95 protein-coding genes, 4 tRNA genes, 2 pseudogenes and 1 riboswitch are annotated in these 96,816 nt (G+C 69.8%); of the genes and pseudogenes, 49 read left to right on the top strand and 52 right to left on the bottom strand.

The window, feature by feature from the left end:
* Window positions 1–789 precede the first annotated feature (789 nt).
* Together ACZ6SA_RS43710 and ACZ6SA_RS43705 are read left to right on the top strand one after the other, a co-directional pair.
* Window positions 790–1,572, top strand: coding sequence for an SDR family NAD(P)-dependent oxidoreductase (locus ACZ6SA_RS43710; protein WP_347650145.1), 783 nt, complete (start codon window positions 790–792; stop codon window positions 1,570–1,572).
* Between the two features lie 138 nt (window positions 1,573–1,710).
* Window positions 1,711–2,910 carry an MFS transporter gene (locus tag ACZ6SA_RS43705; protein WP_347650146.1) on the top strand — a complete coding sequence of 400 codons (1,200 nt, stop codon included), beginning with the start codon at window positions 1,711–1,713 and terminating at the stop codon, window positions 2,908–2,910.
* Window positions 2,911–3,554: 644 nt separating this feature from the next.
* On the opposite strand, the gene ACZ6SA_RS43700 is transcribed toward ACZ6SA_RS43705, so the two are convergent.
* Window positions 3,555–4,499, bottom strand: a complete 945-nt coding sequence (locus ACZ6SA_RS43700; protein ID WP_465835004.1) for an MBL fold metallo-hydrolase — start codon at window positions 4,497–4,499, stop codon at window positions 3,555–3,557.
* Window positions 4,500–4,607: 108 nt separating this feature from the next.
* Window positions 4,608–5,648 (bottom strand): IS3 family transposase, encoded by a 1,041-nt coding sequence (locus ACZ6SA_RS43695; RefSeq protein WP_465835002.1) that lies wholly within the window; start codon window positions 5,646–5,648, stop codon window positions 4,608–4,610.
* A 382-nt stretch (window positions 5,649–6,030) separates the two neighbouring features.
* Here ACZ6SA_RS43695 and ACZ6SA_RS43690 point away from each other — a divergent pair, with 382 nt between their 5' ends.
* The 7 genes from ACZ6SA_RS43690 to ACZ6SA_RS43660 all read left to right on the top strand — a co-directional run bounded on the left by ACZ6SA_RS43690 (window position 6,031) and on the right by ACZ6SA_RS43660 (window position 14,054).
* Window positions 6,031–7,278, top strand: a complete 1,248-nt coding sequence (locus ACZ6SA_RS43690) for a PucR family transcriptional regulator (protein WP_465835010.1) — start codon at window positions 6,031–6,033, stop codon at window positions 7,276–7,278.
* 108 nt (window positions 7,279–7,386) lie between these two features.
* The gene (locus ACZ6SA_RS43685) at window positions 7,387–8,223 is read left to right on the top strand and encodes a fumarylacetoacetate hydrolase family protein (RefSeq protein WP_347650148.1); all 837 of its coding nucleotides are present in this window, start codon (window positions 7,387–7,389) and stop codon (window positions 8,221–8,223) included.
* Window position 8,224: 1 nt separating this feature from the next.
* On the top strand, window positions 8,225–9,061 hold the full coding sequence (locus tag ACZ6SA_RS43680) for a VOC family protein (protein WP_465835000.1): 837 nt from the start codon (window positions 8,225–8,227) through the stop codon (window positions 9,059–9,061).
* A 71-nt stretch (window positions 9,062–9,132) separates the two neighbouring features.
* Window positions 9,133–10,968: an acyl-CoA synthetase gene (locus tag ACZ6SA_RS43675; RefSeq protein ID WP_465834998.1), complete on the top strand. Its 1,836-nt coding sequence runs from the start codon at window positions 9,133–9,135 to the stop codon at window positions 10,966–10,968.
* Window positions 10,965–11,384, top strand: a complete 420-nt coding sequence (locus ACZ6SA_RS43670) for a TIGR03618 family F420-dependent PPOX class oxidoreductase (protein ID WP_347650151.1) — start codon at window positions 10,965–10,967, stop codon at window positions 11,382–11,384. Before ACZ6SA_RS43675 ends, ACZ6SA_RS43670 begins: the two co-directional genes overlap by 4 nt.
* Complete coding sequence (locus tag ACZ6SA_RS43665; RefSeq protein WP_347650152.1) at window positions 11,381–12,301, top strand: amidohydrolase family protein; 921 nt, start codon at window positions 11,381–11,383, stop codon at window positions 12,299–12,301. Before ACZ6SA_RS43670 ends, ACZ6SA_RS43665 begins: the two co-directional genes overlap by 4 nt.
* Entirely contained in the window at window positions 12,294–14,054 is a 1,761-nt protein-coding gene (locus tag ACZ6SA_RS43660; RefSeq protein ID WP_443156209.1) for an FAD-dependent monooxygenase, read from the top strand. Before ACZ6SA_RS43665 ends, ACZ6SA_RS43660 begins: the two co-directional genes overlap by 8 nt.
* Window positions 14,055–14,628: 574 nt before the next feature.
* Here ACZ6SA_RS43660 and ACZ6SA_RS43655 read toward each other — a convergent pair.
* Window positions 14,629–16,551, bottom strand: a complete 1,923-nt coding sequence (locus tag ACZ6SA_RS43655; protein ID WP_347650155.1) for a Xaa-Pro dipeptidyl-peptidase — start codon at window positions 16,549–16,551, stop codon at window positions 14,629–14,631.
* Between the two features lie 255 nt (window positions 16,552–16,806).
* Between ACZ6SA_RS43655 and ACZ6SA_RS43650 the strand changes: the two genes are divergently transcribed.
* Together ACZ6SA_RS43650 and ACZ6SA_RS43645 are read left to right on the top strand one after the other, a co-directional pair.
* Entirely contained in the window at window positions 16,807–16,950 is a 144-nt protein-coding gene (locus ACZ6SA_RS43650) for a hypothetical protein (protein ID WP_347650156.1), read from the top strand.
* Window positions 16,951–17,080: 130 nt separating this feature from the next.
* A complete protein-coding gene (locus tag ACZ6SA_RS43645; protein WP_465834994.1) occupies window positions 17,081–17,473 on the top strand; it encodes a hypothetical protein in 393 nt (130 codons plus the stop codon).
* A gap of 763 nt (window positions 17,474–18,236) precedes the next feature.
* Here the strand turns inward: ACZ6SA_RS43645 and ACZ6SA_RS43640 are convergent.
* The 6 genes from ACZ6SA_RS43640 to ACZ6SA_RS43615 form a co-directional block, all read right to left on the bottom strand.
* Window positions 18,237–19,403 carry a hypothetical protein gene (locus ACZ6SA_RS43640; protein WP_347650158.1) on the bottom strand — a complete coding sequence of 389 codons (1,167 nt, stop codon included), beginning with the start codon at window positions 19,401–19,403 and terminating at the stop codon, window positions 18,237–18,239.
* Window positions 19,400–19,666 carry a hypothetical protein gene (locus ACZ6SA_RS43635; protein WP_465834992.1) on the bottom strand — a complete coding sequence of 89 codons (267 nt, stop codon included), beginning with the start codon at window positions 19,664–19,666 and terminating at the stop codon, window positions 19,400–19,402. Before ACZ6SA_RS43635 ends, ACZ6SA_RS43640 begins: the two co-directional genes overlap by 4 nt.
* Window positions 19,667–19,764: 98 nt before the next feature.
* The gene (locus tag ACZ6SA_RS43630; protein ID WP_347650160.1) at window positions 19,765–20,154 is read right to left on the bottom strand and encodes a type II toxin-antitoxin system VapC family toxin; all 390 of its coding nucleotides are present in this window, start codon (window positions 20,152–20,154) and stop codon (window positions 19,765–19,767) included.
* Window positions 20,151–20,396: a hypothetical protein gene (locus ACZ6SA_RS43625; RefSeq protein WP_347650161.1), complete on the bottom strand. Its 246-nt coding sequence runs from the start codon at window positions 20,394–20,396 to the stop codon at window positions 20,151–20,153. Before ACZ6SA_RS43625 ends, ACZ6SA_RS43630 begins: the two co-directional genes overlap by 4 nt.
* 116 nt (window positions 20,397–20,512) lie before the next feature.
* Complete coding sequence (locus tag ACZ6SA_RS43620; protein WP_347650162.1) at window positions 20,513–20,989, bottom strand: Lsr2 family DNA-binding protein; 477 nt, start codon at window positions 20,987–20,989, stop codon at window positions 20,513–20,515.
* A 61-nt stretch (window positions 20,990–21,050) separates the two neighbouring features.
* Window positions 21,051–21,467 (bottom strand): hypothetical protein, encoded by a 417-nt coding sequence (locus ACZ6SA_RS43615; RefSeq protein WP_465834989.1) that lies wholly within the window; start codon window positions 21,465–21,467, stop codon window positions 21,051–21,053.
* A 130-nt stretch (window positions 21,468–21,597) separates the two neighbouring features.
* Between ACZ6SA_RS43615 and ACZ6SA_RS43610 the strand changes: the two genes are divergently transcribed.
* Window positions 21,598–22,023: a tyrosine-type recombinase/integrase gene (locus tag ACZ6SA_RS43610; RefSeq protein ID WP_465834987.1), complete on the top strand. Its 426-nt coding sequence runs from the start codon at window positions 21,598–21,600 to the stop codon at window positions 22,021–22,023.
* A 71-nt stretch (window positions 22,024–22,094) separates the two neighbouring features.
* Here ACZ6SA_RS43610 and ACZ6SA_RS43605 read toward each other — a convergent pair.
* Together ACZ6SA_RS43605 and ACZ6SA_RS43600 are read right to left on the bottom strand one after the other, a co-directional pair.
* A tRNA-Lys gene (locus ACZ6SA_RS43605) sits at window positions 22,095–22,167 on the bottom strand.
* 49 nt (window positions 22,168–22,216) lie between these two features.
* Entirely contained in the window at window positions 22,217–23,371 is a 1,155-nt protein-coding gene (locus ACZ6SA_RS43600) for an acyl-CoA dehydrogenase family protein (RefSeq protein WP_465834985.1), read from the bottom strand.
* A 93-nt stretch (window positions 23,372–23,464) separates the two neighbouring features.
* Here ACZ6SA_RS43600 and ACZ6SA_RS43595 point away from each other — a divergent pair, with 93 nt between their 5' ends.
* Window positions 23,465–23,758: a PspC domain-containing protein gene (locus tag ACZ6SA_RS43595; RefSeq protein ID WP_347650166.1), complete on the top strand. Its 294-nt coding sequence runs from the start codon at window positions 23,465–23,467 to the stop codon at window positions 23,756–23,758.
* On the opposite strand, the gene ACZ6SA_RS43590 is transcribed toward ACZ6SA_RS43595, so the two are convergent.
* Window positions 23,759–25,024 (bottom strand): MFS transporter, encoded by a 1,266-nt coding sequence (locus ACZ6SA_RS43590; protein ID WP_347650167.1) that lies wholly within the window; start codon window positions 25,022–25,024, stop codon window positions 23,759–23,761.
* 110 nt (window positions 25,025–25,134) lie between these two features.
* Window positions 25,135–25,485: a metallopeptidase family protein gene (locus ACZ6SA_RS43585; protein ID WP_425465278.1), complete on the bottom strand. Its 351-nt coding sequence runs from the start codon at window positions 25,483–25,485 to the stop codon at window positions 25,135–25,137.
* 93 nt (window positions 25,486–25,578) lie between these two features.
* On the opposite strand from ACZ6SA_RS43585, the gene ACZ6SA_RS43580 reads away from it, so the two are divergent.
* The 4 genes from ACZ6SA_RS43580 (at window position 25,579) to ACZ6SA_RS43565 (ending at window position 27,396) form a co-directional block, all read left to right on the top strand.
* Window positions 25,579–27,078 (top strand): metallophosphoesterase family protein, encoded by a 1,500-nt coding sequence (locus tag ACZ6SA_RS43580; protein ID WP_465834982.1) that lies wholly within the window; start codon window positions 25,579–25,581, stop codon window positions 27,076–27,078.
* A tRNA-Glu gene (locus ACZ6SA_RS43575) sits at window positions 27,079–27,151 on the top strand. It abuts the gene before it with no gap.
* A gap of 91 nt (window positions 27,152–27,242) precedes the next feature.
* Window positions 27,243–27,317 (top strand) — tRNA-Asp (locus ACZ6SA_RS43570).
* 5 nt (window positions 27,318–27,322) lie between these two features.
* A tRNA-Phe gene (locus tag ACZ6SA_RS43565) sits at window positions 27,323–27,396 on the top strand.
* Between the two features lie 153 nt (window positions 27,397–27,549).
* Here ACZ6SA_RS43565 and ACZ6SA_RS43560 read toward each other — a convergent pair.
* Entirely contained in the window at window positions 27,550–28,251 is a 702-nt protein-coding gene (locus tag ACZ6SA_RS43560) for a P-loop nucleotide/nucleoside kinase family protein (RefSeq protein WP_465834980.1), read from the bottom strand.
* 277 nt (window positions 28,252–28,528) lie between these two features.
* On the bottom strand, window positions 28,529–29,008 hold the full coding sequence (locus ACZ6SA_RS43555; protein WP_347650170.1) for a hypothetical protein: 480 nt from the start codon (window positions 29,006–29,008) through the stop codon (window positions 28,529–28,531).
* A gap of 633 nt (window positions 29,009–29,641) precedes the next feature.
* Between ACZ6SA_RS43555 and ACZ6SA_RS43550 the strand changes: the two genes are divergently transcribed.
* Window positions 29,642–29,956 carry a hypothetical protein gene (locus tag ACZ6SA_RS43550; protein WP_465834978.1) on the top strand — a complete coding sequence of 105 codons (315 nt, stop codon included), beginning with the start codon at window positions 29,642–29,644 and terminating at the stop codon, window positions 29,954–29,956.
* A 139-nt stretch (window positions 29,957–30,095) separates the two neighbouring features.
* On the opposite strand, the gene ACZ6SA_RS43545 is transcribed toward ACZ6SA_RS43550, so the two are convergent.
* Window positions 30,096–30,560 carry a helix-turn-helix transcriptional regulator gene (locus ACZ6SA_RS43545; RefSeq protein WP_465834976.1) on the bottom strand — a complete coding sequence of 155 codons (465 nt, stop codon included), beginning with the start codon at window positions 30,558–30,560 and terminating at the stop codon, window positions 30,096–30,098.
* 88 nt (window positions 30,561–30,648) lie between these two features.
* Here ACZ6SA_RS43545 and ACZ6SA_RS43540 point away from each other — a divergent pair, with 88 nt between their 5' ends.
* On the top strand, window positions 30,649–31,188 hold the full coding sequence (locus ACZ6SA_RS43540; protein ID WP_465834974.1) for a YceI family protein: 540 nt from the start codon (window positions 30,649–30,651) through the stop codon (window positions 31,186–31,188).
* A gap of 45 nt (window positions 31,189–31,233) precedes the next feature.
* On the opposite strand, the gene ACZ6SA_RS43535 is transcribed toward ACZ6SA_RS43540, so the two are convergent.
* Entirely contained in the window at window positions 31,234–31,608 is a 375-nt protein-coding gene (locus tag ACZ6SA_RS43535; RefSeq protein WP_465834972.1) for a hypothetical protein, read from the bottom strand.
* A gap of 197 nt (window positions 31,609–31,805) precedes the next feature.
* Between ACZ6SA_RS43535 and ACZ6SA_RS43530 the strand changes: the two genes are divergently transcribed.
* From ACZ6SA_RS43530 to ACZ6SA_RS43520, 3 genes are all read left to right on the top strand, one after another.
* Window positions 31,806–32,306, top strand: a complete 501-nt coding sequence (locus ACZ6SA_RS43530; RefSeq protein ID WP_465834970.1) for an ATP-binding protein — start codon at window positions 31,806–31,808, stop codon at window positions 32,304–32,306.
* A gap of 99 nt (window positions 32,307–32,405) precedes the next feature.
* Window positions 32,406–32,978, top strand: a complete 573-nt coding sequence (locus tag ACZ6SA_RS43525; RefSeq protein WP_347650177.1) for an RNA polymerase sigma factor — start codon at window positions 32,406–32,408, stop codon at window positions 32,976–32,978.
* Window positions 32,971–33,852, top strand: coding sequence for a CU044_5270 family protein (locus ACZ6SA_RS43520; RefSeq protein WP_465834968.1), 882 nt, complete (start codon window positions 32,971–32,973; stop codon window positions 33,850–33,852). Before ACZ6SA_RS43525 ends, ACZ6SA_RS43520 begins: the two co-directional genes overlap by 8 nt.
* Before the next feature lie 117 nt (window positions 33,853–33,969).
* Here ACZ6SA_RS43520 and ACZ6SA_RS43515 read toward each other — a convergent pair whose 3' ends face one another.
* Window positions 33,970–36,012 carry a cellulose binding domain-containing protein gene (locus ACZ6SA_RS43515; RefSeq protein WP_465834966.1) on the bottom strand — a complete coding sequence of 681 codons (2,043 nt, stop codon included), beginning with the start codon at window positions 36,010–36,012 and terminating at the stop codon, window positions 33,970–33,972.
* Window positions 36,013–36,187: 175 nt separating this feature from the next.
* Between ACZ6SA_RS43515 and ACZ6SA_RS43510 the strand changes: the two genes are divergently transcribed.
* Window positions 36,188–37,195, top strand: a complete 1,008-nt coding sequence (locus ACZ6SA_RS43510) for a helix-turn-helix domain-containing protein (protein ID WP_465834964.1) — start codon at window positions 36,188–36,190, stop codon at window positions 37,193–37,195.
* A 237-nt stretch (window positions 37,196–37,432) separates the two neighbouring features.
* Here ACZ6SA_RS43510 and ACZ6SA_RS43505 read toward each other — a convergent pair whose 3' ends face one another.
* Entirely contained in the window at window positions 37,433–37,960 is a 528-nt protein-coding gene (locus ACZ6SA_RS43505; protein WP_465834962.1) for a hypothetical protein, read from the bottom strand.
* A gap of 308 nt (window positions 37,961–38,268) precedes the next feature.
* Entirely contained in the window at window positions 38,269–39,627 is a 1,359-nt protein-coding gene (locus ACZ6SA_RS43500) for an alpha/beta fold hydrolase (protein WP_465834960.1), read from the bottom strand.
* 110 nt (window positions 39,628–39,737) lie between these two features.
* Here ACZ6SA_RS43500 and ACZ6SA_RS43495 point away from each other — a divergent pair, with 110 nt between their 5' ends.
* From ACZ6SA_RS43495 to ACZ6SA_RS43485, 3 genes are all read left to right on the top strand, one after another.
* Window positions 39,738–40,775 (top strand): sensor histidine kinase, encoded by a 1,038-nt coding sequence (locus tag ACZ6SA_RS43495; protein ID WP_465834958.1) that lies wholly within the window; start codon window positions 39,738–39,740, stop codon window positions 40,773–40,775.
* Complete coding sequence (locus tag ACZ6SA_RS43490; protein ID WP_347650184.1) at window positions 40,772–41,404, top strand: response regulator transcription factor; 633 nt, start codon at window positions 40,772–40,774, stop codon at window positions 41,402–41,404. The genes ACZ6SA_RS43495 and ACZ6SA_RS43490 overlap by 4 nt, the downstream gene beginning before the upstream one ends.
* Window positions 41,405–41,562: 158 nt before the next feature.
* Window positions 41,563–42,150 carry a class I SAM-dependent methyltransferase gene (locus tag ACZ6SA_RS43485; RefSeq protein WP_347650185.1) on the top strand — a complete coding sequence of 196 codons (588 nt, stop codon included), beginning with the start codon at window positions 41,563–41,565 and terminating at the stop codon, window positions 42,148–42,150.
* Here the strand turns inward: ACZ6SA_RS43485 and ACZ6SA_RS43480 are convergent.
* Both ACZ6SA_RS43480 and ACZ6SA_RS43475 read right to left on the bottom strand, forming a co-directional pair.
* Window positions 42,135–42,755, bottom strand: coding sequence for a TetR/AcrR family transcriptional regulator (locus ACZ6SA_RS43480; protein WP_347650186.1), 621 nt, complete (start codon window positions 42,753–42,755; stop codon window positions 42,135–42,137). The genes ACZ6SA_RS43485 and ACZ6SA_RS43480 overlap by 16 nt on opposite strands.
* A 67-nt stretch (window positions 42,756–42,822) precedes the next feature.
* Entirely contained in the window at window positions 42,823–43,674 is an 852-nt protein-coding gene (locus ACZ6SA_RS43475) for an alpha/beta fold hydrolase (RefSeq protein WP_465834955.1), read from the bottom strand.
* An 80-nt stretch (window positions 43,675–43,754) separates the two neighbouring features.
* On the opposite strand from ACZ6SA_RS43475, the gene ACZ6SA_RS43470 reads away from it, so the two are divergent.
* Window positions 43,755–44,615 (top strand): fructosamine kinase family protein, encoded by an 861-nt coding sequence (locus tag ACZ6SA_RS43470; protein WP_347650188.1) that lies wholly within the window; start codon window positions 43,755–43,757, stop codon window positions 44,613–44,615.
* Window positions 44,616–44,622: 7 nt separating this feature from the next.
* Here ACZ6SA_RS43470 and ACZ6SA_RS43465 read toward each other — a convergent pair whose 3' ends face one another.
* The 3 genes from ACZ6SA_RS43465 to ACZ6SA_RS43455 form a co-directional block, all read right to left on the bottom strand.
* Complete coding sequence (locus ACZ6SA_RS43465) at window positions 44,623–45,114, bottom strand: hypothetical protein (RefSeq protein WP_347650189.1); 492 nt, start codon at window positions 45,112–45,114, stop codon at window positions 44,623–44,625.
* A 155-nt stretch (window positions 45,115–45,269) separates the two neighbouring features.
* Complete coding sequence (gene lpdA, locus ACZ6SA_RS43460; protein WP_347650190.1) at window positions 45,270–46,649, bottom strand: dihydrolipoyl dehydrogenase; 1,380 nt, start codon at window positions 46,647–46,649, stop codon at window positions 45,270–45,272.
* Window positions 46,650–46,688: 39 nt separating this feature from the next.
* Window positions 46,689–47,063, bottom strand: a complete 375-nt coding sequence (locus ACZ6SA_RS43455) for a tautomerase family protein (protein ID WP_465834952.1) — start codon at window positions 47,061–47,063, stop codon at window positions 46,689–46,691.
* Window positions 47,064–47,081: 18 nt separating this feature from the next.
* Here ACZ6SA_RS43455 and ACZ6SA_RS43450 point away from each other — a divergent pair, with 18 nt between their 5' ends.
* The 3 genes from ACZ6SA_RS43450 to ACZ6SA_RS43440 are packed head-to-tail and all read left to right on the top strand — an operon-like array spanning window position 47,082 to window position 49,361.
* Window positions 47,082–47,732, top strand: a complete 651-nt coding sequence (locus tag ACZ6SA_RS43450) for a response regulator transcription factor (RefSeq protein ID WP_347650192.1) — start codon at window positions 47,082–47,084, stop codon at window positions 47,730–47,732.
* Between the two features lie 6 nt (window positions 47,733–47,738).
* Window positions 47,739–48,797, top strand: a complete 1,059-nt coding sequence (locus tag ACZ6SA_RS43445; RefSeq protein ID WP_347650193.1) for a quinone-dependent dihydroorotate dehydrogenase — start codon at window positions 47,739–47,741, stop codon at window positions 48,795–48,797.
* Window positions 48,798–48,806: 9 nt separating this feature from the next.
* Entirely contained in the window at window positions 48,807–49,361 is a 555-nt protein-coding gene (locus tag ACZ6SA_RS43440) for a GNAT family N-acetyltransferase (protein ID WP_347650194.1), read from the top strand.
* A 102-nt stretch (window positions 49,362–49,463) separates the two neighbouring features.
* Here the strand turns inward: ACZ6SA_RS43440 and ACZ6SA_RS43435 are convergent, their stop codons facing one another.
* From ACZ6SA_RS43435 to ACZ6SA_RS43420, 4 genes are all read right to left on the bottom strand, one after another.
* Window positions 49,464–51,056 carry a beta-N-acetylhexosaminidase gene (locus ACZ6SA_RS43435; RefSeq protein ID WP_465834949.1) on the bottom strand — a complete coding sequence of 531 codons (1,593 nt, stop codon included), beginning with the start codon at window positions 51,054–51,056 and terminating at the stop codon, window positions 49,464–49,466.
* Window positions 51,053–51,928, bottom strand: coding sequence for an N-acetylmuramoyl-L-alanine amidase (locus tag ACZ6SA_RS43430; RefSeq protein ID WP_465834947.1), 876 nt, complete (start codon window positions 51,926–51,928; stop codon window positions 51,053–51,055). The genes ACZ6SA_RS43435 and ACZ6SA_RS43430 overlap by 4 nt, the downstream gene beginning before the upstream one ends.
* Window positions 51,929–52,015: 87 nt before the next feature.
* Window positions 52,016–52,264, bottom strand: a complete 249-nt coding sequence (locus ACZ6SA_RS43425) for a hypothetical protein (RefSeq protein ID WP_347619506.1) — start codon at window positions 52,262–52,264, stop codon at window positions 52,016–52,018.
* Window positions 52,265–52,429: 165 nt separating this feature from the next.
* The gene (locus ACZ6SA_RS43420) at window positions 52,430–53,479 is read right to left on the bottom strand and encodes a LacI family DNA-binding transcriptional regulator (protein ID WP_347619505.1); all 1,050 of its coding nucleotides are present in this window, start codon (window positions 53,477–53,479) and stop codon (window positions 52,430–52,432) included.
* 223 nt (window positions 53,480–53,702) lie between these two features.
* Here ACZ6SA_RS43420 and ACZ6SA_RS43415 point away from each other — a divergent pair, with 223 nt between their 5' ends.
* Window positions 53,703–54,275 (top strand): TetR/AcrR family transcriptional regulator, encoded by a 573-nt coding sequence (locus ACZ6SA_RS43415; protein WP_132508350.1) that lies wholly within the window; start codon window positions 53,703–53,705, stop codon window positions 54,273–54,275.
* A gap of 146 nt (window positions 54,276–54,421) precedes the next feature.
* On the opposite strand, the gene bldC is transcribed toward ACZ6SA_RS43415, so the two are convergent.
* Window positions 54,422–54,625 carry a developmental transcriptional regulator BldC gene (gene bldC, locus ACZ6SA_RS43410; RefSeq protein ID WP_013133571.1) on the bottom strand — a complete coding sequence of 68 codons (204 nt, stop codon included), beginning with the start codon at window positions 54,623–54,625 and terminating at the stop codon, window positions 54,422–54,424.
* A 323-nt stretch (window positions 54,626–54,948) separates the two neighbouring features.
* Complete coding sequence (locus ACZ6SA_RS43405; protein WP_347650197.1) at window positions 54,949–55,812, bottom strand: DUF8083 family protein; 864 nt, start codon at window positions 55,810–55,812, stop codon at window positions 54,949–54,951.
* Between the two features lie 103 nt (window positions 55,813–55,915).
* Here ACZ6SA_RS43405 and ACZ6SA_RS43400 point away from each other — a divergent pair, with 103 nt between their 5' ends.
* The 3 genes from ACZ6SA_RS43400 (at window position 55,916) to ACZ6SA_RS43390 (ending at window position 58,269) form a co-directional block, all read left to right on the top strand.
* The gene (locus tag ACZ6SA_RS43400; protein WP_347650198.1) at window positions 55,916–56,995 is read left to right on the top strand and encodes a Glu/Leu/Phe/Val family dehydrogenase; all 1,080 of its coding nucleotides are present in this window, start codon (window positions 55,916–55,918) and stop codon (window positions 56,993–56,995) included.
* A 151-nt stretch (window positions 56,996–57,146) separates the two neighbouring features.
* A complete protein-coding gene (locus ACZ6SA_RS43395) occupies window positions 57,147–57,374 on the top strand; it encodes a DUF3073 domain-containing protein (RefSeq protein ID WP_132508344.1) in 228 nt (75 codons plus the stop codon).
* 340 nt (window positions 57,375–57,714) lie between these two features.
* Window positions 57,715–58,269: a CGNR zinc finger domain-containing protein gene (locus ACZ6SA_RS43390; RefSeq protein ID WP_347650199.1), complete on the top strand. Its 555-nt coding sequence runs from the start codon at window positions 57,715–57,717 to the stop codon at window positions 58,267–58,269.
* Window positions 58,270–58,273: 4 nt separating this feature from the next.
* Here the strand turns inward: ACZ6SA_RS43390 and purM are convergent, their stop codons facing one another.
* From purM to ACZ6SA_RS43370, 4 genes are all read right to left on the bottom strand, one after another.
* Complete coding sequence (gene purM / locus ACZ6SA_RS43385; RefSeq protein WP_347650200.1) at window positions 58,274–59,299, bottom strand: phosphoribosylformylglycinamidine cyclo-ligase; 1,026 nt, start codon at window positions 59,297–59,299, stop codon at window positions 58,274–58,276.
* Window positions 59,296–60,732 carry an amidophosphoribosyltransferase gene (gene purF, locus ACZ6SA_RS43380; protein ID WP_347650201.1) on the bottom strand — a complete coding sequence of 479 codons (1,437 nt, stop codon included), beginning with the start codon at window positions 60,730–60,732 and terminating at the stop codon, window positions 59,296–59,298. The genes purM and purF overlap by 4 nt, the downstream gene beginning before the upstream one ends.
* Window positions 60,733–60,783: 51 nt before the next feature.
* On the bottom strand, window positions 60,784–61,530 hold the full coding sequence (locus tag ACZ6SA_RS43375) for an SDR family NAD(P)-dependent oxidoreductase (RefSeq protein ID WP_347650202.1): 747 nt from the start codon (window positions 61,528–61,530) through the stop codon (window positions 60,784–60,786).
* Window positions 61,531–61,621: 91 nt separating this feature from the next.
* Window positions 61,622–62,029, bottom strand: a complete 408-nt coding sequence (locus tag ACZ6SA_RS43370) for a MarR family winged helix-turn-helix transcriptional regulator (RefSeq protein WP_347650203.1) — start codon at window positions 62,027–62,029, stop codon at window positions 61,622–61,624.
* Window positions 62,030–62,171: 142 nt separating this feature from the next.
* On the opposite strand from ACZ6SA_RS43370, the gene ACZ6SA_RS43365 reads away from it, so the two are divergent.
* The gene (locus ACZ6SA_RS43365) at window positions 62,172–63,542 is read left to right on the top strand and encodes a DUF4190 domain-containing protein (protein WP_465834941.1); all 1,371 of its coding nucleotides are present in this window, start codon (window positions 62,172–62,174) and stop codon (window positions 63,540–63,542) included.
* Here ACZ6SA_RS43365 and ACZ6SA_RS43360 read toward each other — a convergent pair.
* On the bottom strand, window positions 63,539–63,976 hold the full coding sequence (locus ACZ6SA_RS43360) for a sterol carrier family protein (protein WP_347650205.1): 438 nt from the start codon (window positions 63,974–63,976) through the stop codon (window positions 63,539–63,541). The two genes, ACZ6SA_RS43365 and ACZ6SA_RS43360, sit on opposite strands and share 4 nt — an antisense overlap.
* Window positions 63,977–64,090: 114 nt before the next feature.
* Between ACZ6SA_RS43360 and ACZ6SA_RS43355 the strand changes: the two genes are divergently transcribed.
* Together ACZ6SA_RS43355 and ACZ6SA_RS43350 are read left to right on the top strand one after the other, a co-directional pair.
* On the top strand, window positions 64,091–66,214 hold the full coding sequence (locus ACZ6SA_RS43355; protein ID WP_465834939.1) for a PhoX family protein: 2,124 nt from the start codon (window positions 64,091–64,093) through the stop codon (window positions 66,212–66,214).
* A 34-nt stretch (window positions 66,215–66,248) separates the two neighbouring features.
* Window positions 66,249–68,130 (top strand): annotated as a pseudogene (locus tag ACZ6SA_RS43350) (ABC transporter ATP-binding protein).
* Here ACZ6SA_RS43350 and ACZ6SA_RS43345 read toward each other — a convergent pair.
* The gene (locus ACZ6SA_RS43345) at window positions 68,091–69,512 is read right to left on the bottom strand and encodes a DHA2 family efflux MFS transporter permease subunit (RefSeq protein ID WP_465834937.1); all 1,422 of its coding nucleotides are present in this window, start codon (window positions 69,510–69,512) and stop codon (window positions 68,091–68,093) included. The pseudogene ACZ6SA_RS43350 and the gene ACZ6SA_RS43345 overlap by 40 nt on opposite strands.
* Window positions 69,513–69,582: 70 nt before the next feature.
* On the opposite strand from ACZ6SA_RS43345, the gene ACZ6SA_RS43340 reads away from it, so the two are divergent.
* Window positions 69,583–70,233, top strand: coding sequence for a TetR/AcrR family transcriptional regulator (locus ACZ6SA_RS43340; RefSeq protein WP_465834935.1), 651 nt, complete (start codon window positions 69,583–69,585; stop codon window positions 70,231–70,233).
* Between the two features lie 11 nt (window positions 70,234–70,244).
* A complete protein-coding gene (locus tag ACZ6SA_RS43335; RefSeq protein ID WP_465834933.1) occupies window positions 70,245–70,994 on the top strand; it encodes a methylenetetrahydrofolate reductase in 750 nt (249 codons plus the stop codon).
* Here ACZ6SA_RS43335 and ACZ6SA_RS43330 read toward each other — a convergent pair.
* From ACZ6SA_RS43330 to purS, 8 genes are all read right to left on the bottom strand, one after another.
* Window positions 70,987–71,307 (bottom strand): type II toxin-antitoxin system PemK/MazF family toxin, encoded by a 321-nt coding sequence (locus tag ACZ6SA_RS43330; protein ID WP_465834931.1) that lies wholly within the window; start codon window positions 71,305–71,307, stop codon window positions 70,987–70,989. The two genes, ACZ6SA_RS43335 and ACZ6SA_RS43330, sit on opposite strands and share 8 nt — an antisense overlap.
* A complete protein-coding gene (locus ACZ6SA_RS43325) occupies window positions 71,304–71,495 on the bottom strand; it encodes a hypothetical protein (RefSeq protein ID WP_465834929.1) in 192 nt (63 codons plus the stop codon). Before ACZ6SA_RS43325 ends, ACZ6SA_RS43330 begins: the two co-directional genes overlap by 4 nt.
* Window positions 71,496–71,534: 39 nt before the next feature.
* Entirely contained in the window at window positions 71,535–72,197 is a 663-nt protein-coding gene (locus ACZ6SA_RS43320) for a Crp/Fnr family transcriptional regulator (RefSeq protein ID WP_465834927.1), read from the bottom strand.
* A 33-nt stretch (window positions 72,198–72,230) separates the two neighbouring features.
* Window positions 72,231–74,255, bottom strand: coding sequence for an adenylate/guanylate cyclase domain-containing protein (locus tag ACZ6SA_RS43315; protein WP_465834925.1), 2,025 nt, complete (start codon window positions 74,253–74,255; stop codon window positions 72,231–72,233).
* 96 nt (window positions 74,256–74,351) lie between these two features.
* The gene (gene purL, locus ACZ6SA_RS43310; RefSeq protein ID WP_465834923.1) at window positions 74,352–76,607 is read right to left on the bottom strand and encodes a phosphoribosylformylglycinamidine synthase subunit PurL; all 2,256 of its coding nucleotides are present in this window, start codon (window positions 76,605–76,607) and stop codon (window positions 74,352–74,354) included.
* A gap of 55 nt (window positions 76,608–76,662) precedes the next feature.
* Window positions 76,663–77,346 carry a phosphoribosylformylglycinamidine synthase subunit PurQ gene (gene purQ / locus ACZ6SA_RS43305; RefSeq protein WP_443156164.1) on the bottom strand — a complete coding sequence of 228 codons (684 nt, stop codon included), beginning with the start codon at window positions 77,344–77,346 and terminating at the stop codon, window positions 76,663–76,665.
* A 140-nt stretch (window positions 77,347–77,486) separates the two neighbouring features.
* Window positions 77,487–77,873, bottom strand: a complete 387-nt coding sequence (locus ACZ6SA_RS43300; RefSeq protein WP_347650233.1) for an ATP-binding protein — start codon at window positions 77,871–77,873, stop codon at window positions 77,487–77,489.
* Between the two features lie 221 nt (window positions 77,874–78,094).
* The gene (gene purS / locus ACZ6SA_RS43295; protein WP_347650217.1) at window positions 78,095–78,340 is read right to left on the bottom strand and encodes a phosphoribosylformylglycinamidine synthase subunit PurS; all 246 of its coding nucleotides are present in this window, start codon (window positions 78,338–78,340) and stop codon (window positions 78,095–78,097) included.
* Window positions 78,341–78,633: 293 nt separating this feature from the next.
* Between purS and pdhA the strand changes: the two genes are divergently transcribed.
* The 4 genes from pdhA to ACZ6SA_RS43275 all read left to right on the top strand — a co-directional run bounded on the left by pdhA (window position 78,634) and on the right by ACZ6SA_RS43275 (window position 82,511).
* Window positions 78,634–79,725, top strand: coding sequence for a pyruvate dehydrogenase (acetyl-transferring) E1 component subunit alpha (pdhA, locus tag ACZ6SA_RS43290; RefSeq protein WP_465834920.1), 1,092 nt, complete (start codon window positions 78,634–78,636; stop codon window positions 79,723–79,725).
* The gene (locus ACZ6SA_RS43285) at window positions 79,722–80,702 is read left to right on the top strand and encodes an alpha-ketoacid dehydrogenase subunit beta (RefSeq protein ID WP_347650219.1); all 981 of its coding nucleotides are present in this window, start codon (window positions 79,722–79,724) and stop codon (window positions 80,700–80,702) included. The genes pdhA and ACZ6SA_RS43285 overlap by 4 nt, the downstream gene beginning before the upstream one ends.
* An 11-nt stretch (window positions 80,703–80,713) precedes the next feature.
* Window positions 80,714–82,105: a dihydrolipoamide acetyltransferase family protein gene (locus ACZ6SA_RS43280; protein WP_465834918.1), complete on the top strand. Its 1,392-nt coding sequence runs from the start codon at window positions 80,714–80,716 to the stop codon at window positions 82,103–82,105.
* A gap of 112 nt (window positions 82,106–82,217) precedes the next feature.
* Window positions 82,218–82,511 (top strand): Dabb family protein, encoded by a 294-nt coding sequence (locus tag ACZ6SA_RS43275; protein ID WP_347650221.1) that lies wholly within the window; start codon window positions 82,218–82,220, stop codon window positions 82,509–82,511.
* Here ACZ6SA_RS43275 and ACZ6SA_RS43270 read toward each other — a convergent pair.
* The 3 genes from ACZ6SA_RS43270 to ACZ6SA_RS43260 form a co-directional block, all read right to left on the bottom strand.
* Window positions 82,508–82,732, bottom strand: coding sequence for a hypothetical protein (locus ACZ6SA_RS43270; RefSeq protein ID WP_132508392.1), 225 nt, complete (start codon window positions 82,730–82,732; stop codon window positions 82,508–82,510). The genes ACZ6SA_RS43275 and ACZ6SA_RS43270 overlap by 4 nt on opposite strands.
* Before the next feature lie 71 nt (window positions 82,733–82,803).
* Window positions 82,804–83,742, bottom strand: coding sequence for an MBL fold metallo-hydrolase (locus ACZ6SA_RS43265; RefSeq protein ID WP_465834915.1), 939 nt, complete (start codon window positions 83,740–83,742; stop codon window positions 82,804–82,806).
* Window positions 83,743–83,841: 99 nt separating this feature from the next.
* Window positions 83,842–85,647 (bottom strand): acyl-CoA dehydrogenase, encoded by a 1,806-nt coding sequence (locus tag ACZ6SA_RS43260; protein ID WP_347650223.1) that lies wholly within the window; start codon window positions 85,645–85,647, stop codon window positions 83,842–83,844.
* A 101-nt stretch (window positions 85,648–85,748) separates the two neighbouring features.
* Here ACZ6SA_RS43260 and ACZ6SA_RS43255 point away from each other — a divergent pair, with 101 nt between their 5' ends.
* From ACZ6SA_RS43255 to ACZ6SA_RS43245, 3 genes are all read left to right on the top strand, one after another.
* The gene (locus tag ACZ6SA_RS43255; protein WP_465834912.1) at window positions 85,749–86,570 is read left to right on the top strand and encodes a class I SAM-dependent methyltransferase; all 822 of its coding nucleotides are present in this window, start codon (window positions 85,749–85,751) and stop codon (window positions 86,568–86,570) included.
* Window positions 86,571–86,595: 25 nt separating this feature from the next.
* Window positions 86,596–86,654, top strand: a riboswitch (guanidine-III (ykkC-III) riboswitch).
* Window positions 86,655–86,686: 32 nt separating this feature from the next.
* Window positions 86,687–87,001 carry a DMT family transporter gene (locus ACZ6SA_RS43250; RefSeq protein ID WP_347650225.1) on the top strand — a complete coding sequence of 105 codons (315 nt, stop codon included), beginning with the start codon at window positions 86,687–86,689 and terminating at the stop codon, window positions 86,999–87,001.
* A gap of 31 nt (window positions 87,002–87,032) precedes the next feature.
* Window positions 87,033–87,416: a VOC family protein gene (locus ACZ6SA_RS43245; protein WP_465834910.1), complete on the top strand. Its 384-nt coding sequence runs from the start codon at window positions 87,033–87,035 to the stop codon at window positions 87,414–87,416.
* Between the two features lie 7 nt (window positions 87,417–87,423).
* On the opposite strand, the gene ACZ6SA_RS43240 is transcribed toward ACZ6SA_RS43245, so the two are convergent.
* A complete protein-coding gene (locus tag ACZ6SA_RS43240) occupies window positions 87,424–87,873 on the bottom strand; it encodes a hypothetical protein (RefSeq protein WP_347650227.1) in 450 nt (149 codons plus the stop codon).
* Window positions 87,874–87,949: 76 nt separating this feature from the next.
* On the opposite strand from ACZ6SA_RS43240, the pseudogene ACZ6SA_RS43235 reads away from it, so the two are divergent.
* Together ACZ6SA_RS43235 and ACZ6SA_RS43230 are read left to right on the top strand one after the other, a co-directional pair.
* Window positions 87,950–88,360, top strand: a pseudogene (locus ACZ6SA_RS43235) (GNAT family N-acetyltransferase); the annotation flags it as partial.
* Between the two features lie 42 nt (window positions 88,361–88,402).
* Window positions 88,403–88,873, top strand: a complete 471-nt coding sequence (locus ACZ6SA_RS43230) for a GNAT family N-acetyltransferase (protein WP_465835007.1) — start codon at window positions 88,403–88,405, stop codon at window positions 88,871–88,873.
* Here the strand turns inward: ACZ6SA_RS43230 and ACZ6SA_RS43225 are convergent.
* Window positions 88,860–90,866 carry a molybdopterin-containing oxidoreductase family protein gene (locus ACZ6SA_RS43225; protein ID WP_347650228.1) on the bottom strand — a complete coding sequence of 669 codons (2,007 nt, stop codon included), beginning with the start codon at window positions 90,864–90,866 and terminating at the stop codon, window positions 88,860–88,862. The genes ACZ6SA_RS43230 and ACZ6SA_RS43225 overlap by 14 nt on opposite strands.
* A gap of 149 nt (window positions 90,867–91,015) precedes the next feature.
* Between ACZ6SA_RS43225 and ACZ6SA_RS43220 the strand changes: the two genes are divergently transcribed.
* Window positions 91,016–93,448, top strand: coding sequence for a lysylphosphatidylglycerol synthase transmembrane domain-containing protein (locus tag ACZ6SA_RS43220; RefSeq protein WP_347650229.1), 2,433 nt, complete (start codon window positions 91,016–91,018; stop codon window positions 93,446–93,448).
* Here ACZ6SA_RS43220 and mgrA read toward each other — a convergent pair.
* Both mgrA and ACZ6SA_RS43210 read right to left on the bottom strand, forming a co-directional pair.
* Window positions 93,417–94,418, bottom strand: coding sequence for an L-glyceraldehyde 3-phosphate reductase (mgrA, locus tag ACZ6SA_RS43215; RefSeq protein WP_347650230.1), 1,002 nt, complete (start codon window positions 94,416–94,418; stop codon window positions 93,417–93,419). The two genes, ACZ6SA_RS43220 and mgrA, sit on opposite strands and share 32 nt — an antisense overlap.
* Window positions 94,415–96,505, bottom strand: coding sequence for a S9 family peptidase (locus tag ACZ6SA_RS43210; protein ID WP_465834907.1), 2,091 nt, complete (start codon window positions 96,503–96,505; stop codon window positions 94,415–94,417). The genes mgrA and ACZ6SA_RS43210 overlap by 4 nt, the downstream gene beginning before the upstream one ends.
* Window positions 96,506–96,816: the final 311 nt, after the last annotated feature.

Below are 96,816 nucleotides of genomic sequence, written 5' to 3'. Positions count from 1 at the left end.
ACGATGTCCTGGATGCGCGGGCGCAGCGCGGCCAGCCGCTTCACGGTGAACTCGCCGACGACCGGGCGGCGGGCCGCGGCGTGTTCCGCGCCGTCACCCGCACCCCATCGACCTAGCGCAGGTCGGCGTGGATGCGAGGCGCCCCGTAGATCGCCTCAGATGCCTGGTGGTGCCGGTGGATCCGCTCGGTCAGCACCTGGTCCTGCCGAGCCCGCTCCAAAGGGCCGCGACACTGCCGGGCCGCCCAGGCGGCTGATCGGTGTGGTCTCACATCGGGCTCGCCCAATCTGTGACATGGCACACATCATGCGACCACGTTGTCACAAACGATCGGGTCGCCATCGTCCCGTTTTCATCCGTGTTCAACACCACGAGTGAGGACGATTCATGGGATCCCGATTCAACCTGTTGGACAGCACGACTGCCGCGAAGTTTGTCAAGCGGTTCTACAACGCTTGGTTAGCCCTGGACCGGTCGACACTGCCGAAGCCTCTGCGGGAACAAGTCGAACTGCGCGTCGCGAGTCGACCGTGTTCGCGGAGGCCGAGCTATGTCATTGTGCGCAACCCAGGGGGTTCCTATCAGCCCGGCATGTTCGCCGCGCTGATTCAGGACTGATCGGAGATCATGAGCCCCGGCCCGGCCATGGTCGTTCGATCCGGGCCGGGCCCAGGGCGCTACGCACAAGCGCGATGGCCCGCGCCCGCGCCCGCATCGCCACCTGAGCGGTCTCGATTCCGCGCATGCACTTCGACGTACATCCACTGGAACTCATATGGAGGCAAAGCAATGGATCTGCACCTGACTAACAAGATCGCCGTCGTCACCGGCGCCAGCCGGGGGATCGGCCTCGCGATCGCCCGCGCGTTGGCCGCAGAAGGCGTCACGGTGATCGGGGCCGCCCGAACGATCACGGACGAATTGACCCGCAACAGCGCCGACGCCATCGCCGTCGACCTGTCGACCCCGACCGGACCCGGGGAGCTCGTCCAGTCCGTCCTCGACCGGCACGGCGACATCGACATCCTGGTCAACAACGTCGGCGGCGGCGATCCGGCCGACCTGCGCGGCTTCAACGACTACGACGACGCCATCTGGCAGCGGACGTTCGACCTCAACTTCTTTGCTGCCGTCCGCGCGTGCCGTGCCGCCTTGCCGAGCCTGCTGCGACGCCGAGGAGTGATCATCAACATCTCCTCGGCCGGCGCACGCCTGCCACACCTCGGCCCGGTCCCCTACAACGCCGCCAAGGCGGCACTCAACGCGTTCGGCAAGGCCCTCGCCCAGGAGTACGCCGACCGCGGCGTCCGGGCCGTCACCGTCTCCCCGGCCGGCACCCGAACCGAGCTCTGGACCGAACCCGGCGGCTTCGGCGCAACCCTCGCCGCCGCCCAGGGCATAAGTCACGAAGAACTGCTCAAGAACGCCGCGACGGCGGCAGGCATCAGCTCCGGGGAACTCATCGAGCCCGACCATGTGGCATCCATGGTGACGTACCTGGCATCGCCATTGGCCATCAGTGCTACCGGAAACAACTACCTCGTCGACGGGGGCGCGGTGAAAGCAGTCTGACCGGCAATCGCCTCTTCCACGTGCCCCAGCAGACAGGAGATCGACCGTGTACGACAGGAGCGCTGCTCTCAAGGTGATGCGGGTAAGGCCGAGATCGTGAATGTGCGTCTGGACGCGCCCGACAGTAGCGGCGTTCGAGTGACGAACTGGCTCGTGGTGGTGCTGTGCTTCCTCCCGATCGTCATGGACGGGTTCGACGCGACGGCGCTGTCGCTGGCGGTCCCCGCCCTCGCCGAGAGCTGGGGGCTGGCGCCGGCGGCCTTCACGGTTCCACTGGTGGCGACGAGCGTCGGCGTGTTCGCCGGCTACCTGGGGTCCGGATGGCTGGCGCAGCGGTTCGGCCGTCGCCGGTTGCTGATCGGCAGCGTCGGCCTGTTCTCCCTCGGCACGATGATCATCGCGGTCGTCCTCCCCGCGCACTCGATCGAGGCGCTGGGGGTCGTTCGCCTGGTGACCGGGCTGGGGTTCGGCGGGGCGCTCCCGTCCGCGGTGGCGGTCGCGACGGACTTCAGCTCGAGCCGGCGACGTGACGTCGTGTCCCTGCTGATGGCGCTCGGGGTCGCGTCGGGTGCCACCGCGGCGGGCTTCGTCTACCTGCCGCTGATCGCCTCGGTCGGCGTGACCGGGCTGTTCTGGCTGGCCGGAGCGGTCTCTGCGGTGCTGGTGCTCCCCATGGCGATGTTCCTGCCGCCGGAACCGGCCGCCCGACAGGTCGCCGGCGGCGCCCCGCGCGGCGAGCGCGTCGGGCAGCTGTTCGCCCGCGGCGTGCGGATCAACACGCTCCTGCTCTGGCTGTACGCATTCCTCGTGTTCACGGTGTCCACCGCGCTGTCGGCGTGGGCGCCCGTCCTGCTCACGGATCTTGGGGTCTCGGCGGCCGAGGCGCCGCTGGGGCTGGCGTTCATCTACCTCGGGGCGATCGTCGGCGGGGTGGCCATGATCCCGCTCGTGGCCTGGGCCGGTATAGGCCGGATGCTGATCGCGATGCCGGTGCTCACCGCGATGCTGATACCGGCGTCGGTCAGCCTGGGTCTCGGCGGCCTGGGGTTGCTGATCGCGCTGTGCGGGGTCGGTGCCGCGGTCAGCGCCAGCCAGAACGGCCAGCTGGCGATGGCCGTCGCGCTGTACCCGCGCGAGCAGCGGACGACCGGGATCGGGTGGTCCTCGGCCATGGGCCGGGCCGGTTCGGTCGCGGGACCGGGCCTGACCGGCGCCCTGCTGGCGCTGGGGACCTCGGCCAGCACGATCTTCTACCTCGCCGCGGCCGCCATGGTCGTCGCGGTCGGCTGCGCCGCGCTGCTGCGAGCGAGCATGCGCAGCGGGGCACGAGCGTCCTGACCCGCCGCGCGGCCTCCTCAGCCCGGCAGCGGGCGGCCGGTGGACTCGCTAGCGCAGCACGGCAAGCGTGGACAGCAGCGCCGGCATCATCATGTAGAGCCCCGGCACCACTGCCGGCCTTCACGGTTCCGCTGGTGGTGACGAGCGTCGGCGCGATCCGGGCCGGGCCACGGCGTCCCGGTCGAGCGGAGTCGCCTACCGCGCAGCACCATTTTGCGGTATTCAGGCTCCCACGCTGTCATAGCTCTGGGTCGCGTGGCGTCTCATGGCTAACTGGTCGGGTTCGTAAGTTCTTCGAGGGTTACGCGGCGCTCTCCAGCACGGCAAGCTGATCGGTGCAGTCAGCGGGTTGCATGACTACTTGGTGGCGTCTGGCCCGCGCGATTCGCGGACGGCGTCGATGAACACGGTTTCGGGGGTACCGGTGCGGCGGGCCGGCGCCTGGCGCTGTCCCAGGTCCCGACGTCGGCGCCCATGACGACGGAGAAGGGGTTGCCAAGCCCGTTATGCGGATCGCGGATGTCGACGAAGGCCGAGCTGAACACGACGGAGGTCCGGTGCGGCAGCGTCACCGGCTGGCCCACAGGCATCGCGGCCGGGGGACGACGTCGCATCGGGCAGGAGGCTCGACGTGTACGTGCGGCTCATAGGTTTGGCCAGAGGATGAAGAGGGGGTAGGCACGCCGGCTGGGCCGGTCGCCGATCTCTTTGATCGCCGTACGGATCTCGTGCAGGTGCCTGGTGGTCATCTGCAGTGGGGGCTCGTCGGGCTGGTAGGTGGTGCGGATCGGGTAGTCCACGCCTGGCTGTCTGGTCATCTCGATGTGGCAGCCCAGCACATGGGTGACCGGTCGGCGGTCGGAGAAGTCGATCAGGCGGTCGATGGTCCGGGCGAAGGCTGACCAGTCCTGGATGTAGAGGCGGCCCGGGTAGACCGTGTCGCCGGTGAGCAGGAACCCGGTCCACCGGTCGTAGAACGTAACCGCCGCCTCGTGGTGGCCCGGGGTGGCCAGGCACTCCAGCACGCGGCCTCCCAGGTCGACCTGTGTCACGGCGTCGGAATCCTTGCTGAACCCGAAGTACTCCCAGGCGGTGGCCAGATCCGCGCCGACCACCGTGGTATCGGGGCGGTCGGTGAACTGATCGTCGCCCGCGATGTGGTCACCATGCGGGTGGGTGTGCAGCACCAGCAGGTGGTACCCCTCCCGGGGATGGTGGGCGAGCCAGCCGGCGACGAGCTCATCGACCACCCGGCGCAAGGGGAAGAACTCGTCGGATACCGTGGCGCCGGTGTCGATCAACACCGCCCGTGCGTTTCCGAACAGCAGGAACAAGAACGGCGCCTCGTAGTTGATCGCCATGTTCTGCCGCAAGATGAACGTGTGCTCGTCGTACGCGTGGACCTGGATGTCCGGATCGGTGTTGTGCTTGGCCGACGGTGAACCGTGAATCCACCGGACATCCAGCGCACAAGGCTGTGGAGTCACTCCAGTGAAATCGATCAGGGGTATGCCCGCATCCATGACGTCTCCTTCGAGTGTGTCGTCTAGCAGGCCGGGTACGGCGCACATCTCGTCCGGGGCGAGCACTTGCGGGCTTCCACGGCGACGGTACCACGACAGCGATCACCCAATCTTCGCCGCCGTGGATCGTCTGGGTGCCTGTCGGGCGTTCCCCCCGGAGTATGGACACGGGGTTCATGCTGCTTTGAGCAGACTATCGGGTTGCTGCTCGTAGTCGATCGGGCTCAGGTGCCCGAGGGCGGAATGCCTCCTTCTCGTGTTGTAGCGGGTGATCCACTTGAAGACCGCCAGGCGTGCTTGCCGCGCAGAGGACCAGCGTCGGGAGCCTTGGAGCGTCTCACGTTTGAGCGTGGCGTTGAACGCTTCCGCGGCGCTGTTGTCGGCGCTCGTGCCCACAGCACCCATCGACCGACGGACACCCAGCTCGGCGCACAGCTGCGCGAACTCCTTGGAGGTGTACTGACTTCCATGATCGGAATGGAAGATCGCGCCCTCCAGGCCGCCCCTCGTGGCAACGGCAGCCCGCAACGCGTCGGCGACCAGTTCAGTGCGCATGTGGTCGGCGATCGACCAGCCCGCCAGGCGGCGTGAGTGCAGGTCCAGTACGGTCGCCAGATACAGGAACTCGCCATCGCCGACGGGCAGATAGGTGATGTCGCCAACGTAGCACTGGTTAAGCGCTGGGGCAGTGAAGTCCCGGCCGATCAAGTCGGGCGCCTTCTGGTCGGCAGGCTCGGGCAGCGTGGTGCGTACCTTCTTACGCAGGTGCAGCCCGATGATGTCGAAGACGCGCATGACCCGTTCGACACGCTTGTGATTGACCTTCCTGCCCTGGGCGCACAGTTCGGCGGTGACGCGCGGGCTGCCGTAGGTGCCGTCGAACTCCTCATGTATCTGCCGGATCTCCGCATATTTGGCAGCTTTGCGAAGAATGTCGCGCTCCAGCTCCAGCTCCCGGATGCGGGCTTTGAGCTGCTTGTTCTCGGCTTCCAGCACGTCGTCGGACGAGAGCGGCCCGCTGGCCGGCTCCTCGACCGACCCCTTCTTCTCGGCTCCGGCGGTGCCGTTCGCGCGGGCCTCACGCACCCACAGGCGCAGCGTCTCGGGGTGCACGCCCAAGTCCCGGCCGGCCGACGCGTACGTCCGGCTCGGGTCAGACAGGTACAACGCGACAGCGTCCGCCTTGAACTCCGGCGGATACGACTTCATCGCCACGTGGAACTCCTTGCCTCCGGACGTCCATCATCCGGCACTCAAGGTGTCCACACTTCGGGGGAAGGGCCCGTCGCCGCGGCAAAGCAGCGTCGGAGGATGACTTGGGATCATGGTTCATCGGGTCGCCCGTCGGGTCGACCAGGTCCAGGCGATCGGGAGGATGAGGCTGGCCACGGCAGCTCCGCACTGAGCGAGAGAGCCGTAGCCACCCATCGCCATGCCGAAGCGTCACCGACCAATGAGGTCGTTTGCCGGGATGACGCGACTGACCCGACGCCCGCATCGCCCGCCTTGCCACGTTCGGCTGGGTCACCTGCTACAAGGCGATTCGACGGCCTCAGCGCCGGGCTCAACATGTGCTAGGACTGGCCACGTGAGCGACATGCCGTGCCAGTGGTTGCCGGGCCTACGCGCTCAGGGGGGCGGGCATGCGGCTGCGGCCTCCAGCGCCACCCTGGCCCTCGCCCGCCAGACGCTGGGAGACGGGCCGACGGGATGGGCGGTGGAGACGGCGGTGTGGATGACGCAGCAGGTCATCGAGCAGGTACCGGCCTACGGTGGCGGCCGGACGCCGTTCGAGACGTTGCGGCGCTCGGTGGAGTCGAGTGTGCTGGCAGCGCTGTCCGGGCTCTTACTGGACGCCCGTCCCTCGCCGGAGCTGGTGCCTGTGGAGGCGGTGGAAGGCAACGCGGACCTGGTACATCGGGGGGTGCCACTGGACCTGGTGTTGCGCGGGGTGCGGATCGGGCACGCGTGCCTGCACCAGCGGCTGATGGACGCCATCGACGCCGAGCCGGAGCCGGTGCGGGTGACGGAGAGCCATCGGGTCAGCGAGTTGTTGTTCTCCTACGCCGATGTGCATGCCAGCCGGATGGCCGAGGAGTACATCGCCGAGCGGAACCGCTGGCAGGCCAGCACCGAGGCGGCGCGGTACCGGATCGTGGACGACATCGTGGCGGGACGGCGTATCGACCAGAAGACAGCCCAGCGCACGCTGGGCTACGAACTGGCCCGCCACCACGTGGCGTTCGTGGTCGTCGCTGACGAACTCGATACTCCGGCCGAGATGTTGCGGCGCTTCGCGGGGGAGGTGGCGCGGGCGATGGACGGGCAGGGCGTACTGACGGTGCAGGCAGGGCCGTCGGATGTGTGGGCGTGGACGGGACGGCTCTCGGGTTCTGCTCCCGAAGCAGGCGTTGAGGTGCCGGTGGGGCTGCGGCTGGCCGTCGGCCCTGTCGCGTACGGGGTGGCCGGGTTCCGGCGCAGCCATGTGGGCGCCAGAGAGGCTCAGGGGTTTCTGGGAGAGACCAGGTTGTGCCGTCATGCCGATATCCGGGTGCGGTCGTTGCTGGCTTCGAGCGAGGAGCGGGCGCGCTGGTTCGCCGAGGAGATGTTGGGAGGGCTGGCCGGCGGTGATGCGCGGCGGGCGGAGCTGCGCGAGACGTTGCGCGTCTACCTGGCCGCCGGCCGTAGCCCGCGACGCGCCGGTGAGGTGCTGCACGTCTCACGCAACACTGTGGGCTATCGGATCAAGCGGGCCGAAGAGCTCCTCGGCCACCCGCTGCCGGACGACCTGCTGGAGCTGCGGCTGGCGCTGGAGATCGTCCGCACTTCGCGCCGGGCCGACTGAGCCCGCCCAGAGCCCACATGTCGGCGAAAATCTGGGCTTCCGGCACAAGCGGCAGGCGGCAGAGCCTTCGTTGAATCGGCGTAACAACCCGCTGACGAAGGAAAGCCCATGCGTGTTGCCAACCTCGCCGGCCGAGCTGTGCTCCTGACCGGCGACGGCGCGATCGATATCGAGAAGGCCGGCGGTGGCCGCTTCCCCTCCGACCTGCAGGCCCTGTTCGAGCGCTGGGACGAGCTGCGTTCCTGGAATACCGATGCCACGCCCGTCCCGTTCGACGAGGCGGACCTGGAGGCGCCTGCCCCCGCCCCGCGCCAGGTGTTCGCAATCGGCGTGAACTACCGCGACCACGCCGAGGAGTCGGACATCGAGCCAGGGGCGAGGCCGCCGGTCTTCACCAAGTTCGTCTCCTGCCTGACGGGCCAGGACGCCATGGTCGCGCTGCCGCAGGGCGGGCTGACCGACTGGGAGGTCGAGCTGGTCGTGGTGATCGGCCGGCGTGCCCACAGGGTGGCCGCAGCCGACGCCTGGGGCCACGTGGCCGGGCTGACAGTGGGGCAGGACCTGTCCGAGCGGATCACGCAACTGTCGCTGCCACAGGCGCAGCAGTTCTCCCTGGGCAAATCGTTTCCGGGCTTCGGCCCGATGGGACCGTGGCTGGTCACTCCGGACGAGTTCGCGAACCCCGACGACCTGGAGATCTCCTGCTACCTGGACGGTGAGCGCATGCAGCACGCCCGCACCAGTCAGATGATCTTCGGTGCGCCCGAGCTGATCGAGAAGCTCTCGGCCGTGACCCCGCTACTGCCCGGCGATGTGATCTTCACCGGCACCCCGGGCGGCATCGGCGGCACCCGCACTCCGGCCCGCTTCCTGGCGCCGGGTGAGCACCTGCACTCCACGATCGAGGGCATCGGCACACTCCGCACCACCTTCACGGGAGCCTGACATGGCGCTGCACCGCCTGACCCGCATCACCATCGGCGTCCCGAACATCGCCGAGACCGCCGCCTACTACGCCGACTTCGGTCTCGCACGGATCGGCGAGCACACCTTCGCCACCGCCGACGGCGGCGAGCAGCTGCAGCTAGTCCACGCGCCCACCCGCCGCCTGGTCGAGCTGGGCGTCGGCGTGGACGACCCCGACGACCTCGCCCGGACGAAGGCGAGCCTGGCCCGGCTGGACCTGGCGCTGGACGCCGACGGCCGGGTGAGCGACCCGGGCACGAACGTCCGCGTCCGAGTGTCGATCGCCGACCGGATCACCCGTCCGGCCGAGCCCGCCCCGGTCTACAACGGGCCCGGTCGCGCAGACCGGATCGACGCCCGCGCCCCGGGCGTGCTGCGCGAGCAGCCGGTACGCCCCCGCAAGCTCGGCCACGTGGTGCTCGGCTCCACCGACCAGGAGGCCAGCCAGCGCTTCTTCACCGAGGGCATCGGGTTCAAGGTCAGCGACGAGGTGCCCGGCATCGCCGCGTTCCTGCGCTGCTCGACCGACCACCACAACGTGCTCGTCCAGCCGGCGCCCGTGCCGTACCTGCACCACACCTCCTGGGAGGTCGAGGACGTCGACGAGATCGGCCGCGGCGCCCACCACATGCTGGAAGGCCATCCCGAACGGCACGTGTGGGGGCTCGGGCGGCACCACATCGGCTCGAACTTCTTCTGGTACCTCAAGGACCCGGCGGGCAACTTCTCGGAGTACTACAGCGACCTGGACTGCGTGGTGGACGAGGCGATCTGGAAGCCCGAAGTGTTCTCCGACATGCGCATCCTCTACAGCTGAGGGCCGCCGGTGCCGCCGTCGTTCATCGAGCCCGAGGACCTGGCCGCACTGATGGCGGGAGCGCACAGCGCATGAGCCACCACACCGACGGCGACCGGCCGCTGGTGCTGGTCCCCGAAGATTTGCCGCTGGTGGAGGCGGTGCCGCTGACTGAGCGGAAACTGCCCGCCTCCACCTACCACCTCCTGGCCCGTACCGCCGCCGCCAACCCTGACGCCCCTGCCCTGCACCTGCTGGGCGAGGGCGCGGAGATGACGTGGAACTACGGTGAGTTGCTGCGACGCGTGCACCAGGCCGCGAATCTCTACGCGTCCCTGGGACTGACGCCCGGCGGGACGGTGGGTCTGCTGCTGCCCAACAGCGGCCACACCTACGCCGCGCTGCTGGGCGCCCAGGCCATCGGAGTGGCCAACCCGGTCAACCCGATGCTCGCCGATCACCGCATCATCGACATCTTCACCCTTACCCGTGCCGAGATCCTGGTGGTCGCCGGCTCGGCGATGCTGCCAGGACTGTGGGAGAAGGCGCTACGCGTGGCCGAAGGGCTGCCGGGACTGCGGGCGCTGCTGATCGTGGGCGGTAACGCCTCCATCGACGCCGCCCACGCTCCGGCGAAGGTGCGGGGCGGCGACTTCGAGCGACTGGCCGCCGACCAGCCCGGCGACCGCCTGATCACCTCGCACCGGCCTCAGCCCCAGGATCTCGCCGCGTACTTCCACACCGGCGGCACCACCGGCACGCCCAAGGTCGCCCCGCACACGCACGCCATGGAGGTCTACATGGCCTGGGCGCTCGGCTGCTCGGGAGCCTACGCGGGCGGCGACGGGGTGGCGCTGGCGGGGCTGCCGCTGTTCCACGTCAACGCGGTGCACGTCACCGGGCTGGCGCCGTTCATGCACGGCGCCGCCGTGGTCAGCCTCGGCCCGCTCGGCTACCGCGACAAACAGCTCATGGCGGATTTCTGGCGGATCATCGAGCGCTACCGGGTCACCGCGTTCTCGGCCGTCCCGACTGTGTACGCGAGCCTGCCACCGCTGCCCGACGGGGTGGACATCTCCAGCCTGCGCGCCGGCGCGGTCGGCGCCGCGCCGCTGCCCGCCCGGGTCCGCGCCGGATTCGAACAGGAGGTCAAGGTGCCCATGCTGGAGGGGTATGGGCTGACCGAGGCTACCTGCGCCAGCGCCGCCACCCCGGCCTTCGCGCCCCGGGCCGGGTCGGTCGGGCTGCGGCTGCCGTACCAGCGGATCAAGGCCGTCACCGTGGACGCCGCCGACCATCCCACCGGTGACCGCCCACCCGGCCAGGGCGGGGTGCTGGCCATCAGCGGCCCGGCCGTTTTCCCCGGCTACCTCGGCCCCGGCGGTCCCGACCCCACTGACAAGATCTTCGACGGCTGGCTGCTCACCGGCGACCTCGGCCACGTGGACGAAGAAGGCTACGTCTACCTGACCGGACGCGCCAAGGACCTCATCATCCGTGGCGGCCACAACCTCGACCCGCGGCCCATCGAGGAATCCCTGCTGGCGCACCCGCATGTCTCGGGCGCGGCCGTGGTCGGCCGCCCCGACGCGCATTCCGGTGAGGTGCCGGTCGCCTACGTCACCGTCACCGGCGTCGTCACCGAGGCCGATTTGCTGACCTGGGCGCGAGAGCACGCTTCTGAGCCCGCCGCCGCGCCCAAGGCCGTCCACGTCGTCGAATCGCTGCCGACGACCTCGGTCGGCAAGCTGTTCAAGCCCGAGCTGGTCGCCGACTCCATCCGCCGCCTCCTGGCCGGGATCGCTCCCGGCGCCCAGGCCGAGGTGGTGCTGGAGGATGGCCGGCCGACCGTGCTGATCGGCGCGGACCCGGAGTTGGCCGCCACCCTCGATCGCCACAACATCGCCCATCGGATGGTGTCCTCATGATCGACCAGCCGGTCCGCGATCTCCTCGACCGGCAACTCACCGGCGTCCTGGCCACCACCCGGCCCGACGGCACCGCTCGCCAATCAGTGGTCTACTTCGCCCTGGACGGTGACCGCCTGCTCATCTCCACTGAACCGGGTCGGGCCAAGGCCAGGGATGTGGCCCGCACCGGCCGCGCCTCGCTGTGCGTGATGGGCGGCGCGGCCCCCTATCCGTCGGCGACCTTGGAGGGCGGCGCACGCGTCCGCACCGAGGACGTTGGTGGCGACACCGCTCTCGTCTGGTCCCGGATCGGCGACCGGCCGGTGGAGCCGGTGAGCGACGCGGACCTGGCCACCATGAACCGGGTGATCCTGGAGATCATCGTCGAGCGTGTGTACGGCACCAGTTACTTGGATCAGGGAGAAACAACGTGAGCGGTCGTATCGACGTCCATCAGCACATGGTTCATGAGCGGTACGCGCGCTGGCTGCGCTCGCACGGCGTCGACGCGCCGGGCGGTCGGCCATTGCCGTCGTGGAGCCCGCACGAGGCGCTCGAGTTCATGGACCGCCTGGGCATCGCCACCGGCATCCTGTCGCTGACCACGCCGGGGGCCTACCTCGATGACGGCGCCGACGCCGCCTACGTGGCCCGGGAATCCAACGAGTTCGTCGCCGGGGTGGTGAAGGAGCATCCCGGCAGGTTCGGGTTCTTCGCCACGCTCACCCTGCCGGGCGTGAGGGCCGCCATCATCGAGGCCGCCCACGCCTTCGATGAGCTGGCCGCCGACGGGGTGATGCTCCTGGCCAACAGCGATGGCGCCTACCTGGGCGATCCGGCCTTCGACCCGCTCATGGCCGCCCTCGACGAGCGCGCCGCCATCGTCTTCGTCCACCCTGCCCAACTGCCCGGCCCGCCGGTAGAAGGCATCCCGCCGTTCGCCGCCGACTTCCTGCTCGACACCACCCGCGCGGCGTTCAGCTTGGTCAAGCACGACGTGCCGCGGCGCTTCCCGCGCATCCGGTTCATCCTCTCCCACGCCGGCGGGTTCGTCCCCTACGCCGCCCACCGCCTGGCGCTTACCGTCTTCAACGACACCGGCCGCGACCCCAATCAGGTCCTTGAGGACCTGTCCGGCTTCTACTTCGACACCGCCCTGTCGGCCAGCCCTGCCGCGCTGCCCTCCCTGCTGGCCTTCGCCAAGCCCGGCCACGTCCTGTACGGCAGCGACTGGCCCTTCGCCCCCGAACTCGCCGTCGCCTACTTCAACACCTGGGCCACCGACGAGGCGATCAACCACGGCAACGCCCGCAGGCTGTTCCCACGCCTGAAGGAGGCGCCCCGTGCATGACGTGCTCATCGTGGGCGGCGGCGGTGCCGGCCTGACCGCCTCCATGCTGCTGTCCCAGCTCGGCGTCGACCACCTGCTCATCAGCGCGCTGCCGACCACCTCCGTGCTGCCCAAGGCGCACGTGCTCAACCAACGCACCATGGAGATCCTCGCCGACCTCGGCCTCGCCGAGACCATCTACCAGCGCGGCACCCCGCCCGAGCAGATGCGCTACTCCGGCTGGTACGCCGGCCTCGCAGGCCCTACGGAGGACTACGGCCGCCGCTTCGGCCTGGTCGAGTCGTGGGGCTGCGGCGGCCTGTCGGACGACTGGGCCGCCGCCAGCCCGCAGCGCCAGACCAACCTGCCCCAGATCCGGCTGGAGCCCATCCTCAAGGCCCGAGCCGAGGAACTCGCGCCCGGTCGCATCCGCTTCGGCCACGAACTGGTCACCTTCACCACCGACGCCGATGGCGTCACCGCCACCATCCTCGACCGAGACAGCGGCCAGACGTATGAGGTGCGCGCCCGCTACCTGCTGGCCTGCGACGGCGGCCGGACCATCGGCCGCCATCTGGGCATCGTCATGGAGGGCGCCCGCGACCTGGCCCGCATCGCCACCGTCCACCTGAGCGCCGACCTGTCCGCCTACGCCCGCGACCCCGAGGTACTCATCCGCTGGCTGACCCTCCCGCACACCGGCGGCGGCGCCACCATGGTGCCCATGGGCCCCGACCATTGGGGCCCCGACAGCGAAGAATGGGTCGTCCACCTCAACTACGCCACCGACGACCCGCGCGGCCTCGACGACAACCAGGTGATCACCGACCTGCGCACCGCCCTCGGCCTGCCCGACCACCCGCTCACCGTGCACCTGATCACCCGCTGGTCGATCGAGGGCGTGGTCGCCGACCGCTTCCGCGACGGGCGAGTCTTCCTGCTCGGCGACGCCGCCCACCGACACCCGCCCACCGGTGGCCTCGGCCTGAACTCCGCCATCCAGGACGCGCACAACCTCGCCTGGAAGCTCGCCGCCGTCCTGCACGGCCACGCCCACGAGCGACTGCTGGACACCTACGAGCCCGAACGCAAGCCCGTCACCGCCCGCAACGTGCAACGCTCGGTCGAGAACGCCCTCAACCACATCGTCGCCACCCAGGCCGCAGGCATCACCCCCGGCGCCGACCCGGAGACGAACTGGCGGCAACTGCGCCGCCTGTGGAGCGGCCTGCCCGAGGACGCCGAGCACGCCCGCGCCGTCCACCGCGCCATCGCCAGCCAGTCCATGGAGTTCAACGAGCACAACATCGAGTACGGCTACACCTACCCCTCGGCCACCTCGGCCGCCGTCGTCGACGACGGCACCCCCGAACCCGCCAACCCCGATCCCATCCGCCTCTACCAGTCCTGCGCCCGGCCCGGCCACCCGCTGCCGCACGCCTGGCTGGAGGACGACCACGGACGGCGGCTGTCCACGCACGACCTGGTCCGGCCCGGCAGATTCCTGCTCATCGCGGGCGAGGACGGCCAGGACTGGTGTGACGCCGCCACCAAGCTCGCCGGCGCCTGGCCGCTCGACGTCGTCCACGTCGGCCACCTGGACGGCGACCTGCTCGACCCCCGCTCCACTTGGACCCGCCACCGCGGCCACGGACCGGCCGGCGCGGTTCTCATCCGCCCCGACCGATGCATCGCCTGGCGCGCTCAGCAACCCGCCGACGCGCCGGCCCAGCTGTCCCAAGCCCTGCAGTCGATCCTCGGAGGGGTCCGATGACCCGCCTGGGCTTCCCCTCGTAACGTGGAAACGCGTCCTCCTTGCTGGCCTGCGGCGCCTCGCCTCGAACCGTCATGAAGACACTCGGCCACAGCCAGATCGCGCTGACCATGAACACGTACGGCCACGTGCTTCCCGACATCGAACGGGCGGCGGTCGACGCGGTCGCCAAGCAGTTCTTCGGATGACCTTCAGAACGACCAAGGGCCGGACTCCCATCAGCGGGATTCCGGCCCTCTCGGCTGCAAAAGCAGTCACCAGCGTTTGTGTCAAGCCATGCCTCAATGTACTTTCTTGTAACGCTCCGCCCTTTTCCGTCGTCCTCGAAATGCCCCAAAATGCCGCCGCAGGTTCACGGGTGCCGTTGACCGAAGAGCAACTACCGGGCAATGGCACGGCCTTGACCATTCGGGTAGCCCAAGAGGGAGCATCGTGTCCTAAGGGGATGGCCGCGAGCTGCGAGAAAGGGAGCGGTCGGCCAGGAAGCAGGGGGCGGTGCCGGCCTGGCCGCACGCATGCGAAGGGCGGCGGCCAGGATCCGGCAGGTGCAGGGTTGCCCCTTTCCGCTGACGATCTAGAAGAACCGGAACGTGGTGTCCGGCTTGGGCAGGTCGAGCTTCCCGGGACCGCGGAACTTCGTCGTGTCCTTCGGGACGTCCACCAGCGGCGTGCCCAGCATGAGAGGCACGCTCACGCTGCTCCTGGACAGGTCGACGGTGACGTTCGCGCCGGTGCCGGTCTCATCGCTGTAGGTGGAGTCGGTGCCGGCCAGCACGAGGCCGATCCTGTGTCCCTTCTTGAAGGTGTAGTCCTGCGGCAGCGTCAGCCACGTGACCGTGCCGTAGGTGCCCGGCGGCAGCGGCGTGGCCTGGCTGAGCGAGTCGCGGTTCTGCACGTCGATCCAGCCTCGGGCGACGATCTCCAGCGGGCGGGTGGCCACGTTCGTGACGACCTTGCGGTAGCAGGCGTCGTCGGCCGCGGTGCTCTCCCCGTGACAGTCCTCCTCTGCGAGATCGGTGATGCCCTCGTTGGTACGCCAGTCGACGCGGGAGTCCTCGCCGAAGTCCACCAGCAGTGCGGTCAGGTTGGAGGTGGGCTTGTCCAGCTTGACCCGCAGGTCGGCCGTGGGAGTGCCGGACAGGCGCAGGTCCTGCGACAGCTCGCCGGTGGTGAACGCCACCCGCCCCGGGTTCGCCGTGCCCACGTCGGCCACCATGTCGGTCTCGCTCATGGCGACGTCCTTGAAGGACGCGGCACTGTTCGCCGCGGCGGGCTTGGAGCCGAGCGAGCCGTCGGCGGCGGGGTAGAGCGACGTCTTGAGCGCGGACGGCGCCGGCCAGTCGGACTGGGTGATCCACTGCTTCGGGCTGACCTCGACGTCGGCGCGGGGCTCGCCGGTGATCCCGTTGCGCACGCCGTGCAGCCAGTGGTCGAACCAGCGGTGCAGCGTGTCCACCCACAGCCCTCTGCGGCCCTCGAAGTCGAACGGGTCCACGTGTCCGGTCTGGCCCACCCAGATCTTGCGCGGCACGTTCCTGTCGGCCAGAGCCTTCCACCAGGTCGAGAAGTTGTCGGGCTTGACGTTGAGGTCGTTGACCGTGTGCGCGACGAAGACGCTGGCCCTGACCTTGGAGACGTCTCCGAGCAGGCCGCCGATGTAGTCGCGCTCGGACCAGAAGTCGTTGTAATCGCCTGTGTCGTCGGCGTCCTCGGCGTCCATCCTGTCGCGTACCTGCTGGCACTTGGCCTCGGGGTCGGTGTCGACGTGGTTGGCCAGCCCGGCGGCGTAGTCGTAGTTGTAGACGACGCCATTGGATCGCTGGTATTTGTACCAGGAGCTGATCGCCGAGATGGGCACGATCGTCTCCAGACCCTCCACCCCGGTTGCCGCGACCGCGTTGGCCAGGGTGCCGTCGTACGATTTGCCGATCATGGCGGCTTTGCCCGTCGTCCAGTCCGCCACGACCGCGCTGCCGTCGGCCCTGAACGCCCTGGCACGACCGTTCAGCCAGTCGATGACCGCCTTGCCGCCCAGCACGTCAGCTTTGCCGCCGATGTCCGGGCAACCCTCCGACCGGGTGGTGCCGAGCATGTCGACGTTCAGGACGGCGTAGCCGCGAGGCACATAGAAGTTGTCATAGAAGAGCGGAAATTTCGTGACATTTCCGGCGGCGTCGTAGGCCTTGTGCTCCGACTCGTTCCCGCGACCCGAGTTGTCGTAGTACGGGCTCTCGTCGATGACCACCGGCACCTTGAGCCCCGGCCCGGACTCCTTCGGCCGGATGATGTCCACCCGCACCTTGTCAAGGTTGCCGTCGAGATCGCTGTCGACCGGCGACTCGACGTACACGTGCTCGCGGACGGCGTCCGCATAGGAGAAGACCGGCTGCGTACGGCCGTTCTCGATGGTGATCGCCGGACCGGCTGTCGCCTGGGCCGGGATCGGGATCGCGAGGGTGAGCGCGGCGGCGATCAAAGCTGTGCGTAATGATGACATACATGACCTCCGAGGCCGTTGAGTGGTAAGTCAGGGAGTCAGGCAAGTAGTTCGCGAGGCGGCAAGATCGGCAACCGCGGCTGTTGATCACGTCCCGGGGGAGCAAACACCCTCCAGGTCTTCAACGTCAACCCGGGAGCGGGACCGAACGGTCACTGGCCGATGGACGAAGGCCAGGTCGGGGGCCGGCCCGTACCGGGGACGCTCGGCCGCGGCCAGGCGGCGGGAGCAACGGCCGAGTTATGACCGGGCGAGGTGGACGAGGTGCGCGTCTACGGCCGCGTCATGGTCGCCGACCTGGTCGCCGGCGCCATCACCAACGAGGTCCGGGTGGCCGAGCGGGTGCGGAAGCCGCCTGCGGCGATCGCCAGACGGCTGGAGGTCCCGGCCGGGGCGTAGACTCGCGCGCCGCAGTGCAGGCATCGCTGAGCATCTGTGGACTGTCAGTTAACGACATGGCGGATGTTGATTCGGCATGCTTGGACAGCCAAGGAGTCATGTCCCCTATCTGGTCGTGGAGAGCTTTGTCATGCGAGTACGGAAGACGCTGGGCGCCATGGCCGTGGCGGTGGTGGCGGCGGCCGGTGTGAGCACGACCGCCGGGCCCGCCGGGGCCTCGTCGCAGGCGGCCACCGCGTCAACCTCCACCGCGTCAACCTCCACCGCGTCGGCCTCCGCTCGCTTTTACTGCCGGTTCGGCGGCCGCGGCAAGGCGCCGAAAAACCTGACGATCTACGAGTCCACGGTTTTGATCAGCAACCCCGTGGGCGGGATTCCCAAGGGCAAGGTGTACAACTGCGACTACGGGGTGACCGGCAGCAAGTACACCATGTGCGGCCGGACCTGGAACCGATGGGAGTACGTCAGCTACAACGGCAAGAAGGGCTACATCGTGGCCGCCTGCGCCAAGCCCGCGAGTTAGCCCCACTCCCCGGACAGCGACGGCCGTGCGCGGCGCCGTCGGCCGTCACCGCGGCGCTGAGGTCGGCGAACGTGCTGACCGTCAGGCTGACGTCGCCCGTGCCGGTGCCTTCGGGTCGATGATCACCATGTGGATGCCGGGCGCGGTGCTCCCCAGCTCTCTTTCCTGGGCGGCGCAAGAGTCGCCGTCGGAGTCGCTGCACAAGGGGGTCCGGCGCGAAGGCAGTTGTGCGTGTGGAGAGGCTGGGGCCGGCACCGCGATGGTCTGGCTGCGGTCGTTTTTGAGCTTCGGCCTGAAATGAAGCCGAGGGTGATTGCTTGATCGCCTCCGAGCACACCATTCCCGACCTGCAGGACAGCAGCCCTAGTCGCTCCGGGCACGCCGCCGCCGAGACCCGGAAACTCCCCTCGCGCTCTAGCAACCCGCCCCTCAAAAGAGGCTGTCACTAGTCCTGGAGTGATACCCCGATTGTGGAGCCGATGATCGCGTAGTCGGAGAGAGTGGCCTGGTTGTCGACGGGGCGCGGCTGCGACGGAACACCGCCCGCTGTCGAAACGTGCCCTTTTGCGTCGCAGTGTCATGCCTTGCCCGCGTTCGAAATGCCCGATAATGCCGCCCGGTGTTGTGCCGGACCAGTGCCGACGAGCACCCAACGAGCAATCGTGCGACGGTTGGCATCCCTTGACCATGCACTTCTCGGCTGGCCGGGCAGTGCGGGCTACGTGAATGTCGCTGGTGCGGACCGCTGGTCACCAATTGCCGGTCACTCGGTTGTGAGGCCCGCGTCGTTGAGCCGCTTGATGAGGCTGGGCTTGCCCTGGTGCCGTTCCCGGAGGTGAGTGAGGCGCTGGGTGAACGGGCCGACGTGCTTGTCGCGCAGGGCCAGGGCGTGCAGGTCACGCAGGAGCTCGACGGCCAGATCGTATTCGCGAGGCTTCTTGGTGCCAATGGAGGTCTCCACCACGTCCCACGCGGCGTCGAGATCCTTGGCAAGCTGGTTCAGGCGGAGTTCCCTGGCCTGCCGTCGCTCCTGTTCCTGGCGGGCCTGTTCTTCGGCGCGCCGGCCCGCCTCCTGCTGATCGCGTACGTGGCGGCGGGCGGCGGCGGCGTCCAGCAGTTCGGCGACCGTCCGATCTGTTTCCACCTCCTGGCCGGTGGTTCCGCCGCCGAACTCGCGCAGCAACTCCCACCGGACCTTCGCGCCGTCTTCTTCCATCACCCGCAGCAGCAGTGCGTCCTTACGCTTGGCCGGCAGAGTGCCGATCCAGGCGGCCAGGGCCTTTTTATCGTGCTGTACGGGTTGCACGGGCGGGCTGGCTTCGGCGGCGGCTGCGAGCAGGTCGTGGTCCAGGCGCAGGAAGTCGGCAAGGGCCCTTTGCGGCGCGCTGAGCGAGCCCAGCCCTGGTGGGACGGGTGGCTCCAATATGTCCTCGTCGTCGTAGTCGAACGCGTCCTCGTCACGCTCCCATGTCCCGTACGCCGACAGCCAGGCCAGATAGAGCGGCCGCAGGTCGCCGGCGGCCAGTTCGGCGCGGATGCCGACGATGGCCGACAGCGAGCGTTCGACGTCGTCCTCCCAGTACTCCTCTTCGGCTTCGCTGGTGAAGTCGAGGACGAGGTGTCCGCCGCTGGTCCAGGTGTTGACCTGCTCGCCTACGCAGTAGCGTTGGGCCTGCTCGTTGTCGAGCATGGCTTTGGGCAGGCGCAGCATGATGCGGTGGGTGCCCCAGTTGGCCAGGTACAGGTGGGCGTCGTAGTAACGCTCCATCATGCGGGACGGGTCGCCGTGGAAATCGCCCCAGTGGTACTCGTTGGTGAAGCTGGTGGCGGTGATGTGGGCCCGGGTGGACAGGGCGCGCACTTCGGCCTGCTGCTTGTCGGTGAGCGGCCGGTCGATGGCCAGGAACTCGTAGTACTGGTATTCGCTCATGCTAACCCGGCCCAGCGGCGGAAGGCATGGATCCATTCGGCTCCGGTCGGTGGCGGGTCGGGGAGCGGCAGATCGAGGATGCCGATCGCCTGCTCGTGATCGCCGTGGCGGCAGATCGCCACGATGCCACTCCCGAGTGGGAAGTCGATCGCGGTGACGGTGACCTGCAGGCCGAGCACGGTGGTTTCGAACGGCACCGCCAGGTTGTCACCGATCATCACATGGAATCCGGAGAGCTGCTCGTCATCGTCGTAGGCGTCCACGATCGCTCGCTCAATCAGTTCATCCAGATGATCGTCAGGGGGGCGGCGAGTCACAGCAGCACACAATACCCCGGCGAGGGTGGGGGAGTTGTGGACTCTCAGGGTGGTGCAAGGGTGATGTCGGTGTGCGGGAAGTCTTCACCTTTGAAGAGCAGGGGCTGGCCGAGGTCTTTGGCGAGGGCGTAGGCGAAGCAGTCGCCCATGTTGAGCTTGGCCTTGGAGTTGTTGCCCTTGCCGTAGATCTGGTAAGCCCGGCGCGCGATTCTGGCCTGATGGGGCGTTACCGGCTCGATAATGAGGCCCATCTCGTCAACGAGTGTGTCGAAGGCGTTGCGCATGGCCGCGCCACGGTTGTCCGCCACAATGGCTGCTTCGACGTAGTTGACGGCCGAGATGCGACACACGGCTGCGGCGATGGCGTGGGCGAATTGGGTGGCCTCGGGCTCGCCGTTGATGACGGCGATGATGGCACTGGAATCGATGATCACGCGGGAAGGCCGGTTTCCGGGTCATACAGATCATCAACAGACAGGCGATCCCGACCGAGGTGGGTTCGCATACCGGCGGCGACATTCAAGATGCGTTCGGCTCTGCCGGCGGCTTCGGAACGGCGTTCCAGCGCATCCAGACGGCGTTCGAGCACTTGAGCGGCATGCTGGGTTTCCTCGGCCAACCGGATGACCCGGCGGGCGAGGTCATGAATGGGCTCGTGTTCGAGGTCCACGCTCACCGTCGCTCGACTCCTTCCGTGGTGGCGCCTGTGTTGCACCTTCAGCGTAACTGGTGGCCGAGCCTCACTCACGTCGATGGGCGGTATCCGTCCGTGCCACACAGGTTCTCTTCGAGTCACGGGTTCTTCTCGGGCAGGGTGCCTGCGGCGGCATGCCAGGCTTCCCAGATCTCGGGGCGGAGTCTGCCGCGGTCGGCGACAGGGAGTCCTTGTTCGCGAGCCCACGCGCGCACCTGCGATGCGGTCGGTTCCTGGCCGGTTGGCCGGGCGATCTCTGGCGGAGTGGGGATCGAGGGAGCGGCGGCGGTCGGTGTGTGTCCGCCTGAGTCGGATGCTGTGGTGGTGAAGCCGAGGCGGGTGAGGGTGCGGCGCCGCTTGCCGTACATGCGTTCCAGCTGTGGGACCTGTGCGTCCAGATAGTCGTGCACCTCGACGTCGTGCTTGACGGCGGCATCTCGCATGATCCGGCCGACGTGCTGGATCACCTTTCCTTTGAACGAGATCGGCATCGCGAGGAACAGGGCGTCCAGCCGGGGCAGGTCGAACCCCTCACCCGCGCCGCTGAAGGTCAGTGACCTCACGTTGGTGAGCACGTACCGCCCCAAGGTCGAGCACTGGATCATCCCGCGACTGGGCGCCCATCGGCTCGACCGGCTACGCCCGGAACACCTGGACGCCTTCTACGCCTATCTCGCCAAGCAGGGTCTCGCCCAGAACACGATTCTTCAGATCCACCGGATCCTCTCCCGTGCGCTGAAGATCGCAGTGCGCCGAGAGAAGGTCGCCCGCAACGTCTGCACGCTGATCGACGCTCCCACCGCCGAAGGCGTCGAGATCGAACCGCTCGACGCCGACGAGGCCCGCGATGTCCTTGACGTGGCCAGCCGCCAGAGGAACGGAACACGTTGGTCCGTGGCGCTGGCTCTCGGTCTTCGGCAATGTGAAGCGCTCGGTCTTCGCTGGAAGTACGTGGACCTCAAGAGAGGCGTCATCCGCGTCTTCTGGCAGATCAAGCACCAGCGCTACCGCCACGGATGCAAGGACCCGCACGCCTGCGGCGAACGGCTCCACCGCTACCCGTGCCCGGAGGACTGCCCCAAGGCCAAGCGCACCTCCGGCCGCAGGCACGTGTGCAACAAGGCAGGGCAGAAATTCTGCCCCCCCCGACTGCACCAAGCACGCGCCCTCCTGCCCCGAACGCGTGGGCGGCTGGACCTTCGTGAAGCCCAAGGGCAAGAGCAAGCGAACCGTCATGATCCCGCCCCCGCTGATCCCGCTCCTCAAGCTCCACCAAGAGGCTCAGCGCGCCGAGAAGGAAGCGGCGGGGGAGCGGTGGCAGGACTATGACCTCGTCTGGTGCCATCCGGACGGACGACCCATAGACGCCGGCCAGGACTGGGACGAATGGAAAGAACTCCTTCGCCTGGCCGAAGTCGACAAGGACGCCCGCGTCCACGACGCCCGCCACACCGCCGCAACACTCCTCATAGAACAAGGGGTGGACATCAGCGTGGTTCAGGAGATCCTCGGCCACTCACAACTGACCACGACGAAGCGCTACACCCACATCACGGCGACACTCTTAACCGAAGCAGCAGCCCGCATGGGCCGCGCGCTCTGGGGATAACTGCAACTGAAAATGCAACCGGGCGGACTTTCTGATCATGAAGATCGGGGAGTCCGCCCAGGTCATTCGGGTAGGGCGCCCGGGGCTCGAACCCGGAACCTACGGATTAAAAGTCCGCAGCTCTGCCAATTGAGCTAACGCCCCCAGCTACAGCAAGGGTACAGAGATTACCGTCCTGTCCGCGACGCCTCCATCATCGGTAGGCGGCCAGCCCGGTCAGCGCTTCCCCCAGCACCAGTGTGTGGATCTCCTGCGTCCCTTCGTACGTCAGCACACTCTCCAGGTTGTTCATGTGCCTGATCACAGGGTACTCCAGGGTGATCCCGTTCCCGCCCAGGATGGATCGGGCCTGGCGGGCGATGTCGAGGGCGGCGCGTACGTTGGCCAGCTTGCCGAAGCTGATCTGCCGGGGTTCGAGGCGGCCCGCGTCCTTCAGCTCGCCCAGGTGCAGGGCGGTGAGCTGGGCCTGGGCGGCGCCGACGTACATCCAGGCGAGTTTCTCCTGCGTCAGCTGGAACGCGCCGATCGGCTTGTCGAACTGGACGCGGGTCTTCGCGTAGTCGACGGCCGACTCGAGGCAGGCGCGGGCGGCGCCGACGACGCCCCAGACGATGCCGTAGCGGGCTTCCGAGAGGCACGACAGCGGGCCCTTGAGGCCGGTGACTCCGGGCAGGGCGGCGGAGGCGGGCAGGCGGAGGTCGTCGAAGTAGAGGGAGGAGGTGACGGAGGCTCTCAGGGAGAGCTTCTTGTGGATCTCGGGGGCGGTGAAGCCGGGGGTGGAGGTGGGGACGACGAAGCCGCGTACGCCTTCGTCGGTCTGGGCCCAGACCACGGCGACGTCGGCGATCGAGCCGTTGGTGATCCACATCTTGGAGCCGTTGAGGATCCAGTCGGATCCGTCCTTCTTGGCGTACGTGCGCATGTTGGCGGGGTCGGAGCCGTGGTCCGGTTCGGTGAGGCCGAAGCAGCCGATCGCCTCGCCGGCGGCCATCCGGGGCAGCCACTCCTCTTTCTGCTCTTCCGAGCCGTATCGCCAGATCGGGAACATCGCCAGCGAACCCTGGACGGACACGAACGATCGGAGCCCGGAGTCACCCGCTTCCAGCTCGCGGCAGGCCACGCCGTACGACACCGCGTCCGTGCCGGCGCAGCCGTAACCCTCCAGGTGCATGCCGAGCACGCCCAGCGATCCGAGCGCGGGCGCGAGCTCGCGCGCGGGGAAGGCGGCCTCCTCGAACCAGTCGCTCACGTGCGGGAGGACGCGGTCGGACACGAAGGACTTGACCGTGTCGCGGATCAGCCGCTGATCTGCGTTGAGCCGGTCGTCCAGGCGCAGCAGGTCGTCCATCGCAGAGGTCCTCTCGTCGCGTAAGGGACTACCAGGGTTCTACCAGGGAGAATCCGGATGTGCTATCACCGGCCCCCAGGGCAGTCTTGAGGCATGAGCGATTACGACAACGTCAAGAAGCTGCGCAGGACTCACAAGGGCCGGATCGTCGCGGGTGTCTGCGCGGGCGTCGGCGAGTACGTCGGGATCGACGCCAACATGGTACGGATCGCGCTGGCGATCGCGACGCTGTTCGGCGGGCTGGGCGTCGGCGTGTACGTGATCGGCTGGCTCCTCATCCCCGACGAGCAGGCCGAGACCTCGATCGTCCAGGACCTGGTCAACAAGCAGCAGAACCGGAGCACGCACACCGACTGGAACAGCGGCGAGCACAAGCCCCAGCCGTGATCATGACGGCGCGCGGGCCTTACCACGAGACTCGGTCCAGACCATGGCGAGCACGGCGGCGCTGACCACCCCGGTCACCCCGGCCAGCGCGACCACCGGCTCGGGGCCGAGTCTCTCCGCCGCGAACCCGCCGACCAGAATTCCGATCCCCTGTACGGCCATCAACCCCGACTGGACGAGGCCGAACGCCTGGGCACGCCGTTCGGCCGGTACGTTCTGGACGAAAGCGGCGTTGGCCGCGAGCTGGTAGGCCCCGCCGATCCCCGACAACACCCATGCCGCGAGGACCACGGCCAGCGGGGGTCGCAGCGCGGTCACGATCAGGGGTGCGCAGCTGAGCATGGCCATCCACCCCATGAGCCGCAGCCGCCGCGGCGGCGACACGAACCTGCTGAACAGGAACGCCCCCACGACGGTCCCGGCGGGCATGGCGGCCATCAGCAGCCCGGTGATCACCGGAATCGGCAGGGCTCCGGTGTGGAGCGTGGCCGCGTACGGTGCGGCGAGGCCCTCCGGCAGGATGTAGAAGCCGCACAACCAGGCGAACAGGACGATCGTCCGCAGTTTCTTCGACCCGAACACGAGCCGGGCTCCGGCCACGGTCATGGTCCACATGGACGGCTTGCCGCTCTCACCGTGGGCGGCGGGGCGGCGGTGCACGCCGGAGGCCAGGATCAACGCGGATCCGAGGAACGTCGCGGCGTCGAGGGCGAGCGCGCGGTAGGGGCCCATGGCCGCGATCACGGCTCCGCCGGCCGCGAAACCGAGCATCTGGACGGCCTGGTTCGTCATGTTCTGCAGGGCCGAGCCGATGACGTACATGTCGCCTTCGAGCACCTCGGGCAGCAGCGCCGCCCGCGCCGCCGAGAACGGCGCGCTGAGCAGCACCACGAGGAACACCAGCGCGCACAGCGCCCAGAACGGCATGCCGGGCACGGCCATCGCGGCCACCAGTGCGGCCCTGATCAGGTCGCAGGCCAGCATGACGCCTCTGCGCGCGAACCGGTCGGCCAGGCCGGCCAGCAGCGGCCCGCCCACGATCGAGGGCAGGTAGGTCAGCGCGTAGACGGCGGCGGTGGCCAGCGCCGATTGGGTGCGGTCGTAGACGAGCACCGCGAGCGCGACCTGGGCGAGCTGGTCTCCGAGGAGCGAAAGGCCCTGGCCGTACCAGAGTGCCCGGAATTCTTTGATCGCGATGACTTCGCGATAGGTGACTTGTCGTCCTTCGGCACGCCGATGTCGTCCTGGCAGTTGTCGCGCCCGCATGGCCCCCATTGGACTCCGCTGTGCCTGACTCACTGTGTTCGGTATGTCACCTAAGGTTGCCGAACACAAGGGCAAGCCGCAACCCAAAGAAGTCAACCGGAAGCAAAGGGTTACCAGCCGAGCTCGTGCAGCCGCGCGTCGTCGATGCCGAAGTGGTGCCCGATCTCATGGACGACCGTGATGCGTACTTCGTCGATCACGTCCTCTTCCGTATCGCAGATCTGGCATATCGCATTGCGGTAGATCTCGATCCGGTCGGGAAGAACGGCCGAGTACCAGTCGCCACGTTCCGTCAGGGGGATCCCGGTGTACAGGCCGAGCAGGTTGGGCTCTGGTGGATCGTCGACGACCGTGACGACGACGTTGCTCATGGTGCGTGCGAGGTCTGAGGGGATCGTGTCCAATGCCTCGGCCACGAGTTCCTCGAACTTCTCCCGGGTTACCTCGATCACACTTGCCATTGTGCCCCGTCTGTCGGGTATGCAAGAAACGGTATGAAGTTCGTCCACTGGTCAAAGGCAGCCATCCGGTCGAGGGCCTCGAAAGCCGTCGCGGTGCTCTTTGTCGCCGCTGTGGGCGCCTGGCTGGGCATCTTCTTCAGTGGCACCGTACGCGCCGAGATCGGTCCCGTGGAAACGGGCATGTCGCTGCGGCCGGCGTGGAGCGGCGAGACGGTCGTGGACGCCAGCCCGCTCGGCACCCTCACGTTCCGTACGCACGCGGCCCCGCTCAGGCTGCGCATCACCCTCGAGAACATCGACCAGGACCGCGCCCGGGCCCTCATCGAGGACCCCCGGCTGGCCGACCGCCTGCCGGCGCTGATCGAGTCCGACCTGCTGGACGGCGTGCGCGCGCTGGTCATCCGCTCCCTGCTGTGCGCGGGCGCGGGGGCGCTGGTGGCGGTCCTGATGGTGTTCAGGAGGCCCCGCGTGGCGCTCGTGGGGTTGCTGGCCGCCTCCGTGGCGCTCGCCGGCACGGGAGCGCTCGCCGCGCTCACCTTCCGCCCGAACTCGCTCGTCGAGCCGCGCTACTCGGGCCTGGTCGCCGCGGCGCCGTCCCTCGTGGGCAGCGCCGAGTCGATCGTGACGCGTTTCGAGTCGTACCGGTCGCAGCTCACAAAACTGGTGACGAACGTCTCCAAGCTCTACGACACGGTCTCAACCCTGCCGCTGTACGACGCCGACCCTAAAACCATTCGAGTCCTCCACGTCTCGGACATCCATATCAACCCCATCGCCTGGAACGTCATCAGGTCGCTCAAGGACCAGTTCGCCGTGGACATGATCATCGATACGGGCGACATCTCGGACCACGGCACCAAGGCCGAGAACAAATTCGTCAACGAGATCGGCCGGCTCGGGCTCCCGTACGTTTTCGTCCGCGGCAACCACGACTCGATGACCACCCAGAAGGCGGTCGCGAAGCAGAAGAACGCCATCGTCCTGGACGACAAGTCCAAAACCGTCGAAGGACTGACCATCTACGGCCTGGGCGATCCCCGCTTCACTCCGGACAAATCCGTGCCCGTCTCCGCGAAGCCCGGCACCCTCGACGAATATGCCCGCTCCCACCTGCCCAACGTCGGCGAGCCGGACCTGATCGCCGTACACGACCCCGATGTGGCCGAGGGCTTCTCCGGAGCCGCCCCCATGATCCTGGCCGGCCACACCCATGACCGCAGGACCAAGATGTTCCGCTCCGGCACCCGCATGCTCGTCCAGGGCTCCACGGGAGGCGCCGGCCTGCGCGCTCTCGAACACGCCCAGCCGACCCCGGTCCAGGCCTCGGTGCTGTACTTCGACAAGGAGACGAAACGCCTGCAAGCCTGGGACGACATCACGCTCGGCGGGCTGGGGGAGCAGTCGGTCTACATCCAACGTCACGTGGAGGCCGACCCAGACCGTATGATTTCTCCAGAGCCGACGAACGCCCCGTCGCCAACGGGACCCGTCACTGGCTCGCAGACGCCGACCGCCGGTTCGCCGCTTTGGCATCAGGGGCAATCGTCCCCTATGCTTCAGAGGTCTCCGACGGAAGGCGACAGGGAATCCTGAGCCCCCATCGTCTAGCGGCCTAGGACACCGCCCTTTCAAGGCGGCGGCACGGGTTCGAATCCCGTTGGGGGCACAGCGAGCGCCTGGCAACACCGGAAAAACGGCTGGTCGAGGATCACCGGAAAGCTGGTAAGCTAAGCGAGCGCAAACAGCAAGAAACGCAAGGTCCTGTAGAGCAGTTTGGAGTGCTCGCCACCCTGTCAAGGTGGAGGTCGCGGGTTCAAGTCCCGTCAGGACCGCTCTGGGTCAGGTAGCTCAGTTGGTACGAGCGTCCGCCTGAAAAGCGGAAGGTCGGCGGTTCGACCCCGCCCCTGACCACCTCACACGACCAGGAAGAATGCCCCGTAGCGATCATCGCTCCGGGGCGTTTTCATGTCAGCTGACGGCAGCGTCGTCGTACGGTGCCCGTACCCGCGACTTCCAGGTTTCGCCGAGGCGTGGACACACTCTTACCGGTGCCCGACGGATCGGTCACCCGGCCGCCGGCCGACGTCGCCCCGGAGCATCGGAGTCATTGCCGTGTGCAAGCGAGGGCCATCGGTCCGCGGCCCACTCCGGCCAGCCCAGGCACCCCGGTGGCGGGTCGGGGATGTCACCGCCGCCGAGTTCGGCGGCATCTGGTGCCTGGAACTGCTTCCGCCATGCGTCGATGTCCGCCTCGCTCATCGGAAACGTCGTGTGCGGTGCGGTTGCCTGGCGGTGTGCGATCCGAGCGCGCTGGACGTCCTTGTCGGTGGGCAGGTAGACGACTTGGCAGGCTGCCCCGGACGATGTTGCCAGCCAGCGCAGTGCCGACCGTTCGTCGCGGCTCCAGAGCCCGAAGTCGAGCACGACGCTGGTGCCCAGGTGCAGCGCCTGCAGGGCTAGTGCGATGAGCCGTCCTTCCAGGATGTCGCGCTTGCCGTTGGGCTGCGACCCGTCGAACAGGGGGATCATCCACTCGTCCGGGGTGAGCCGCAGCGCGCGGTGCGTCGCGGCGAGTTCTTCGGCGAGGGTGGTCTTTCCAGCGCCGGGGAGCCCGACCATCAGGAAAAGCCTGGCGGGTTCGGGCCGCACGTCGTGGTTCGGCTTCGCTTTCGCGGTGGCTGCGGCCAGCTTGTCGGTGACGGCGACGAGTGCCTCGGACGCGCGAGAGAAAGGATCTTGGCGCATGGGATGGAACTGCTGCGACATGGATGTGCTCCTCGGATCACGCAGGACGATCCGGCAGCGCAGCGAGACACGCGATGGGGCTGCCGGCGGGACTCTGATCCGGCGGTACGCCCTGGCACTGACCCCAGCGGGGACAGGCAATGAGGCCGCGGTTCACGGCAACCGCGATACCGCCGCTAGGCGGCGGCGCGGATGTTCACAGCGGCGAAGCAACCCATGCCGCCACTATAGGCGACAGCGCCGGCATGGCCGTGGACCGCGGCTGACTTTGCCCCGTAGCACGGGCTGAGGAGTGAGCTCAGCGCTTGGCGAGGTTGTACTGGATGGTGTACTGCCGCGCTCCGCAGCAGCCAGGGTGACTCGGGTTCGGAGTCCGGATCCAGAGCTGCCCGAAGGCGCCGCGGCTGCGTACTTTGACCGTCCTCATGACCGAATATGCCTTGGAGCCGCCGTCGCAGATCTTGCCGTATCGGCCCCGCTGGGCCTTCCAGTCGTTCGCGTTCGCGAAGTATAGGTCAGGAAAGATGCATCCGCCCTTGGGGAAGCCGTTCTCGCGGATCACGATGGACCGCAGCTGCGCGGACTTGGAGGACTTGTAGGCCCAGGTGGTGGTCACCTTGATCGGGTACTTCCTGCCGCGGTGGTCCTTGATCGCGACATAGGTGATCACGGACTGGACCGGCCTGACCCGCTTGACCGAGCTGATTTTCTGGTCGGGCGCGGCGTGCGCGGCGGGCGCCATGAGCAGCCCCGCCCCGAGGGCGGTGGTGAGAGCCACTCCGATCATGGGAGCCCGGAGTCGCGTGAGGGGTCGCACTGATTCTCCTTCACCGTGCAAGGAATTTCTGCACGGACAATCATTGACCGATCGGAAGGCACTGTTGGGGAGTGCGGTCAGGCCGCCGGTCATGACGAATCATTTCTTTCGGGCATTCATTGAGTTTTGCGCCGACGAAACTCTATACGAGCTCGGTATATCCAGGGAACATGGCCGGCATACGGGCGCTGGATCCTGCGGAGGTCAGGCTTACGACAGTAGCCGTAGCGGTGAGGAAACGGAGCCTACAAAGCACCGCCGCGGCGAGAAGCGGCTCTATTAGGGAGCGCAAAAAAGCGCTTCAGCGCTTCGCCGCGCGACGCGACGTGATGGTCAGTCCCGCGTTAAAGCAGACCTATATCGAGCTCGTCTACCATCACGATCATGCAGACGCCTCCGCCCCCAGGGCGCCCGCCGTACCCTCCGGGCCGGCAGGGCCAGCCAGTGCCGCCCCCGATGGGATGGTCACCACCACCTGCACCGGCCCCCAACCGGACACTCGCCGGTTGTGCCCTGGTCTCGTCAGTCGTGGTCGCGGTCGGCGGCTTCCTTCCGTGGAGCCAGACCTATACGGGGTCTGAGGGGTTCGAGGATGTGACCGGATTCGACGCTGCCCATGCGGGGCCGTTCCTTGTCGCGTGGCTGGGTGCCATGTTCGCGGTCACGGCGCTGGTCGCGGGCAGGACGACGAACGAGGCCGAGATCGTACCTGGCGTGATCGGCGTGATGCTCTGCGGGATCAGCTGGATGGACACCGTCAGGAGTTCTGACGAGCTCATCGTCAGGTGGGTCAGCGACGGGCTCTTCATCTCCATGGCCGGCTCGATCGCGCTGATCGTCATCGGCGTCATGGCGCTCGTCGAGAGCCGCCGAGGTAGGGCAGCCACCACAGGGCCAGCCCGCCGATAAGGATGAGCATCTCGAGGCCGGCGGCAGCATACGCGGAGACGGAGGTGCGCATGACGGCCAGTGGGCCAGCAGCGGCGCCCGGTCCACCGTGGTGAGCATCTCCCGCCATGGGACGGTCAGGTCGGCGTCGCCGTGCAGCTCATGCGTGACCTGGTCGGCGAGCGCCTGGAGCATACGGGGCCGGCGAAGCGGTCAGCGACGTGGCGCGCTGGTCGAAGAACAGGCGGGCGACCAGGTCACCCCGGGAACCGGTGCCGGACTTGGCGAAGATCGACTTCAGATGGTCCTGAACGGTGTAGGACGTCATGTGAAGCCGGTTGGCGATCTGCCGGGTCGGCAGGCCTTGCGCGACGAGTTCGGTGACCCGTTTCTCCCGCGCCGTCAGGCCGTACATGTCGGCCAGTAGAGGCGCCATCTCTGCTGGTCGGGCCGCTTCGAGCAGCACGGCGACCGGCGCCAGCGGTCCCTCTCCCAGCAGGGACGCCCGGACGATCAGCCAACGGCCCGTACGGGTGCGGACGCGCGCCCGGGCCAGCCCGATGCCGGAGACCCGCATGCTGCCGTCGGCGATGGCACGAGCCTGGCCGGCGACGGAGCGGATCACGAGCGGCAGTCTGGTGCCGGTCCGCCGGCTCGAAGGTCGCAACGCCACGCACTTGAGATACCGCATTGTTCGTTGAGAAGGAGATTCAGTGACGACCGTCGCTCTCGACAAGGTTCCCGCAGGGACCTGGACCATCGATCCGATGCACAGCACGGTCGGGTTCTCGATCCGTCATCTGATGGGCAAGGTGCGCGGAACCTTCGAGGAGTTCACCGGTTCCGTGACCACCGCCGCACGGCCGAGCAACTGCTCCGCGACCGCCACGGTCGCCATGAGCTCGGTGAACACCGGGGTCCGGATGCGTGACGACGACTTACGGTCCGCCCACTTCTTCGACATCGACCGGTTCCCCCATATGGTCTTCGAAGGTACCGGCCTTACCGAGAATGACGGGCTTTTCGAAATCTGCGGGAAGCTGATGATCCGCGGCGTCACGCGCGACATCGCCATGGGGGTCGAGTTTCTCGGTTTCGACGAGACCGGCCTGCAGGGCGAGCAGCGGATCGGCTTCTCGGCGGCGACGACGATCCGCCGCTCCGATTTCGGTGTGGGCGCCGTGGGGGAGGGCGAGAAGGTCGTCGTCGGCGACAAGGTCACCGTCCTGCTCGAGGTCCAGGCCGTACGCTGAATCACGGTCTGCCGTCGCCAGGCATGCCTTCCACGTGCGGTGGCTCTAGCCGAGCGAGAGTATCGAGATGAGGATCAGCAGGAGCAGGAGCGCCAGCCCGCCGCCCGCGACCACCAGCAGGGCGATCATGCAGCCCTGGCCGTTCCACGGTTGGGGGGCGGGGCCGAGGGCGCCCCGGGCGTAGGCGAACACGGGGGCGCGGTATTCGATCTCGAACGCCATCCCGGGCTGGAGCCAGAGAGTGAAGTCCGCGGGGCCGATCTGTGCGGGAAGCAGGTAGGGCAGGTGGACGTGAAGGTGGTACTGGCCGGGCGGGAGCGGGATCACGTTGCGGCCCCACCGGCCCAGCATCGGCCGGCCGTTCAGGATGATCTTGGGGGTGATCATGGCGAGCATGAAGCCCATCCAGTGCCGCTTCACGTCGAGGACGAGCTGCGCCTGACCGCCGTGAGGGCCTGCCGGAGGGCCCCCGTGAGGCACTCCATGAGGGGCGGGTGGAGGAGGCTGGTTCCATGGGTGGTGGGGGCCGGGCGGATGCATGGCGGCCATGCTAGTGCTCTCCGGACCTTTCATGATCTCCCTGCACAAGGTTGCGAAGCGTGGTGAGGAGTGCGGGCATGCAGGTCCTGGTGCTGTCCGGGCCTCCGGCGGCGGGCAAGAGCACGGTGGGGCGGCGGGTCGCGGGCACACGCGCCCGATGCGCCTTCATCGACGTGGACGACGTGCGCCAGCTCGTGCTCGCCGGGATGGTCGCTCCGTGGGACGGCGCCGAGGGGCGCAGGCAGCGACGGCTCAGCGCGGTCAACGCGTGCAGCCTGGCCGCGAACTTCGTCGCCGCCGGGATGGACGTCGTCATCGCCGACGTGCTGAACGAGGAGACGCTCGCGGTGTACCGGGCGTCACTGCGGGACCTGCTGGTGGTGCGCCTGGAGGTGGCGTACGGGTGCGCGCGGGAGCGGGCCATGGGACGGCCGGTCCACCTCACCTGGGACGAGTTCGCGATGCTGCACCGGGAGCAGGAGTCGGTCGCCGGAGCGGATCTGTGGCTGGACACCACTGAACTGGCCGTGGACGACACGGTCGGGAGGCTGCTGGAGATGTCGGAGCCGGCGGGATAGCCGGTTCGCGGTGCGGCGGGAAGACGATCCTGGTTTGCGGCGAAGGATGGGTGACCTTTGTCCGCGACCCGGAGGCATGCTCATGACGGAGACGGCGACGTGACCGCCGACCTGGGCGAGCAAGTGACCGACGCCGAACTCGTCGCCCAGTACCGCAGGAACTCCGATCGGTTCACCGAGGTGCACGATCGGTACTTCCGTGACATCTACCTGTACGTGGCTGGCCGGCTGGACACGCAGGCCGCCGAGGACATAGCGGCCGAGACCTTTCTGCTGGCCTTCGACCAGCGTGACCGGTTCGACCCTGCACGCGGCGGGCTGCGGCCCTGGTTGTTCGGCATCGCCACCAACCTGGTCGCCAGGCACCGGCGCAAGGAGGCGCGCCACTACAGGGCGCTGTCCCGGATGGCGCCGGAGCCGGCGGCGGAGGGCCCCGAGAACAGCGTGGTCACCTCGGTCTCCGCGCAGCGTATGCAGCCACGCCTGGCGCAGGCGATGGCCACGCTGTCCAAGGGCGAGCGTGACGTCCTGCTGCTCGTGGCGCTGGGCCAGCTCGGCTACGACGAGGTGGCCCAGGCGCTCGGCATCTCCCCGGGCACGGTGGGTTCACGGCTCAGCCGGGCGCGTGCGAAGTTCCACGCCATCATCGACAAGGAGTCCGTCCATGGATGACGAATTGAGGCCGCTCGCCACCGTGCTGGCCAAGCCCGAGCCGCCCCGCGAGGTGGAGCTGCGCAGCAGGAACCGGCTGCTGGCGAGGATGGGCGAGGGCCCGCGCCGGCGCTGCGGATGGCTCGTGCCGGGTTTCGGCATGGCCGCCGCCGCGGCGGTGATCGCGCTGGTGGTCGGGGTGGCGGTGGTCGGCACGACCTCCGCGCCGGGCTCGGGCAGGGAGGTCCTGCTCGTGGCGGCCACGAGTGCGGAAAGCGCGCCCGAGGGCTCAGGAAAGTACTGGTACACCAGAGCGGAGGCGGAAGGCAGCGACCTGGTCGTGGAGAACTGGGTCAGCCGCGACGGCGGGCGCTGGTCCAAGGGCACGCCTGCCAATCCCCACAAGGTGGGGCCCGACCGGCCGCAACTGTTCGTCCTGGGGGACGCGGAGCTGACGTGGGAGGAGCTCCAGGCGTTGCCGGCCGATCCCGGGAGGTTGACGGCCTGGATCCGCGAGACCCATGAACGTGAGGAGCTCACCCCGGCGGCGGCCGAGGAGCTTGAGGATCTCGGCATGACGGCGGCCGATCAGGAGCGCTTCGCCGTCGTCCACAGGCTCGCTGCGCTGATCACGTCGATGCCGGCGCCTTCGGATGTGCGCGCGGCGGCATTCCGGGCGCTCGCCGACCTGCCGGGTGTCGAGAACCGGGGCGCGGTCGAGGGCGGCGAGGCCCTCTCGATCCCCACGAAGGTGGGGGAGATCAATCTGGTCGTGGATCCCGAGACCTCGCGGGTGAGCCGCGCCAACGTCGTCCAGGGCAACGACGGAAGCAGCCTGGGGAGCCGGAGCTCCTACCGGCTGACCGCCGAGTGGACGGATCACCTGCCCCGGTAGCGGAGGTACGCGCCCGACGCGGCCGGGTTCGTCTCCCTGCGGGCGGCGGTGACGAGCCCGGACGGCGCCGGGCTGACCCGGACGATCACCCGCGCCTACGCCGTCGGCTGACCGGCGTCACAGCGGCCCGGACGTGCAGACCGCTCCGTTGAGCTTGAAGACGGAGGGCAGCACGTTCGGGCCGCTGTAGTCGCCGACGAAGCCGATCGAGGTCGACGCGCCGGTGGCGAGCGTGCCGGCGCCGGGTTCGTTGACGACCTTGACCTCGCGCCCGTCCTCCGTCCAGACGCCGCCCCAGCCGCTGCCCAGGCTCTGCCACGACCTGGGCCAGGAGAAGGTCAGGGTCCAGCCGTTCACGGGGGCGCCGTTGTTGGTGATGTCGATGGCGCCTACGTAGCCGCTGGCCCAGTCGGACTGGACGCTCAGCCGCGCCGTGCAGGAGCCGGTGGCGGGCGTCGTGGTCGTGAACGTCAGCGGCGGGGATGACCAGGACAGGCCGCCGCCGCTGTCGCGGGCGATCACGTTGACCGTGTAGCGGGTGCCCGGTTCGAGGTTGTCCACGGTGAACGACGTGCCGCCGGTCTCGCCGAGCTGCTCGGTGACGGCGCCGTGCCGGCGGTGCAGCTCGTACTTGGCGATCGGCCGCGAGCCGGCCGTGGCGCGCGGCCAGGTGATGGTGGCGGTGGTGGCGGTCACGGCGGAGGCGGTGGGTTGCCCGGGCGCGCCGGGGCGGCCGGACTCGGGTGTCTCCGGGTGCAGGACGAGCGTGGTCAGCGAGAGGGGCGGGAGGGTCTGGGCGGTGGCGCTGCCCGTGGTCGTGGTGGTGATGGACGTGGCGCCGTTGGTGTGGGTCAGCACGGTGGGCGGCCCGGCGGCGGGCGTGTAGCCCTCGTAGTCGATGGTCACGGGGTGGGACGTGCCGGACGAGGTGTTGATCAGCAGGACGGCGAGGTCGCCGCCGGGCCGGCGGACGGCGTGCGCGGTGACGGCGGGCTCGTCGGTCGCCGCGCTGACGAACTGGTCGCCGGGCCGGGCGAACGCGCTCGTCATCCGCAGCGCGTGGTAGGGCGCGAAGGGCGTGTTCAGCGGCGGCTCGCAGACGCTCCCGTCGGACGTGCAGGCCGCGCTCGACAGCAGGCCGAAGTCGCCGTAGTCGGTGTGCTCCTCGACCTCGGTGACGGCGCCGATGCCGTTGTGGACGTTCCACCAGTCGACCGTGAACACCCCGTTCGCCAGCAGCGTCGCGTAGGAGTCGGCGGCGGCCAGCGCGCCGGGCTGGGTGTTGGTGCCGTTGCTGCTCGAACCGGTGTTGAACTCGGTCATCGCGATGCCGATCCGGCCCGCGTCCGGCCCCGCGTGCCGGGCGATCTGCTCGCGGGTGAGCTGGATCATGTCGGGTACGTGGCCCGCGCGGTCGAGGGCGCCGGGATACCAGTGCAGGACCACGAAGTCGATCTTGGAGCCGGCGGCCGACAGGACGACCTCGTTCCAGCTGCCGGCGTCGCCCTCGGCCACGATCGCGTCGGGCCAGTTCGCGGGCGTGGTCAGCACCGCACCGATCTTGATGTCCGGGTCGACGGCCTTCATCGCGTCGGAGTAGGCGACGACGTGGCGGGCGTACTCGGCGGGGCTCTTGTCGGGGTGGTCGTCGGCCTCCCACGCGGCCCCGTAGTGGCCGTTGCCGTAGATCTCGTTGCCGATCTCCCAGTACGTGATGCCGTAGCCCTTGGTGACGTTGGCGTGCCGCACCCAGGCCGCGGCTTCTTCCGCCGTTCCCGTGCCGTAGTTGGCGGTCACCATCGCCTGGGCGCCGGTGCGCCGTACGCCGCGCATGAAGGTGTCGAAGTCGGTGTCTGGCGCGACGTAGCCGCCCGGGGCGGTGTGGTCGGCCCAGTGGTAGATGTCGGAGTAGGAGCCGCCGGGGTAGCGCAGCAGTTTCACGCCCGCGTCCTTCAGCAGGTCGGCGGTCTCGTCGGAGCCCAGGTGGGTGTCCCAGATGGCATGGTTGGTGCCGATGCCCGTCTCGGGGACGCCGGCGAGGGCGGCGCGCGCGTTGACGGTCACCTCGACGGGTGCGGCGCCGGCGTACGCGGTGGGGGTGTTGAGCGCGGTCAGCGTCAGCAGGAGCGCGGACGCGGCCCGCAGCAGGGTGGTCGGCATCGGTGCACCTCGCCCGTGGACAGTGGTCATCACTCGACGCCTCCTCCTGACCAGGAGGCAGCATGATCATGAGCGGCGGGCGGCGGGCTCGTCAACCGGCGATGAAACTTTCACCGGGCGAATGCACCATATGTGAGCATATGTGCCCTTTGGTGTGCATGTCATCATGGGGGACATGCTGGAGGTTGCCGGGCTGGGCGAGGTGGAGGAGCGGGCGTACCGGTTACTCGTACGGGCCGGCGAGGCGGATCTGACCGGGCTGGCCGAGGAACTGGACCTCACGCGCGAGGCCGCGGCCGCCGCGCTGGCGTCCATGGAGGGCATCGGGCTCGTCCGCGAGGTCGCGGGCGGCGCGGGCGGCGCGGGCGGCGCGGGGCGCAGGTTCGCGCCGGTCGCGCCCGAGATCGCGCTCGGGCCGCGCCTGGTGCGGCAGCAGGAGACGATCGACTGGGCCCGGCAGGCGGTCGACCAGCTCGCCGAGGAATACCGCGCGAGCCTGCGCCGCAGCGACGCCGACCGGCTGATCGAGGTGCTGCCGAGCCGGGCCGCGCTGCGCGAGCAGGTACGCCACCTCCAGGACAGCGCCCGCGAGGAGGTCATGTACTTCTGCCGGGCCGGGCACGTCGTGATGCCGTCCACGGACAACACCGAGGAGCTCGAGGCGCTCGGCCGCGGCGTGGCCTACCGGGTCATCTACGAGCGGGCCCTGCTGGAGGAGCCCGGGATGGTGGCCAACGTGGCGTTCGGCATCAAGCTGGGCGAGCAGGCGCGGGCCGTGCGCTTCCTGCCCGTGCGGATGATGATCGCCGACCGGTCCACCGCGCTGCTCCCCCTGGTGCAGTACGCCGGCCGGACCACCGAGCCGACCGCCGCCCTCGTGCGCGGGAGCAGCCTGCTGGAGGCGCTGATCGCGTTGTTCGAGGCCCAGTGGGAGCGGGCCACGCCGATCAGGTTCCTGGAGGACGGGCAGGTCACCGACACCGCGCCCGGCTGCCCCCTGGACGCCGACGAGCTCTACCTGCTCTCCCTGCTGGTCGCCGGGGTGCCGGAGAAGTCGATCGCCAGCCAGCTCGGGCTCAGCCTGCGTACGGTGCAGCGCCGCGTCTACCACCTGATGCGGCTCGCGGGCGCGCAGACCAGGATGCAACTTGCCTGGCATGCGGCCCGCGAGCGCTGGTTGTGACTACTTCACCCCGTACACCCGGGTGACGGTCTGCTCGAACCGCTCGCCCGAGGCGCCGGTCGCGACGACCCTCAGCGACACCCCGGTTCCGGTCTTGCGATGCGAGACGAGCGCCTTGTACCGGCCCTGGCCGAGGGGGAGGAGCGGCAGCTTGCGCCAGGTCCTGCCGTACTCCCGCCCGCGTAGCCGTAGTGGCCGTCGGCGTCGACGAACTCGGGCACCTGCACCGCCAGCACGTCACCCGTGCGGGTGGCGGCCGTCACGGCCGGGCGTACGACGGGGGCGAACCACCGCTCCCTGGCGATCCCGCCCGACGGCGACCTTCACCCCCTTGCCGTCGTACCCGTCCTGCCATGCCTGCGGCGCTCCCACCTGCGGGACGCTGTGCTCCAGCGACGCGGCGACCTTCCCGTCGAGCCAGATCCTGGCCAGCCCGTCGCGCAGCCGCGGCTCGCCTCCGCGAGCTCCGGCGCGCTCGGCTCCCCAGAGCACGGGCAGCGCGTCCTTGTCCGCCCGCAGGGTGCGCGCGTTGACGCTCTTCAGCGTGATGGCCTGCTTGCTCTCCTTGTACGCCAGGATCAGCGGCAGGACGTCGCTGCTCTCGTCGTCGTACCCCTGCTCGATCAGGTCGCCGACCGAGAACAGTCGTCGGTCCATGAGCCCCTGCGAGAGGTAGGGGACCATGTCGGCGGGGGTGACCACGAGGTCGCCGTTCTCCTCCTTGGTGAAGAACTTGACGTCCTCGCGGCCCTTGCCGGGCTGCACGGTCGCCGCGCTTGCCGCCCGCGAACTCCTGGACCGTCACCACGTCACCGGTGATCAACGTCACCCGGTGCGGGTCTGAGCCGGCCGCCGGCTCGGGTGCCGCGGCGTGCGCGGGCACCGGTACGGCAATCATCGCCAGGCCCGCGCCGACGGCGGCGAGGCGGGTGATCCATCGTATGAACGACCCGATCTGTCTGTGGGGGTGACCCGGGTTTCACTCGTTCAAGAGAATGGAGCATCGCGCCTGTTCGCAGGGCATGTGCCGCGTGAGTAAACAACGACATGTCGTCAAAACGACATCCGAAGGGTCAGGCGCACTCGGTGTTGCGCGGCGGGAGCTTGCGCGTGGTGACGTACGCGCTGACGTGGTCGATGACGCAGGCGTTCGCCATCGCGGCGAAGAGGTTGTGCCCCGGGCCGTCAAATTTGATCATCCGGCTGCCCCTGACCTGCTCGACCACCCGTGACGTCGGCGCGTAGTCCAGCCACGTCCCTGCCCCCAGCATCGGCGGCAGCTTCCGGGGCAGCGGCGACGGCGGGTTGGCGACCTGCGCGGGCCAGCCCACGCAGGTGAGCGGCGCGTGCCAGGCCAGCGGGAACGCGGCCCCCATGCTCGGCGCGACCTTCCGCAGGCGCCTGACCGTGCGCGCCAGCTTCCGCTGGCTTTCCGGCCTGGGGAAGTCGAGGCACTCCTTCACCCCGCCGCCCATGAGGGCCGGGTACGGATCCCGCCCACCCGGCGCGAACCCCGAGGCGTCGCCGCCCTCCGCCGCCTTGATGGCCGCCAGCAGGCCCTCCCACTCGGCGGGACCGCGTTTCCCCTTCTGGGTGGCGAGCAGGCGCAACTGCGTGCCGTCGTAGCGCGCCTTGACCTTCGGGGCGGGGATCGGCTCCTTGGCGGCCCTGGCCACCAGCTCGCGCCAGCGCCGCTCCGTGCCCTTGGGCGCCCAGGCGAAGAACCGGTCCATCAGCCGCTCGTTGTCGCGGGCGATGGCGGTCAGCTCGCGCTCCCAGTCGCGGGTGCTGTGGTTGCCGGTGCCGTCGACGTACATGGTCCGCACCCGCTCGGGGAACTGCCGGGCGTACGCCTGGGCGATGGTGCCCCCGTACGAGGTGCCGATGAAGTTCATCGTGTCCTCGCCGAGGGCGCGCCGGATGGCTTCGGCGTCGCGGGCGTCGCTCGCGGAGTCCATGTGGTCGAAGAGCTCGGGATCGGTGTTCCGGCACCGGGCGCCTCTGGCCTTGTTCGCGGCGGCGAGTTCGTCCAGCCCGGCCTGGTCGTCGGGGAAGGCGGGGGTGCGCAGCGGGCTCCAGTCGCACTGGAGCACCGGCTTGCCGAGCCCGGGGTAGCCGCGCGGGTCCCACGTCACGACGTCCATCGACTTCCGGATCTCGGCGAAGATCTTCCCCCAGGACCGCATGATGGCGATCTGGTCACCCTGCGGGCCGCCGAAGTTGATCATTACGGTGCCCTTCTTCTCGCCGGTGGCGGGCAGCCGGGCCACCTTCAGGGTGAGCTTCCTGTCGCTGCCGGGGGCGATCGCGACGGGCAGGTCCGCGCATTGGAGCTCGGACTCGGTGTCCCCCGGGCAAGCGGCCCACTGGAGGTCCTGCGCGGCCGGGGCGGGTGTGGTGAGCACGGTGAGTGCCAGCAGAGTTCGGATCACGCCGGCACGCTACGGACCGTTCGGTCCGCGCGTCTGCCGCCGGAAGTCGCCGGACGTTGTTCTCCAAAGTTAACGAAAGCCGACGGGTGCCGATGAGTAAGGTGAGGCGTATGGCCTGGGTTGTGGCGGTCGCGGCCGCCGATACGGCGCTGTTGTGGCTGGCCGGGACCGAGGGCTGGGTGCTGGCCGCGTTCGCTGCGGTGACGGGCCTGGCCATGGCGGTGTCCCCGCGCAGGCCACTCGCCGCGTTCCTGGCGGCCCTGAGCCTGGCGGTGCTCACCGGCGGTTCGTACGCCCTGCTCGTCTGCACCGGCTACCAGGCCGGGCACCGCATGTCCGCGCGGCGGGACACGATCGTGGCGTTCGCCGCGACCGTCGCCCACCTGGGCGCGATCCTGATGATCGCGCAGCGCACCGCGCTGGCGCCGGAGCCGTTCGTGGTGCTGGCCCGCGCCGGGGTACTGACGGCGCTACCGGTGCTGGCCGGTCGCTACCTCGCCCAGCAACGCGAGCACCAGCGCAGGGAACGGGAGCTCATCGCGGAGCGCGAACGGCTGCGCATCGCCCGCGACATGCACGACTCGCTCGGCCACCTCCTCGGCCTGGTCTCCGTGCAGGCAGCCGCGCTGGAGATCGCCGCTCTGCCCGCCGAGCAGCGCGGCGCCGTACGCAGCCTGGCGGGCACGGCCCGTACGGCCATGGCGGAGCTGCACGAGGTGGTCGGCGCGCTGCGCCACGCGGACCGGCCGGGCGTCGAGGGCATCGACGAGCTCGTGGCCAGGGCCGCGGCCGCGGGGCTCGCGGTGACGGTCGAGCGGTCCGGCTCGGCCGCGCCGCTCGCGGAGCCGGACGCCGGGCACGCCGCCCACCGGGTCGTCCAGGAAGGGCTGACCAACGCGGCCAGGCACGCGCCCGGCGCGCCGATCCGCGTGTCGCTCGACTGGCAGCCCGACGCCCTCCTGGTCAGCGTGGCCAACCCGGCCGTCACCCGCACCGGGCAGGCGACGCAGGGCGGCGCCGGGCTGGCCGGGCTGTCCGAGCGGGTGCGCGCGGCGGGTGGGCTGCTGCGGGTGCACGCGGAGCCGCATGAGTTCCGGCTGGTCGCGATGTTGCCGCTGGCCCAGGACGCGGTGGGGGCGCCGGCGTGATCAGGGTGCTGATCGCCGACGACGAGCCGCTCATCACGGCCGGCATCCGCGCCGTTCTGGAGTCGGCGGGCGACATCGAGGTGGTGGCGTGCGCGGGCGACGGGCGGGCGGCGGTGCTCGCCGCCCGCCGCCTGAACGTGGACGTGGCGCTGCTCGACATCGCGATGCCGGTGCTCGACGGGCTGGCCGCGGCGGCGGAATTGGGGGAGACGCGGGTGGTGATGCTGACCGCGTTCGGCGACGAGGAGAACGTACGGCTGGCGCTCCAGCGGAACGTTTCCGGATTCATCCTCAAAAATTGTGAGCCGGCGGAATTGATTAGGGCAGTCCGCGCCGCGCACGCGGGACAGGCGTACCTCTCACCCGAGGTGACGCGCCACGTTCTGGGCATGGTCGCGTTCGACGCGGGCGAGCGCGACCACGACGCCGAGCGGCGGCTGGCCGCGCTCACCCCGCGCGAGCTCGACGTGCTCAGGCAGGTGGCGGAAGGGCTGTCCAACGCCGAGGTCGGCAGGCGCGTCCACATGAGCGAGGCGACGGTCAAGACCTACGTGAGCCGCATCCTGACCAAGCTCGGCTGCGCGAACCGCGTCCAGGCGGCGCTGCTGCTCCGCGACGCCGCCTCCTGAAGTTTCATCCGTCGAACGGCCCTTTCGGCAATTTCGGAAGGTCTTTCCGGCAAGCCTTCTTTTCGCCGGGGAAAGCGCGGAAAAAGCAGGCCACGAGGCCATCGCGCCTCGGGCCGAACCTGCTCCTCGCGTTGTGGCGAATCTGGCAGAGTTCACCCATGGCCTTCGATCACAATGATCACTATCACGGGATGCTCCTCAGCCTGGTCCCCCGTGAGAGCCGCACCGCGCTCGACGTCGGATGCGGCACAGGACGCTTCGCGCGGCGGCTCACGGAGATGGGCATGGAGGTCGACGCCGTCGACCCGTCGGCACGTGTGATCGAAACCGCCGTCGCGGGCTCGCGGGATCGTGGCGGGCCGCGTTTCCGCTGCGCCGACATCACGGAGACGCCGCTGCCCAAGGACCACTACGACTACATCTCGTGCCTGGCGAGCATCCACCACGTGCCGTTCGGCACCGTCGCCACGCTGCGCGACGCGCTCGCCCCCGGCGGCGTGCTGGCCATTCTGGGCTGCTACCGCGAGGCGACCCTCGCGGACCTGACCTGGAGCCTGGCCGCCGTCCCGGTCAACGCGGCGGCCAGGCTCGCCATGGCCGGCCGGGGCGAGCCGTCCCCCGCGCCGGTCACGCAGCCCCGGATGACGCTGGCGGAGATCCGGCAGGAGGCGGGCGTCCTGTTGCCCGGCTTCCGCCTGCGGCGGCTGCTGTTCTGGAGATACCTGCTCGCCTACCGCGAACCCTGACGCGGCAGGGCCAGGAGGACGAGCGCGTCGGCCAGGAGGAGGGCCTGCCGCTCGCAGCTCGCCTCGTCCGACGTTTCCGCGAACTCGAAGACCAGGCCGTCCATCCGGTGGATGAGGAACCGGGCCAGCTCGGGCACCGGCACGGCCGTGCGCACGCCGTCCCGCTCCGCTGCGGCGGTCAGGGCGGAGTCGATGAGGTCACCGCCGAGCGGGGCGTTGACCTCGGCCCAGACGTCCCGGCCGGGGAGGAGCGTCTCCTTGTTGCGGATCGCCCACATGAGCAGCTCCATCAGCGCGAGATGCAGCCCGTGGTGATCGCGGATCCACCGCCAGTACGTCGCCACGACCTCGCGCACGGTCGCCTCGAACCCGGCCCCCCGGTCGAGCTCCTCGAAGGCGGCCAGCATCGTGGCGCGGCCGCGTCCGAGGATGAGCATGTTGAGCTCGTCCTTGTTGCGGAAGCAGTAGTGCAGGGTGCCGAGCGGCACTCCCGCCTGCTCCGCGATGCGGCGGGTGGTCGCGCGGGCCAGGCCCTCGGTGGCGATCACGCGGACGGCGGCGTCGACGATGACGCGCCGCCGCTCGTCGGCGGACAGGTACGTCATCGCGGCGCCCCGCCGAACGCGGCCGGGAAGGTGGTCATGGCGCCTCGATGAACGCGGCCGCGGATCGTCATGGCGCCTCGATGAAGGCGCGCAGGAGCGCGAAGAACCGTTCGCCCTCCGTGTCGGCGATGAAGTGGCCCGACTCCTCGAAGATCTCCAGCCGTGCCCCCGCGGGCAGGCCGGTCATGATCTCCCGCATCGAGGCGAGCGGTGTGATCGGATCGCGCGCGCCCGCCGCCACCAGCGCAGGGCAGCGGACGTTGCGGAGCTCGCCCCGCAGGTCGAACCGCTCCCGCGACATGAACCTCATCGTCAGCTCCGGGTTGGGGATCATCCGCGTCATCGCCTGGATGTCCTCTAAGGACGGAAAGGCCGGATCCGGGCTGTAGGACGGCGCGCACAACCGCCCGAACTCCGCGAACGTCTCCGGCGTGCCTTCCGTGAGGAACGCCTTGGCCGCCAGCGCCGCCGCCTCGCCCGCCTCCGCGCGGAACCCCTCGACGACCTGGTCGACGTCCATGCGGGCCATCGTGCTCTGCAGGATCAGCTTCGCGGGATGATCGGGATGCCTGGCGGCGTAGTGCATGGCGACGATGCCGCCGAATGACCAGCCGAGCACGATCGGCTTGGTGATGCCGAGAGCGTCGCACAGGGCGGGGATGTCGTCGGCCCACTGGTCGAGGTGCCAGGTGGAAGGGTCGGAGTCCTGGCTGCGGCCGTTGCCGCGCTGGTCGACGTAGACGATCTGGACGAGGTCGGCCAGCCGTGCGTACGCCGGCCTGAAGATCGAGTGGTCGTGGCCGGGACCGCCGTGCAGCAGGAGAAGCGTGGGCTTGTCTCGCATCGTGTCACCGTCGGGCACGAGGGCGGGGCCCTCGACGTCCACGAACAACGACGTGCCGTTCACCGTGACGCGCATGGAGGCATCCTCTCCGCAAATGTTGGTCGTGTGACCAAGTCATGTGACCAACATAGCCGGTTCGGGTTGGATATGTGGTCATGGACCTTCTTCTCGACCGGCTTCGTACGGCCGGATTCGACGCGGTGGCGGCGGAGGCCGCTCAGGGCGGGGTGGTGGCGCTGGCCGGGCTGGCGACCCTGCGCGACGGCTCCCGCGTGTTCGCCAAGACGTTGCGCGCCGACGTCCTCGACCTGTTCGAGGTCGAGGCGGAGGGGTTGCACGTGCTGCGTGCCATGGGCGGCGTCACCACGCCCGAGGTGCTGGCGGTCACGCCCCGCCTGCTCGTGCTGGAGCCGTTACCGCCGCGCCGCGACGACGACGGACGCTTCTGGGAAGAGCTGGCCCGTGCCGTCGCCCACCTGCACACCACCACGCGGAGCGACCGGTTCGGCTGGCACCGGGACGGCTGGCTCGGGCGCCTGCGGCAGGACAACACCTGGGACACCGACGGGCACGCCTTCTTCGCGCGGCGACGGATCCTGCGCTGGCTCCCGGAACCACTCGTGGAAGCGGCTTTCGACGCCGCCGAACGGCGCGCGCTCGAACGCCTCTGCGCCGCCCTGCCCGACCTGCTGCCGCCACGGCCGCCGGTGCTGACGCACGGCGACCTGTGGCGCGAGAACATCCTCTCCGGCCGGACCGGCGGCCCGGCGCTGATCGACCCGGCCGTCTCCTACAGCTGGGCGGAGGCCGACCTCAGCATGTTGTGGTGCTCGCCGCGCCCGCCCGCCTCCGACCGCTTCTTCGAGGTGTACGCGGACGCGGCGGGTCTCGACGACGGCTGGCGGGACCGCCTGCCCCTGTTCCACCTGCGGGAGCTGCTGAGCAGCATCGCGCACGACGACCACGCCGCCGAGTGCGCCGAGGCCGTGCGCGAGATCATCGCACCGTTCGCCTAGCGGCGGCTCACTTCGCCGGCCGCTGGACAGTGGAGACCAGCAGGAGCAGGAGCGCGCTCTGGGCGAGCATGCCGGGCGCGAGCGGGGGCGCGTTGCCGACCGACTTCGTCAGCGCCGACCACCACTGGGCGAGCGGCGACAGCGAGTCCCACGCGGGGTCCATCGCGCCCATGCCGTGGTTGACGGACACGTGGGTGAACACGCCGTACGCCGCCGCGACCAGCACGATCAGGGCGAGCGCCCGGACCACGGTGAGCGTGCCGGGGGAGTCGCCGAGCGCGACCAGCACCAGCGCGACCGTCAGCAGCGCCAGCGTCACCCACGGGATCAGCTGCGTCGGGCTGCCCCAGTGGCGTTCGAAGGCGAGCTCGGCCGCCGCGCCCGCGATGCCGATCGCGACCAGGGCGAGCAGGCCGAGCCTGAGCATCGAGGGGCCGGCGGGGGCACGCCGGCGGCGGGCGGACTGCACAGTGGTGTCTTCAGCGGGGGTGGAGGTCATGCGGGACACCGTCCGATGCGAAGGAGGTCTTCGGTCGACTCCAAACTCTCCAGGCATCCTGGGAGAAAAATGGATGGTTTCTGAAGATCTGGTGAGAAAACGCCGCTGCACCAGCCGATCGGTACGGCGGCCCGCCGTACCGATCGCCGGCCGTCCTACATGTTGATCATGTGTCCGGCCAGGCCGTGCACGGCCTCCTTGACCGCCTCACCGAGCGTCGGGTGCGCGTGCACGTTGCGCGCGACCTCGTGCACCGTCAGGTCCCACTGCTGGGCCAGCGTCAGCTCGGGCAGCAGTTCGGTGACGTCGGGCCCGATCAGGTGGGCGCCGATCAGCTCGCCGTGCGTGTCGTCACTGATGATCTTGACGAAGCCGGCGCTGTCGCCCAGCCCGTGCGCCTTGCCGTTGGCCGTGAACGGGAACTTCGCCACCTTCACGTCGTAACCCAGCTCACGCGCCTGCGCCTCGGTGTAGCCGAAGCTCGCGACCTGCGGCTGGCAGTAGGTCGCCCGCGGGATCATCACGTAGTCGAGCTCCATGGTCTCCGCGTCGCCGATCGTCTCGGCCGCGATAATGCCCATGGACTCCGCGGCGTGCGCCAGCATGAGCTTGGCGGTGACGTCGCCGATGGCGAAGATGTGCGGCACGTTCGTCCGGCAGCGACCGTCGACGGCGATCGCCCCCCGGTCGGTCAGCGCCACGCCCGTCTTCTCCAACCCGTAGCCGTCGACGCGCGGCTGGAAACCGATGGCCTGCAGGACCTTGTCGGCCTCGAGCACCTGCGTCTGGTCGCCCTTGGTGACGGTGACCTTGACGGAGGAGCCGGTGTCCTCGATGCCGTCGACGCGGGTGGAGGTCATCACCTCGATGCCGAGCCGCTTGTAGCGCTTGGCCAGCTCGGCCGACACCTCCTCGTCCTCCAGCGGCACGACCCGGTCGAGGAACTCCACGATCGTCACCTTGACGCCGTAGTTGTGCAGCACGTACGCGAACTCCACCCCGATCGCGCCCGCGCCCGCGATGATGATGCTGCCCGGCAGGTTCTCGGTGAGGATCTGCTCTTCGTACGTCACCACGCGTTCCGACAGCTGCGTGCCCGGGATGAGCCTGGTGGTGGCCCCGGCCGCGATGATGCAGTGGGAGAACGTGATCGTCTCGCCGTTCACCTGGAGGGTGTTGGCGTCGAGGAACGTGCCCCGGCCGTCGTACTCCGTGATGCCGTTCTTCTTCATCAGGTAGTGGACGCCCTTGACCCGCCCGTCCGCCACCTTGCGACTGCGCTGGAAGGCCGCGCCGAAGTCGAAGCTGACCTCGCCGCTGATGCCGAAGGTCTTGGCCTCGTGGTTGAAGATGTGGGCGAGCTCCGCGTTGCGCAGCAGCGCCTTGGAGGGGATGCAGCCCACGTTCAGGCAGACGCCACCCCAGTATTTCTCCTCGACGACCGCGGTCCGCAGTCCGAGCTGGGCGGCGCGGACGGCGGCCGTATATCCTCCTGGACCCGCGCCGAGAACGACGACGTCATAGTGAGTGCTCATGAGTCGGACCATACCGTCCGGCCGCCGTCACCCCACACGTCAGACCTCCACGTTGTACGGTAGAGCGAGCTCGTCAGCGGGAACCCCGCGAATGCCCCAGTTGACCTTGGGCATCTCGATGATGGTGATCTCGACGTCTTCGGGATCATAGCCGGATCTAGCGTAGATCGCCCGGATCAGCGCCCGCTTGGCGTCGTCACTGCGGCCGGTGAAGCAGACGACCTCGATGATGAGGTAGCGCTCGCTCCGCTGCGGGCAGACGAAGTCGTCGGCGTCCAGCAGCACGAACCGGTGGAACCTCTTCTCCTCGGGCAACCCCCAGGCGCTCACCAGACACGACTGCACCAGGTCCGACACCTCACGCTGCCGGCCCGCCCACACGTCCCTGCGCCCGTAGACCTTCACCTGTGCCATGGGGCCAATATAGAAGGCGTGATCCGCATACTCCTCGCCGACGACGAGGCCATGATCCGAGCGGGCGTCCGGGCCATCCTCGCCTCCGACCCGTCGCTCGAGGTGGTGGCCGAGGCCGCCGACGGCAGGCAGGCCGTCGACCTGGCCATCAGCCACCGGCCCGACGTGGCGCTGCTCGACATCCGCATGCCCAGGCTCGACGGGCTGTCGGCCGCGGCCGAGCTGCGCAGGGCCGCGCCGGGCGTGGCCGTGGTGATGCTGACCACGTTCGGGGAGGACGACTACATCGCCAAGGCGCTCGACGTGGGAGCCGGCGGGTTCCTGCTCAAGTCGGGAGACCCGCGCGAGCTGATCACCGGGATCCACGCGGTCGCCGAGGGAGCCGCGTACCTGTCGCCCAAGGTCGCCCACCGGGTGATCACCCAGCTGTCGGGCGGCCGGATGGCCAGGGGCGCCGAGGCGCGTGACCGCGTCGCGAGCCTCACCGACCGCGAGCGCGAGGTGCTCGCCCTGCTCGGCGCCGGCTTGTCCAACGCGGAGATCGCCCGCAGGCTGCACATCGTGGAGGGCACGGTGAAGGCTTACGTCAGCGCCATCCTCACCCGGCTCGACGTGCGCAACCGGGTGCAGGCCGCGATCATCGCCTACGAGGCCGGGTTGGTAGCCTGACCCGTGATGTATCGCCTCGTGTTCACGCAGGTCTTGCGACGTTTCGACGCCGAGGCCGTGCACCACTTCACCGTGAGCGCTCTCGCGCTCCTCGCGCGGCTGCCGCTGCTCAAGCGGCTGCTGCACCGGGCGTTCGCGCCGCACGACCCGGCCCTGCGGGTGACGGCGTTCGGGGTGCACTTCCCCGGCCCGCTCGGGCTGGCCGCCGGGTTCGACAAGGACGCCGCGTGCGCCGAGGGCATCGCCGCACTCGGCTTCGGGCACGTCGAGGTCGGCACCATCACCGCCCACGGCCAGCCGGGCAACCCCAGGCCGCGCCTGTTCAGGCTGGTGCGCGAGCGGGCGGTGATCAACCGGATGGGCTTCAACAACGCCGGCGCGGCGGCCGCGGCCCGCAGGCTGCGCCGCACGCGTGGCCTCCCGGTCGTGATCGGTGTGAACATCGGCAAGACCAAGGTGGTGCCCGAGTCCGAGGCGGTGGCCGACTACGTCACGGCCGCCAAGGAGCTCGCCCCCATGGCCGACTACCTGGTGGTCAACGTCAGCTCGCCCAACACCCCCGGCCTGCGCAACCTGCAGGCGGTCGCCCTGCTGCGGCCGCTGCTGACCGCGGTCAAGGAGGTCGCCGGCAGCACGCCGCGCCGCACGCCGCTGCTGGTGAAGATCGCGCCCGACCTCGCCGACGAGGACGTCGACGCGGTCGCCGACCTGGCGGTGGAGCTCGGCCTCGACGGGATCATCGCGACCAACACCACGATCAGGCACGGCGGCGAGACCGGCGGGCTGTCCGGGCGCCCGCTCAAGGCCCGCTCGCTGGAGGTGCTGCGGCGGCTGCGGGCCAGGGTGGGCGACCGTCTCACGCTGGTGTCGGCAGGCGGCGTGGAGGACGCCGACGACGTCTGGGAGCGGCTCCTGGCCGGGGCGACGCTGGTGCAGGGCTACACCGGCTGGATCTACGGCGGCCCGCTGTGGGCCTCGCGCATCCACCGGCAGCTGTCCCGCCGGGTGCGCCGCCACGGCATGACGTCGATCGCCGACGCGATCGGGCGCACCGCCCGAGACTAGGGTGTAACGGTGATCCCCGAGGTGCCCCTTACAGACGGTGTCGTCCTGCGCCCGGCCGCTGAACGCGACGCCGAGGGCCTGCTCCACGCGTACGTCCGCAACAGCGAGCACCTGCGCCGGTGGGAGCCCCGGCGGCCGGCCGAGTTCTTCACCCTGCCGGGCCAGGTCCACCGGCTCAAGGACCTGCTCGCGCAGCAGGCGCAGGGCCGGGCGATGCCGTGGCTGCTCGTCCACGGCGATCGCGTCGTGGGCCGCATGACGCTCAGCACGATCGTGCGCGGCCCGTGGCTCAGCGCCGACCTCGGCTACTGGATCGACGCCGGCTACGCGGGGCGCGGCCTGACCACCCGGGCGGTGCTGGAGGTGTGCCGCATGGCCGACCAGGATCTCGGCCTGCACCGGATCGCGGCGGGCACCCTGCTCGACAACGTGGCCTCGCAGAGCGTGCTCCGCAAGGCGGGTTTCGAGCTCTACGGCACCGCGCCGCGCTATCTGGAGATCGACGGCCACTGGCAGGACCACCGGCTCTTCCAGCGCATCCTCAACGACCGTCCGGCTTTCTGACCGGCAACCCGGCGCGAGCTCCGGACGCGTCCGCCCTTCGGCGGCGGGACCGGACGCGCCCGCCCTGCCCTTCTCCTGCGGTCCCGAGAGCGCCCACCCGGTCTACAGGCTGGGCCGGGTCGATTCCGGGTCGTGCGTCATGGCCTCGATGCGGGCCATCCGCTCGGACATGGGGATCTCGCTCGGCCGGTGCGGGCGGCGCCGCTGCCACGGGTGCGGCCCCGCGAGCGGCCGATACTCCACCCCGATGGCGTCGAGCCGGCCCAGGTGCCGCCCCAGCCGCTCCGTGAAGCCCTCGGCGGGCGAGCCCGACCAGGCCACTTCCGCGAGCGCGCAGGCTCGAGGCCAGAGCTTGTAGTCGACCGTGCGGGCGTCGGGCACGCGCTCGCTCCAGAGCTGCGCCTGCGCGCCCACGACCCGGGCGCGCTCGTCGTCCGTCCAGTCGTCAGGCGCCGGGCGGAAGGCGGCGACGTCCTCAAGGGCGATGGTGTCGCCGATGGCCCTCGGCTCGTCGGGGGAGCCGGACTCCGCGTAGTCGAAGTAGAGCGGGAACACCGGCGTCGCGATCACGTCGTGCCCCGCGGCGGCGGCACGGCGGCCCACGCCCATGCCGCGCCACGGCATGACGATCGTGTCCTGGCGCAGCCCTCCTCCGACGAACGCCTCGTCCCACACCACGGTCCGCGCCCCCCGCTCGGCCAGCGCGTCGGCCAGCCGCCGCAGGAACCACGCCTGCAACTCGACGGACGTGGACAGGCCCAGGGAGTCGCGGTAGGCGGCGATCTCCGCCGAACCGGTCCAGTGGTCGAGCACCACCTCGTCGCCCCCGATGTGCACGTAGGGGGTCTCGCCCAGCGCCCCGATCAGCTCGTCGAAGATCGTGGTGAGGAACTCGACGGTCGGCGGCAGGGGAGACAGGATCGCGGGGGAGATGCCCCACCGGTCGAGCACGTCGTAGCGCTCGCCGGTGGCCCCCAGCGACGGGTAGGCGGCCAGGATCGCCGAGGCGTGCCCCGGCACGTCGATCTCGGGCACGATCGTGACGCACCTGGCGCGGGCGTAGGCGCCGATCTCCGCCAGGTCGTCGAGCGTGTAGTAGCCGCCGTGCGGGACGTCGTCGTAGGCGGCCGGCTCGCCATGGGCGTGGACCGCCGTGCGCGGCCGGTGCGAGGAGACCTCGTGCAGCAGCGGGTAGGCCCGGCTCTCCACCCGCCATCCCTGGTCGTCGACCAGGTGCAGGTGCAGCCGGTTGAGCTTGTGCACCGCCATCAGGTCGATCAGGCGCATGAGCTCACGCTTGGGGAAGAAATGCCGGGCCACGTCGAGGTGCAGCCCGCGCCAGGGGAAGCGCGGCGCGTCCTCGATCCGCACCCCTGGAACGGGCCACGACGCCTGCTCGGAGAACCGGTAGGAGGCGTCCGGCAGCAACTGGTGCAGCGACTGGGCCGCGTAGAACGCGCCTGCCCGCCCGCCGGCCACGATCTCGACACCCCTGGACCCGGTGGTCAGCCGGTAGGCCTCCGCGCCGAGCGCGGCGTCCTGCCGGACGTCGATCTCACCCGAGTCGCCCGGCCGCAGGTCGAGCAGGGGAAGGGCGAGGCGGACGGCGTCGGCCAGGTCGCCGGACACCGTGGCGCCTGAGGCCAGCTCGAAGGGAACGGAAAGATCACTGTGCAGCTTAGGGTGAGGAATCATGCTTTGAGATAGTGCTGTAATCCGTTGGCCAGCGCCAGCGCGATCTTCTGCCGGAACTTCGGGCGCCGGAACTTGGCCGCCTCGGCGGCGTTGCGCATGTTGCCGCACTCGACGAAGATCTTCGGCACCGTCGACAGGTTGAGCCCGCCGAGGTCGCTCCGGTAGTCGAGCGCCTTCCTGCCGATGTAGGTGGAGTAGGGCAGGCCCGTGCCCTTGGCGAAGGCGTCACGCACCGCGATGCCGAGCTTGCTCGAATCGCCCACGACCTGGTCGACCGGACCGTTGATCTTCTTGGGCATGATCACGTGGAAGCCGTGGTTGGCCGGCCCCGACCCGTCGGCGTGCACGGAGATCGCGGCGTCCGCCTCCGCCTTGTTGCCGATGGCGGCGCGCCGGGTGATGCAGGGGCCGACGCCGTCGTTGCCCGACCTGGTCAGCTTGACCGTGGCGCCGCGCCTTTCGAGGATCTTGACCATCCGGGTGGACACGTCCCAGGTGAACGCGGCCTCGCTGTAGCCGTCGTTGGTGGAGGTGCCGGTGGTGTCGCAGGCCTTCTTCTTGGTCAGCACGTCGACCTGGCGGTTGATCTCCTTCGGAGCGCGGTAGTTGCCGCCGTTGTGGCCCGGGTCGATGACGATGACCTTCCCTTCGAGCGGCCGCGCCTCCCGCGCCCGCTCGGCGCCGCCGGCGGTCCCCGCGGGCTCCGCGGTCTCCGCGGGATCGAAGGTCTTGGCGGGCGCCGTGGAGGGAGCTTGCTCCTCCGTTCTCGTGGTGGCGGCCTGACCTGCCGCGGCGTCACCGGAGCCGGTGGCGCCACACGCGGAGGCGATCAGGCCGCAGACGGCGAGGACCGTGACGGGAAGAGCACGCATGCCGTCCAACTTACGTGAAGCCCGGAGACAGGACGGCTCATATGCCGAGTGCGGTGCGAACGCGCCGCGTCCTCGCCGGGCGTGCTCCTACCAGACGCGCTCGGCGACCTCCTGCCGTTCGAGCAGGGCGGCCAGCTCCCGCGCGTCCTCCGCGTCGAGGCCGAGAACGACGCGGGGACGGCCCCACGGATGGTCGAGAGAGTGGGCGACGTAGCTGGCGACCGACTCGGCGGTGGCGTCGGCGCCCCGCCCCCGGCCCGCTCGCCAGTGGCCCCAGGCGCGCTCGAGCTCCGCCGCGGCGCGCTGGGCGCAGGACACCAGTTCCGGATCACGCATGACTGTTCCCCCGGATCAGACCGTGACCGGACCGAGCCGGCCACTCTTAGCATGACCCTGACGAGTAAACCGGCGCGTCATCGCGCCGCCACGCGGCTTGACCCAGGTTTGGGCAACAGGAAACCTGCCGCGGCGCAGCGTCGCCGTGCAGGTTTCCCGTTCGCCTCAGGCGGGCCCCGTGCTCCGTCGCACGATCAGTTCCGAGCGCACCTCCCGCAGGCGGGAGCCCTTGGCGGGGTCTCCGATGCGGTCGCTGAGCAGTGCCGCCGCCGACCTGCCCATGGCACGGCGGGGCTGGTCGACCGAGGTGAGGGAGATGTGACGGGAGGCCGCGAGGTGCGTGTTGTCGTAGCCGACCACCGACAGGTCGTCGGGCACGCGCAGGCCGAGGTCGCCGGCGGCCGACAGCACGCCGAGCGCGACCGCGTCACTGGCCGCGAAGATCGCGGTTGGCCTGGGGTCGCGGGTCAGCAGGGCGAGCGCCGCCTCCCTGCCGCTGTCCTCGGTCGCGTCCGCGGCCTCGACCATGATGTACGGGGCCAGCGAGTGCCTGCGCATCGCCACGAGGTAGCCCTCGCAGCGCGACGAGCGGGGCCCCTCGATGTGGGCGATCCGCTTGTGGCCGAGCTCGACCAGGTGGTCGATGGCCAGGCGGGCGCCGAGCTGGTCGTCGTCGACCACGATGTCGACGCCGTCGAGCTCGATGTCACGTTCCCCCACGACGACCGTGGGCGTGTAGGAGGTGGCCTCGATCAGCGTCTCGCTGGTCGGAGCGATGCCCAGCAGGACCAGTCCGTCGACTCTGAGCTCGAGGAAGGCCTCCACGGCCTCGTCCTCGAACGCCGGATCCCACTGGCTGTTCCCGATCAGCATGCGCAGGCCGTCGCCGTGCAGGCTCTCCTGCAGTCCGTCGAGGAACTCGGCGTAGAAGGGGTTGTGCAGGTTGGCGACGAGCGCTCCCACCAGGTGGGTACGCCCTTCGACCAGGCTTCGCGCGACCGCGTTCGGCCGGTAGCCGAGCTCACGTGCGGCCTGCAGCACGGCCTGGCGCCGGTGCTCGCTCACGTGCGGAGATCCGCGCAGCACGAGTGAGACCAGCGATTTCGAGACGCCGGCTCGTTCGGCGACGTTGCGGATGGTGGGTCTGGGCCGAGGCAGGGTGTCTACCTCTCTGAGCTCGGCGATGGATGAGGTGTTGACGGGCGGTCCTGACATGTGTCTCCCCCGCGATGCGGATATGGGCACCTGTCTGACCAAACGATCGAGTTAGCCGCAGGGTACGGCCTCCGTTACAGAGAGCCCGATATTCGCCGAACAGAGGCCACCTTCGGCTGGGGCGCACGTCGGATACTGTGCAGGTGTGACACCAGGTAAGTCAGCCGAGAAGGCGCGCCCGGCTCGGCGCAGGCTCAGCGTCGACCGGCGTCGCGAGGAGCTCATGGCGGCGGCTCTGGAGCTGTTCAGCACGCGCGACGCGGAAGACGTCTCGATCGATGACGTGGCGTCGGCGGCGGGGGCTTCGCGGGCCCTGGTCTACCACTATTTCGGCGGCAAGCAGGAGCTCTACGTGGCCGCGCTGAGGAGCGCGGCGGAGCAGCTGGAGTCCAGGCTGCGGCCGCATGAGGGCGGCAGGCCGCTCGACGAGCTGGCCTCCGGGCTCAAACGTTATTTCGACTTCGTCGAGGAGCACGCTGCCGGGTTCGCCGCGCTCCTGCGCGGCGGTCCCGCCAACAGGGCGGGCGAGGTGGGCGAGATCGTCGACGGCGTGCGCCGGCGCCTCTTCCGCCTCATCCAGAAGCAGATGCGCGTCGAGGAGCCCAGCCCGGTGCTGCGCACGACCCTGAGGTCGTGGATCGCCTCCGTGGAGACGGCCGGTCTCGACTGGCTGGAGCACCGCGACGTGGAACGGCCGACGCTCGAGAAGATGCTGGTCGATCACATGGTCGCGCTGCTCGGCGTCGCCGCGAGGTATGACGGCGACGTCGCCGGCCTGCTGGAGCGGCTGGCGTAACGGCGGGAGGCGGAAGCCGGGAAGGATGGCGCCGGGCGGGCGGCGCCAACTTCCCATGCGACGTCACGTCGTCACACGGTGGACCTGGCTTCGTTGCGCGCCTGGTCCACCCTCAACCCCCCTGAGGTCCGTGACGACCCTCTCGGCTACTCCGAGCGCTGCTGCGGGATCCCCGCGAGCAGTGCGCGGACCTCGGTCTCCCGGTAACGCCGATGACCGCCGAGGGTACGAATCGACGTCAACTTGCCCGCCTTGGCCCACCGCGTAACGGTCTTGGGGTCGACCCTGAACATGGTCGCGACCTCAGCGGGCGTGAGCAGCGGCTCGGCCTCGGGTGTACGAGCTGACATTTGTGCGGCCTCTCCTCCGTGTGGACCGGCTTAGCGATCCTGTGACTGCCTTTGCGCGTGTCACGGATGTCCCCCTATGGCGCAGAGCGTGCGGCTTTTCTGAGCCATATGCGGCATCACCCGATGTGACCATACCGCCACGCAGAGCGATTGGCGAGCCCTTCTTTGACCCAACTGCCCGCACCCCGTGGCCATGTCACGCTCGGTGATTCTAGCGACACGGTTCGTGGTATCGCAGTGAAAACGGCAAACTACTCAGTTCGCAGAAGAGAGCAGCCGCGAGACGTGACCTACTCATGCAGGTCAGACGGCCGTATTGGGGTTCAGTTGGCAGATTCCAGTTGTTGCATTGACTTCCACCGCAGGATGACCCTCTGGTACATGGCGTAGGCAAGTTCTTCTTGACCCGTGTCCAGGCCCGTGAGGGCGGCGGACAGCTCGGCGACCGACTGGTCGGCCTGCAGCGCGTCGTCGTCCATGAGGTGCACGAGGCCGCCGTAGTCGAGCTCGACCAGCGAGTGCGGGTGGAACTCCTCCAGCCACCTGGCGATGTCCTCGACCTCGAAGTTGGAGGCCACGTCGCCGAGGTGCCGGCGCAGCACGTTGAGCGCCCGCGCCGCCCGCTTCCTGGCCTGCGCCATGGAGGTGACGTAGATGAGGTTACGGCCCGTAGCCGTCGTCACGTCCTGCCCCGGGGCGGCGGAGCCGAGCACCAGCCAGCGCTCGTTGCCGTCGAACGGCACGAACCAGGCCGGTGGTACGTGCCACGTCGTGGTGCGGATGTGCGTGCGCAGCGCCGACGACCCCGCTTTACGCTTGTAGCGATCAAAGTCGTCGGCCGTCTGCTCGGCGATCGCCTTGGGCACGAGACGGTCCATCAGCTTCGCCGGCGTGGCGCCGCGCAGCCTTGAGAACGCCAGCCACGAGCGCAGGCGGGTCTGCCATGGGCAAACGTACAGACGGTCCTCGACGCGCCGCAGATAGGCGTTGGGGCTCTCCTGGGCGGGAACGGGCTGAGGGGGCATGCCGAGCAGGCGCATGACCGACTCGCCGTGCTCCGCGGTGAGCGCGTTCGCGCGCCGCGGACGGTCGCGTGAGTCGGCGTAGTCGGCCCACACCCTGCGCTCGGGCTCGGCGAACGCGGTCAGTGGCTCATAGACGCGGAGGTAGGCGGCATAGGGCAGCACGGAGGCATCGTGTCACGAAGCGACCCCGCGCGCACTGTCGAGACTAGGCTATGAGGCGATCTCCGCCGCGAAGGTGCGGTGGACCGGACAGGGAGTCACTACCGTGACCGACGTCTTCGGAGCGTCCCACAAGGACGTGCATGAGCAGGTCGTCTTCTGCGCCGACGAGCAGAGCGGCCTGCGTGCCATCATCGCCATCCACAACACGGCGCTGGGCCCGGCGCTGGGAGGCACCCGCTTCTATCCGTACGAGAACGAGCAGGCGGCGCTGGCCGACGTGCTCAACCTCGCCAGGGGCATGTCCTACAAGAACGCGCTGGCCGGCCTCGACCTGGGCGGCGGCAAGGCCGTCATCATCGGCGACCCGGCGCGCGACAAGAGCGAGGCGCTGCTGCGCGCCTACGGCAGGTTCGTCGAGTCGATCGGCGGACGCTACATCACCGCCTGCGACGTGGGCACCTACAGCGAGGACATGGACGTCATCGCCCGCGAGTCGCGCCATGTGACGGGCCGCACGCCGGCCCACGGCGGGGCCGGCGACTCGTCCATCCTGACGGCCTTCGGAGTGTTCCAGGGCATGCGGGCCTCGGCCGAGCGCGTCTACGGCACTCCGTCGCTCCACGGCAGGAGAGTCGGCGTCGAAGGGGTGGGCAAGGTGGGCCACCGCCTGGTCGAGCTCCTGCGCGAGGACGGCGCCGAGGTGGTGATCTGCGACGTCGCCCCCAAGGCGGTCGAACGCGTGCGCGCGCGCCGCCCCGAGGTCGACGTGGTGGCCGACGCCCGGGCCATGGCGCGCTCCGACATCGACGTCTTCGCGCCCTGCGCGCTGGGCGGGGTGCTCGACGACGAGATGGTCGCGGAGCTCCGCGCGAAGATCGTCTGCGGGGCGGCCAACAACCAGCTCGCGCATTCCGGCGTGGAGAAGCAACTCGCCGAACGTGAGATCGTGTACGCGCCCGACTACGTCGTCAACTCGGGCGGCGTCATCCAGGTCGCCGACGAGATCGAGGGCTTCGACATGGAGCGGGCCCGGTCCAAGGCCACGCAGATCTATGACACGACATTGAAAATTTTCGCGATAGCTGCCGACGAGGGCGTCCCTCCCGCGGTCGCAGCGGATAGGCTGGCGGAGCGCAGAATGTCGGAAGTCGGGCGGCTACGAGCCATTTGGCTGGGCGACTGACGCCCCGCGCCCATACGACGTACCGAGCTGGGCACAAAACAGGTACGGTAATAGGCGAACGATAGGCTGACGCCCGGAGTCAGGCGGCGTCAGTGTGTGGTGCGTTAGCGACGAGGGGTCGGGGACGACCCCACACGAGGGGGTCGAGCCAATGGGGCGCGGCCGAGCAAAGGCCAAGCAGGTCAAGGTTGCTCGCCAGCTGAAGTACAACAGCGGTGGCACGGATCTTGACCGTCTTCGCGACGAACTCGGGGTCGGAGACTCCAGCCGCAATGACGACGCCGACGACCTCAACGATGAGCTGGCGGATCGCTATGCCGATTACGCCGATGACTATGGCGCAGGAGACGACGACGACGGCCGTGCCGGCCGCCGATAGCCGTTCTTCTGGGTGACGTGGCGCAGGATCCGGCGTGCACGCCGGATCCTCGCTCGCACTCGTCGGGCCCCACGGGTAACCGTGGGGCTTTCGTCACGTAGGCCCGCTTTCGTGGCCGGCTCATCGAGGAGATCGGGGCGACGATCAGGTGCCCCCGCGCCGCGACCCGGTGCGGCCTGGCAGCGCTCGCGTGACGGGGCCCGCCTTCGGGACGGAGCGCGAGGTCGCTCCGATGGCGTGCGTCCCGTGTGCGATCATCCGGAACCCAGGACCTGTACGAGCCCGAGGCGGACGCCCTCCGTGGCTAATGCGTCAAGGGCGAGGTCCTACCATTAGGCGCATGGATCTGCTGACGGGCGAGCCCCTCGCACTCGACCTGGTCAACACGGGCGTCCGCACCCCGTCGGGTGGCGACCGCGACGCCCTGGCGACCGCGGAAGGCCTTCATGCCTGGCTCGCCAAGCAGGTCGGCCGGCTGGCCGTCCCCGAGGCCGCGCTCGGCCCCGGCGCCCCGGCCGCCGTCCGCGACCTGCGCGGCCACGTGGAGCGGGCCCTGGAGGCGGCGCGCCAGGCCGCACCGCCACCGCCCGAGGCGATCGACGCGCTCAACCAGGCACTTCGCGTCGCCCCCGCGTATCCCCGCGTGGAGGTGCGGGGCGCGGTGCTGCGCCGCGGCACGGCGCGCGACGGCCCGCCGCTCGACCGCCTCCTGACCGAGCTGGCCGAGGCCGCGGTGACCCTGCTCACCGACCCCGACGTCGGCAAGGTGCGTGGCTGCGAAGGGCCGGGATGCCACCTGCTCTTCCTCCCGGCCCACCCGCGACGTCGCTGGTGCTCGCCCGACCTGTGCGGCAACCGCGTCCGCGTGGCCCGCTATTACCGGCGGCACAAGTGACCGGTCAGCGATAGCGCGCCCGGCCCTCGCCGGGGACGACCTCGCCCAGCACCCAGGCGCCGACGCCACGGGCCGCCAGCACCCTGAGGGCCTCGTCGGCCGAGCCGGCGGCCACCACGGCGGCCATGCCGACCCCCAGGTTGAACGTACGGTCCATGTCGTGCTGCGCGATCGAGCCGTGGCCCGCGAGCACCCCGAAGACGGCCGGCGGCGTCCACGACGAGCGGTCGAGCAGCGCGTCGAGGTGGCCGGGCAGCGACCTCGACAGATTGCTCTCGATGCCGCCGCCCGTGATGTGGGCGTAGGCGTGCACCTCGGCGGAGCGCGCCAGCTCCAGGCAGTCGAGGGAGTAGATCCGGGTCGGCTCCAGCAGTTCCTCGCCCAGCGGCCGCCCCAGCTCGGGCAGCTCGGCGTCGAGGGAGAGCGAGGACTCCCGCAGCACGTGCCGCACCAGCGAGTAGCCGTTGGAGTGCACGCCCGAGGACGCCAGCCCGAGCACCACGTCGCCGGCGCGCACCCGCGCGGGCCCCAGGAGGCCGGCGGCCTCGACGACGCCGGTGCCGGCGCCCGCGAGGTCATATTCGTCCGGGCCCATCGCCCCCGGATGCTCGGCGGTCTCCCCGCCCACCAGCGCGGCCCCGGCCAGCCGGCAACCCTCGGCCACACCGCCGACGATCTCCGCGACGCGCTCGGGCACCACCTTCCCGCAGGCGATGTAGTCGGTCATGAACAGCGGCTCGGCCCCGCAGACCACGAGGTCGTCGAGGACCATGCCGACCAGGTCGATGCCGATCGTGTCGTGCTTGCCGTAGCGCTGGGCGATCATGACCTTGGTGCCGACGCCGTCGGTGGAGGAGGCCAGCAGCGGCCGCTGGTAGCGCAGCAGGGCCGAGGCGTCGAACAGGCCGGCGAAGCCGCTGGCGTCGTCGACCACCTCGGGCCGGCGCGCCCGCGCCACCCTGTCCTTCATCAGCGCGACCGCCCGGTCGCCGGCCTCGATGTCGACCCCGGCGGCCTCGTAGGTGCTCATGCCTTGCTCTCCAGGACGAACTTGCCCACGTTGTCCTCGTCGACGGGAATGGGGTAGGAGCCGGTGAAGCAGGCCATGCAGAGGCGGTCGGTGGGAATCGTGGTGGCTTTGGTCAGGCCCTCGAGCGAGATGTAGCCGAGCGAGTCGGCGCCGAGTGAGGCGCGGATCTCCTCGACCGTCAGCGAGCCCGCGATCAGCTCGGCCCTGGTGGCGAAGTCGATGCCGTAGAAGCACGGCCAGGCCACCGGCGGTGAGGAGATGCGGACGTGCACCTCCTTCGCGCCGGCCTCGCGCAACATCCTGACGATGGCACGCTGGGTGTTGCCGCGCACGATCGAGTCGTCCACGACCACCAGGCGCTTGCCCTCGACGACCTCGCGCAGCGGATTGAGCTTCAGCCGGATGCCGAGCTGGCGGATGGTCTGCGAGGGTTCGATGAACGTGCGGCCGACGTAGGAGTTCTTCACCAGGCCCTGGCCGTAGGGGATGCCGCTCTCCTGCGCGTAGCCGACGGCGGCCGGCGTGCCGGACTCGGGCGTCGGGATGACCAGGTCGGCCTCCACCGGGTGCTCGCGGGCCAGCACGCGACCCACCTCGACCCTGGTGACCTGGACGCCGCGCCCGGCGATGGTGGTGTCGGGGCGGGCGAGGTAGACGTACTCGAACAGGCAGCCCTTCGGCTCGGCCAGCGCGAACCTGCGCGAGCGCACGCCGCGCTCGTCGATGGTGAGCAGCTCGCCCGGCTCGATCTCGCGGACGAACGTGGCGCCCACGATGTCGAGCGCCGCCGTCTCCGAGGCCACCACCCAGCCCCGCTCCAGCCTGCCCAGGACCATCGGGCGCACACCCTGCGGGTCGCGGGCGGCATAGAGCGTCGTCTCGTCCATGAAGACCAGCGAGTAGGCGCCCTTGACCTGCGGGAGCAGCTCGGCGGCGGCCTCCTCGACCGTGCGCGTGCGGTCCTGGGCGAGCAGCGAGGTCAGGACCTCGGTGTCGGTGGTCGCCCGGGTGGAGCCGGGGGCCAGGCGCTGCGCCAGCTCCGGCGTGTTGATCAGGTTGCCGTTGTGGGCGAGCGCGAGACCGCCGACCTCGGTCGAGCTCAGCGTGGGCTGCGCGTTCTCCCACACGCTGGATCCGGTGGTGGAGTAGCGGCAGTGGCCGATGGCCAGGTGGCCGCGCAGGGTGCCCAGCACCGACTCGTCGAAGACCTGGGCGACCAGGCCCATGTCTTTGTAGACGAGGATGCGGCTGCCCTCGCTGACCGCGATGCCCGCGGACTCCTGGCCGCGGTGCTGCAACGCGTACAGCCCGTAGTAGGTGAGTTTGGACACTTCCTCGCCTGGCGCCCAGACGCCGAAGACGCCACAGGCGTCTTTGGGAGCGTGGTCTTGGGGGTCCAGGTCATGGCCGAGACGGCCGTCGCCCTTCAGCACATACCTCAGTCTAGGTCGGCGGCTTCCGTGCTCGCACACTCGGGTCGGGGGTCAGCCCGTGTGGACTGACCTGCCCGCATTGGAGCCGTCGCGGATGATCTCCCCGGTGAGGTTGCGGTTGTCCGCCGAACCGAGGAAGACGATCAGCGCCGCCATGTCGTCAGCCGTGCTCAGCCTGCGGGTGGGTGTCCTGGACGCGATCTCGTCCAGCAGGTGCTGGGGGATCGGGCGCTGGGCTCCGGTGATGGTGAGTCCGGCCACGGCCACGTTCACCAGGATGCCGTCCGCGCCCGCCTCCCATGCCAGGGCGCGGGCCATGCCGTGCAGCGCCATCTTCGCGGTGCCGTACGGGCCGGGGCCCGGCTGTCCTTCCTCGGCCGCCCCCGAGGAGACCAGCACGATCCGGCCGAACTTCCTGCGCCGCATCTGCGGCAGCACCGCCTGGATCAGCAGGGCGTTGCCGACCACGTTGGCGTGCAGGGCGGCGGACCACTCGGCGGCCGGCACGTCCTCGAACGCCATGCCGCCGGGCATGACGGTGCCCCAGCGGACGGCGTTGGCCACGAGCGCGTCCACCGGGCCGGCCGCGGAGACGGCGGGCGCGACGGTCGCGTGGTCCTCCAGATCCAGGTGTACGGCCGCGGCCTCGCCGCCCTCCTCCTCGATCCGCTTGACCACCTCGGCGGCGCGGTCGGCGCCCGAGTTGTACGTGATCGTGACCCGGGCGCCGGCCCGGGCGTAGGCGAGCGCGGTGGCGGCGCCGATGCCGGACGAGCCGCCGGTGACCAGTGCGTGCATGAGAGCCTCTTCTCTTTGATTAGCCGACTAATTAGCCAGCTAACTAGAAGAGTGGAGCGGACGCAAGGAGCTTTCGCCCGTAGGGGAAACGTCAGGGCATGGCGCGGCGGATCAGCTGCACGAGCAGGTCACGCTCGCCGGGATCGAAACCGCGCAGGAGGTCCTCGTCCATCGCGGTCCAGATCTCCTCAACGGGCTCGCGCAGCGCCTTGCCCGCGCCGGTGAGATGGACGCGGGAGATCCTCGGCCGGGCGGGGTCGGGAATCCGGTAGACGAAGCCCGCGCGCTCCAGGCGCTGGAGGGTCTTGGTGACGGTGGGAGGCTCGACGCCCAGCCGGGCGATGAGCTCGGCCTGCGTCAGGCCGTCCTCCTTCCACAGCTGGTTGAGCAGCATCTCCTGCCCCACGTGCAGGCCGAGCGGGGCCAGCGCGGCGGCCATCCGGTTGCGATGCGTCTTCACGACCTTGATCAGCGCATACGACAGGGTCTCGTCCAGCATCCCCCCATCTTGCCCGCGGGCAGGGCCTTTGGCGCATGGTGACCCAAGGATGAGCGGCCTCTTACCGTGTCGTGCGGTTTAGGCGTCGCCCTGCGCGAAAGGGTGAAGTATCCGGCATGTAGACCCGTCGGGAGACGCAGACGTGACCACACCTGGGGACCCGGACGAGACCCGCCGCGGGCAGGATCCGCACGAGGGCCGTCCGGAAGAGGGCGCGCCCCGCCACGTTCCGCCGCAACACGAGCCCGAGTGGTGGCGTGAGGGCACGCTGGAGGAAGAGGAACAGAGGCCCGCGCTCAGACCGTACGAGCCGGGGCCCACGGGCGGTGACCGGCCTGCTGAGGAGTGGTCCGCCGATGTGCCCGGCGCCGGTCCCACCGGCGGCGCGTCGCCGGACGTGCCCGAGCCCTCCGGCGGGCGTGCAGGAGGCGGCGGCGCCGAGTCCATGGGCGCCAGCGGTGAGTTCGGCAACGCGGAGCCCGAGAGCCCCGAACCGCGGGGCGAGGGCGCGGGGCCGCGGGGTGAGGGCGGCGGGCCGCAGGGCGAAGGCGCCGGTCGGCAGGGTGAGGGCGCCGGTGAGGAGGGCGAGGAGCCGATCGCTCCCGCGCCACCCATCGTGCCGCGTCCGGACGTGCCGCCCACGCACGAGCCCAGACCCGTCGGCGAACCCCGCCATCCCGACCTGCCCACCTCGCCGGAGGTACCGCAGCCGACAGGGGGTGACGCCGAGGAGACCCAGGCGTTCCCGATCCCTGGTGGCACGCCGCCGTACCCGGGCTGGACGTCCACCCCGTCAGAGGGGGAGCGGCCGGGCAGGCCCGCGCCGTCGCGCTACGAGCAGGGCGATGACCAGCCGGGCTTCGTGCCACCGGCAGGTGGCGCGCCCGGAGGACCCCCGCCACCAGAGAGCGGCGCCCCGGCTCAGGAGGGTCGCCCAACCCCCGAAGGCCAGGAAGCCCGGCAGGGTCAGGAGGGCTGGCAGGGTCAGGAGGGCTGGCGGAGCGAGGAACGGCGGCAGGGCCAGGAAGGGTGGCCGGGCCCGGAGGGCCGGGGTGGGACGCCGTACCAGGCCGGGGGCACGCCGCGGGACGACGAGCCGACCGTGCCGGGCACGGTGCCCTCCAGCCCGTACGGTGGCCCGCCCGGCTACGGCCCTGGCCCTGAGTCCCCGTACGGCATGCCGGGAGCCGGTTACCAGCAGGCCAAGCCGGGCAGCGGCCTGGCCACCGCCTCGCTCGTGCTGGGCGTGGCCAGCCCGTTCCTGGTGTTCGTGTGCTTCACGGGTGTGATCACCGCCATCCTGTCGATAGTCTTCGGCTGCGTGGCCCTCGCCAAACGCGCCGGTAAGGGCCGCGCCATCGCCGGCGTCGTGCTGAGCGTCCTGTCGCTGATCCTGTTCGCGATCGTGGCCATCTGGTTGTGGAACGTGGCGCAGCAGTGCGCCGGACTCCCCAGTGACCTCGCCGACCGTTGTTTCGAGAGCCAGTTTCCCTGGATGGGCGGCGGCGGTTAGAGCGGCAGGTGCGCTGACAGGTCGGCGCGGGCCCCGCTGGCGGAGATGGCGCCGCTGGCCAGCGCATCGGCCCAGGTGAGGCGGCCGAGCGCGAGCTCGATCCACGTGCGGCCGTCCATCTCGACCACGTTGGGCGGGGTGCCGCGCGTGTGGCGGGGCCCGGCGACGGCCTGTACGGCCGCGTACGGGGGCACGCGGACCTCGACGGTCCTGCCGGGCGCGGCGGTCGCCAGCCGGTCGAGCAGGTGGCGCACCGCCTGCCTGGCCGCGTCGCGTTCGGGCTTCAGCCCTCGGTCGTAGGCGGCCAGCACGGCGGCCACGAGCGCGTCGGGCAGGGCGGAGGCGGGTCCGTCGTAGGGGGGTTCGTCGAGGGCGACGAGCTGGCCGTCGAGGGCCGTTCTCAACTTTTCCTGGTCGAGCTTGCGTGGTGGCACGCGACCATTGTCTCCCCGGGAAGCGTTCATCGTGACGGAGGTCTTCGTTCACCTGTGGTTTCGCCGGTGGCCGTAGCGTTCCCGGCCGTACGACCGCACTTCGATGGAGGACCTGTGTCGAACCCCGAAGCGGGAGGTCGGCTGCTTCCGCTGATCTCCACCCCGCACAATGGTGGCCGATCCGCGCTGACGTGTCAGTTCCGCTGCGGCAACGCGTGCGCGCATGAGGTGGCCAACACCACCGGCAACGCCTATTTCGGCGACGTGGTGAAGGAGGCGCTGTCGCGGCGCGGCGTGCTGCGCGCCGGGGTGCTGGGTGCGCTCGTGGCGGGGGTGGGAGCGGCGGGGGCGGCTCCGGCGCTGGCCGCGGAGCCCGGGCCGGTGGCCGGAGGTCGACCCAGGGGTGGACCCGGTGGTGGACCCGGTGGTGGACCCAGTGGTGGACCCAGTGGTGGACAGGGCGGGCGGGGCGGCGACCTCCGTTTCACGCCGGTGCGGCCGAATAAGGACGACAAGCTGACCATCCCGGAGGACTACCGCTCCTCGGTGGTCGTGCGGTGGGGCGACCCGGTGTTGCCGGACGCGCCGGCGTTCGACTTCGACAACCAGAGCGCCGAGGCGCAGAGCAAGCAGTTCGGCTACAACTGCGACTACGTGACGATGTTCCCGATGGGCCGCGACCGGGCGCTGCTCTGGGTGAACCACGAGTACACCGACGAGAACCTGATGTTCCGCGACTACCCGGGCGGCGCGCAGGCCACGGAGGAGCAGATCAGGATCGGCCTGGCCGGGCACGGCGGGTCGGTCGTGGAGATCGAGCGGGAGGGCCGCGCCGGCGAGTGGAAGCTGGTCACCAAGGGGCGTCGCCGCTACAACCGGCGCATCACCGCCGAGACCCCCATGCAGTTCTCCGGGCCGGCGGCGGGCGGCGACCTGCTCAGGACGGACGCCGACCCCGAGGGCCGCAAGCCCATCGGCATGCTGAACAACTGCGCGGGCGGCACGACCCCGTGGGGGACGGTGCTGACCGCCGAGGAGAACTTCGACCAGTACTTCGTCAACGGCGACAAGGTGCCGGCGAAGCAGAAGCCGTACGTCGAGCGCTACACGATCGCGGAGGGCACGCCGGAGATCAGCCGCCGCTTCGACCGGGTCGACGAGCGTTTCGACCTGGCCAGGCACCCGCACGAGTGCAACAGGTTCGGGTGGATCGTGGAGATCGACCCATTCGACCCCGACTCCACGCCGGTCAAGCGCACCGCGCTCGGCCGGTTCAAGCACGAGGCGGCCACCACGACGCTGGCCCGGGACGGCCGCCTGGTCGTCTACATGGGTGACGACTCGCGTTTCGAGTACATCTACAAGTTCGTGTCGAAGGAGCGCTACCGGCAGGGGGCCGACCGGCACAACCGCGACCTGCTCGACGAGGGCACTCTGTACGTCGCCAGGTTCACCGGCGACAGCCAGGAGAAGGAGATCGACGGGTCCGGCAAGCTGCCAGGTGACGGCGAGTTCGACGGCTCAGGCGAGTGGATCCCGCTGGTCTCGGGCGACAGGTCGTACGTGAAGGGCATGACCGCGGAGGAGGTGCTCGTCTACACGCGGGTGGCGGCCGACAAGGTGGGCGCGACCAAGATGGACCGTCCCGAGGACATGGAGCGCAACCCGGTCACCGGCGGCGTGTACGTCGCGCTGACCAACAACTCCGACCGCACCGCTGCCCAGGCGGACGAGGCCAACCCGCGCGCCGCCAACAAGCACGGCCACGTCCTGGAGATCGTCGAGCGGCGCGACGACGCCGGGGCGAAGAGGTTCTCCTGGTCGGTGCCGCTGGTCTGCGGCGACCCGAACGACGCGAACACCTATTTCGCCGGTTACGACAAGAAGAAGGTCTCGCCGATCTCCTGCCCGGACAACGTGACGTTCGACCGCGACGGCAACCTGTGGATCTCCACGGACGGCAACGCGCTCGGCACCAACGACGGGCTGTTCGTGATGCCGGTACGCGGCAGGGAGCGCGGCCATCTGCGCCAGTTCCTCACGGTTCCGGTCGGCGCCGAGACGTGCGGCCCGATGGTCACGAAGGACCAGCGCAGCGTGTTCGTCGCGGTGCAGCACCCCGGCGAGATCGACGGGGCCAGCCCGGACAATCCGGGCAGCCGCTGGCCCGACGGCGACCAGCCGCGCCCGTCGGTGGCGGTCGTCTGGCACGAGAAGGGCCTGAAGATCGGCTCTTGACCTCAAGTTAACCTGAGGCTCTAATCTCCATGCCATGAGCATGGAAATGACCGCGTGGCACCAGCTGTATTCGATGAACAACCGTCAGGAGCGTCGCTCTGTCTCCAGGGCGACGCTCCGGCGTATCGCCGCCTTCGCCCGCCCGCACCGGCGGAGGATCACGCTGTTCCTGCTGCTCAGCGTGGTGATGGCGGGCCTGGCGGTGGGCTCGCCGCTGCTGGCGGGACGGGTCATTGACGCGATCTTCAACGCCGAGCCGCTGAGCGTGGTGGTCGTGGTGGCGTTGATGATCGCGGGCCTGGCCGTCGCGGAGGCCGGGATCGGGCTGCTCAACCGGTGGCTCTCCGCGGGACTGGGGGAGAGCCTGATCCTCGACCTGCGCACGGCCGTCTTCGACCATGTGCAGCGCATGCCGATCGCGTTCTTCACCAGGACCCGTACGGGGGCGCTGGTCAGCCGGCTCAACAACGACGTCATCGGCGCGCAGCGGGCGTTCACCGACACCCTGTCCAGCGTGGCGGGCAACATCGTGACGCTCGCGCTGACCCTCGTCGCGATGGTCGCCATCTCCTGGCAGATCACGCTGCTCGCGCTGCTGCTCCTGCCCGTGTTCATCGTGCCCGCGCGGCGCATGGGCACCCGGATCGCCCGGCTGCGGCGCGAGGCCGCCGACCACAACGCCGCCATGGGCAACCAGATGACCGAGCGGTTCTCCGCGCCCGGCGCGACCCTGGTCAAGCTGTTCGGCCGCCCCGCGCACGAGTCCGCGGAGTTCGGCTCCCGGGCCCGCAGGGTGCGCGACATCGGCGTACGCACCGCCATGACGCAGACGGTCTTCGTGACCGCGCTGACGCTGGTGTCGGCGCTCGCCCTGGCCCTCGTGTACGGGCTCGGCGGCTTCCACGCGCTGCGCGGCCAGCTCGCCCCCGGCGCGGTGGTGTCGATGGCCATGCTGCTCACCCGCCTGTACGCCCCGCTGACCGCGCTGGCCAGCGCCCGCGTGGACGTCATGAGCGCGGTCGTCAGCTTCGAGCGCGTCTTCGAGGTGCTCGACCTCAAGCCGCTCATCCAGGAGAAGCCCGACGCCCGCGAGGTGCCCGAGGGCCCCGTGTCGGTCGAGTTCGACGACGTGCGCTTCGCCTACCCCGTCGGCGGACAAGGTCTCGCTCGCCTCGCTGGAGGAGGTCGCCACGCTGGACACGCGCGGCGGCGTCGAGGTGCTGCACGGTGTCTCGTTCCGGGCCGAGCCCGGCCAGATGGTGGCGCTGGTCGGCTCGTCCGGCGCGGGCAAGTCCACGATCGCGCAGCTCCTGCCCAGGTTGTACGACGTCGACGCGGGCGCCGTCCGGCTCGGCGGCGTCGACGTGCGCGACCTGACCGCCGACTCGATCCGCGACACGCTCGGCATGGTCACCCAGGACGGCCACCTGTTCCACGACACGATCAGGGCCAACCTGCTCCTGGCCGCGCCGGAGGCGAGCGAGGACGACCTGTGGGACGCGCTCACCAGGGCCCGGCTGGCCGCGCTGATCGAGTCGTTGCCCGACGGGCTCGACACGGTGGTGGGCGAGCGCGGTTACCGGCTGTCGGGCGGCGAGCGGCAGCGCCTGACGATCGCCCGGCTGCTGCTGGCCAAGCCCCGGGTGGTGATCCTGGACGAGGCCACGGCCGCGCTCGACTCCACGTCGGAGGCGGCCGTTCAGGCGGCGCTCGGCGAGGCGCTGGAAGGCCGTACGGCCGTGGTGATCGCTCACCGGCTGTCCACGATCCGCGCCGCCGACGTCATCCTGGTGATCGAGGACGGGCGGGTGGTCGAGCGCGGCACGCACGCCGAACTGCTGGAGTCCGCGGGCCGCTACGAGGAGCTGTACCGCACTCAGTTCGCGGAGCCCGCGGTGGCCGAGGCGGTGGCCTGAGGCCCGGCGGGCTCGTGCCGGGGGGCGTGCTTGCGCAGCGAGTGGAGCGCGACCGGGATGCCCGCCAGCATCGCGACCGCCGCGACGACGAGGGTGAACCGGTAGCCGTCGAGGAAGGCGAGCAGCGGCGCCCGGTCGCTTGCGGCCTGCCTGGCGCTCAGGATCGCGCCCAGCACCGTGATGCCGAGCAGCCCGAACACCTCACGTGACACGTTGAGCATGCCCGAGGCCACGCCCGACCTGTCCTTGGGCATCCCGTCGAGCACCGCGGCGGTCAGGGGCACCAGCATGCCGCCGCCCAGGCCGTACAGCAGGAACCAGGGGAGGACGTCCATGTAGCCGCCGCCGGCGCCGACGCGGGAGATCAGGAAGATCGCCACGCCCATGAGCGCCATCCCGAGCCCGACCGTGCGCCCGAGGCCGAGCCGGCCGCTGATGCGCTGCGACGCCATCGCGACCACGGCCATGACGAGCGCCATCGGCACGAACGCGGCGCCGGCCTCGGTGGGGGAGAAGCCCAGCACGTTCTGTAGCCACAGCGCGCTGAAGAAGTAGATCCCGAACACGCCGAACGACCAGATCCCGCTGGTGAGGAGCCCGCCGCTGAACACCCGCGAGCGGAACAACGCCATCGCCACCATCGGCTCGGCGGCCCGCGACTCGGCCAGCAGGAACGCCGCGCCCGCCACCGCCGACACGCCGAACGCGGCCAGGATCGGGGGCGAGGTCCAGCCGGCCGCCTCTCCTTCGATGAGCGCGTACGTCAGGGCGGCCAGGGCGACGGCGGAGGTGGCCAGGCCGGGCAGGTCGAGGCTGCGGCGTACCCGCGTGAAGGCGGGCCTGACCGCCCAGAGCGCGAGGCCGAATGCCGCCAGCCCGAGCGGGACGTTGACCAGATAGATCCAGCCCCAGTGCAGGTGTTCGCTGATGAAGCCGCCGGCGAACGGGCCGAACGCCATGGAGAGCGCCCCCGCGGAGCTCCAGATGCCCACCGCCCGGCCGCGTTCGCCGGGGTCGGGGAAGATCTGGCCGATCAGCGCCAGCGCCGTGGGCGTGAGCAGCGCCGCGCCGACGCCCTGGACGGCTCGCGCGGCGATGAGCGTCGCTCCCGTGGTCGCCAGGCCGGCGGCCAGCGAGGAGAACGTGAAGATCGTCAGGCCGCCCAGGAAGACGCGGCGGGCGCCGTACACGTCGGCGAGCCGGCCGCCGGCCAGCATGAGCCCCGCGAAGAGCAGGATGTACGAGCTCACGATCCACTCCAGGTCGGAGATCGACAACCCGAGCTCCCGCTGGATCGTCGGCAGGGCGACGTTCCCCACGTTGTTGTCCAGGTACGTCATGAACGTCCCCAGAGTCAGCGCGCCAAGCGCCCACCATCGCACGACATTTCCTCCTATACACCGTACTTGTACGCCGTATAGTTAGAACATGTACGTCGTATAGTTGTCAACCGTGACAAGAAAACTGACCGCGCCGGCGATCGCGGAGCGGGCCCTGGAGATCGGCGACGCCGAAGGGCTCGAAGCCGTCACGATCCGGCGGCTCGCCTCCGACCTGGGCGTCACCCCGATGGCTCTCTACTGGCACTACAAGAACAAGGAGCAGCTGATCATCGGCATGGCCGACCACCTGATCGGCGGCTTCGCGCCCAAACCGGCCGACGAGCGCCCGTGGCAGGAGCAACTGCGCGACCTGACCGAGGGCCTGATCCACACCCTGCGCACACACCCCTGCGCCAAGCACGTGATCGAGCACATCGACGCCGTCACGGTGCCCAGCTTCCTGGCCGTCTGGGACCAGGCGCTCAGGCTGACCCGCGCGGCCGGGTTCAGCGTGGAGGAGAGCTGCCTGATCACGCAGTACCTGCTGAACAGCGCCATCGCCATCGCCGATGCCCCGGTCAACCAGCAGGCCTCCGGTGAGGACGAGGCGCAGCGGGTCAAGCGCAAGCGGCTCGACCTGCAGTCACTGCCCGTCGAGAGCTACCCGCACCTGGTGGAGATGGCCGCACCCCTGGTCGAGCGGAAAGACCCGCACCTGTACGACACGTTCGGCGTCGACCTGGTGCTCAGCGGCATAGAAGCGCTGGCGGCCCGGCGTTAGAGTCGTGATTCATGGCCTTCGAGCTGATCTGCGAGATCGAACCCCCGACCAAGCCCGATCTGAAGCACGTCAGGCACCAGATCGGCACCATGAGCAAGGTCGCCCACGCCTTCCTCATCCCCGACAACCACATCGGCCGCGCGACCGTGTCGAGCGTCGCGGTGGCGCACGAGGTCGAGGCGATGGGCGGGCGCGGCATCGCCTGCCTCAACTCGCGCGACCGCAACCTGCTCGGCTTCCGCCGTGACCTGCTGACGGCGGCCGCGTACGGCGTGGAGCAGTTCCTGTTCGTCTACGGTGACAAGCCGGCGAGCGGCAACCGTACGAGCGATCTCACGGTGCGCTCGATGATCGCCGAGGCCAGGGAGTTCTCGCCCGGCGCCCGCCTGGGCGCCGCCGCGGGGCTGCGCCCGCTGCCGGCCTGGAAACGCGCGGCCGACTTCCTCTTCCTCCAGGTCTCCTTCTCGGTGGAGGCGCAGCTGCGCTGGCGCGAGGCGCACCCGGTGGACGCGCCGGTCTACGCGGGCGTCATGGTGCTGGCCAGCGCCAATCACGCCAGCGGCCTGGCCGCCGCGATCCCCGACATCGCGCTGCCCGAGGCCCTGGTGGAGCAGGTGGCCGCCGACCGCCAGGCGGGCGTGGAGGCGGCCTGCGAGCAGGTGCTGGCCCTGCGCGACTCCGGCGCCTTCGACGGCGTGCACCTCATCCCCGTCTCCCGCTACCGCGACGTCGAACGCCTGCTCGCCCCCGCCCTCAGATGAGACCTAGTCTCAGCATGAGAGCGCGATCAAGCTTCGCGACCTCATGCGCTTCGAGCCCGCCCTTGAAGTCGCCCAGCCTCGACGGCGACACGGAATAGATCTGGTCCGTCAGCACACGCGATTTCGTCCCCTTGAACTCGATCTCGGGCCGGTAGATCGCCGGCCCGGCGCTTGTCGAGGTCAGCGCGACGGTGATCGTGCTGGTGGTGAAGCTGTCCGACTGGATGATCACGGCGTAGCGGCGGCCTTGCTGTTCATGATCCCGTGCTCCGGGGAGCGCTTTGATCTCATGGATCGCGCCCCGGAATATCACTCGGCTACACCCATGAAACGCTGGATCGCCAGCATCTCGGCCTGGTCGTCCGGATCGTTTCGCAGCCGATCCGCATCTGCGGCCGCCTGCTCCAGCAGCATCTCCTTGTAGGTGTGGAGTATGGCGTAACGAACGGCTTCGGATCGGCTTCTGGTCTCTCCGGCCAGTGCGCGGAGTGCCGTCTCCATCGCCTCATCAGTGCGAACGTTAAGAGTTCCCAGCCGGGGTCAACGGGCGCGTTGGCGCAGCCCTTCGACGTCGTGGATGACGACGCGCCGCCGCCCCGTCTCGATCAGGCCCCGGTCGCGCAGCGTGCGCAGCGCCTTGCTGACCGCCTCGCGGGAGGAGCCCGTCCACCCCGCGAGCTCGTCCTGCGACAGGGGCAGCGCCACGCGTACGCCGGTGGTGGTCTGCTCACCGTAGCGTTCGGCCAGCTCCAGCAGCCGCGTCGCCACCCTGCCCGTGGTGTCGAAGGCGCCGTACTCGATGCGCTTCCTGTCGGAGTCGCGCAGGCGCTCGCTGACGAGCTTCATGAGCAGCACCGCGACGCGCCCGTGGGACTCGAGGAAGGAGACGAAGTCGCGGACGACGACACCGGTGACCGGCTCCAGCGTGGTGACCGTGGCCGAGCGGGGCGAGCCGTCGATGGCCGACTGCTCGCCGATCAGCCCGCCGGGGCCGCGTACGGCGAGCACCACCTCGTTGCCGCCGCTCGTGTGCGAGGAGACCTTCACCCGGCCCTCCAGCAGCACAAGCACCCAGTCGGATGTGTCGCCCTCGGTGATGACGGTCGTGCCGCGGTCCCAGCGGCGCAGCCGGCCCGCCGCGCGCAGCGCCACCGCCTCCTCGTCGGTGAGCAGGGACAGGAACTCGCCGGGCTCTGCTTTCATGGCCCGATTATGTCGGTACGGGGTGCCGCCCCTCTACGGCAGATCGGTGAGAACGTACGCCGCGACGGGCTCCTCCTTGCCCTTGAGGTTGAGCCGCCCCAGGGGCCGTACCGTCGCGTCGCGGCCCAGCTGCTTGAGCGTCGTCTCGCCGATGACGACCGTGCCGGGCTCGGCGACCCCCTGGAGCCTGGCGGCCACGTTCACGCAGTCGCCCATCGCGTTGAAGCCGCGCAGTTCGGGGCTGCCGATGTTGCCGACCAGGGCTGGGCCGGTGTTGACGCCCACGCGGAAGGTCGGCCATTCGACGTCGTCGACCCGCTTCCACGCCATCTCCTCGGCCACCTCGGCGGCTGCGCGCTGCATGTCGAGCGCGGCCCGGCAGGCGGCCCTGGCGTGATCGGCCTGCAGCGCGGGCGCGTTGAACAGGGCGAGCAGCGCGTCGCCGACGAACTGCACGATGGTGCCGCCGTTGTTGAGAACGCAGGGGACGGCCGCCGTGTGGTAGCGGTTGAGCATCTCGACGATCTCGCCGGGCGTCACCTTCTCGGAGAACGTCGTGAAGCCCTTGAGGTCGGCGAAGAGCGCGCTCAGCTCCTTCAGCTCGCCGCCGAGCGCCGCCTGACCGGGGTCGGCGAGCAGGGCGTGGGCCACGTCGGGCGACATGTACTGGTGGAACAGGGTGTGCAGTTCCTGGTAGAGGCGGGCGTTCTCCAGGGAGATGGACAGCTGCCCGGCCAGCGTGGCGGCCAGCGCCTCGTCCTGGCTGGTGCGGCCGATGGGCACCTCCAGCACGCCGGCGAGCCTGCCCTTGACGGTCAGGGGGAAGGCGAGCAGGTGGTCGCGGCGGATCGGGGTGTCGCCGTCGAACCGGTAGTCGCGCGAGCCGATCTGGGTGGTGCCGTCGGCGACCAGCCCGATCTTGACGTCGCCGTACGCCTGCCGCACCCGCTCCAGCGACGAGGCCAGCAGCTCCTGCTCGGGCAGGCCGACCCGGGTCTGGGCGCTTACCGACACCAGGGCGGCCAGCCGCTCCGACAGCGCGCGCTCGTTGGCCAGCGCCTCGCCGGCCCGGTCGAGCACCGCCGCCTGGCCCTCGTTGAGCCGGAACTTGCCCGACAGCCGGGTCGCGGCCAGCGGCTCGCCGCGGCGTACGTGCTCGACCAGCTCTTCGAGCGCCTTGTCGTAGTCCTGCTGGATGCGGCGGACGGTCGCGGACAGCGCCACCGAGTCGAACAGCCCGGCGCTCGACCCCTCCCGCCGGAACTGCAGGTAGGCGCTGTAGGCCACGAACACGAAGGCGAACGTGAGCAGCAGGTGCCACTCCCACCAGGACAGATGCCAGTTGAGCTGCGACATCCCGGCGATCATGCTCTCGGCCAGCAGCGCGTACGCCGTGATCAGGCTGATCAGCATCGCCGAGGGACGCCGCCGGTGCAGCCGGAACATCAGCACGCTCGCCGCGCCGTAGAGCAGCAGGCCGGGGATGGACGCCCAGATCAGCCAGTCGATCGGCGTGACCATGGGCGGCTCGCTGAGCGGCGTCAGCCCGGGGACCAGTGACGTGACGCCCCAGAGCACCATGATGCCGACGAGCGCGCCGCGGATGAAGTGCTGGGCGCCGAGCACGGACCTGGCCGCCGCCTCGCCCAGCGGCAGGGCCGAGCCGAACGCGAACACCGCCGCGATCGACAGGCCCACCTGCTGGCCCAGGTCGAACCCCAGCGAGCCGGTCGGCAGGATGATCTTCGGGGTGGCCAGGCCGTGCAGGAAGAAGAAGCCCGCGCTGCTCAGGAAGACCATGGAGACGAGGAACAGCCGGGCGTCGTTGCGGCGCCGTGAGGCCTCGCTGACCATGACGCCGAGCACGACATTGACCCCGGCCACCAGGATGATCATCCAGAAGTGGCTGGCGTTGTGCTGCCAGGAGATGTTGATGTGCGGCTGGCTCAGCAACAGCCAGAGGCCGAGCAGCGGCAGGACGAGGTGGATGCCCCACACCACGCCCCGCACGGGCTGGGTCGCGGGAGGCAGGTAGGAGGTCGGACCAGGGGTGGGCACAGACCGATTATCCACGCGAGATCCTCGTCGCCAATGCGTCGTTTTACGCGCTGGAAGGGCCGGTCGGAAATCCCCGGCCGGCCCTCCGGCGGATCGTCAGCCGAACAGCGCGGGGAGCGCCGCCTCGTGCGTCTCCCGCAGCTCGGCCACGGGGATCTCGAACGCGCCCTCGACGACCAGCGTGTCGCCGCCGGTCATGCCGAGCCCGTAGCAGGGCACCTCGTGGCGTCCGCACAACGACGCGAACTCGTCGTAGGCCTCCGGCCGCACGGCGACGAGCGCCCGCGAGGCCGACTCGCTGAACAGGTCGGTGAACGGCTCGCCGCTCAGCGCCACGGAGGCGCCGACGCCCCGCGCCAGGCATGACTCGGCCAGCGCCACGGCCAGCCCGCCGTCGGACAGGTCGTGCGAGCCGGCCAGCAGCCCTCTGCGGGCGCTCTCGACCAGCACCGTGGCCAGCGCCCGCTCCGCCTCCAGGACGGCCTGCGGCGGCAGCCCGCCCAGGTGGCGGTGGGCGACGTGGGCCCACTCGGAGCCGCCGAACTCCTCGCGCGTGTCGCCGAGCAGGACGACCCGCAGCCCTTCAGCGGTGAATCCGGTCGGCACCCGCCTGGCGACGTCGTCGATGACGCCGAGCACGCCCACGACCGGCGTGGGGTGGATGGCCGTCGAGCCCGTCTGGTTGTAGAAGGAGACGTTGCCGCCGGTCACCGGCACGCCGAGCGCCCGGCACGCGTCGGCCAGTCCGCGCGTGGCCTCGGCGAACTGCCACATGACCTCGGGGTCCTCGGGGGAGCCGAAGTTGAGGCAGTTGGTGACGGCCAGCGGCCGGGCGCCGGTCACGGCGACGTTCCTGTAGGCCTCCGCGAGCGCGAGCTGCGCCCCCGCGTAGGGGTCGAGCTTGGCGTAACGCCCGTTGCCGTCGGTGGCCAGCGCGATGCCGCGGGTGGTCGGCTCGTGCTCGACGCCGGCCATGGTCTCCGAGATCCGCAACATGCCCGCGTCGGCCGGCTGGGCCAGCACGGTGTTGGAGCGGACGTAGCGGTCGTACTGGGAGGTCACCCACTCCTTGGAGGCCAGGTTGGGCGAGCCGAGCAGCTTGAGCAGCGTCTCGCGCAGGTCGGTGGGCCGCTCCAGCCGGTCGGGGGTGTCGGCGTTGAGCGCGGCCTGGCCGGCCGGCTCGTGGTAGGGGCGTTCGTAGACGGGACCCTCGTCGGCGGCCGTGCCCGGCGGGATGTCGACGATGATCTCGTCCTCCCACGTCATGACCAGGCGGCCGGTGTCGGTGACCTCGCCGATGACGGTGGCGGGGACGTCCCACTTCTCGCAGATCGCCATGAACGCCGGGATGTCGCGCGGCTCGACCACGGCCATCATGCGCTCCTGCGACTCGCTCATGAGGATCTCCTCGGGCCTGAGCGAGGGGTCGCGGAGCGGGACGCGGGTGAGGTCGACGTGCATGCCGCCGGTGCCCTTGGCGGCCAGCTCGGTCGTGGCGCACGAGACGCCGGCCGCGCCGAGGTCCTGGATGCCGACGACCACGTCGGCGGCGTAGAGCTCCAGGCAGCACTCGATGAGCAGCTTCTCCATGAACGGGTCGCCGACCTGGACGGCGGGACGCTTGGCGTGCGACTCGTCCTCGAAGGTCGCCGAGGCCAGCACGGAGGCGCCGCCGATGCCGTCGGGGCCCGTGGACGCGCCGAACAGCACGACCTTGTTGCCGGGGCCCGGCGCGGTGGCCAGCTTGATCTGGTCCTTGCGCAGCAGGCCCACGCACAGGGCGTTGACCAGCGGGTTGCCGATGTAGCAGGGGTCGAAGACGACCTCGCCGCCGATGTTGGGCAGGCCCAGGCAGTTGCCGTAGTGGCTGATGCCCTCGACCACGCCGGGCAGCACCCGGCGCGTGTCGACGGCGTCGGCGCCGCCGAAGCGCAGCGCGTCCATGACGGCGATCGGCCGCGCGCCCATCGACATGATGTCGCGCACGATGCCGCCGACGCCGGTGGCCGCGCCCTGGTGCGGCTCGACGTAGGACGGGTGGTTGTGCGACTCGATCTTGAACGTGGCCGCCCAGCCGTCGCCGATGTCGACCACGCCGGCGTTCTCGCCCATGCCCACGAGCAGCGCCTCGGACTTGGGCGCCTTGGTGGCGAACTGCTTGAGATGCACCTTGGACGACTTGTAGGAGCAGTGTTCCGACCACATGACGCTGTAGATGGCCAGCTCGGAGCCGGTGGGACGGCGGCCGAGGATGTCCTTGACCCGGGCGTACTCGTCGGGCTTCATCCCCAGCTCGGCGAAGGGCATCGGCTCGTCGGGGGTCTTGGCGGCCCGCCGCACACTGTCGATCATTCGCCCTCCTGCGCCGGTCGAAGGACCGTGTTCAAGAGCCGCTCGTTCCACTCGCTCATGCGTCCACCAGGTTCTTGAGGATGGAGGTGAAGAAGCCGAGGCCGTCGGTGCCCGGCGCGCCGACCAGGTCCTCGACCGCGTGCTCGGGGTGCGGCATGAGCCCGACCACGTTGCCCGCCTCGTTGCGGATGCCCGCGATGTCGTTGAGCGAGCCGTTGGGGTTGCCGCCGGCGTAGCGCACGACCACGTGGCCGCCCGCCTCGAGCGCGGCCAGCGTCTCGGCGGAGGCGACGTAGCGGCCCTCGCCGTGCTTGACCGGCAGCACGATCTCCTGGCCCTGGTCGAAGGCGTTGGTCCAGGCGGTCGCGGTCTGCTCGATGCGGACCCGCTGGTCACGGCAGACGTAGTGGAGCGACGCGTTGCGGGTCAGCGCGCCGGGCAGCAGGTGCGCCTCGCACAGGATCTGGAACCCGTTGCACGTGCCGATCACCGGCAGGCCCGCCCCCGCGGCCGGGACGAGCTCGTCCATGATCGGCGCGAACCGCGAGATGGCGCCGCAGCGCAGGTAGTCGCCGTAGGAGAAGCCGCCGGGCAGGAACACGGCGTCGACCCCCTTCAGGTCGTGGTCGGCGTGCCACAGCGGAACCGCCTGCGCGCCCACGAGGTGCACGGCTCTGGCGGCGTCCTGGTCGTCGAGAGTTCCTGGAAACGTGACTACGCCCACACGGGCAGCGCTCATGACAGTCGTCCCCTCCGAGGAATGCGCGCGCACGCGCCACCGTCTCTTCGGGGCGGACGGCGGTCTGCGGCGGTGTAACCCAGGTTATCGGGTGCTCGAGCATGGTCCGCATCGGCTCGTGCGCGATGCGGGGGCGCAGGTCAGACGGCTGCGAGCGCGCGGGGACGGGCCTGCGCGCCGTCGTCCCAAGCGAGCGTCTTGCGCAGGTGGACCGTGGTGCCCCGGCCGGGCTCGGTGCCGAAGGAGATCTCGTCGACGACGGAGCGCATGATCAGCAGACCCCGGCCGTTCTCGGTGTCGGGAGGGGGGAAGTGCGCGGGCATCGACGGCACGCCCGCGCCGCTGTCGGCGACGCGTACGTCGCAGTGGCCGGAGCCGATCGACGCCGTCACTTCGTAGCGGTTGGCGGGTCCTCCGTGCCGCACCGCGTTGGAGCACGCCTCGGAGACGGCGAGCAACATGTCGGCGATGCAGGTCTCACTCACGTTGAGTGAGCGCAGGGCATCGCCTAGCACTCGCCTGACCATCGGTATGCCGATCGCATCCCGAGGCAGCGCCAACGAGAACTCAATATCCACCGGACTCCTCCGGGCGCCAGAATGTCACCTGGAGTAGGTTTCCCTGTGAAATCGGGGCTAACCGCAAAATCACGTTGTTGTTATTTACTGTTGGCTTGCGCGTGGCATTGTGGCACGTCAGAACCCCGCTTTAACCGACCAGGGGTAAATCGGGGGATCAAATGTGCGTTCTACTCCTCAACCCGGACGGTGTAGTCCTCGATCACCGTGTTGGCCAGAAGGGTCTCGGCCATCTTGCGCACCTCGGCCAGCGCCGCATCGTCTGCCGGGCCCTCGAGCTCCAGTTCGAAACGCTTGCCCTGGCGCACGGCCCCGACGCCGGAGAAGCCGAGCCTGGGCAGCGCCCTGGCGATCGCCTGGCCCTGCGGATCGAGGATCTCGGGCTTCAACATGACGTCCACGATGACGCGGGCCACTGCGTTCCTCCTGGGAGCGGTGGGTGGATGGGAAGCACAGCCTACCGGCGCGTGTGGCCGCCGACACAACGGGAACGGGGAGGACATGGGGCTTGCGCGCAGGGCTGTGACGTCTGCCACCATGGCCCCAAAGCGTACGAACCATCACCATATGGTTCTTCGCCAAGGAGGCCGGCCTGAGGTGGCAACCCCATCGACACCCGGCCCTGACGCACAGGAGTGGCCATGACCGAGCTTGTCGAGGTCGTCAGTGAGCACAGCACATGTGCCGCGTCACCGGCGAAGGAGGTCTCGTGACAACCGAAGCCTCACGTGGTGCTGAGGCGCCGCCGGAGCTCGTCCAGTTGCTCACCCCCGAAGGGGAGCGGGTCGAGCACCCCGACTACGACATCGACCTGACCCCCGAGGAGACCCGGTCGCTCTACCGCGACCTGGTGCTCGTCCGCCGCATCGACCTGGAGGCCGTGGCGCTGCAACGCCAGGGCGAGCTCGGCATCTGGGCCTCGCTGCTGGGCCAGGAGGCGGCCCAGATCGGGTCGGGCCGCGCGCTGACCGACGTGGACATGGCGTTCCCCACCTACCGGGAGCACGGTGTGGCGTGGTGCCGCGACGTCGACCCGGTGAAGCTGCTCGGCCTGTTCAGAGGCGTCAACCACGGCGGGTGGGACCCCAAGGAGCACAACTTCCACCTGTACACGATCGTGATCGGCAGCCAGACGCTGCACGCCGTCGGCTACGCCATGGGCATCCAGCGCGACGACGCCAACGCGGCCACCATCGCCTACTTCGGCGACGGCGCCACCTCCCAGGGCGACGTGAACGAGTCGTTCATCTGGGCCAGCGTGTTCAACGCGCCGATCGTGTTCTTCTGCCAGAACAACCAGTGGGCGATCTCCGAGCCGCTGGAGAAGCAGAGCCGCATCCCCCTCTACCGCCGCGCCTCGGGCTTCGGCTTCCCCGGCATCAGGGTCGACGGCAACGACGTGTTCGCCTGCCTCGCGGTGACCAGGAAGGCCCTCGAAGCCGCCCGTACGGGGCAGGGCCCGACGCTCATCGAGGCCTTCACGTACCGCATGGGCGCCCACACCACCACCGACGACCCCACGCGCTACCGCGTGGCCAGCGAGCTGGAGGCGTGGAAGCTCAAGGACCCGATCGAGCGGGTCAAGGCCTACCTCTTCAAGAACGAGCACGCCGACCAGGCGTTCTTCGACGCCGTCGACGGGGAGGCCGCCCAGCTCGGCGCCGATCTGCGCAGGCGCTGCCTGGCCATGCCCGATCCCGAACCGCTCGCCATCTTCGACCACGTCTACAGCGAGTCCCACGCCCTGATGGACCAGGAGCGCGCCCAGTTCGCCGCGTACCTGGAGGGGTTCGCCAAATGACGATCATGAGCCTGTCCAAGGCGCTCAACGAAGGCATGCGCAAGGCCATGGAGGACGACCCCAAGGTCCTCATCATGGGCGAGGACGTCGGCAAGCTGGGCGGCGTCTTCCGCGTCACCGACGGCCTGCAGAAGGACTTCGGCGAGGACCGCGTCATCGACACGCCGCTGGCCGAGTCGGGCATCATCGGCACCGCGATCGGGCTGGCGCTGCGCGGCTACCGGCCGGTGTGCGAGATCCAGTTCGACGGGTTCGTCTTCCCCGCGGCCGACCAGATCATCACGCAGCTCGCCAAGATGCCGATGCGCTCGCTGGGCGCGATCAAGCTGCCGGTCGTCGTACGCATCCCCTGCGGCGGCGGCATCGGGGCGGTCGAGCACCACAGCGAGTCGCCGGAGGCGTACTTCACCCACACGGCCGGCCTGCGGGTCGTGGCCTGCTCCAACCCGGCCGACGCGTACACCATGATCCAGCAGGCCATCCGCAGTGACGATCCGGTGATCTTCTTCGAGCCCAAGCGCCGCTACTGGGAGAAGGCCGACATCGACACCGACTCCGCCGAATGGTGGCCGCCGCTGCACGCGGCCAAGGTGGTGCGGCCGGGCACCGACGCCACGCTGCTGGCCTACGGGCCCATGGTCAAGACGTGCCTGGAGGCCGCCACGGCGGCCGAGGACGACGGGCGCTCGCTGGAGGTGATCGACCTGCGCTCGCTCAACCCGCTGGACGAGCCGCTGGTCCTGGAGTCCGCCCGCAGGACGGGGCGCGTCGTGGTCGTGCACGAGGCCCCCGTCAACAACGGGTTCGGCGCCGAGCTCGCCGCCAGGATCACCGAACAGTGCTTCTACCACCTGGAGTCGCCCGTGTTGCGGGCCGGCGGCTTCTCCACCCCCTACCCGCCGTCGAAGCTGGAGGAGCACTACCTGCCCGATCTGGACCGGGTGCTCGACGCCGTCGACCGGACCTTCGGGTACTGAGGGGGTTGTCCATGCGACGCGAGTTCAAGCTCCCTGACGTCGGAGAGGGTCTGACGGAGGCGGAGATCGTCCGCTGGCACGTCAAGGCGGGCGACGACGTCAAGGTCAACCAGATCGTCGTCGAGATCGAGACGGCGAAGTCGATCGTCGAGCTGCCGATCCCGTGGGACGGCGTGGTGGCCGCCCTGATGGCCGACGAGGGCACGACGGTCGAGGTGGGCCTCCCCATCATCGCCGTGGACACCGGAGGAGACGGCGACGACGGCGGCCAGGCCAGGGCGCTGGCCGACGACATGGTCCCGAAGCCGCCGGCCGAGGGCGCCGTCGAGCCCGGGGCGCACGGCAGCCCGGCGCCCAAGGAGGAACGCCAGGCGGTCCTGGTGGGCTACGGCGTCAAGACGGGCGCCACCAAACGCCGCCCGCGCAAGCAACCACCGAGCGCGGCCGCTCCGGTCGCCAACCCGGACCGCGTGGGGGTGGACGGACCGCCCCCACCGGTCGCCGCCGCGCCCGCGCCCGCCGCACAGGCGCCCGCGGGGCCGCGGGCCCTGGCCAAGCCGCCCGTACGCAAGCTCGCCAAGGACCTGGGCGTGAACCTGGCGAGCGTCACCGGCACGGGCCCGCAGGCCTCGATCACCCGGGAAGACGTGCGCGCGGCCGCTCAGGCGGCACCCGTGGCGGCGGCGCCCCGGCCGCGACGCGAGCGCGAGGAGCGCGTCCCGATCAAGGGCGTGCGCAGGATGACCGCCCAGGCGATGGTCGCCAGCGCCTTCACCGCGCCGCACGTCACCGAGTTCCTCCAGGTGGACGTGACGCGGACGATGGAGGCCGTCCGGCGCCTGCGTGACCTCCCCGAGTTCGCGCAGGTCAAGGTCTCCCCGCTCCTCCTGGTGGCCAAGGCCGTGATCACGGCGGCCGGACGGCACCCGCTGATCAACTCGTCCTGGGACGAGGCGGCGCAGGAGATCGTGGTCAAGCACTACGTGAACCTGGGCATAGCCGCCGCGACCCCGCGCGGCCTGGTGGTGCCCAACGTCAAGGGCGCCGACGCGCTTTCCCTGCCCGAGCTCGCCGCGCAACTGGGCGGGCTCACGGAGACGGCCAGAGCGGGCCGCACGCAACCGGCCGAGATGGCGGGCGGCACCATCACGATCACGAACGTCGGCGTGTTCGGCGTCGACGCCGGCACCCCGATCCTGAACCCCGGCGAGGCCGCCATCCTCGCCTTCGGCCAGGTCAGGGACATGCCGTGGGTGGTCGACGGCGAGCTGGCGGTGCGCAAGGTGACGACGCTGGCACTCTCGTTCGACCACCGGATCGTGGACGGCGAGCTGGGCTCGCTGTTCCTGCGCGACGTGGGAGCCATGCTGGAGGACCCGCTCCGCATGCTCGCCTGGAGCTGACCCGGGTACGGCGACCGCCGGGAGGACCCCTCTCCCGGCGATCGCCGTGGCGGGGACGCCCGCACCCGATCACCTCAGAGGCGCCGGCGTCCCGATGAAATACATTGGCCCCATGATTCGCCACATCGTGTTGTTCACCTGGAAAGACGACGCCACCGACGATCAGCGCGCCGCCGTGACGGCCGAGCTGGGCAAACTGCCCGGCGTCATCCCGCAGCTGCGGTCCTTCAGCGTCGGCGGCGACGCCGGCATCAACCAGGGCAACCACGACTATGCGGTGGTGGCCGACTTCGACAGCGTCGACGACTACCTGGTCTATCGCGACCATCCCCAGCACCAGGCGGTGGTCGCCGAGCGCATCAGGCCGATCCTCGCGAGCCGCGCCGCCGTGCAGCTGAAGCTCTAGATCTCGGGAGGGTTGTTCTCCCGGTGCATCAGCCGGTGGTCGGACGTCTGGCCCCGCCGAGGGGCCAGCACGATGCTCAGGACCACCCCCACTCCGCCGACGATCATGAAGATGATGCCGATGATGTCCATGTGGACGCTCTGTCCGAACACATCGGGCTCGATGGCGAACTTCAGGATGGCGCCGAGCGTGAGGAAGAAGATGCTGACCCCGACACCCATGACGACCTCCAGGAAAAGAGCGTGTACAGCACCGGTCATACCCGAGTAAACGCGATCACACCCGCGACTTCTCAGGCCAGGCACGACAGCGGCCGGCCGCCGTTGTAGGTGATCATGTCGAGTACGGCGGCGGCCAGGTCGATCGGGGCGCCGGGCGGCTGCCCGTCGAGCTCGGCGTAGGCGCGGTGCAGGTTGCCCACGATGCGCTCGGCGTCGAGCAGCCCGGCCCACTCGCCCAGATCGGTCTCCCTGGCCGCGTCGAGCGGCGACAGCCCGGCGTCCCTGCCCCGTCTGGCGGTCTCCTGCACGAACCGCAGATAGCCCTCGGCCTGGTCGTAGGCCTCGGGCCCGCAGATCTCCCCGTGGCCAGGCACGATGGTCGCCGCGCCGAGCTGCCTGAGCTGGGTGAGAGCCTCCAGCGCCCCGGCGACCGAGCCCATCAGCACGAACGGCGTGCCGCCGTTGAAGACGAGGTCGCCGGAGAACAGCAGCCGCCGCTCGGGGATCCACACGTACGAGTCGTTGGTCGTGTGGGCCGCGTGCCCGACGTGCCTGACCTCGCACCTCAGGTCGTCGGAGTGCACGGTGACGCGGTCGGTGAAGGTGAGGAACGGCGGCGTCACCTCCATCGCGCCCCACTCCACCGTCGGCGACCAGGCGGAGCGGTAGGCGGGGACCCCGTCGGCGATGATCTGTTCGCGCACGCCCTCGTGGGCGACGATCGTCGCCTCGGGGAACAACCAGTTGCCGAACGTGTGGTCGCCGTGGTGGTGGGTGTTGATCAAAGTGGTGATCGGCCGGTCGCTTACGCGGCCGATGGCCTCCTTGAACGCCCGCGTCCGGCGCTCGGTCGAGCAGGCGTCGACGCAGATGACGCCGCGCCGCCCGGCCAGGAAACCGGTGTTGTTGATCCACCAGCTTCCGTCGGGCTGCACGTAGGCGTAGACGCCGTCCGACACCTCTTCGACGCGGGCGGGCGGCAGGGGATGATCGTGGGAAGCGGAACTCATGCTCGCGAAGGTACCCGCCGCCGTGGCCGCCGGGCGGCTTGGGCGGCAGGACACCCGCCCGGCGCGCGAGCGGGCGTCCCCGACCTGGAGTCCCCCGGCCTAGAAGGCCTCTTCCGGCAGCTCCATGAGTTCCTGGCCGGTCGCGGCGAGCACGCGCCGCTCGGCGGCCAGGCGCGGCAGCACGGTCGTGGCGAAGAAGGAGGCGGCGCCGACCTTGCCGAGGTAGAACGGGTCGTCGCCGTCGGCCAGCTTGGCCAGGGCCACCTCGGCCTGCCGCAGCAGCAGCCAGCCGATCACCAGGTCGCCCAGCGCGAGCAGCAGCCTGGTGGTGTTGAGCCCGACCTTGTACACCTCCTGCGGCGACTCCATCGAGGACAGCGCCCAGCCGGCCATGGTGTCGCCCATGGCCTTGACCTCGGCGGCGGCCTCGGCCAGCAGCTTGCGCTCCTCCTTGAGCCGGCCGTTGCCCGCCTCGGAGCCGGCGAACGCGTTGATCTCGTCGAGCAGCGCGCCGATCGCGGTGCCCTGGTTGCGCAGGATCTTCCTGAAGAACAGGTCGAGACCCTGGATCGCGGTCGTGCCCTCGTACAGGGAGTCGATCTTGGCGTCGCGGATGTACTGCTCGATCGGGTAGTCCTGCAGGTAGCCGGAGCCGCCCAGGGTCTGCAGCGAGCGGGAGAGCAGCTCGTACGACCGCTCGGAGCCGACCCCCTTGACGATGGGCAGCAGCAGGTCGTTCATGGCCTGGGCGTGCCGGTCCTCGGGGTCGATGAGGAGGGCGTCCTGGAAGGTGGCGGTGTAGAGCACCAGGGCGCGCATGCCCTCCGCGTACGCCTTCTGCAGCATGAGCTCGCGGCGGACGTCGGGGTGGTGGGTGATGGTCACCCGTGGAGCGGTCTTGTCGGACATCTTCGTCATGTCCGCGCCCTGGATCCTGGCCCTGGCGTACTCCAGGGCGTTCAGGTAGCCGGTGGACAGCGTGGCGATGGCCTTGGTGCCGACCATCATGCGGGCGTGCTCGATCACCATGAACATCTGCTTGATGCCCTCGTGCACGTCGCCCACCAGCCAGCCGACCGCCGGGTGCTTGTCGCCGAAGGTCAGCTCGCAGGTCGTGGAGACCTTCAGGCCCATCTTCTTCTCGACGTTGGTGACGTAGACGCCGTTGCGCTCGCCGACCTCGCCGGTCCCGAGGTCGACGTGGAACTTCGGCACCAGGAACATCGACAGTCCCTTGGTGCCGGGGCCGTGGCCCTCGGGGCGGGCCAGCACGAGGTGGAAGATGTTCTCGGTCATGTCGTGCTCGGCGCTGGTGATGAAGCGCTTGACACCCTCGATGTGCCAGGTGCCGTCGGGCTGCTCGATCGCCTTCGCCCGCCCGGCGCCCACGTCGGAGCCGGCGTCGGGCTCGGTGAGCACCATGGTGGCGCCCCAGTTGCGCTCGATGGCCAGCTCGGCGAAGCGCTTCTGCTGCTCGTTGCCCACCTTCCACAGGGTGTAGGCGAAGTTGGGGCCGGCCGCGTACATGTAGAGGGCCGGGTTGGCGCCGAGCACCATCTCGGCCGTGGCCCAGGCGAGGCTCCGGGGGATGCCGGGGCCGCCCAGCTCGGTGGGCAGGTCGAGGTGTGTCCACCCACCGTCGACCAGCGCCTTGTACGACTTCTTGAAGCCGTCGGGGACGCGTACGGAGCCGGTGGCCGCGTCGAACACGGGCGGGTGCCTGTCGCCCTCCTCGAAGGAGTCGGCCAGGACGCCGGTGGCCAGCCTGCCGACCTCGTCGAGAATGCTGCGGGCGACCTCCTCGTCCACTTCCGCAAAGGGCCCCGTGCCGAGGATCTCGCGCCTGCCGAGCACCTCGAAAAGGTTGAACTCCAGGTCGCGCACGTTGCTCTTGTAGTGGCCCATGGGTGTCGCTCTCCTTGAACCGAGTTTGGTGTACTGGCCAGTAACCTTACTCTGAAATGCTACCCACGGGTAACCCCTGTCATGCATGGCATGCTCTCTCCATGGACGCCGAAAGACTCGCCGCCCGATGGCGAGAGCGACTGGAATCCTGGGCCATCCCCGAAGCGATCATGGCCAAGGCTCCCGTTGATCCATGGGGCCACTCGCCCGAACGGTTCGCCACCCGCACCGACCGGGCGCTGGCCGAGCCCGACGACGGGCCGACCGTGACCCGGCTCGCCGAGGCACTGTCAGGGAGGGGTTCAGGCACGGGGTCAGGCAAGGGCACGCTGCTCGACGTGGGCGCCGGCTCCGGCGCCGCGTCCCTGCCGCTGCGCGAGCACATCGGCCATCTCTACGCGGTCGACACCTCGGCGCCCATGCTGGAGGAACTGGCGGCCCGGGCCGACAAGCTCGGGGTGCCGGTCACCACGGTCGCGGGCCGCTGGCCCGACGTGGCCGACGACGTGCCCGTGGCCGACGTGGCCATCGCCGCGCACGTCGTCTACAACGTTCCCGACCTGGCCGGTTTCCTGCGGGCACTCGACCGCCGCACGCAGGGGCGGGTGGTGCTGGAGCTCCCGCACCGCCACCCCATGAGCTGGCTGACGCCGCTGTGGCAACACTTCCACGGGGTCGACCGGCCGGTGCGCCCCGTCGCGGAAGACTGCGTGGCGCTGGCCGCGGCGCTCGGCTACCCCGTCAGGGTGGAGGAGCGTGAGGCGCCCCTGGAACGTTTCACGTCGCTGGACGAGCTGGCCGCCAGCGCCTGCCGCCGGATCTGCCTCGACCCGTCCATGGCGGACGAGGTGGCGGCGACGGTGCTGGAGCTCGGCATGTGGCCGATGCCCAGAGACCGGTGGACCACGGTCTGGTGGGAATGAGAGGCACAGGCCGCACGTTGTCCATGGCGAGCTGACGGCTCCCGGACGAGACGCGCCGTACCCGGCACGACAAGACGACGCATCCGCACAGTCTCGTTCACAAGGAGTTCGTGATCATGGCGTGGATCCTTCTCGTGCTGGCCGGCCTCTTCGAGATCGCCATGGCCCTCTCGCTCAAACTCAGCAACGGGTTCACCCATCTGTGGTGGACCCTGTCGTTCCTGGGCACGGCCGTGCTGAGCTTCGGCCTGCTCTCGTACGCGCTCAAGTCCCTGGAGGTCGGCACCGCGTACGCCGTCTGGACCGGGGTCGGCGCGGCCGGCACCGCGATCCTCGGCATGATCGCCATGGGGGATGAGGTGTCGCTGCCCCGCATCGCGTGCATCGCGCTGATCCTGGCGGGCGTCATCGGGTTGCGAACACTGGCTTGACGTCTTCGGTGGTGCCGGGTTGGGTGGCCTGGTGATCGAAATCCACGCTGTCACCATCGACAGCCACAACCCGTACGAGATCGCCAGCTGGTGGAGCAGGGCCACCGGGCTGCCGCTGGGCGAGGGCGACCAGCCCGGTGACGACGAGGTCATGCTCCGCACCAAGCAGGACCCGTTCGTGCTCTTCCAGAAGGTTCCGGAAAGCAAGACCGTCAAGAACCGCGTGCACCTCGACGTCAACGGCATGGATGGCAGGACCCGTAACGAGGAGGTCGAGCGGCTGGTCGGCATGGGCGCGACCATCGCCGACGACCTGCGCCGCCCTGACGGCACCGGCTGGGTGATGATGCTCGACCCCGAGGGCAACGAGTTCTGTGTCTGCCGCAGCCAGGAGGAGCGCGAGGCCCAGGGCTGAGCCGGGGTCACCGGGCCGAGCGGGCCCTGCCCTGCAGGGTGAGCGTCACGATGGCGGTGATCAGATAGACCAGCGCGCCGTGCCACAGGGCGTCGACGGCCGAGCCGAACACGCCCTCTCCGTCGAGCACGAGCTGCACGGGATAGTCCAGCACGGCCGTGATGCCGGCGGGCACCAGCGCGAACTTCCACGGGTGGCGCAGCGACCACACGCGAGCCTGCCGGGTCACCCGGTCGCCGTCGTCCGGCTTCGACACCGCGCCGATCGCGGCGACCAGCGCGAACAGGCTGATGCCCAGGCCCAGCGCCCACACCAGGTCGCCGCCGCCCGTGAGCAGGCCGAACCCGTAGCTGGTCGCCGAGACGACGCCACCGCTGATGGCGGCGGCCTTCCAAGGAGCGCCACGCAGCGCGGCGCCGGACAGCGATACCTCGTCGCGTCGACTGATTTCGTTCATGCCCCCCATGCTGCCTTTCCGGTCACCCTGGGGGCATCGGGGGCGGACCCTGACCTGTCCCTGACATCATGCGGACATGCAGAAAGTCGTGATAACGCATCTTGGCCCCGGCGAAGCGGATCGGCTGCGGTCGGTCCGGTTGCGCGCCCTCCAGGACACCCCGGACGCTTTCGGGTCGTCGTACGGGCGCGAGGTCGCCTTTCCACCAGGGAAATGGGACGAACGCCTGAGCGAGTCAGGTTCGCGGTGGTGGGTGGCCGAGAGCGGCGGCGCCGACGTGGGCCTGGTGTGCGTGCTGCTGGAGGACGGCGGGGCGCACCTGCTGTCCATGTGGGTCGCACCCGAGGCCAGAGGCGAGGGCGTGGGCTCCCGGCTGGTCGACACGGCCGTGGAGTGGGCCAGGAGCGCCGGCGCGGAGGAGATCGGCCTCTGGGCGGTCGACCAGAACCACACCGCCCGCGCCCTCTACGCCCGCAAGGGCTTCGCCCCGAGCGGCAGGGTCATGGCGCTGCCGTCCAACCCCGACCTCATGGAGTCCCACTACGTGCTGTCGCTGCTCTTCCGGCAGGCCCGCGGGGGCGACGTGTCCGCGATCGTCGCCATGCTGGCCGACGACCCGCTCGGGGCCCAGCGCGAGGGAGACCCGGGCGACGAGCGCTACCTGGCGGCGTTCGAGCGGATCGACGCCGACCCGTACGACGAGCTGATCGTGGCCGAGCGCGACGGCAAGGTGGTGGGCACCATGCAGCTGACCTACCTGGCCGGGCTGTCGCGGCTGGGCGCGGAGCGGTGCCAGATCGAGGCCGTCAGGGTCGCCGCCTCCGAGCGGGGCAGAGGGCTCGGCCGCAAGATGATCGAGTGGGCCGTCGACCGTGCGCGGGCGCGCGGCTGCGCCATGGTGCAGCTCACCTCCGACAAGTCACGTACGGACGCGCACCGCTTCTACGACTCCCTCGGCTTCACGGCCTCCCACGTCGGCTACAAGCTCAAACTGGAGTGACCTCGACCAGGTTGTCGTGGAAGGCGGGACCCCGGCCCATGTCGCCGTCCCGCTCCGCCACGACCGCGTTCGGGTTGGCGCCGCCGGGGGTGAGCTTCGGCCAGCGCCCCTTCGGCGAGGCCACCACCCCGGCCGCCACCCGGTCGCTGATCTCCACGTCGGCCAGGAACTCGCCGCCCTCGTTGTGCACCCGCACCCGCTGACCGCCGGCCAGCCCGCGCGCCGCCGCGTCGGCCGGGTTGACCAGCACCACCGGGTCCTTGGCCCGCCGCCGCAGCTCCGGGTTGTTGCCGAACGTCGTGTTGAGGAACAGGTGCGACGCCGGCGTGATCAGCGTCAGCGGGTACGGCGACGATCCCGCCGCGCGCACCGTGTGGGGCGGCACGTACGCCTCCCCGGCGGGCGGGAAGCGCAGCCGGCCGGAGGGCGTCGGGAAGCCGTCGGCGAACGGCGCGAAGGGCTTGGGGTAGTTCATCCGCACCCAGCCCTCCTTGCGGATCCGGTCCAGGGTGATGCCCTCAAGGGAGGGATGCCCGCTCGACAACAACTGCTCGGCCAGCTCCAGGTCCGAGTCGTACAACGACGGCTCGGTCATTCCCATGTGCCTGGCCAGCCGCCTGAACGTCTCCGTCGTGGACAGGCATTCGCCGGGCGGTGGCACGGCGGGCTCGTTCCACAGCAGGTAGAGGTGCCCGTAGCCGGCGTGCAGGTCCATGTGCTCGGTCTGCATGGTCGCGGGCAGCACGATGTCGGCGTAGTCGACGGTGTCGGTGGGGAACTGCTCCATGACCACCGTGAACAGGTCCTCGCGGGCGAGCTGCCGTCTGATGGTGTTCGCGTCGGGGGAGGAGCCCGCCGGGTTGGCCGCGTACACCCACAGGCATTTCACGTCGTGGAGCTGCGAGGCGAGCTTCGTCATGACCAGCGTGCGCACCGGCCGGGCCAGCAGGTCGTCGCGCCGGTCGATGGCGAGGTGGACGTGGTCGCTGGTGGAGAAGGCGACGCCGCCGCCCGGATGGCGCCAGTCGCCGGTGACGCCGGGGATCGCGGCGATCGTGCGCAGCGCGGTGCCGCCGCCGGCGTGCCGCTGCAGGCCGTGCGTGGCCCGCAGCGCGGTCGGCCGGGTGTGCGCGAGCCGCGTCCCCAGCGCGCGGACGGACTCGGCGGGGATGCCGGTGATCTCGGCCACCCGCTCGACCGGGTGGCGCAGGATCTCCTCGCGGAAGTCGTCCCAGCCCTCGGTGTGCGCGGAGAGGAACGCATCGTCCTGCGCGTTCTCCGCCAGCACCACGTTGAGCAGCCCGAGCGCCAGCGCGGCGTCCGTGCCCGGCCTGATCGCCAGGTGCTCGTCGGCCTGGTCGGCGGTTCTGGTGCGGATGGGGTCGACGGCGACGACGTACGCGCCGTTCGCCCGCGCGTCCTGCACGAACTTCCACAGGTGGTGCCCGCTGGTCAGCGTGTTCGTGCCCCACAAGACGACCAGCTTGGCCAGCGCGAAGTTCTCCGGGTCCATCCCGGCCGCGGTGCCCGTCGTCCGCCGCAGGCCGCTGTTGCCGGCGCCCGAGCAGATGTTGAGATAGTGCTTGGAGGCGCCCAGCATGTTCCAGAACCGCCGCCCCGCCACACCCTCGCAGCCCTGGAGGTAGCCGAGCGAGCCGGTGCCCAGATAGGGCCAGATGGCCTCGCCGCCGTGCTCCTCGACGATGCCGCGCAGCCGCACGGAGATCTCGTCGAGGGCCTCGTCCCAGGTGATGCGCTCGAACTGGCCGGAGCCCTTGGGCCCGGTGCGGCGCAGCGGGTGGAGGATGCGGTCGTCCGCCCGGGTGTGTTCCAGGTAGCGGTTGACCTTCACGCAGAGCGCGCCCCGGGTGTAGGGCTGGTCGGGGTTGCCGCGGAGGCTGGCGGCCCGGCCGTCTTTCACCGTGACCACCCAGGAACAGGTATCCGGGCAGTCCAGCGGACACGCCCCCAGAACTCTCAAATCACCCGGCATGGCACACAGCCTACGTCGCGGAAATCGGAGGTGAACGGTGGGATCTCCAGCGTGTAGCCTGCCCGGTGCGAGGACTAGGGGGCTGATTTGAGGACACTGAACACCTAAAGATCTCACGGTCCAGCCGGGAAGGTGCAGAATCACTGTCGGTGGCCGAAATCAGGGAACGAGATGACACGGAGGACCTCGCGGAGGGGGATCCAGCCGTGGCCGAGTCGCGCGCGGACACCGACGTCTACGTCGTAGAGCCGCTCCTGCCGCAGCGCCTTCGTCGCCCGTCCGACCTGCTGCGGTTCTTCGCCACGCTCGCGGTGCTCGGCGCGGTGATCCTGCTCGCCCTGGTGGCCAAGCAGACGCTCATCGGCCTCGAGGCCGACGTCAAGGAGGGCGCCGAACTCGTCCCCCTGCTCAGCAGGATCGCCGCGTTCCTGGGCGGCGCGGCCGTGCTCATCGTGCCCACGGCCTTCGCCGTCGAGCGGGTCTTCCACCGCGACGGGCTGCGCGTCGCCGAAGGTCTGATCGCCGCGATCATCGGCATCGCCGGATCGTTCCTGCTGGGGCAGTGGCTCGTCGCGGGCAACGTCGACGACCTGCGCGTGCTGCTCACCGGCGACAGGAAGATCGAGCCGCTCAACACGCTGCTCACCTCGGTGATCGCGTACGCCACCGCCGTGCGCATCTCGCGCCGCCCCACGTGGCGGATGCTGATGTGGACCACGATCGCCCTCTACATCCTGGCCTTCTTCTCCGGCAGGCAGATCACGCTGCCGAGCGCCATCGTGACCGTGCTGGTCGGCATGGCCATCGGCTACGCCACCCTCTACGGCGTCGGCAGCCCCAACACCAGGCCGCCGGGCAGCGCCGTGGTGGCCGCGCTGCGCAAGCTGTCGTTCACGCCGATCTCGGCCCGCCGCATCGAGGACGACCACCAGGGCAGCCGCCGCTACGCCATCGGCCTGCAGGACGGCAGCAGCCTCGACGTCACCGTGCTCGACCGCGACCGGCAGGTGGCGGGGCTTCCCTACCGCCTGTGGCGGCGCATCAGGCTCCACTCCGAGACCAGGCGCAGAGCCATCAGGTCGCTGCGCGCCGAGCTCGAACGCGAGGCGCTCATGGCGTACGCGGCGCAGGCGGCCGGCGCCAGCACGCCCCGGCTGCTCGGCACCAGCGAGATCGGCACCGAGGCCGCGCTGCTCGCCTACGAGCACATCGAGACACGCCCGCTCGACGAGGTGCCGGACGAAGAGATCGACGACGACCTGCTCGCCCAGATCTGGGAGCAGGTCGGGCTGCTGCAGATCCAGCGCCTGGCGCACCGCAGGCTCACCGGCGACAGCATCCACCTCGACGGCGCCGGCCGGGTCGTGCTCACCGACGCGCGCAGCGGCGAGATCGCCGCCGGAGACCTGCTGCTCAGGCTCGACGTCGCCCAGCTCCTCACCTACCTGGCGCTGCGCGTCGGCCCCGAGCGCTCGGTCAGGGCCGCGGCGGCCGTCATGGGGGCCGACACGCTGGCCGCCGCCCTGCCGCTGCTCCAGCGCATCGCCCTGACCAGGGAGACCCGCGCGGCCCTGGCCAAGGCCAAACAGGTCCTGCCCGGCATCCGCGAGCACATCGTGGCCCTCAAGCCGCAGGGCAAGGTCGAAGAGGTGCGGCTGGAGCGGTTCAGGCCGCGCACCCTGATCACCATCATCGCCAGCACGCTGGCCGCGTACTTCCTGCTGTCCCAGCTCAGCCAGGTCAACGTCTACCAGGTGGTGACCACGGCCAACTGGGCCTGGTCGGGGCTGGCGCTGGTCGCCTCGTTCGTGAGCTTCGTGGCCGCCGCGTGCATGCTGCGCGGGTTCGTGCCCGAGAACCTTCCTCTCTGGCGTACGGTGCTCGTGCAGTTCGCGGCCTCGTTCGTCAAGCTCGTCGCGCCCGCGGCCGTGGGCGGCGTCGCGATCAACACCCGCTACCTGCAGAAGCGCGGCATCTCCCCGGCCAGCGCGGTGGCCAGCGTGGGCGCCTCCCAGCTCATCATGATGATCTTCCACATCGCGCTGCTCCTGCTGTTCGCCTACATCACCGGCTCCACCACCAACACCGCGTTCACGCCGTCGCGCGGGCTGGTCGTGGTGCTGCTCGCGGTGGCGCTGCTGGTCGTGGTGGTGCTCGGCGTGCCGCCGCTGCGCCGGATGGTCACCGCGCGGATGAGCAGGCTCTTCTCCAACGTCCTGCCGCGGCTGCTCGACGTGCTGCAGTCGCCGCGCAAGATGATCGAGGCGGGCCTGGGCACGCTCATGATCACCATCGCGTTCATCGTCTGCCTGGACGCGTGCGTGGCGGCGTTCGGCGGAGAGCTCAGCTTCACCGCCGTCGCCGTCGTCTACCTCACGGCCAACGCGATCGGCTCGGCCGCACCCACACCCGGCGGGCTGGGCGCGGTCGAGGGCGCGCTCGCGCTCGGCCTCACCGTGGCGGGGCTGCCCGCCGAGCTGGCCACGTCGGCCGTGCTGCTGCACCGGCTGCTCACGTTCTGGCTGCCGGTGCTGCCCGGCTGGGCCTCCTTCACCTACCTCCAGCGGCACGAGGCCCTGTGATCTTGTCGATGGCCGCGAGCTCGTCCTCGGTGAAGGCGGGGCCGTCCACGCAGGCCACGTTGTCCTCGAGCTGCCGCACGCTGCTCGCGCCGATCAGCACGCTCGTCACCCGCGGATCCCTGAGCGCCCACGACAACGCCATCTGAGCCAGCGTCTGCCCGCGACCCCTCGCGATCTCGTTCAGGTCGCGCGCCAGCTCGCGGTCGATCCGTTCCTGCGGCAGGAAACGGCTGGTGGCCGCGCGCGAGTCGGCCGGCACCCCGTCGAGGTAGCGGTCGGTCAGCACGCCCTGCGCCAGCGGCGAGAACACGATGCAGCCCATCCCCGCCTCCTCCAGCACGTCGAGCAGCCGCCCGTCCTCGATCCACCGGTTGATCATCGAGTAGGACGGCTGGTGGATGAGCAGCGGCGTGCCCAGCTCGCGCATGATCCGCGCCGCCTGGGTGGTCTGCTCGGCCGAGTAGTTGGAGATGCCCGCATAAAGCGCCTTGCCCGAGCGCACGGCCCGGTCGAGCGCCCCCATGGTCTCCTCCAGCGGCGTGTCCGGATCGGGACGGTGGCTGTAGAAGATGTCGACGTAGTCGAGGCCCATGCGCTCCAGCGACTGGTCGAGGCTGGCCAGCAGATATTTGCGCGAACCCCACTCGCCGTACGGGCCGGGCCACATGTCGAAGCCGGCCTTGGTGGAGATGATCAGCTCGTCGCGGTGGCGCGCGAAGTCCTCGCCCAGGATCCGGCCGAAGTTCCGCTCCGCCGACCCGTACGGGACACCGTAGTTGTTGGCCAGATCGAAGTGCGTCACCCCGAGGTCGAACGCCCGCCGCAGGATCGCCCGCGCGTTGTCGATCGGCCGGTTGTCGCCGAAGTTGTGCCACAGGCCCAGCGACACCGCCGGCAGCTTCACCCCGCTGCGGCCGCTGCGGTTGTACGGCTGACGCTCGTAACGCCGGTCGTCGGCCTGATACGTCATGACGCGCCCCTCTCGATGATCCAGGCCAGCGCGAACGCCTCTTCACGCCAGGCGTCGTAACGTCCGCTGCGGCCGCCGTGCCCCGCGCCCATCTCGGTCTTGAGCAGGAACGGCCCGCCGCCCGCCGTCGCCCGCAACCGCGCGATCCACTTCGCCGGCTCGTGGTAGAGGACGCGCGTGTCGTTCAGGCTCGTGATCGCCAGAATCGGCGGGTACGCCCTGCCGTCCACGTTCTCGTACGGCGAATAGCTCTTCATGTAGGCGTAGACCTGGGGATCGTGCAGCGGGTCGCCCCACTCGTCCCACTCGATCACGGTCAGCGGCAGCGACGGATCGAGGATGGTGTTCAGGGCGTCGACGAACGGCACCTCGGCCACCACGCCCGCGAACAGCTCGGGCGCCAGGTTCGTGGCCGCGCCCATGAGCAGCCCGCCGGCCGAGCCGCCCCTCGCGATGACCCGCTCGCTCCAGCCGCTCTCCTTCATGTGCCCGGCCGCCGCCACGAAGTCGGTGAACGTGTTGCGCTTCCTGGTCAGCTTGCCCTCTTCGTACCAGCGGCGGCCCAGCTCGCCGCCGCCCCTGACGTGCGCGACGGCGAAGATGAAGCCGCGGTCGAGCAGTGACAACCTCGGGATCGAGAAGCCGGGGTCGATGGAGGTCTCGTAGCTGCCGTACCCGTACAGCACGGTGGGAGCCGGTCTGGCGGTGTCCTTCCGCTTCACGATGGACACGGGGATCTTCGTGCCGTCCTCGGCCGTGGCCCAGTCGCGGAACTGCTCGTAGTCGGCCGGGTCGTAGCCGCCCAGCACCGGGCGCTGCTTGAGCAGGATCAGCTCGTGCGAGTGGAGCTCGTAGTCGTACACGCTGGGCGGGGTGACCATGCTCGTGTACGCCAGCCGGAGCCGCGTGGTCGTGAACTCGGGGTTGCCCGCCGGTCCGACGTCGTACAGCGGCTCGGGGAAGTCGATCTCGTACGCGTTCCGCTCGGAGGCCTCGACCCGCTCCCGCCAGGTGCCGCCGGCGGAGCCGTAGGGCAGCACCCGCAGGCCGGTCAGCCCTTCGCGCCGGAAGTGCACCACGGCGTGGTCGGAGAACGCGTCGATCTCCAGGAGCCTCGTGTCGTCCCTGTGCGCGGTCAGCGGCGTCCAGGAACCGGGGTCGTCGAGCGGGGCGGTGGCCAGCTCGAAGTTCTCGGCGTTCTCGTTGTGGAGCACGTAGAAGAAGTCGCCGGCGTGCTCGACGCCGTATTCGACGCCGGTCTTCCTGGGGCGGACGACCTTGAACTCGCCCGACGGATCCATGGCGTCGAGGACGCGCACCTCACTGGTGATCTTGCTGCCCGCGCTGAGCACCAGGTAGCGCTCGCTCCTGGTCAGCCCGATGCCCACCCAGTAACGCTCGTCGCTCTCCTCGTAGACCAGCACGTCCTCCTGCGTTCCCAGGGTGTGCCGGTAGACCTGGAAGGGGCGCCAGGCGTCGTCGACGCGAGTGTAGAAGAACGCGGAGCCGTCCGCCGACCAGGCCCCTCCGTAGAAGATGTCCGTGATCTCGTCGGGGAGCACCTCGCCGGTCTCGAGGTTCTTGAACCTCAGCGTGAAGCGCTCGTCGCCCTTGTAGTCGGTCGAGTAGGCCAGCATCGAGCCGTCAGGGGTGACGGAGCTGGCGCCGACGGAGAAGAACGGGCTGTCGCCGGCCAGCTCGTTGCCGTCCATGATCACCTGCTCGCGGTCGAGCCGCTCGCCCGGCGTGATCACAGGAGGCGCGTCACTGTCGGCGGGGACGCGGCAGGAGACGGCGTACTGCTTGCCCTCCTCGGTGCGCGTGTAATACCACCAGGCGCCCTTGCGGCTCGGCACCGACAGGTCGGTTTCCTGGGTGCGGGCCTTGATCTCCTGGAACACCTGCTCCTGGAGTTCGGAGAGGTGAGCGGTCTCCTTCTTGAGAAAGTCGTTCTCCGCCTCCAGATAGACGGTGGTATCGGGATCTTCCTTGTTGCTCAGCCAGGCGTACTCGTCGATGACGGTGTCGCCATGATGGATGCGCTCGGTCCGGACCTTCTTCGCCACTGGTGGCGTGTTGCTGCTCACGTGGGGAGTCTATGTTCGGTCGTGATCGATCTGTGGCCGTAGAGCGCGGCGAACGAGTCCCGAGCGGTCCGGAGCGCTGCTAATCTTGAGAAGCCGACGCGGTGCGGCACAACCTCCTCCTCTCACTCCGGTGATATTGGCGTGTTGTGTCGTGGGCCGGCGGCAATCCCCTGTGACTGCTGGGTCGGGAGACCGGTTCGCCGAACCGCCTACGACCTGGTAAGTTAGAGGGGTTGTCTCCGAAAGGGGGCGGCGCTTAATTCCCGCAGGTTGTGCAGGTCCGGTCAATTTGACAGGGACTTGAACGGCTG

Source organism: Nonomuraea sp. NPDC049378 (genome assembly GCF_055586745.1).
This window is presented reverse-complemented; position numbering and strand designations above follow the sequence as displayed.

Coding starts and splice junctions, on each gene's coding strand:
- ACZ6SA_RS43285 (WP_347650219.1), top strand. CDS start 79,722: ATGACGATCATGAGCCTGTCCAAGGCGCTCAACGAAGGCATGCGCAAG.
- purQ (WP_443156164.1), bottom strand. CDS start 77,346: ATGAGCGCTGCCCGTGTGGGCGTAGTCACGTTTCCAGGAACTCTCGAC.
- ACZ6SA_RS43685 (WP_347650148.1), top strand. CDS start 7,387: ATGCGTGTTGCCAACCTCGCCGGCCGAGCTGTGCTCCTGACCGGCGAC.
- ACZ6SA_RS43590 (WP_347650167.1), bottom strand. CDS start 25,024: ATGCGGGCGCGACAACTGCCAGGACGACATCGGCGTGCCGAAGGACGA.
- mgrA (WP_347650230.1), bottom strand. CDS start 94,418: ATGACGTATCAGGCCGACGACCGGCGTTACGAGCGTCAGCCGTACAAC.
- ACZ6SA_RS43430 (WP_465834947.1), bottom strand. CDS start 51,928: ATGCGTGCTCTTCCCGTCACGGTCCTCGCCGTCTGCGGCCTGATCGCC.
- ACZ6SA_RS43595 (WP_347650166.1), top strand. CDS start 23,465: ATGAGCGATTACGACAACGTCAAGAAGCTGCGCAGGACTCACAAGGGC.
- ACZ6SA_RS43480 (WP_347650186.1), bottom strand. CDS start 42,755: ATGACGTACCTGTCCGCCGACGAGCGGCGGCGCGTCATCGTCGACGCC.
- ACZ6SA_RS43675 (WP_465834998.1), top strand. CDS start 9,133: ATGAGCCACCACACCGACGGCGACCGGCCGCTGGTGCTGGTCCCCGAA.
- ACZ6SA_RS43485 (WP_347650185.1), top strand. CDS start 41,563: ATGGCCTTCGATCACAATGATCACTATCACGGGATGCTCCTCAGCCTG.
- ACZ6SA_RS43325 (WP_465834929.1), bottom strand. CDS start 71,495: ATGGAGACGGCACTCCGCGCACTGGCCGGAGAGACCAGAAGCCGATCC.
- ACZ6SA_RS43600 (WP_465834985.1), bottom strand. CDS start 23,371: ATGGACGACCTGCTGCGCCTGGACGACCGGCTCAACGCAGATCAGCGG.
- ACZ6SA_RS43270 (WP_132508392.1), bottom strand. CDS start 82,732: ATGGGTGTCGGGGTCAGCATCTTCTTCCTCACGCTCGGCGCCATCCTG.
- ACZ6SA_RS43470 (WP_347650188.1), top strand. CDS start 43,755: ATGGACCTTCTTCTCGACCGGCTTCGTACGGCCGGATTCGACGCGGTG.
- ACZ6SA_RS43255 (WP_465834912.1), top strand. CDS start 85,749: ATGGACGCCGAAAGACTCGCCGCCCGATGGCGAGAGCGACTGGAATCC.
- ACZ6SA_RS43585 (WP_425465278.1), bottom strand. CDS start 25,485: ATGGCAAGTGTGATCGAGGTAACCCGGGAGAAGTTCGAGGAACTCGTG.
- ACZ6SA_RS43390 (WP_347650199.1), top strand. CDS start 57,715: ATGGATCTGCTGACGGGCGAGCCCCTCGCACTCGACCTGGTCAACACG.
- ACZ6SA_RS43520 (WP_465834968.1), top strand. CDS start 32,971: ATGGATGACGAATTGAGGCCGCTCGCCACCGTGCTGGCCAAGCCCGAG.
- ACZ6SA_RS43280 (WP_465834918.1), top strand. CDS start 80,714: ATGCGACGCGAGTTCAAGCTCCCTGACGTCGGAGAGGGTCTGACGGAG.
- ACZ6SA_RS43510 (WP_465834964.1), top strand. CDS start 36,188: ATGCTGGAGGTTGCCGGGCTGGGCGAGGTGGAGGAGCGGGCGTACCGG.
- purL (WP_465834923.1), bottom strand. CDS start 76,607: ATGATCGACAGTGTGCGGCGGGCCGCCAAGACCCCCGACGAGCCGATG.
- ACZ6SA_RS43515 (WP_465834966.1), bottom strand. CDS start 36,012: ATGCCGACCACCCTGCTGCGGGCCGCGTCCGCGCTCCTGCTGACGCTG.
- ACZ6SA_RS43475 (WP_465834955.1), bottom strand. CDS start 43,674: ATGCGCGTCACGGTGAACGGCACGTCGTTGTTCGTGGACGTCGAGGGC.
- lpdA (WP_347650190.1), bottom strand. CDS start 46,649: ATGAGCACTCACTATGACGTCGTCGTTCTCGGCGCGGGTCCAGGAGGA.
- ACZ6SA_RS43275 (WP_347650221.1), top strand. CDS start 82,218: ATGATTCGCCACATCGTGTTGTTCACCTGGAAAGACGACGCCACCGAC.
- purM (WP_347650200.1), bottom strand. CDS start 59,299: ATGAGCACCTACGAGGCCGCCGGGGTCGACATCGAGGCCGGCGACCGG.
- ACZ6SA_RS43370 (WP_347650203.1), bottom strand. CDS start 62,029: ATGCTGGACGAGACCCTGTCGTATGCGCTGATCAAGGTCGTGAAGACG.
- ACZ6SA_RS43645 (WP_465834994.1), top strand. CDS start 17,081: ATGCGAGTACGGAAGACGCTGGGCGCCATGGCCGTGGCGGTGGTGGCG.
- ACZ6SA_RS43425 (WP_347619506.1), bottom strand. CDS start 52,264: ATGCGTGATCCGGAACTGGTGTCCTGCGCCCAGCGCGCCGCGGCGGAG.
- ACZ6SA_RS43655 (WP_347650155.1), bottom strand. CDS start 16,551: ATGTCATCATTACGCACAGCTTTGATCGCCGCCGCGCTCACCCTCGCG.
- ACZ6SA_RS43240 (WP_347650227.1), bottom strand. CDS start 87,873: ATGAACGAAATCAGTCGACGCGACGAGGTATCGCTGTCCGGCGCCGCG.
- ACZ6SA_RS43710 (WP_347650145.1), top strand. CDS start 790: ATGGATCTGCACCTGACTAACAAGATCGCCGTCGTCACCGGCGCCAGC.
- bldC (WP_013133571.1), bottom strand. CDS start 54,625: ATGTCAGCTCGTACACCCGAGGCCGAGCCGCTGCTCACGCCCGCTGAG.
- ACZ6SA_RS43250 (WP_347650225.1), top strand. CDS start 86,687: ATGGCGTGGATCCTTCTCGTGCTGGCCGGCCTCTTCGAGATCGCCATG.
- ACZ6SA_RS43690 (WP_465835010.1), top strand. CDS start 6,031: ATGCCGTGCCAGTGGTTGCCGGGCCTACGCGCTCAGGGGGGCGGGCAT.
- ACZ6SA_RS43670 (WP_347650151.1), top strand. CDS start 10,965: ATGATCGACCAGCCGGTCCGCGATCTCCTCGACCGGCAACTCACCGGC.
- ACZ6SA_RS43265 (WP_465834915.1), bottom strand. CDS start 83,742: ATGAGTTCCGCTTCCCACGATCATCCCCTGCCGCCCGCCCGCGTCGAA.
- ACZ6SA_RS43335 (WP_465834933.1), top strand. CDS start 70,245: ATGGCCTTCGAGCTGATCTGCGAGATCGAACCCCCGACCAAGCCCGAT.
- ACZ6SA_RS43530 (WP_465834970.1), top strand. CDS start 31,806: ATGCAGGTCCTGGTGCTGTCCGGGCCTCCGGCGGCGGGCAAGAGCACG.
- ACZ6SA_RS43435 (WP_465834949.1), bottom strand. CDS start 51,056: ATGATTCCTCACCCTAAGCTGCACAGTGATCTTTCCGTTCCCTTCGAG.
- ACZ6SA_RS43680 (WP_465835000.1), top strand. CDS start 8,225: ATGGCGCTGCACCGCCTGACCCGCATCACCATCGGCGTCCCGAACATC.
- ACZ6SA_RS43465 (WP_347650189.1), bottom strand. CDS start 45,114: ATGACCTCCACCCCCGCTGAAGACACCACTGTGCAGTCCGCCCGCCGC.
- ACZ6SA_RS43415 (WP_132508350.1), top strand. CDS start 53,703: ATGGCGGCGGCTCTGGAGCTGTTCAGCACGCGCGACGCGGAAGACGTC.
- ACZ6SA_RS43320 (WP_465834927.1), bottom strand. CDS start 72,197: ATGAAAGCAGAGCCCGGCGAGTTCCTGTCCCTGCTCACCGACGAGGAG.
- ACZ6SA_RS43445 (WP_347650193.1), top strand. CDS start 47,739: ATGTATCGCCTCGTGTTCACGCAGGTCTTGCGACGTTTCGACGCCGAG.
- ACZ6SA_RS43495 (WP_465834958.1), top strand. CDS start 39,738: ATGGCCTGGGTTGTGGCGGTCGCGGCCGCCGATACGGCGCTGTTGTGG.
- ACZ6SA_RS43560 (WP_465834980.1), bottom strand. CDS start 28,251: ATGTCGCAGCAGTTCCATCCCATGCGCCAAGATCCTTTCTCTCGCGCG.
- ACZ6SA_RS43640 (WP_347650158.1), bottom strand. CDS start 19,403: ATGAGCGAATACCAGTACTACGAGTTCCTGGCCATCGACCGGCCGCTC.
- ACZ6SA_RS43225 (WP_347650228.1), bottom strand. CDS start 90,866: ATGCCGGGTGATTTGAGAGTTCTGGGGGCGTGTCCGCTGGACTGCCCG.
- ACZ6SA_RS43455 (WP_465834952.1), bottom strand. CDS start 47,063: ATGGCACAGGTGAAGGTCTACGGGCGCAGGGACGTGTGGGCGGGCCGG.
- ACZ6SA_RS43230 (WP_465835007.1), top strand. CDS start 88,403: ATGGAGTCCCACTACGTGCTGTCGCTGCTCTTCCGGCAGGCCCGCGGG.
- ACZ6SA_RS43260 (WP_347650223.1), bottom strand. CDS start 85,647: ATGGGCCACTACAAGAGCAACGTGCGCGACCTGGAGTTCAACCTTTTC.
- ACZ6SA_RS43300 (WP_347650233.1), bottom strand. CDS start 77,873: ATGGTCAGGCGAGTGCTAGGCGATGCCCTGCGCTCACTCAACGTGAGT.
- ACZ6SA_RS43375 (WP_347650202.1), bottom strand. CDS start 61,530: ATGCACGCACTGGTCACCGGCGGCTCGTCCGGCATCGGCGCCGCCACC.
- ACZ6SA_RS43420 (WP_347619505.1), bottom strand. CDS start 53,479: ATGTCAGGACCGCCCGTCAACACCTCATCCATCGCCGAGCTCAGAGAG.
- ACZ6SA_RS43395 (WP_132508344.1), top strand. CDS start 57,147: ATGGGGCGCGGCCGAGCAAAGGCCAAGCAGGTCAAGGTTGCTCGCCAG.